The organism is Pseudomonas syringae CC1557 (assembly GCF_000452705.1).
In the GTDB taxonomy this organism is placed as follows: domain Bacteria; phylum Pseudomonadota; class Gammaproteobacteria; order Pseudomonadales; family Pseudomonadaceae; genus Aquipseudomonas; species Aquipseudomonas syringae_F.
Map to the genome: position 1 here is coordinate 3655172 of NZ_CP007014.1, position 115343 is coordinate 3770514.

General features: G+C 58.8%; 104 protein-coding genes and 1 pseudogene (1 of these 105 cut by a window edge). 63 read left to right on the forward strand and 42 right to left on the reverse strand.

What is annotated here, in order from left to right; all coding sequences use genetic code 11:
* Both clsB and N018_RS16075 read right to left on the reverse strand, forming a co-directional pair.
* A protein-coding gene (clsB, locus tag N018_RS16070; protein ID WP_025390200.1) for a cardiolipin synthase ClsB crosses the window boundary here: on the reverse strand, positions 1 to 1041 show its 5' portion. Its footprint begins 207 nt before the window's first position; the window shows 1041 of its 1248 coding nt (coding positions 1-1041); the start codon lies at positions 1039 to 1041; the stop codon falls past the left edge of the window.
* Positions 1038 to 1823 (reverse strand): endonuclease/exonuclease/phosphatase family protein, encoded by a 786-nt coding sequence (locus N018_RS16075; RefSeq protein WP_024644075.1) that lies wholly within the window; start codon positions 1821 to 1823, stop codon positions 1038 to 1040. The genes clsB and N018_RS16075 overlap by 4 nt, the downstream gene beginning before the upstream one ends.
* Positions 1824 to 2027: 204 nt before the next feature.
* On the opposite strand from N018_RS16075, the gene N018_RS16080 reads away from it, so the two are divergent.
* Positions 2028 to 2567: a cytochrome b gene (locus N018_RS16080; protein WP_025390201.1), complete on the forward strand. Its 540-nt coding sequence runs from the start codon at positions 2028 to 2030 to the stop codon at positions 2565 to 2567.
* 1 nt (position 2568) lies between these two features.
* On the opposite strand, the gene N018_RS16085 is transcribed toward N018_RS16080, so the two are convergent.
* The 3 genes from N018_RS16085 to psrA form a co-directional block, all read right to left on the reverse strand.
* Complete coding sequence (locus tag N018_RS16085; RefSeq protein WP_025390202.1) at positions 2569 to 3309, reverse strand: S-methyl-5'-thioinosine phosphorylase; 741 nt, start codon at positions 3307 to 3309, stop codon at positions 2569 to 2571.
* Between the two features lie 9 nt (positions 3310 to 3318).
* Positions 3319 to 4329: a beta-N-acetylhexosaminidase gene (gene nagZ / locus N018_RS16090; protein ID WP_024644072.1), complete on the reverse strand. Its 1011-nt coding sequence runs from the start codon at positions 4327 to 4329 to the stop codon at positions 3319 to 3321.
* A gap of 95 nt (positions 4330 to 4424) precedes the next feature.
* Positions 4425 to 5141: a transcriptional regulator PsrA gene (gene psrA / locus N018_RS16095; protein ID WP_024644071.1), complete on the reverse strand. Its 717-nt coding sequence runs from the start codon at positions 5139 to 5141 to the stop codon at positions 4425 to 4427.
* A gap of 258 nt (positions 5142 to 5399) precedes the next feature.
* On the opposite strand from psrA, the gene lexA reads away from it, so the two are divergent.
* Together lexA and sulA are read left to right on the forward strand one after the other, a co-directional pair.
* Complete coding sequence (gene lexA, locus N018_RS16100; protein WP_024644070.1) at positions 5400 to 6008, forward strand: transcriptional repressor LexA; 609 nt, start codon at positions 5400 to 5402, stop codon at positions 6006 to 6008.
* A 10-nt stretch (positions 6009 to 6018) separates the two neighbouring features.
* A complete protein-coding gene (gene sulA, locus N018_RS16105; RefSeq protein WP_024644069.1) occupies positions 6019 to 6489 on the forward strand; it encodes an SOS-induced cell division inhibitor SulA in 471 nt (156 codons plus the stop codon).
* 22 nt (positions 6490 to 6511) lie between these two features.
* On the opposite strand, the gene N018_RS16110 is transcribed toward sulA, so the two are convergent.
* The 7 genes from N018_RS16110 to N018_RS16145 all read right to left on the reverse strand — a co-directional run bounded on the left by N018_RS16110 (position 6512) and on the right by N018_RS16145 (position 14945).
* On the reverse strand, positions 6512 to 6745 hold the full coding sequence (locus N018_RS16110; RefSeq protein WP_003315798.1) for a hypothetical protein: 234 nt from the start codon (positions 6743 to 6745) through the stop codon (positions 6512 to 6514).
* A gap of 64 nt (positions 6746 to 6809) precedes the next feature.
* Positions 6810 to 7331 (reverse strand): DUF6586 family protein, encoded by a 522-nt coding sequence (locus tag N018_RS16115; RefSeq protein ID WP_024644068.1) that lies wholly within the window; start codon positions 7329 to 7331, stop codon positions 6810 to 6812.
* Positions 7332 to 7452: 121 nt separating this feature from the next.
* Complete coding sequence (gene topA / locus N018_RS16120) at positions 7453 to 10065, reverse strand: type I DNA topoisomerase (protein ID WP_025390203.1); 2613 nt, start codon at positions 10063 to 10065, stop codon at positions 7453 to 7455.
* Positions 10066 to 10178: 113 nt separating this feature from the next.
* On the reverse strand, positions 10179 to 10415 hold the full coding sequence (locus N018_RS16125) for a DUF1653 domain-containing protein (protein ID WP_024644066.1): 237 nt from the start codon (positions 10413 to 10415) through the stop codon (positions 10179 to 10181).
* Between the two features lie 105 nt (positions 10416 to 10520).
* Positions 10521 to 11696 carry an acetyl-CoA C-acyltransferase FadA gene (gene fadA, locus N018_RS16130; RefSeq protein WP_024644065.1) on the reverse strand — a complete coding sequence of 392 codons (1176 nt, stop codon included), beginning with the start codon at positions 11694 to 11696 and terminating at the stop codon, positions 10521 to 10523.
* A gap of 4 nt (positions 11697 to 11700) precedes the next feature.
* Positions 11701 to 13866, reverse strand: coding sequence for a fatty acid oxidation complex subunit alpha FadB (gene fadB, locus N018_RS16135; RefSeq protein WP_025390204.1), 2166 nt, complete (start codon positions 13864 to 13866; stop codon positions 11701 to 11703).
* A gap of 641 nt (positions 13867 to 14507) precedes the next feature.
* On the reverse strand, positions 14508 to 14945 hold the full coding sequence (locus tag N018_RS16145) for a hypothetical protein (RefSeq protein WP_024644062.1): 438 nt from the start codon (positions 14943 to 14945) through the stop codon (positions 14508 to 14510).
* Between the two features lie 143 nt (positions 14946 to 15088).
* On the opposite strand from N018_RS16145, the gene N018_RS16150 reads away from it, so the two are divergent.
* Positions 15089 to 15535 (forward strand): universal stress protein, encoded by a 447-nt coding sequence (locus tag N018_RS16150; protein WP_024644061.1) that lies wholly within the window; start codon positions 15089 to 15091, stop codon positions 15533 to 15535.
* Positions 15536 to 15603: 68 nt separating this feature from the next.
* Here N018_RS16150 and N018_RS16155 read toward each other — a convergent pair whose 3' ends face one another.
* Positions 15604 to 17514: an ATP-binding cassette domain-containing protein gene (locus N018_RS16155; RefSeq protein WP_024644060.1), complete on the reverse strand. Its 1911-nt coding sequence runs from the start codon at positions 17512 to 17514 to the stop codon at positions 15604 to 15606.
* A 204-nt stretch (positions 17515 to 17718) separates the two neighbouring features.
* Between N018_RS16155 and N018_RS16160 the strand changes: the two genes are divergently transcribed.
* Entirely contained in the window at positions 17719 to 19647 is a 1929-nt protein-coding gene (locus N018_RS16160) for a transglycosylase SLT domain-containing protein (RefSeq protein WP_024644059.1), read from the forward strand.
* Positions 19648 to 19707: 60 nt separating this feature from the next.
* Here N018_RS16160 and N018_RS16165 read toward each other — a convergent pair whose 3' ends face one another.
* Positions 19708 to 20517 (reverse strand): MOSC domain-containing protein, encoded by an 810-nt coding sequence (locus N018_RS16165; RefSeq protein WP_025390205.1) that lies wholly within the window; start codon positions 20515 to 20517, stop codon positions 19708 to 19710.
* A gap of 102 nt (positions 20518 to 20619) precedes the next feature.
* Positions 20620 to 21546, reverse strand: coding sequence for a chemotaxis protein CheV (locus N018_RS16170; RefSeq protein WP_024644057.1), 927 nt, complete (start codon positions 21544 to 21546; stop codon positions 20620 to 20622).
* Between the two features lie 569 nt (positions 21547 to 22115).
* Between N018_RS16170 and N018_RS16175 the strand changes: the two genes are divergently transcribed.
* Both N018_RS16175 and N018_RS16180 read left to right on the forward strand, forming a co-directional pair.
* The gene (locus tag N018_RS16175) at positions 22116 to 22547 is read left to right on the forward strand and encodes a hypothetical protein (protein WP_025390206.1); all 432 of its coding nucleotides are present in this window, start codon (positions 22116 to 22118) and stop codon (positions 22545 to 22547) included.
* Positions 22548 to 22747: 200 nt separating this feature from the next.
* On the forward strand, positions 22748 to 23410 hold the full coding sequence (locus N018_RS16180) for a response regulator (protein WP_025390207.1): 663 nt from the start codon (positions 22748 to 22750) through the stop codon (positions 23408 to 23410).
* Here N018_RS16180 and yegS read toward each other — a convergent pair.
* The gene (gene yegS, locus N018_RS16185; RefSeq protein ID WP_024644054.1) at positions 23394 to 24314 is read right to left on the reverse strand and encodes a lipid kinase YegS; all 921 of its coding nucleotides are present in this window, start codon (positions 24312 to 24314) and stop codon (positions 23394 to 23396) included. The two genes, N018_RS16180 and yegS, sit on opposite strands and share 17 nt — an antisense overlap.
* A gap of 524 nt (positions 24315 to 24838) precedes the next feature.
* Here yegS and N018_RS16190 point away from each other — a divergent pair.
* From N018_RS16190 to N018_RS16240, 11 genes are all read left to right on the forward strand, one after another.
* Positions 24839 to 26275, forward strand: coding sequence for an undecaprenyl-phosphate glucose phosphotransferase (locus N018_RS16190; protein ID WP_024644053.1), 1437 nt, complete (start codon positions 24839 to 24841; stop codon positions 26273 to 26275).
* A complete protein-coding gene (locus N018_RS16195; protein WP_024644052.1) occupies positions 26275 to 27732 on the forward strand; it encodes a mannose-1-phosphate guanylyltransferase/mannose-6-phosphate isomerase in 1458 nt (485 codons plus the stop codon). Before N018_RS16190 ends, N018_RS16195 begins: the two co-directional genes overlap by 1 nt.
* A 72-nt stretch (positions 27733 to 27804) precedes the next feature.
* Positions 27805 to 28581: a polysaccharide biosynthesis/export family protein gene (locus N018_RS16200; RefSeq protein ID WP_024644051.1), complete on the forward strand. Its 777-nt coding sequence runs from the start codon at positions 27805 to 27807 to the stop codon at positions 28579 to 28581.
* Positions 28582 to 28598: 17 nt separating this feature from the next.
* Positions 28599 to 30590: a GumC family protein gene (locus N018_RS16205; RefSeq protein WP_024644050.1), complete on the forward strand. Its 1992-nt coding sequence runs from the start codon at positions 28599 to 28601 to the stop codon at positions 30588 to 30590.
* Positions 30590 to 31768: a glycosyltransferase gene (locus tag N018_RS16210; protein ID WP_025390208.1), complete on the forward strand. Its 1179-nt coding sequence runs from the start codon at positions 30590 to 30592 to the stop codon at positions 31766 to 31768. Before N018_RS16205 ends, N018_RS16210 begins: the two co-directional genes overlap by 1 nt.
* Before the next feature lies 1 nt (position 31769).
* Positions 31770 to 33083 carry a cellulase family glycosylhydrolase gene (locus tag N018_RS16215; RefSeq protein ID WP_025390209.1) on the forward strand — a complete coding sequence of 438 codons (1314 nt, stop codon included), beginning with the start codon at positions 31770 to 31772 and terminating at the stop codon, positions 33081 to 33083.
* 3 nt (positions 33084 to 33086) lie between these two features.
* Positions 33087 to 34304, forward strand: coding sequence for a glycosyltransferase family 4 protein (locus N018_RS16220; RefSeq protein WP_025390210.1), 1218 nt, complete (start codon positions 33087 to 33089; stop codon positions 34302 to 34304).
* Positions 34295 to 35395, forward strand: a complete 1101-nt coding sequence (locus N018_RS16225; RefSeq protein ID WP_025390211.1) for a glycosyltransferase family 4 protein — start codon at positions 34295 to 34297, stop codon at positions 35393 to 35395. Before N018_RS16220 ends, N018_RS16225 begins: the two co-directional genes overlap by 10 nt.
* Positions 35395 to 36825: an O-antigen ligase family protein gene (locus N018_RS16230; RefSeq protein WP_025390212.1), complete on the forward strand. Its 1431-nt coding sequence runs from the start codon at positions 35395 to 35397 to the stop codon at positions 36823 to 36825. Before N018_RS16225 ends, N018_RS16230 begins: the two co-directional genes overlap by 1 nt.
* Positions 36822 to 37643, forward strand: a complete 822-nt coding sequence (locus N018_RS16235; RefSeq protein ID WP_025390213.1) for an acyltransferase — start codon at positions 36822 to 36824, stop codon at positions 37641 to 37643. Before N018_RS16230 ends, N018_RS16235 begins: the two co-directional genes overlap by 4 nt.
* Before the next feature lie 15 nt (positions 37644 to 37658).
* Positions 37659 to 39074, forward strand: a complete 1416-nt coding sequence (locus tag N018_RS16240; RefSeq protein WP_025390214.1) for a lipid II flippase MurJ — start codon at positions 37659 to 37661, stop codon at positions 39072 to 39074.
* Here the strand turns inward: N018_RS16240 and N018_RS16245 are convergent.
* The gene (locus tag N018_RS16245; RefSeq protein ID WP_025390215.1) at positions 39008 to 39964 is read right to left on the reverse strand and encodes a LysR family transcriptional regulator; all 957 of its coding nucleotides are present in this window, start codon (positions 39962 to 39964) and stop codon (positions 39008 to 39010) included. The genes N018_RS16240 and N018_RS16245 overlap by 67 nt on opposite strands.
* A 122-nt stretch (positions 39965 to 40086) precedes the next feature.
* Here N018_RS16245 and N018_RS16250 point away from each other — a divergent pair, with 122 nt between their 5' ends.
* The 6 genes from N018_RS16250 to N018_RS16275 all read left to right on the forward strand — a co-directional run bounded on the left by N018_RS16250 (position 40087) and on the right by N018_RS16275 (position 45188).
* Positions 40087 to 41262 carry a TDT family transporter gene (locus tag N018_RS16250; protein ID WP_025390216.1) on the forward strand — a complete coding sequence of 392 codons (1176 nt, stop codon included), beginning with the start codon at positions 40087 to 40089 and terminating at the stop codon, positions 41260 to 41262.
* A 50-nt stretch (positions 41263 to 41312) separates the two neighbouring features.
* The gene (locus N018_RS16255) at positions 41313 to 42230 is read left to right on the forward strand and encodes an EthD domain-containing protein (protein ID WP_025390217.1); all 918 of its coding nucleotides are present in this window, start codon (positions 41313 to 41315) and stop codon (positions 42228 to 42230) included.
* A 92-nt stretch (positions 42231 to 42322) separates the two neighbouring features.
* Entirely contained in the window at positions 42323 to 42652 is a 330-nt protein-coding gene (locus N018_RS16260) for a DUF7693 family protein (RefSeq protein ID WP_025390218.1), read from the forward strand.
* A 212-nt stretch (positions 42653 to 42864) separates the two neighbouring features.
* The gene (locus N018_RS16265; RefSeq protein ID WP_024644038.1) at positions 42865 to 44082 is read left to right on the forward strand and encodes an aldose 1-epimerase family protein; all 1218 of its coding nucleotides are present in this window, start codon (positions 42865 to 42867) and stop codon (positions 44080 to 44082) included.
* Positions 44083 to 44247: 165 nt separating this feature from the next.
* A complete protein-coding gene (locus N018_RS16270) occupies positions 44248 to 44925 on the forward strand; it encodes a type 1 glutamine amidotransferase domain-containing protein (protein WP_024644037.1) in 678 nt (225 codons plus the stop codon).
* 119 nt (positions 44926 to 45044) lie between these two features.
* A complete protein-coding gene (locus tag N018_RS16275; RefSeq protein WP_032632454.1) occupies positions 45045 to 45188 on the forward strand; it encodes a hypothetical protein in 144 nt (47 codons plus the stop codon).
* Positions 45189 to 45266: 78 nt separating this feature from the next.
* Here the strand turns inward: N018_RS16275 and N018_RS16280 are convergent, their stop codons facing one another.
* The 3 genes from N018_RS16280 to N018_RS16290 form a co-directional block, all read right to left on the reverse strand.
* On the reverse strand, positions 45267 to 46202 hold the full coding sequence (locus N018_RS16280; protein ID WP_024644036.1) for a LysR family transcriptional regulator: 936 nt from the start codon (positions 46200 to 46202) through the stop codon (positions 45267 to 45269).
* 68 nt (positions 46203 to 46270) lie between these two features.
* Complete coding sequence (locus N018_RS16285; RefSeq protein WP_025390219.1) at positions 46271 to 47500, reverse strand: cyanate transporter; 1230 nt, start codon at positions 47498 to 47500, stop codon at positions 46271 to 46273.
* A gap of 112 nt (positions 47501 to 47612) precedes the next feature.
* The gene (locus N018_RS16290) at positions 47613 to 48704 is read right to left on the reverse strand and encodes an MBL fold metallo-hydrolase (protein ID WP_024644034.1); all 1092 of its coding nucleotides are present in this window, start codon (positions 48702 to 48704) and stop codon (positions 47613 to 47615) included.
* Positions 48705 to 48899: 195 nt separating this feature from the next.
* Between N018_RS16290 and N018_RS16295 the strand changes: the two genes are divergently transcribed.
* The gene (locus N018_RS16295; protein WP_024644033.1) at positions 48900 to 49514 is read left to right on the forward strand and encodes a TetR/AcrR family transcriptional regulator; all 615 of its coding nucleotides are present in this window, start codon (positions 48900 to 48902) and stop codon (positions 49512 to 49514) included.
* A gap of 18 nt (positions 49515 to 49532) precedes the next feature.
* On the opposite strand, the gene fahA is transcribed toward N018_RS16295, so the two are convergent.
* Together fahA and hmgA are read right to left on the reverse strand one after the other, a co-directional pair.
* Complete coding sequence (gene fahA, locus N018_RS16300; RefSeq protein WP_025390220.1) at positions 49533 to 50828, reverse strand: fumarylacetoacetase; 1296 nt, start codon at positions 50826 to 50828, stop codon at positions 49533 to 49535.
* Complete coding sequence (gene hmgA, locus N018_RS16305) at positions 50828 to 52132, reverse strand: homogentisate 1,2-dioxygenase (protein ID WP_025390221.1); 1305 nt, start codon at positions 52130 to 52132, stop codon at positions 50828 to 50830. The genes fahA and hmgA overlap by 1 nt, the downstream gene beginning before the upstream one ends.
* Positions 52133 to 52270: 138 nt before the next feature.
* Between hmgA and N018_RS16310 the strand changes: the two genes are divergently transcribed.
* The gene (locus N018_RS16310; RefSeq protein ID WP_025390222.1) at positions 52271 to 53062 is read left to right on the forward strand and encodes an IclR family transcriptional regulator; all 792 of its coding nucleotides are present in this window, start codon (positions 52271 to 52273) and stop codon (positions 53060 to 53062) included.
* 106 nt (positions 53063 to 53168) lie between these two features.
* Here the strand turns inward: N018_RS16310 and N018_RS16315 are convergent, their stop codons facing one another.
* Positions 53169 to 54725: a sensor domain-containing diguanylate cyclase gene (locus N018_RS16315; protein WP_025390223.1), complete on the reverse strand. Its 1557-nt coding sequence runs from the start codon at positions 54723 to 54725 to the stop codon at positions 53169 to 53171.
* Positions 54726 to 54758: 33 nt separating this feature from the next.
* Between N018_RS16315 and N018_RS27490 the strand changes: the two genes are divergently transcribed.
* Together N018_RS27490 and N018_RS16320 are read left to right on the forward strand one after the other, a co-directional pair.
* A complete protein-coding gene (locus tag N018_RS27490) occupies positions 54759 to 55052 on the forward strand; it encodes a hypothetical protein (protein ID WP_154219956.1) in 294 nt (97 codons plus the stop codon).
* Positions 55049 to 57247, forward strand: a complete 2199-nt coding sequence (locus N018_RS16320) for a putative bifunctional diguanylate cyclase/phosphodiesterase (protein WP_025390224.1) — start codon at positions 55049 to 55051, stop codon at positions 57245 to 57247. Before N018_RS27490 ends, N018_RS16320 begins: the two co-directional genes overlap by 4 nt.
* Positions 57248 to 57416: 169 nt before the next feature.
* Here the strand turns inward: N018_RS16320 and hppD are convergent, their stop codons facing one another.
* Positions 57417 to 58493, reverse strand: a complete 1077-nt coding sequence (gene hppD / locus N018_RS16325) for a 4-hydroxyphenylpyruvate dioxygenase (protein WP_024644027.1) — start codon at positions 58491 to 58493, stop codon at positions 57417 to 57419.
* 330 nt (positions 58494 to 58823) lie between these two features.
* Between hppD and glcD the strand changes: the two genes are divergently transcribed.
* The 5 genes from glcD to N018_RS16350 all read left to right on the forward strand — a co-directional run bounded on the left by glcD (position 58824) and on the right by N018_RS16350 (position 65347).
* A complete protein-coding gene (gene glcD / locus N018_RS16330; RefSeq protein WP_025390225.1) occupies positions 58824 to 60323 on the forward strand; it encodes a glycolate oxidase subunit GlcD in 1500 nt (499 codons plus the stop codon).
* Entirely contained in the window at positions 60323 to 61393 is a 1071-nt protein-coding gene (glcE, locus tag N018_RS16335; protein ID WP_024644025.1) for a glycolate oxidase subunit GlcE, read from the forward strand. The genes glcD and glcE overlap by 1 nt, the downstream gene beginning before the upstream one ends.
* Positions 61394 to 61396: 3 nt before the next feature.
* Entirely contained in the window at positions 61397 to 62629 is a 1233-nt protein-coding gene (gene glcF, locus N018_RS16340) for a glycolate oxidase subunit GlcF (protein ID WP_025390226.1), read from the forward strand.
* A gap of 35 nt (positions 62630 to 62664) precedes the next feature.
* Positions 62665 to 63072 (forward strand): heme-binding protein, encoded by a 408-nt coding sequence (locus N018_RS16345; protein ID WP_024644023.1) that lies wholly within the window; start codon positions 62665 to 62667, stop codon positions 63070 to 63072.
* Between the two features lie 97 nt (positions 63073 to 63169).
* Positions 63170 to 65347 (forward strand): malate synthase G, encoded by a 2178-nt coding sequence (locus tag N018_RS16350; protein ID WP_025390227.1) that lies wholly within the window; start codon positions 63170 to 63172, stop codon positions 65345 to 65347.
* 113 nt (positions 65348 to 65460) lie between these two features.
* On the opposite strand, the gene N018_RS16355 is transcribed toward N018_RS16350, so the two are convergent.
* Together N018_RS16355 and N018_RS16360 are read right to left on the reverse strand one after the other, a co-directional pair.
* On the reverse strand, positions 65461 to 66432 hold the full coding sequence (locus N018_RS16355) for a YncE family protein (protein ID WP_025390228.1): 972 nt from the start codon (positions 66430 to 66432) through the stop codon (positions 65461 to 65463).
* A gap of 306 nt (positions 66433 to 66738) precedes the next feature.
* Positions 66739 to 67755 (reverse strand): LacI family DNA-binding transcriptional regulator, encoded by a 1017-nt coding sequence (locus N018_RS16360; protein ID WP_025390229.1) that lies wholly within the window; start codon positions 67753 to 67755, stop codon positions 66739 to 66741.
* A gap of 282 nt (positions 67756 to 68037) precedes the next feature.
* On the opposite strand from N018_RS16360, the gene N018_RS16365 reads away from it, so the two are divergent.
* The 3 genes from N018_RS16365 (at position 68038) to csrA (ending at position 70687) form a co-directional block, all read left to right on the forward strand.
* Complete coding sequence (locus N018_RS16365) at positions 68038 to 68526, forward strand: gluconokinase (RefSeq protein ID WP_024644019.1); 489 nt, start codon at positions 68038 to 68040, stop codon at positions 68524 to 68526.
* A gap of 98 nt (positions 68527 to 68624) precedes the next feature.
* Positions 68625 to 69977: a GntP family permease gene (locus N018_RS16370; protein ID WP_024644018.1), complete on the forward strand. Its 1353-nt coding sequence runs from the start codon at positions 68625 to 68627 to the stop codon at positions 69975 to 69977.
* Positions 69978 to 70498: 521 nt separating this feature from the next.
* Complete coding sequence (gene csrA, locus N018_RS16375) at positions 70499 to 70687, forward strand: carbon storage regulator CsrA (protein ID WP_002554157.1); 189 nt, start codon at positions 70499 to 70501, stop codon at positions 70685 to 70687.
* Between the two features lie 678 nt (positions 70688 to 71365).
* Here csrA and N018_RS16380 read toward each other — a convergent pair.
* Together N018_RS16380 and N018_RS16385 are read right to left on the reverse strand one after the other, a co-directional pair.
* Positions 71366 to 71632 carry a DUF1652 domain-containing protein gene (locus N018_RS16380; protein ID WP_025390230.1) on the reverse strand — a complete coding sequence of 89 codons (267 nt, stop codon included), beginning with the start codon at positions 71630 to 71632 and terminating at the stop codon, positions 71366 to 71368.
* Positions 71633 to 72031: 399 nt separating this feature from the next.
* Positions 72032 to 72526 (reverse strand): GNAT family N-acetyltransferase, encoded by a 495-nt coding sequence (locus tag N018_RS16385; RefSeq protein ID WP_024644016.1) that lies wholly within the window; start codon positions 72524 to 72526, stop codon positions 72032 to 72034.
* A gap of 392 nt (positions 72527 to 72918) precedes the next feature.
* On the opposite strand from N018_RS16385, the gene N018_RS16390 reads away from it, so the two are divergent.
* The 3 genes from N018_RS16390 to N018_RS16400 all read left to right on the forward strand — a co-directional run bounded on the left by N018_RS16390 (position 72919) and on the right by N018_RS16400 (position 76594).
* Complete coding sequence (locus N018_RS16390; protein WP_024644015.1) at positions 72919 to 73863, forward strand: alpha/beta hydrolase; 945 nt, start codon at positions 72919 to 72921, stop codon at positions 73861 to 73863.
* 54 nt (positions 73864 to 73917) lie between these two features.
* A complete protein-coding gene (locus tag N018_RS16395) occupies positions 73918 to 74358 on the forward strand; it encodes a GNAT family acetyltransferase (protein WP_025390231.1) in 441 nt (146 codons plus the stop codon).
* Between the two features lie 118 nt (positions 74359 to 74476).
* On the forward strand, positions 74477 to 76594 hold the full coding sequence (locus tag N018_RS16400) for a TonB-dependent siderophore receptor (protein WP_025390232.1): 2118 nt from the start codon (positions 74477 to 74479) through the stop codon (positions 76592 to 76594).
* Between the two features lie 240 nt (positions 76595 to 76834).
* Here the strand turns inward: N018_RS16400 and N018_RS16405 are convergent, their stop codons facing one another.
* Positions 76835 to 77353, reverse strand: coding sequence for a DUF3237 family protein (locus N018_RS16405; RefSeq protein ID WP_024646287.1), 519 nt, complete (start codon positions 77351 to 77353; stop codon positions 76835 to 76837).
* Between the two features lie 211 nt (positions 77354 to 77564).
* Between N018_RS16405 and N018_RS16410 the strand changes: the two genes are divergently transcribed.
* The gene (locus N018_RS16410) at positions 77565 to 78182 is read left to right on the forward strand and encodes a TetR/AcrR family transcriptional regulator (RefSeq protein WP_024646286.1); all 618 of its coding nucleotides are present in this window, start codon (positions 77565 to 77567) and stop codon (positions 78180 to 78182) included.
* A 126-nt stretch (positions 78183 to 78308) separates the two neighbouring features.
* Positions 78309 to 79937 carry a methyl-accepting chemotaxis protein gene (locus tag N018_RS16415; protein ID WP_025390233.1) on the forward strand — a complete coding sequence of 543 codons (1629 nt, stop codon included), beginning with the start codon at positions 78309 to 78311 and terminating at the stop codon, positions 79935 to 79937.
* Between the two features lie 210 nt (positions 79938 to 80147).
* Here the strand turns inward: N018_RS16415 and N018_RS16420 are convergent, their stop codons facing one another.
* From N018_RS16420 to N018_RS16430, 4 genes and pseudogenes are all read right to left on the reverse strand, one after another.
* Positions 80148 to 81002 (reverse strand): CAP domain-containing protein, encoded by an 855-nt coding sequence (locus N018_RS16420; protein WP_024646285.1) that lies wholly within the window; start codon positions 81000 to 81002, stop codon positions 80148 to 80150.
* Between the two features lie 139 nt (positions 81003 to 81141).
* Positions 81142 to 82005, reverse strand: coding sequence for a methyl-accepting chemotaxis protein (locus tag N018_RS28660; RefSeq protein ID WP_418903485.1), 864 nt, complete (start codon positions 82003 to 82005; stop codon positions 81142 to 81144).
* 42 nt (positions 82006 to 82047) lie between these two features.
* Positions 82048 to 82782: pseudogene (locus N018_RS28665) on the reverse strand (MCP four helix bundle domain-containing protein); the annotation flags it as partial.
* 196 nt (positions 82783 to 82978) lie between these two features.
* Positions 82979 to 83689, reverse strand: coding sequence for a GNAT family N-acetyltransferase (locus N018_RS16430; RefSeq protein WP_025390235.1), 711 nt, complete (start codon positions 83687 to 83689; stop codon positions 82979 to 82981).
* A gap of 562 nt (positions 83690 to 84251) precedes the next feature.
* On the opposite strand from N018_RS16430, the gene katB reads away from it, so the two are divergent.
* Both katB and N018_RS16440 read left to right on the forward strand, forming a co-directional pair.
* Positions 84252 to 85757, forward strand: a complete 1506-nt coding sequence (gene katB, locus N018_RS16435) for a catalase KatB (protein ID WP_025390236.1) — start codon at positions 84252 to 84254, stop codon at positions 85755 to 85757.
* A gap of 61 nt (positions 85758 to 85818) precedes the next feature.
* Complete coding sequence (locus N018_RS16440) at positions 85819 to 86373, forward strand: ankyrin repeat domain-containing protein (protein ID WP_025390237.1); 555 nt, start codon at positions 85819 to 85821, stop codon at positions 86371 to 86373.
* 42 nt (positions 86374 to 86415) lie between these two features.
* On the opposite strand, the gene N018_RS16445 is transcribed toward N018_RS16440, so the two are convergent.
* Complete coding sequence (locus N018_RS16445) at positions 86416 to 86640, reverse strand: DUF6434 domain-containing protein (RefSeq protein WP_025390238.1); 225 nt, start codon at positions 86638 to 86640, stop codon at positions 86416 to 86418.
* Positions 86641 to 86722: 82 nt separating this feature from the next.
* Positions 86723 to 87607 (reverse strand): LysR family transcriptional regulator, encoded by an 885-nt coding sequence (locus tag N018_RS16450; RefSeq protein ID WP_025390239.1) that lies wholly within the window; start codon positions 87605 to 87607, stop codon positions 86723 to 86725.
* A 99-nt stretch (positions 87608 to 87706) separates the two neighbouring features.
* Here N018_RS16450 and N018_RS16455 point away from each other — a divergent pair, with 99 nt between their 5' ends.
* Together N018_RS16455 and N018_RS16460 are read left to right on the forward strand one after the other, a co-directional pair.
* Complete coding sequence (locus tag N018_RS16455) at positions 87707 to 88189, forward strand: multidrug/biocide efflux PACE transporter (RefSeq protein WP_038401853.1); 483 nt, start codon at positions 87707 to 87709, stop codon at positions 88187 to 88189.
* A 127-nt stretch (positions 88190 to 88316) separates the two neighbouring features.
* Positions 88317 to 89147 (forward strand): PhzF family phenazine biosynthesis protein, encoded by an 831-nt coding sequence (locus tag N018_RS16460; RefSeq protein ID WP_024646277.1) that lies wholly within the window; start codon positions 88317 to 88319, stop codon positions 89145 to 89147.
* A 6-nt stretch (positions 89148 to 89153) separates the two neighbouring features.
* Here the strand turns inward: N018_RS16460 and N018_RS16465 are convergent, their stop codons facing one another.
* The gene (locus N018_RS16465) at positions 89154 to 90305 is read right to left on the reverse strand and encodes an MFS transporter (RefSeq protein WP_024646276.1); all 1152 of its coding nucleotides are present in this window, start codon (positions 90303 to 90305) and stop codon (positions 89154 to 89156) included.
* Between the two features lie 835 nt (positions 90306 to 91140).
* Between N018_RS16465 and N018_RS16470 the strand changes: the two genes are divergently transcribed.
* From N018_RS16470 to rarD, 13 genes are all read left to right on the forward strand, one after another.
* The gene (locus N018_RS16470; RefSeq protein ID WP_024646275.1) at positions 91141 to 92160 is read left to right on the forward strand and encodes a Gfo/Idh/MocA family protein; all 1020 of its coding nucleotides are present in this window, start codon (positions 91141 to 91143) and stop codon (positions 92158 to 92160) included.
* A 38-nt stretch (positions 92161 to 92198) separates the two neighbouring features.
* Complete coding sequence (locus N018_RS16475; RefSeq protein ID WP_025390241.1) at positions 92199 to 93311, forward strand: DegT/DnrJ/EryC1/StrS family aminotransferase; 1113 nt, start codon at positions 92199 to 92201, stop codon at positions 93309 to 93311.
* On the forward strand, positions 93311 to 93823 hold the full coding sequence (locus tag N018_RS16480) for an NUDIX hydrolase (protein ID WP_024646273.1): 513 nt from the start codon (positions 93311 to 93313) through the stop codon (positions 93821 to 93823). Before N018_RS16475 ends, N018_RS16480 begins: the two co-directional genes overlap by 1 nt.
* Positions 93820 to 94908, forward strand: a complete 1089-nt coding sequence (locus N018_RS16485; protein ID WP_038401370.1) for a DegT/DnrJ/EryC1/StrS family aminotransferase — start codon at positions 93820 to 93822, stop codon at positions 94906 to 94908. Before N018_RS16480 ends, N018_RS16485 begins: the two co-directional genes overlap by 4 nt.
* Positions 94889 to 96259, forward strand: a complete 1371-nt coding sequence (locus N018_RS16490) for an FAD-dependent oxidoreductase (RefSeq protein WP_025390243.1) — start codon at positions 94889 to 94891, stop codon at positions 96257 to 96259. The genes N018_RS16485 and N018_RS16490 overlap by 20 nt, the downstream gene beginning before the upstream one ends.
* Positions 96256 to 96954 carry an HAD family hydrolase gene (locus N018_RS16495; RefSeq protein WP_025390244.1) on the forward strand — a complete coding sequence of 233 codons (699 nt, stop codon included), beginning with the start codon at positions 96256 to 96258 and terminating at the stop codon, positions 96952 to 96954. The genes N018_RS16490 and N018_RS16495 overlap by 4 nt, the downstream gene beginning before the upstream one ends.
* A 2-nt stretch (positions 96955 to 96956) precedes the next feature.
* Positions 96957 to 98069, forward strand: coding sequence for a fatty acid desaturase family protein (locus N018_RS16500; protein WP_024646269.1), 1113 nt, complete (start codon positions 96957 to 96959; stop codon positions 98067 to 98069).
* Complete coding sequence (gene mtnP, locus N018_RS16505; protein WP_025390245.1) at positions 98066 to 98974, forward strand: S-methyl-5'-thioadenosine phosphorylase; 909 nt, start codon at positions 98066 to 98068, stop codon at positions 98972 to 98974. The genes N018_RS16500 and mtnP overlap by 4 nt, the downstream gene beginning before the upstream one ends.
* A complete protein-coding gene (gene nudK / locus N018_RS16510; RefSeq protein ID WP_024646267.1) occupies positions 98971 to 99567 on the forward strand; it encodes a GDP-mannose pyrophosphatase NudK in 597 nt (198 codons plus the stop codon). Before mtnP ends, nudK begins: the two co-directional genes overlap by 4 nt.
* Positions 99568 to 99575: 8 nt before the next feature.
* On the forward strand, positions 99576 to 100490 hold the full coding sequence (locus tag N018_RS16515; RefSeq protein ID WP_025390246.1) for an ABC transporter substrate-binding protein: 915 nt from the start codon (positions 99576 to 99578) through the stop codon (positions 100488 to 100490).
* Positions 100487 to 101716, forward strand: a complete 1230-nt coding sequence (locus tag N018_RS16520) for an MFS transporter (protein ID WP_025390247.1) — start codon at positions 100487 to 100489, stop codon at positions 101714 to 101716. The genes N018_RS16515 and N018_RS16520 overlap by 4 nt, the downstream gene beginning before the upstream one ends.
* 6 nt (positions 101717 to 101722) lie before the next feature.
* On the forward strand, positions 101723 to 102379 hold the full coding sequence (locus tag N018_RS16525; RefSeq protein ID WP_025390248.1) for an HAD family hydrolase: 657 nt from the start codon (positions 101723 to 101725) through the stop codon (positions 102377 to 102379).
* Between the two features lie 135 nt (positions 102380 to 102514).
* Complete coding sequence (gene rarD, locus N018_RS16530) at positions 102515 to 103399, forward strand: EamA family transporter RarD (RefSeq protein WP_025390249.1); 885 nt, start codon at positions 102515 to 102517, stop codon at positions 103397 to 103399.
* 3 nt (positions 103400 to 103402) lie between these two features.
* Here rarD and zapE read toward each other — a convergent pair whose 3' ends face one another.
* Both zapE and N018_RS16540 read right to left on the reverse strand, forming a co-directional pair.
* On the reverse strand, positions 103403 to 104518 hold the full coding sequence (gene zapE / locus N018_RS16535; protein ID WP_024646262.1) for a cell division protein ZapE: 1116 nt from the start codon (positions 104516 to 104518) through the stop codon (positions 103403 to 103405).
* 66 nt (positions 104519 to 104584) lie between these two features.
* Positions 104585 to 106030, reverse strand: coding sequence for a SulP family inorganic anion transporter (locus tag N018_RS16540; RefSeq protein ID WP_024646261.1), 1446 nt, complete (start codon positions 106028 to 106030; stop codon positions 104585 to 104587).
* A 143-nt stretch (positions 106031 to 106173) separates the two neighbouring features.
* On the opposite strand from N018_RS16540, the gene ampC reads away from it, so the two are divergent.
* Positions 106174 to 107331, forward strand: coding sequence for a class C beta-lactamase (gene ampC / locus N018_RS16545; RefSeq protein ID WP_025390250.1), 1158 nt, complete (start codon positions 106174 to 106176; stop codon positions 107329 to 107331).
* Here the strand turns inward: ampC and ada are convergent.
* Complete coding sequence (ada, locus tag N018_RS16550; RefSeq protein WP_024646259.1) at positions 107320 to 108420, reverse strand: bifunctional DNA-binding transcriptional regulator/O6-methylguanine-DNA methyltransferase Ada; 1101 nt, start codon at positions 108418 to 108420, stop codon at positions 107320 to 107322. The genes ampC and ada overlap by 12 nt on opposite strands.
* Before the next feature lie 81 nt (positions 108421 to 108501).
* Positions 108502 to 109188 carry a DNA-3-methyladenine glycosylase family protein gene (locus N018_RS16555; RefSeq protein WP_080274860.1) on the reverse strand — a complete coding sequence of 229 codons (687 nt, stop codon included), beginning with the start codon at positions 109186 to 109188 and terminating at the stop codon, positions 108502 to 108504.
* Positions 109189 to 109461: 273 nt separating this feature from the next.
* Between N018_RS16555 and efeU the strand changes: the two genes are divergently transcribed.
* The 4 genes from efeU to efeO (N018_RS16575) are packed head-to-tail and all read left to right on the forward strand — an operon-like array spanning position 109462 to position 113734.
* Positions 109462 to 110316 carry an iron uptake transporter permease EfeU gene (efeU, locus tag N018_RS16560; protein ID WP_024646258.1) on the forward strand — a complete coding sequence of 285 codons (855 nt, stop codon included), beginning with the start codon at positions 109462 to 109464 and terminating at the stop codon, positions 110314 to 110316.
* An 8-nt stretch (positions 110317 to 110324) separates the two neighbouring features.
* A complete protein-coding gene (gene efeO / locus N018_RS16565) occupies positions 110325 to 111533 on the forward strand; it encodes an iron uptake system protein EfeO (RefSeq protein WP_025390251.1) in 1209 nt (402 codons plus the stop codon).
* Between the two features lie 24 nt (positions 111534 to 111557).
* Positions 111558 to 112880, forward strand: coding sequence for an iron uptake transporter deferrochelatase/peroxidase subunit (gene efeB, locus N018_RS16570; protein WP_024646256.1), 1323 nt, complete (start codon positions 111558 to 111560; stop codon positions 112878 to 112880).
* A gap of 29 nt (positions 112881 to 112909) precedes the next feature.
* The gene (efeO, locus tag N018_RS16575) at positions 112910 to 113734 is read left to right on the forward strand and encodes an iron uptake system protein EfeO (RefSeq protein ID WP_024646255.1); all 825 of its coding nucleotides are present in this window, start codon (positions 112910 to 112912) and stop codon (positions 113732 to 113734) included.
* 141 nt (positions 113735 to 113875) lie between these two features.
* On the opposite strand, the gene N018_RS16580 is transcribed toward efeO (N018_RS16575), so the two are convergent.
* The gene (locus N018_RS16580) at positions 113876 to 114646 is read right to left on the reverse strand and encodes a molybdopterin-dependent oxidoreductase (protein ID WP_024643354.1); all 771 of its coding nucleotides are present in this window, start codon (positions 114644 to 114646) and stop codon (positions 113876 to 113878) included.
* Positions 114643 to 115263 carry a cytochrome b/b6 domain-containing protein gene (locus N018_RS16585; RefSeq protein WP_024643355.1) on the reverse strand — a complete coding sequence of 207 codons (621 nt, stop codon included), beginning with the start codon at positions 115261 to 115263 and terminating at the stop codon, positions 114643 to 114645. Before N018_RS16585 ends, N018_RS16580 begins: the two co-directional genes overlap by 4 nt.
* Between the last annotated feature and the right edge of the window lie 80 nt (positions 115264 to 115343).

The following is a 115343-nucleotide window of genomic DNA, read 5'->3' on the forward strand; positions in this document are numbered from 1 at the left end:
ACTCATCTGGGTGCTGTGCGCAGCCGCAAGCTCCATCAGATGGTCTTGAAGATGCTGATTGAGGTCTGGATCACGGATGAACAGATTGGCTTCCAGGTTCAACGCCAGGCTCAGCGGATCAAGGTTGCTGGAGCCCACCGTGGACCAGTCCCGATCAATCAACGCGACCTTGCCATGCAGCGCGCGCTGTTTGTATTCGTGAATGACCACGCCGTCCCGTAGCAGGTAGGTGTAGGTCAGGCGCGAGCAGACTCGCACGAACGGCATGTCTGGCTGGCCTTGCAGGATCAGCGTGACCTTCACGCCACGGCGCGAGGCATTGCGCAATTCCCGCAGAAAACGGTAGCTGGGGAAGAAGTAGGCATTGGCCAGGGTAATCCGCTCGGTCGCGCCACGAATCGCCTCAAGGTATTGCTCTTCAATGTCATTGGTATGCTCACCATTGTCACGCTCGGCGAGCAGCATGCTGGCGTTTCCGGCACGATCAAGCTTGAGCGGGATCGGCGTCAGCTTCGAGCGGACCGCGTCGCTGAGCATGCCCATCGCACTCTTGTGGATGTCGCCGACAATAGGGCCGCGCACGAGTACCGCGTAATCCTGCTTGGCGGTCAGGCCAGTGTCGGTCATATGATCGACGCTGTAATTGATGCCGCCGATAAAACCCAGCTCGCCATCGATCACCACCACCTTGCGGTGCAGGCGGCGGAACAGGTTAGTGCGCATGCCCATCAGCCGAGGCCGTGGATCGAACAGTTGGATATGCACGCCAGCGTCGATCATGGTTCTGACAAACGTCGAACTCAAGTCAGAAGTACCGTAATCATCCACCGTGATGACGACGTTCGCACCATTATTGGCGGCCTCTATCACCGCCTGTTGCAGGCCTTCGCCGATCCGGTCTTCAAAGATAATGAAGGTCTCGATCAGTACTTCTTTACGCGCGGCGCGTATGCGCTCGAACACGCTAGTGAAGAAGTCTTCGCCATTGATCAGCAGCTCTACCGAGTTGCCATCGCGCCACTGCCCTGTCGTATTGTTCATAAGGTCAACTCCACCGCCAGGGGTGCATGATCGGAAAGGTGAGACCACGGTCGACTCGACAACACTTTCGGTCTGTGGGAAGTCGCGTTACGTACGTAGATCCGGTCCAGCCGAAGCAACGGCCAACGCGCCGGAAAGCTTCTGGCAGGTGCCCCGAAGCGCTCCACAAAAACCTCGCGCAGTCCGGTGCCCTGTAACAAGCCATCGGCGCGCTGACGCCAGTCGTTGAAGTCACCGGCGACGATTACCGGTTCACCCTCGGGAAGCCGTTCCATGAGCTCGCCGAGCAACTTCAATTGCTGACGCCGATGACTCTCAAACAGCCCCAGGTGCACGCACACCGCATGTACCCGGCCAGCGTGCGGTACATCAAGGATGCAGTGCAGCAAGCCGCGCTGCTCGGTGCCATCGATGGAAATGTCGAGGTTCTCGTGCTGGATGATCGGGTATTTGGACAGCAGCGCGTTACCGTGATCGCCCTCCGGATACACCGCATTGCGGCCATAGGCGAAGTCGCTCCACATGGCGTCGGCCAGAAACTCGTACTGCGAAATCGTCGGCCAGCCCTTGACGCTGCGGGCGTGGCTCAGGTGTTCACCGTGCACCTCCTGAAGAAACACGATATCCGCCGATACACTGCGCACGGCTTCCCGCAACTCTGGAAGAATGAAGCGGCGATTGAAAATGCCAAAGCCCATGTGCATATTCATGGTCAGTACATTCAATGAAACGTTGGCAGATACCGGCGTTACCGGGCCGGCAGGCGGGTTGGCACTGGTCAAGACGCGCTCCTGGGTGAATATTCACGTTATATGAAGCCACCCATGCACACAGGTTCCATTCTGTGCCAATCCTGCTGCCAATCAGCCATATTCAGCGCTGGCGGTAGCGACCCTGAAAAAAATTCGGCCTAAATGAAACCCATCCCTGCGGCCGAGGGCCTAAACTGCTAACCGAGCCTGCAAAAAGCCACAAGGAATAAAACCGTGGATACACTGACTTCTCAACGCTACAGTTCCCGCGCCCGCTGGCTGCACTGGATCATGGCGATTCTGATTGTACTGGCGTACACGCTGATTCTGAGCCGCAGCCAATTCAGCAAGGGCTCCGACTACCGCACGCTGGTCGTGCAGAGCCATTTCTGGGTGGGCATTCTGATTCTGGTGATGGCGTTCTTTCGCGTTGCCGAGCGTCGACGTCACTGCCCGCCCGGCATTACCCCGCCGCTGGGAGGTGTGCTGCGCGCAGCAGCCACCCTGTCGCATTACGCCCTGTATGCGTTTCTGTTCGCACAGCCCATACTCGGCCTGCTGACGGTGATGGTGGAAAAAGGCGCGTTGCCGATTCCACTCACCGACCTGCAAATACCCTGGCCGCTCCCTACGTCGGACCATACAGCCGAGTACTTCGAAGACCTGCACAAGTTGCTGGGCAAGATTTTCTACTACGTGATCGGCCTGCATGTGATCGCCGCGCTCTGGCACCATCTCGTGCGCAAGGACAACACCCTCAAACGCATGCTGTAGCTCAGGAAGCGGAGAGAACCCGGGCAAGCGTAGCCTTTACCTTGCCCATACCGTCGCGTAGCGCCTGCTCGATTTCCGCCATGGTAATGACCGCTGTCGACTTGCCCGCCGCAGGATTGACCACCAGTGCCAGACACGCATAGTCCAGCTCCAGCTCGCGAGCCAAAGCCGCCTCGGGCATGCCAGTCATGCCGACGATGTCGCAGCCGTCACGCTCAAGGCGGATGATTTCCGCAACCGTTTCCAGACGTGGCCCCTGAGTGCAGGCATAGACGCCCCGGTCAGAAAATTCGCACCCTCCTGCTGCCAGCGCGGCGATCAATCGCGACCGCAGCGCTTCGCTGTAGGGGTAGCTGAAATCGATGTGCGTGACCTGCTCAAGATCATCGGCGAAGAAGGTGTGCTGACGACCACTGGTGTAATCGACCAGATCATGCGGTACGCAAAAATGCCCAGTGCCCATCGCAGGATGAATCCCGCCCACCGCGTTCACCGCCAGAATGGCTTCGGCACCGGCCTGCTTCAAGGCCCAGATATTGGCCCGGTAGTTGACTTGATGCGGCGGCAAGCGATGCGGATGACCATGACGTGCCAGAAACATCACTTCGCGACCGGCATAGTCGCCGATCTGGATTTCCCCGGAAGGCGTTCCATACGGTGTGTTCATCGGCAGCGACTGCCGAATGTTCAGACCTTCCAGTTGGGTCAGGCCAGTACCGCCAATAATCGCGTAAACAGTCATCGCAAGTCCTTAATCGATCAGTTGGGCGGCGCGCAACGCCTGTAGCGCGGCCAGCCAGCGTGGATGTTGCCGATATTCAGTGCCGAAAGTTGCCTGACCCTGCATGCGGGCGATACGGGGCGAAGGTTTGACCTTCATGCGTTGCGCCGCACTGAGCGCCAGCTCTGCGGCTGCGCGGTCGTTGCACACCAGCCCCATGTCACAGCCAGCAGTCAGCGCAGCTTCGATCCGGCTGGCGGCATCACCCACCACATGGGCACCGGCCATAGAAAGATCATCACTGAAGATAACACCGTCGAATTTCAGTTCATCGCGCAGGATGTCCTGCAGCCAGCGCCTTGAAAAACCCGCAGGCTGTGAATCGACTTTCGGGTAGATGACATGGGCGGGCATCACTGCCGCCAGTTGCTGGCTCAGGCGTGCAAACGGCACCAGGTCATTGGCGCGTAACTGTTCCAGACTGCGCTCATCATTGGGGATGGCCACATGAGAGTCGGCCTCAGCCCAACCATGCCCTGGGAAATGCTTGCCGGTGGCGGCCATGCCCGCCGCGTTCATGCCACGAATAAAGGCACCTGCCAACAAGGCAGCCCGCTCGGGATCACCCTCGAACGAGCGCGTCCCGACGACCGCGCTGCGCTGGTAGTCCAGATCCAGCACCGGAGCAAAACTCAGGTCCAGCCCGACTGCCAGTACTTCAGCTGCCATCACCCAGCCGCACTGTTCGGCCAGCGACTCTGCATCAGGCTTGTCGGCAATTGCGCGCATTGGCGGCAGACGCACGAAACCCTGTCGCAGGCGCTGCACCCGACCGCCCTCCTGGTCCACGGCCAGTAGCAGGTCCGGCCGAATGGCACGAATCGACGCGCTCAGCTCACGCACCTGACGCGGATGCTCGATATTACGGGCGAAGATAATCAAGCCGCCCACTTCGGGCTGGCGCAGAAACTGACGGTCTTCGCTGGTCAACCATGTACCGGCGACGTCGACCATCAGGGAGCCTTGAAGGCCAGAACTCATAGAAAAACCCTTACACACCAGTGCCTATGTCCAATCCGGGCATGGTGCTTGATCCTGAAGCGCGACGCAATGCGAGGGGGTACGCCGCCAGGCCCTCAGGCCTTGGCGACCGCAGGTGTGCCGGAGCTGCTTTTGGTCCGCGGCCTGAGCTGGGCGGCGATCATGCCAGGATCGGTGACGCCGGTGTCGGCACGCATGCCGGCAGCCAGAAACGGGACCATCAGGCGCATAACCTGTTCGATCGAGGTGTTGACGCCAAAGTCGGTCTCGGCAATCGCTCGCAAGGCCTTGATGCCAGACATGCTGAACGCTGCCGCGCCGAGCATGAAATGCACACGCCAGAACAGCTCGATGGGCGGGATACGAGGGGCGGCTTCGTTGACCAGCGTCATGTAGCGACGAAACACCTTGCCGTACATGTCTTCCAGATAGCGACGCAAGTGCCCCTGGCTCTGGCTGAATGCCAGTCCCAGCAAACGCATAAAAATCGACAGATCATTGTTGCTGCGCGGCTGCACAACCAGCGCCTGCTCGACAAGGATTTCCAGCAGCTCTTCGAGACTCGGCTTGTGCTCGGGCCTGGCCTGACGACGCTCCAGCTCGCGGTCGAGGCTGATGCAGAACGGACCGAGAAAGCGTGAGAAAACCGCCTGGATGAGCGCCTTTTTCGAGCCGAAGTGATAATTCACCGCAGCCAGATTGACCGAAGCCTTGCTGGTGATGAGACGCAAGGAAGTTTCAGCGAAACCTTTCTCTGCGAACAGCTGTTCTGCAGCATCAAGAATGCGTTCAACGGTTTCCGACTGGGCCATGGCTCTCTGCCTAACAAACGAACGTTTGAAACATACGTATCAGGCAGCCCGCTTGTCAAGCAGGCCCGTTCATTTTATGGCTGAACAGTCACAAACACAGGTGTTGAATGATGGAATGCAACTGAAAGCAGCTTCCTTATACGCACTTTGGCGCACGCATCTGCAACCACTCGGCGGTGAAACTGAAATGGATGATTGCCAATGGGCTTTCACTGTATATAATCCCAGTCACTGTATAAAAAGCCAGAGCGCCCCCTCATGATCAAACTGACGCCACGCCAGGCTGAAATCCTGGGTTTCATCAAACGCTGCCTCGAAGACAACGGCTTCCCGCCGACACGCGCGGAAATTGCTCAGGAACTGGGGTTCAAATCACCCAACGCAGCGGAAGAACACCTCAAGGCACTGGCTCGCAAGGGCGCCATCGAAATGACCCCAGGGGCCTCACGCGGTATCCGCATCCCTGGCTTCGAAGCCCGTGCCGACGAAAGCAGCCTGCCGGTCATCGGCCGTGTCGCTGCCGGTGCGCCGATTCTGGCTCAGCAGCACATAGAAGAGTCCTGCAACATCAACCCGGCCTTCTTTCACCCAAGCGCCAACTACCTGCTGCGCGTTCACGGCATGAGCATGAAGGACGTCGGTATTCTGGATGGCGACCTGCTGGCCGTGCACACCACCCGTGAGGCACGCAACGGCCAGATTGTAGTGGCCCGCATTGGTGACGAAGTGACCGTCAAGCGCTTCAAACGGGAAGGCAGCAAGGTCTGGCTGCTGGCTGAAAACCCTGATTTCGCACCCATCGAGGTGGATCTCAAGGATCAGGAACTGGTGATCGAAGGTTTGAGCGTCGGCGTCATTCGCCGCTAAAGGAGACGTTATGCAGTTCCATCAAGCACCGCATTCGCAATTGCCATTATTCGAGGCGTTTATGGCTCAGCCCATCGCCCCGATGCTTGCAGACGCAGTCGAAACACCCTGGAGCAACGAGCCAGAAGTTTTCAGTGAGCTGTCTTTGCGCGGTGCAGCCGGGAACTGCCTCAATCTTCTGGCGCCCATCCTCAGAGATTTGAGTGAAGAGACAGACGCTCGCTGGCTGACCCTGATCGCGCCGCCCTCAAGCCTCACACAGACCTGGCTGCGTGATGCAGGGCTGAACCGGGAGCGAATCCTGCTGCTTCAGCCGCGTGGCACACAAAGCGTGCTGGAGCTGACTCGCGAAGCGCTCAGACTTGGCAGGAGTCATACGGTGGTGAGCTGGATCAACCCGCTTGGCACGGCAGCGCGTCAGCAATTGATCAATGCAGCTAAAATCGGGGAAGCTCAAAGCCTGAACATCCGACTGGGCTGAGGGCCCGGTCATCGCAGTGTGTTCAGTGCAAGACGTGTGGAACGTCATCTTTCTCGATTTCACCTTCAGCCAGGCGTCCAGCCATTTGCACGCCCACGCTCAGCATGGCCTTGGCAACTTCAACATGCTGACCTTGCATGAACGCCTTGGCGTCAGCCGAAAAATCCAGCGTGACCAGCGAACCTTCGTCGTCAGCGCGACGCAGTTCGATACGGCCGTCCGGCAATTCGACAATTTCAAGAAAAGAGGTAGGCATTGTTACTGTTACTCCGCAATAGGCGGGCAGTGTAACAGCCTGCCAGCCTGTACTTCATGGGTTTTCAGCACTCGCTCAAGCCTTCGCGAAAGCGAATCGCCAACCCTTTCAACTGTTGGCGCCAACTTTCCAGCTCTTCACGTCCCAGTTCAGACTCCGGCTCGTCGTCCAGGTTCACCGCCAGAATCATTGGCTGGGTAACATCACCTTTTGGCTTTCTGGGTGCTCGCGGCGGCTCGAACAGCGCGTTGTAGGCTGCAATCAATTGCGCCAACCAGGTATGACGATGCTGGGCAAGCTCGACCAGCTCCGCCAGTTCAGGAATCGCCAGGCTGTTCAGCACGTCTTGTGTCAATACGTCTTCAGCGCGACGTGCGTTCGCCTGAGGCAGACGATAGAACCCGGCGATTTCATGGCACAGACCCAGCAACGCACCGTACAGGTGAAACAGCGCCGATTCACGCTCGGCCTGTAGCAGCGCCGGAGAGTTAACCACCTGCCCCTGCTCTGCCCTGCCCAGCGCTTCAAGCGCGAGCCCTGCGAAATAGATCTTCTGGTTGGTACGGGTATAGAGTTCACGAGCCATGGCGATACGCTCCATAACGATGGGATAAGACCAGCATAGCCGGTGCCATCGTGATCCAGGCACGGCACTGACCAGCCGCACTGAAACCGGCTTCCGGCACCGTAGCGCCGGAAACCTGACATCAACGCTTGTCTTCGACCTTCCAGGCGCTGCCGTCGTAGAACGCACGCCAGCCGGTAGGTTTACCTTCCACTTCAGTCTGGACGTATTGCTCTTTGGTCTTGCGACTGTAGCGGATGACGGTCGGGCGACCATCAGGGTCTTTCTTCGGTGCTTCGCAGAGGAAATGATACTTGGGATCGATTTCATCCTTGTGCGGGGCGATCTCCATGACCAGCGGCGCACGGGTTTCGCGGTTTTTCGGGAACTGGCTGGCAGCCAGGAACAGGCCCGAAGCGCCGTCACGCAGGATGTAGGTGTCGTCGACCTTGTCGCATTTGAGCTCTGGCATCTTCACCGGGTCCATCTTCGGTGGTGCCGCATCACCGCTTTTGAGCAGCTTGCGAGTGTTCTTGCACTCCGCGTTGGTGCAGCCGAAGAACTTGCCGAAACGGCCGGTCTTGAGCTGCATCTCGCTGCCGCACTTGTCACACTCAAGGCTCGGGCCTTCATAGCCCTTGATGCGATAAGTCCCTTCTTCGATCTCGTAGCCAGTGCAATCAGGGTTGTTACCGCAGATATGCAGCTTGTGCTTCTCGTCGAGCAGGTAAGCATCCATCGCCGTGCTGCAGATCGGGCAGCGATGCTTGCCGCGCAGTACTCGCGACTCGGATTCACCCTCATCGTCGTCGGCAATCTCGTCGCCAGGCGTCAGGTTAACCGTCGCCTTGCAACGCTCTTTAGGCGGCAGGCTGTAGCCGGAGCAACCGAGGAACACACCTGTCGAGGCGGTACGGATCTGCATCGGACGACCGCACACCTTGCACGGGATGTCGGTCATCACTGGCTGATTGGCACGCATGCCGCTGTCCGGCGCTTCGGCCACTTCCAGCTTCTTGCGGAAATCGCCGTAGAACTCGTCGAGTACGTTTTTCCAGTCGCGCTGACCTTTGGCCACGTCGTCGAGGTTTTCTTCCATTCCGGCGGTAAAGCCGTAGTCCATCAGGTTGGAGAAGCTCTCGGACAGGCGACCGGTAACGATGTCGCCCATCTTCTCCGAGTAGAAGCGGCGGTTATGCAGCGCCACGTAGCCACGGTCCTGAATGGTCGAAATGATCGCTGCATAGGTCGACGGGCGACCGATACCGCGTTTTTCCATTTCCTTGACCAGGCTCGCTTCCGAGTAACGCGCAGGCGGCTTGGTGAAGTGCTGGCTCGGATCGAGCGTATTCAGCTTCAGTACCTCGCCCTGCGCCATGTCCGGCAGCACGTCGTCATCGCCAGGCTTGGCCATCTGCGGCAGCGCACGGGTGTAACCGTCGAACTTCAGGATGCGACCTTTGGCACGCAATTCGAAGTCGCTGGCTGCAACGGTGACGGTGGTCGACAGGTATTGTGCCGGCAGCATCTGACAGGCCACGAACTGACGCCAGATGAGTTCGTAAAGGCGCTCGGCGTCACGCTCCATACCGGTCAGCTTGGACGGGTGAGTGTTGACGTCGGAAGGTCGGATCGCTTCGTGCGCCTCTTGCGCGCCTTCCTTGCTGCTGTAGACGTTCGGCGCTTCCGGCAGGTACTTCTTGCCGAATTCGCTTTCGATGTAGTCGCGCGCCATGCTGACTGCGTCGCTCGACAGATTGGTCGAGTCGGTACGCATGTAGGTGATGTAGCCCGCTTCGTACAAGCGCTGAGCCATCATCATGGTCTTTTTCACGCCGAAGCCAAGGCGGTTGCTGGCAGCCTGCTGCAAGGTCGACGTGATGAACGGAGCCGATGGTTTGCTGCTGGTCGGCTTGTCTTCACGCTTGACGATGCTATAGCTGGAAGTCTTGAGCTTTTCCAGGGCCGCCATGGCCTGGGCTTCGTTCAATGGCTTGAACGCTTCGCCCTTCTCTCTGGCGACTTCGAAGCGCACGTTGGCGCCCTTGGCCGTTCCCAGGTCAGCGTGGATTTCCCAGTACTCTTCGGGGTTGAAGGCGCGAATCTCACGCTCGCGTTCAACCACCAGCTTCACGGCGACCGATTGCACACGTCCGGCGGACAGACCACGGGCAACCTTCTGCCAGAGCAGTGGCGACACCATGTAGCCCACAACGCGGTCGAGGAAGCGACGCGCCTGCTGAGCGTTGACCCTTGCGATGTCCAGCTCGCCCGGTCGGGAAAATGCTTCCTGAATGGCTTTCTTGGTGATTTCGTTGAACACCACGCGCTTGTAGCGGCTGTCATCCCCACCGATGGCTTCGCGCAGGTGCCAGGCAATGGCTTCCCCTTCGCGGTCCAAGTCCGTCGCGAGATAGATGATGTCAGCATCCTTGGCGAGCTTGCGCAGCTCTTCGATGACCTTTTCCTTGCCTGGAAGGATCTCGTATTTGGCTTTCCAGCCGTGTTCCGGATCGACTCCCATACGCGAGACCAACTGGCGCTGAGCCTTTTCTTTCGGCGTCAGTACCGGGCCCTCGCCCGCAGCGGCCTTGCCACGCTTGGCGGCAGGATCTTTGGCAGCACTAGCCGAACCGCTGGTGGGCAGGTCTCGGATATGGCCGATACTCGACTTCACCACGTACTGGTTTCCCAAATACTTGTTGATGGTCTTGGCCTTAGCCGGGGATTCCACGATGACCAGCGATTTGCCCATGGATCAGAAAATTCCTGAATACTAGATGAAAGACAGTGAGGAGCTTGTAAAGGCCACGCTATATATAGTGGCTACAAGGTGAGGTCAAGCACAGCCTGTTGTGCCATTCCGTCTCACGTTCGGGAAAACAGGCTCGGTTCGGCCTCAACCAAAGCAAAGCGCGGGACGTGCTCCCCGTCAACCTCGACCGACTCGAGAAACATGTTCAAGGGGCGCACCCACATGCCGAAATCACCGTACAAAGCCTGATAGAACACAACTTCTTCTCCGGTCTCGGAATGCCTGGCAACACTGAAAACCCGATACTGCGGGCCTTTATAGTGGCGATAAAGCCCTGGTTGCAATCGCATGCTGCCGTCCTCTTGTAACACGTTCAAAACATTTGGTTAAAAAACTGTTTTTTCCAAAAAACAAAAGCCGGGGCACAAAGCCCCGGCTTGCATCACGCTCGGGAATCAGACGCGTTCGAAAACGGTCGCGATGCCCTGACCCAGACCAATACACATGGTGGACACGCCGAAGGTGCCGCCATTCTGCTTCATGACATTGAGCAAGGTGCCGGAGATGCGCGCACCGGAACATCCAAATGGATGGCCCAGAGCGATGGCGCCGCCGTGCAGGTTAACCTTCTCATTCATCTTGTCGAGTACTTTCAGATCTTTAAGCACCGGCAAGGCCTGTGCAGCGAAAGCCTCGTTGAGCTCGAAGAAGTCGATGTCGGCGATGCTCAGACCAGCACGCTTGAGTGCCTTCTGCGTTGCCGGAACCGGGCCATAGCCCATGATCGCGGGGTCGACGCCCGCCACTGCCATCGAACGAATCACCGCCATCGGCTGGATACCGAGGTCTTGGGCACGCTGCGCAGACATGACAATCATGCACGATGCGCCGTCGGTAATCTGCGAGGAAGTACCCGCCGTCACGGTCCCGCCTTTTGGGTTGAACGCCGGCTTAAGCGCCGCAAGACTTTCAAGCGTGGTATCCGGACGGATGGTTTCGTCGTAGTCGAAGACCTTGAGGAAGCCATTTTCGTCGTAACCCTGCATCGGGATGATCTCGTCCTTGAACTTGCCTTCGAGCGTCGCCTTGTGGGCAAGCTGGTGGGACCGCAGACCGAAGGCATCCTGCTGCTCGCGGGTGATGCCGTGCATCTTGCCCAGCATTTCGGCAGTCAGGCCCATCATCCCGGAAGCCTTGGCGGCGTACAGGGACATGTGTGGGTTCGGATCTACGCCATGCATCATGCTGACGTGGCCCATATGCTCCACGCCGCCAATCACGAACACATCGCCGTTATTGGTCATGATGGCCTGCGCCGCCGTGTGCAGCGCGCTCATCGACGAACCACACAGGCGACTGACCGTCTGGGCAGCCGAGGTGTGCGGGATCTGGGTCAGCAGCGACGCCATGCGCGCGATGTTCCAGCCCTGCTCCAGGGTCTGGTTGACGCAGCCCCAGATCACGTCTTCGACTTCCGCCGGGTCGACCTTGTCATTGCGCTCGAGCAACTTGCTGATCAGGTGCGCGGACATGTCTTCGGCGCGGGTGTTACGGTGCATGCCGCCCTTGGAGCGGCCCATCGGGGTGCGACCGAAGTCGACAATCACGACGTCTCTTGGATTAAGGCTCATACGTTCATACCTCGGAAGACGCTTGACCGAAGAAGCTCTGGCCGTTGGCGGCCATTTCGCGCAGCTTCGCGGTCGGTTGATACAGGGCACCCAGCTCGGCGTACCGGTCAGCCAGGGCAACAAATTCGGCCACACCGATGGAATCGATATAGCGCAGCGCACCGCCACGGAAAGGAGGGAAACCGATGCCGTAGATCAGACCCATGTCGGCTTCGGCAGCCGTCTCGACGATGCCGTCTTCCAGGCAGCGAACCGTTTCCAGGCAGAGCGGAATCATCATCCAGTTAACGATGTCTTCGTCAGTCACTTCGCGCTGTTCGTAGACAATCGGCTTGAGTATCTCCAGCACAGCCGGGTCGTTGACCTTTTTCGGCTTGCCCTTCTTGTCCGTCTCGTAGGCGTAGAAACCCTTGCCGTTCTTCTGACCCAGTCGCTTGGCTTCGTACAAGACGTCGATGGCCGAGCGGCGGTCGTCTTTCATGCGGTCCGGGAAACCTTCAGCCATCACGTCACGACCATGGTGGCCGGTGTCGATACCGACGACGTCCATCAGGTAGGCAGGCCCCATCGGCCAGCCGAACTTTTCCATGACCTTGTCGATGCGCACGAAGTCAACGCCTGCGCTGACCAGACGGGCGAAACCGCCGAAGTACGGGAACAGCACGCGATTGACCAGGAAGCCTGGGCAGTCGTTGACCACGATCGGGTTCTTGCCCATTTTTTTGGCGTAGGCAACGGTGGTTGCCACTGCTTCTTCGCTGGACTTCTCGCCGCGGATGACTTCAACCAGCGGCATCATGTGTACCGGATTGAAGAAGTGCATGCCGACGAAGTTTTCCGGACGCTTGAGGGCCTTTGCCAACAGGCTGATCGAGATAGTAGAGGTGTTGGAAGCCAGGATGGTGTTTTCACCTACATTGGCTTCGACCTCGGCCAGCACGGCCTGCTTGACCTTCGGATTTTCTACAACCGCTTCGACTACCAGATCGACAGTGCCGAAATCGCCGTAGGACAGCGTAGGACGAATCGCGTTTAGCGCTTCGGCCATCTTCGCAGCGGTCAGACGGCCTTTTTCCAGACGGCCGCCCAGTAACTTGGAGGCTTCGTTCAGCCCCAGCTGGATGGCTTCTTCGCGGATGTCCTTCATCAGGATCGGCGTGCCTTTGACCGCCGACTGATAGGCAATGCCGCCGCCCATAATGCCGGCGCCCAGAACGGCAGCCTGTTTCACGTCGCGAGCGACTTCATCGTAGGCCTTGGCTTTCTTTTTCAGCTCCTGATCGTTCAGGAACAGGCCGATCAGGCTCTGTGCAGCGGAGGTCTTGGCCATTTTCACGAAACCGGCGGCTTCGATTTCCAGCGCCTTGTCACGACCGAAGTTGGCGGCTTTCTGGATGGTCTTGATGGCTTCGACGGGGGCCGGATAATTGGGCCCGGCCTGACCTGCGACAAAACCCTTGGCGGTTTCGAATGCCATCATCTGCTCGATGGCATTCAGCTTGAGCTTGTCCAGTTTTGGCTGGCGTTTGGCTTTGTAATCGAACTCACCGGAAATGGCGCGCTGGATCAGATCAAGTGCCGCCGCCTGGAGTTTTTCAGGCGCAACCACCGCATCGACAGCACCGACTTTCAAAGCGTCTTCTGCTGCGTTTTCCTTGCCAGATGCGATCCATTCAATAGCGTTGTCAGCGCCGATGATGCGTGGCAGACGCACGGTGCCGCCGAAGCCCGGGTACAGGCCCAGCTTGACTTCAGGCAGGCCGATGCGCGCGCTGCTGGACATGACGCGGTAGTCAGCGGCCAGGCACATTTCCAGCCCGCCACCCAGCGCGATGCCGTTGATGGCTACGACGGTAGGTACACCAAGGTCTTCGAAGTCGCTGAAAATTCTGTTGGCTTCAAGATTGCCTGCCACCAGTTCGGCTTCCGGCAACTTGAAGTTGTCGACGAACTCGGTGATGTCGGCACCGACAATGAATGAATCCTTGCCACTGCTGACAATCACGCCCTTGACGGACGTGTCTGCCTTGATGGCATCCACCGCCTGGCGCAGTTCATTGAGGGTGAGACGGTTGAACTTGTTGACGGACTCACCCTTGAGGTCGAAATTCAATTCGACGATGCCACTTTCAAGAGCCTTAACCGTGATGGCTTTACCTTCGTAAATCATCAACTGATCTCCACGATATGGAAGCTGAACAATACTCGCCGAACGTTAACGTTCGACGAGGCTACGACGTCGCCGTCGATGAACACGCCAAATCACACGTATACCCGTTGCGACGTGGTAGCCAGGATTCTGTAAGAGCCGTCTGGCGACCAAACGCTCATTTCATACGCCCGTTTGATTTGGGTACGCACACCATCGGGCAAAACCGGACGATTGTCAATTCGACAGAACACTCAGAAAATTACGTGTCTGACGCAAGGTGTGGGCGCTTCGTAATGATGCTCCCGACTGACTCCGATTCGCTATCATTCGCCGGAGTGATAGTGAATTCTCTGGCACAGTGCGCAGCGTTATGCGCCAGCGCTGATGAGCACGGCATGAATCAGCAAATGAAACTGAAAACGCACCACAAAGAAGCACCGGCAAAAAATATTTGCAGGAACCGCGACAAAAAGAAGCAAAGGGTCTAGAGTCACAAGACTGCGCCACAAGAGGCTCGCAATGCAGCTGATTTGCGGGTGCGCAACAGCGATGGCCGACATGGCAGCAATTAGCCTGTCGGCACGCGACGAATTATCGGCCTGCCTGGCCAACCCCGGCCCGATGTTGTTATCGGGCTTTTTATTGCCTGCGATTCAGGCTCAGGCCAGCGCCTTGAGCACGGCATCGATGCACTGCAGGACTTCAGGCTCCCCCCTCTCCGCCCAGTACACCGCGATCATCTGCGGGTCGGCTTCGACCTTGAAGACATCAGCCGGTAGTGTGCGGAAATGGCTCAGCAGCTTCTCGTCTTCGCAGACTTCGCGCCAGCGATTGAGCCAAACGCCTGGCTCGATCTGCCAATACGCCCAGGCATCGGCATGCGACCCCAGACGCGGGCGATGGTACTGCGCGCAAGGGCTGGGCGGCTCCTTGGCGAGCCAGTGCGGCCACTCCTGCGGCGTCAATTGCATGCCCATGCCCATGCGCCGCGCTTCCATGCGCAGCGCCATCCTGCCGTTCTGATGACGCGAAGGACGCAACCAGACCAGTGGACTCAACATGACACAAATGATTGACAGGATTATCCAGACCGTCATATTTCTTGCCCCCGGTCTCTCGTCAGACCTTTCATAACATTTTTGAAAACAGTGACTTGCACAAGAAGCCGCTCTGGGGTCTGCCCAGATGCGCACGAAAGCGCCATACTCCCAGCATCGCAATTCTCCCGGAGGACACCTTCATGCCGTATAAACACGTTCTGGTTGCCATTGACCTCACCGATGAGTGTGACCCGGTCATCCGCCGCGCCAGCATGCTGGCAAAAACCAGCGGCGCGAAGTTGTCGATCGTGCACATCGTCGAGCCCATGGCCATGGCCTTCGGTGGCGACGTACCGATGGACCTTTCGCAACTGCAACAGCAGCAGTTCGATCAGGCCAAGGAAAAACTCAAGCAAGTGCAGGCCAAATACAAGGACCTGGAAGTTGACGAAGGCGAAAGCCATCTGGTCTACGGTCAGCCACGTCAGGAAATCCATCAACTGGCCAAGAACCAGGGCTGCGACGTAATCGTGGTCGGCAGCCATGGTCGTCACGGCCTGGCATTGCTGCTTGGCTCCACTGCCAACGATGTCGTGCATGGTGCGCCGTGCGATGTGCTGGCGGTACGCCTCAAGAAGCCTGAATGACCTGATGCGGCAATAGCAAAAAGCCCGGTCACCCGGGCTTTTTTGCATCTCGTCGACGCCGTGAACGATTACTCGTCCAGCTCGGCCCAACGTTCCAGCAGCGTATCCAGTTCAGCCTGGAGGTTTTCCAGCTGCGCCAGTACCGCTGCCGTCTGCTCGGCCGAACGCTGGTAGAAATCCGGCTCGGCCATTTCCGCATTCAGGGCAGCCATCTTCCCTTCCACTTCATCGATCTGTGCCGGCAGGGCTTCCAGCTCGCGCTGATGCTTGTAGCTGAGTTTCTTTTTTGCCACCGGCATGTCCTGCGCAGCTACCGGAGCCGCCTGGACCACTGCGCTGGCCAACTCGGCCTTGCCTGACTTGGTGTCGGCAACGCCCAGCAGACGCGGCGAACCGCCCTGACGCAGCCAGTCCTGATAACCGCCCACATACTCGCGAACCTTGCCTTCACCTTCGAACACCAGGGTACTGGTCACGACGTTGTCGAGGAATGCCCGGTCGTGACTGACCATCAACACAGTGCCCTTGAAGGTCAGCAGCACTTCCTCGAGCAGCTCCAGCGTTTCCACATCGAGGTCGTTGGTCGGTTCGTCGAGCACCAGCAGGTTGGCCGGTTTGCTGAACAGTTTTGCCAGCAACAGACGGGCACGCTCGCCACCGGACAGCGCCTTGACCGGCGTGCGGGCACGCTGCGGGCTGAACAGGAAGTCACCGAGGTAGCTCAGCACATGACGGCTCTGGCCATCGATATCGATGAAATCGCGACCTTCGGCAACGTTGTCGATCACTGTTTTTTCCAGGTCGAGCTGGTGACGCAATTGGTCGAAGTAAGCGACGTCAAGGCGCGTACCGACCTCAACCTTGCCGGCAGTCGGCTGCAGATTGTCGAGCATCAGCTTGAGCAACGTGGTCTTGCCGGTACCGTTGGCACCGAGCAGACCGATACGGTCTTCACGCTGCAGGACCATGGAGAAATCCTTGATCAGGGTCGGCCCGCCCGGATGAGCGAAGCTGACGTTCTCAAGGATCATGACCTGCTTGCCGGATTTCTCGGCAGTGTCCAGCTGAATGTTGGCCTTGCCGGTGCGTTCACGGCGCTCGCTGCGCTCTACCCGCAGCTCTTTCAGCGCGCGCACACGACCTTCGTTACGGGTACGGCGGGCCTTGATGCCCTGACGAATCCACACCTCTTCCTGCGCCAGACGCTTGTCGAAGAGCGCGTTGGCAGTCTCTTCGGCGGCCAGTGCGGCTTCCTTGTGAACCAGGAAGCTGGCGTAATCGCCGTTCCAGTCGATCAAACCACCACGGTCCAGCTCCAGGATGCGGGTGGCGAGGTTTTGCAGGAATGCCCGGTCGTGCGTGATGAACAGCACGGCACCCTGGAAATCCTTGAGGGCTTCTTCAAGCCAGGCGATAGCACCGATGTCCAGGTGGTTGGTCGGTTCGTCGAGCAGCAGCAGATCCGGTTCGGAAACCAGCGCCTGGGCCAGCAGAACGCGACGCCGCCAGCCGCCGGACAATTCGGCGAGAGTCTTGTCGGCAGGCAACTGCAAGCGGCTCAGGGTGCTGTCAACCAGTTGCTGCAGGCGCCAGCCGTCGCGGGCTTCAAGGTCCTGCTGAACATGCATAAGCTTGTTCAGGTCTTCCTCGGTCACGCAGTTCTGTGCCAGATGATGATATTCAGCGAGCAAGGCACCGACGCCGTCCAGCCCCTCGGCTACCACGTCGAACACCGTCCGTTCGTCGGCCACCGGCAATTCCTGGGGCAATTCGCCGATCTTGAGGCCTGGCGCGCGCCAGACAGCGCCTTCGTCGGGCTTCTGAACGCCTTTTACCAGCTTCAACATGCTGGATTTGCCTGTGCCGTTACGGCCGATGATGCACACCCGCTCGCCACGGGCGATCTGCCAGGACACCTTGTCCAATAACGGCATGGCGCCGAAAGCAAGGGACACATCGCTGAATTTGAGCAGGGTCATGAGCTTCTCCAAAAACCGGGCGCGTATTCTACCTGAGATAGCATGCGGATGTCGGGTTTCGTGGCGCCTGTATTGACATCAAGACACCTTTATAACCGCCAATTATTTCTACATGAGTCAAGCTTGTAGGCAATGCTTTCACCAAGAGCTGGCAAAAGGCTAAGCTAGCTGTACTTTTCACCGACTCATCTGCTCGGAAGTCTCATGCGCAGTCGTTTTTTCAGCTTTTTATCGTGCCTGCTCCTCTCCGCCACCGCCGTCCAGACTGCTCATGCGGCAGACCTCAACCAACAACGCAAATATTACGACGAAGCAAAGCGCGCGCTGGCCAAGGGTGATTCAGGCCCTTATCAGATGTACAGCACTGTGCTGGCCGACTATCCTTTGGAGCCGTATCTCGAATACGACGAGCTGACCGCGCGCCTGAAAACAGCGAGCAATGCCGAAATCGAGAGGTTTCTGGCAGAACATGGCGACCTGCCGCAGGCCAACTGGATGAAGCTGCGCTGGTTGCGCTGGCTGGCAGAGCGTGGTGACTGGCAACCCTTCGTCAAGTATTACGACCCGAAGATGAAGTTCGTCGAACTGGACTGCCTGTACGGACAGTACCAGTTGAATAACAACAAGCGCGCCGAAGGCTATGCCAGTGCTGAAAAGCTCTGGATGACCGGCAAGACATTGCCAGCCGCCTGTGACGGGTTCTTCGCCCAGTGGGCGGCAGCTGGCCAATTAACTGAACAGAAACGCTGGCAGCGCGCCAAGCTGGCGGCCCAGGCGAGCAACTACAGCCTGGCCAACACGCTGGTCAACAGCCTCAACTCGCTGGCTCCGCAGGGACGCTTGCTACTGGCTGTCGCGCAAAAGCCGGAACTGGTCAACAACCCTTCGCAGTTCGCCCCGGTAGATGAAGCCATGTCCGACGTGGTCGGTCTCGGCCTGCGCCGTCTGGCCAAACAGGACCCGCAGAAAGCCCTGTCGATGCTGGATGGCTATGCCGCAACCATGCATTTCTCTCGCGAAGAGCAGGTCGAGATTGCCAAGGAAATCGGCCTGACCCTGGCCCGTCGCTACGACGACCGTGCACTTGAAGTCATGACCAAATACGATCCAGAGCTGCGCGACGACACGGTCACCGAGTGGCGTATGCGCCTGCTGCTGCGCCTGGGTCGCTGGGAGGACGCCTACGAGCTGGCGCGCCGACTGCCCAAGGATCTGGCAGCGACCAATCGCTGGCGCTATTGGGAAGCCCGCTCGCTGGAGCTGGCGCAACCGAACAGCCCGCTGATTGCCGCGCTGTACAAGGATGTCGCCAAGGAACGTGACTTCTACGGTTTCCTGGCCGCTGACCGCACCCAGAGCCCATACCAGCTCAATAACAAGCCACTGGTGCTCAGCCAGGCACTGATCAACAAAGTGCGCAACACGCCAGGCGTGCGTCGCGCGCTGGAGTTTCATGATCGCGGCGAAATCGTCAACGGCCGACGCGAGTGGTATCACGTCAGCCGCCTGTTCAATCGTGACGAAATGGTCGCCCAGGCCAAACTGGCCTATGACATGCAGTGGTACTTCCCGGCGATCCGCACCATAAGCCAGGCGCAATACTGGGACGATCTGGATATCCGCTTCCCGATGGCGCATCGCGACACACTGGTACGCGAAGCCAGGGTGCGGGGCCTGCATTCAAGCTGGGTGTTTGCAATTACCCGACAGGAAAGCGCGTTCATGGACGATGCCCGCTCGGGTGTCGGCGCTGCTGGCCTGATGCAATTGATGCCGGCCACCGCCAAGGAAACAGCGCGCAAATACAGCATCCCGCTCGCCTCGCCTCAGCAGATACTGGACCCGGACACCAATATCCAGCTGGGCGCTGCCTACCTGAGCTCGGTACACGCGCAGTTCAACGGCAACCGCGTGCTCGCCTCGGCTGCGTACAACGCAGGCCCCGGCCGTGTGCGGCAGTGGCTGAAGGGCGCCAACCACCTGGCCTTCGATGTCTGGGTAGAAAGCATCCCATTCGACGAAACCCGGCAGTACGTGCAGAACGTGTTGTCTTACTCGGTGATCTACGGCCAGAAGCTCAACTCACCCCAGCCCCTGGTGGACTGGCACGAACGCTTCTTCGACGACCTCTGATCGCTGGTGATACCTGTGAGAGAAAGCATCCAGCCGGGTGCTTTCCCGCAATGAACGGTGCTATTCCAGCACTTCGACCGGCATCCCCACTTCAATCTCTCCTGGCCCGTCATTGACCATGTTCTGGCCGAACATGACGTTGCCCTCTACTTCCCGGTACGTCTTGAGCGTGGCGAAAGGCTCGCGATCCGCACTGCGCTCGCCGGTAGCCGGATCGATAGTGGTCAGAATGCAGCGTGCGCACGCCTTGAGCAGATGGAACTCGATGTCGCCGATACGAATGCGCTTCCAGCCGTCTTCAGCGAAGGCTTCGGCCCCTTCGATCACCAGATTGGGCCTGAAACGCAGCATCTCCATCGGCCTGCCCATGCGCGCGGACAAGTCATCGAGCGAGCCCTGACCAATCAGCAACAGCGGAAAACCATCGGCGAAATTCACCCGCCCCTCATCGTGACCATGGCCGCCAGGCATCCAGCGCGCGCGTTCGACAGGCATGTACACCATGCGCGTGGGCTTGCCGATGAACCGACTGACCCACTCGGCAGCCACCTCACCCGCATCCGGCACTTGCAGGGAATCACGCCAGACCGTCACACCACGCAGACTCGCATCGACATCCAGCGGAACCGCCACATCCAGCGATTCGAAGCCGGGCGCAGAAAGGGTCACGCCGCCACTGGCATTCCACAGCACGGACAACTGCGACATATGTGCAATCGCGCGCTGCGTGAAGAACCGGCCATTACTTGCGTCGACCAGCATCCAGCGTCGATCACCGGCAAGCCCCATAGAGTCAAACGATGCACGTTGCAACGTCTCGGCCTTGCAGGACTTGAGCGGGAAGCGATAGAGCGAGCTGAGACGTAACATGAGGGCCGGTTCCTTGAATGGCGCTATAAGCTTTGATGCAGGCATCAAAGCTTATACGAAGCGGTTCCGGCAGGCATCCTGGATGAGTGGGTCGGGAAGCCTTCAGATGACCATCAGAAGACGTTCGCGCACTACCTCGACCAGCTTGTCGGGCTGGAATTTGGAAAGGAAATTGTCGCAGCCCACTTTCTTGACCATCGATTCGTTAAAACTGCCGGACAACGAGGTGTGCAGCACGATATACAGCGCACGCAGGCGCGGATCGCTACGAATCTCGGTCGTCAAACGATAGCCATCCATTTCCGGCATTTCCGCATCGGTGAAGACCATCAGCAGTTTTTCCTGCACGTTTTCGCCAGCGTCCGCCCAGGCCTTGAGCATGTTCAATGCCTTGAGGCCATCGCTGGCCACATGCAGTTTCAAGCCCAGTTGAGAAAGGGTGTCGCGCAACTGAGCCAGCGCCACCTTGGAGTCGTCAACCAGCAGCACTTCGCGGCCGCGGGCATTTTCCAGCACCGGGTCTTCGAGCTTTTCGCGGGAGACCTTGGCGTTGTAAGGCACGATTTCGGCGAGGACTTTTTCAACGTCGATAATCTCGACCAGTTGATCGTCGACCTTACTGATCGCGGTCAGATAATGCTGGCGACCGGCGCTGGCCGGTGGCGGCATGATCGCGTCCCAGTTCATGTTGACGATGCGATCCACGCCGCCGACCAGGAATGCCTGCACCGAGCGATTGTATTCGGTGACGATGATGGTGCTGCCGGGGCCCGGCACCAGCGGACGCATACCGATGGCCTGCGACAGATCAATCACCGGGAGGGTCTGGCCGCGCAGGTTGACCACGCCGCACACGAACGAGTGACGTTGCGGCATGAGGGTCAGCTTGGGTAGCTGAAGTACTTCCTGGACCTTGAACACGTTGATCGCGAACAATTGCCGACCGGCAAGGCGAAACATGAGAATTTCCAGGCGATTCTCGCCCACCAGCTGTGTGCGTTGATCTACTGTGTCGAGAATGCCTGCCATTTTAGCTCCAGAAGCAATGGTCATGATGAGTCTGTAGAACCTGTATCGGCTGAAAGGGCCGGACCTTAATAGCGATAAAGGCCATGCTCAGGCATTGATATCACTTTAACATCATGCTTTACTTGTGTCGCACTGCCAGCGCACTGCCACGTCTGAAAAATCCTGCACTTCTGACGGAAAAATCCAGCCCGAAGCTGTCCGGATATCAACGAGCCCTAAAAAGTCAATCAGGGATCACCTGATATGATCGACATATGATTGCCACTATCGTGGCTGTATTGCTATTGCCTGAATGGAATTAGCTCCGTGGCATCTTTCCAGTCCGCGCAATAGAACGGCCTCGTAGCACGGCGCCCAGGACCTGCTGAGTCTCAAGCAGACCCTTGAGTGCCTGATGCCGACAACGGTGAAGCAATCGAGTTACTCAGGGCTGCCCGTATGAAACACCCATATTCCCGTTATCTGCAACATTCGGAAATGCCCTACAGACTTTCGTTTGGAATCGACATTAACTGTCTGCCATCCGCCTTGGGCGGAAGTTTGCTATCCATGATCTGTGGAGACAAAGGATGTTGAGCAGCAACGATTGGCAGCACAAACACGACCAGTTCCTGAGTACATCTCAGGCGCTTCTGTACAAGTCCGAAGAATGCCTGGCGCATCTGGAGCTAATCTCCAACGATGAGGATGCCATTGGCTGCCTCGTGACCAGCCTGCGCAAGCTTGCCCAAGAGGCCCAGGCCGCTTCGGTGCCTTGCATTGCCGATTTCTCCAGACAACTGTGCCAGCGCCTGGAGACGGGCAGCCAGCCCCACAAACTCTCTCGGGAAGCATTGTTGACGGTTAAAAACTGCCTGACACTTATTTCATGGCAGGTCGAGTTGCTCGACCCGAACACGGGGGAGTTGAAAATGGACAACGAAGAACAGCACGAACTGCTGGAAAAACTTGCCAGCGTGTCCAGATCGCCTGCCTCTCCTGCAGATGCTACCCGCCAGTAAGCAAGCGCAGCCGCCCTCCCCCTATCGATCATCACGACTGCGTGTCGCTCGGCAAGCTGTCGCAGGGGCGTCATTCGGTGTCCGACAGTTGAACATCGACTAGCGGTATCACTGAGGTAGTATTGCTCCGTACGCTGCCGCCAGTATTGGCGGGAGGCCTCTCGCCAGCATGAGCTGGTCCATTTACACGAAGAGCCTCAATGACCTGCAATCTGTTACTGGTCGATGACCAGGTCCTGATCAGAGCCGGTGTGCGAGCGCTGGTGTCGAACATTCCGGGCTACGCCATCATTGGCGAAACTACCGACTGCGCTCAGTTGACGAGTCTTGCGCAGAGACTCCAGCCTGACATCATCCTGCTCGACATCTGCATGAAAAACGTTGACGGCCTCTGCGTACTGGGGGGACTGCAACAGGCGCATCCACACTGCAAGGTTCTGATTCTTTCGATGTGCAGCGAGCCGGCCATGATCCAGCGTGCGCTGGAAGCAGGTGCTCATGGCTACCTGCTCAAGGACGCCACGGCCGCCGACCTGGAACAGGCTCTGGACGCAGTGCGCAACAACGAACGCTATCTGAGCCCGGCAATTGCTCACATCATGATCGAGCGCACCCACGGTGCCACACAACACGAAAAGCGCCTGGCGTCGAAACAGCGGTACAACCTCACGGCCCGCCAGCTTGAAATCCTGCGCCTGATCGTGCGCGGCAAATCCACCCGGGAGATAGCCAGCGGCCTGGGGCTCAGCATCAAGACTGTCGAAACCCATCGCTCGCAGATCATGAAGCGCTTGCAGATCTACGATGTCGCCGGCCTGGTGCTGTTTTGCGTCCGCGAACGGATCATCAGTCTGGATGATTGAGCAGCGGGGTGCGGCTCAATAACGGTGAATCCAAAGGCAAATGGATGCGTAGCGCGCCCGGACGGGCAACAAAACGCAGGTCTTCACCGGACAACGGCTCGCCGTCGAGATTAATGTCCAGCCCCTGAGCCGACTTGAGTTCTACCCAGGGCAAGCGCGCCCGGATAAACATGTTGTCGATGCCCAGACCACCTTCCAGCAGCCGCCTGAACGTACCGACGACCTCTTGAGGCGCCGGCAGGATGCTGATGTCGAGCAGACCATCATCGGCCAGGGCATTCGGGCAAAGTTCATGGCCGCCACCCGCTTGCCGACCGTTGCCTATACCCAACGCCAGCAGGTCGCCGCGCCAGTGAAAATCAGGACCGGTAAGTTCGCCATGCGCGGCATGCAGCTCACTGAAACGCGTCAGGCCGGTAAACAGATAAGCCGCGCCGCCCAGTACTTTCTTCAGGTCTTCCGAGGTATTGGCGGTGACCTGACTGCCGAAGCCGCCAGTCGCCATGTTCAGGAACAGCTTGCCGCCCACCTCCCCCAGATCAACGGCACTTGGCTCCACATCCATGAGCCGCAGCGCTTGCGATACCTCAAGCGACACACCGGCAGCACGGGCAAAATCGTTGGCGGTGCCTAGCGGCAGAATGGTCAGGCTGGCCTCAGGCTCATTGGCTAGCGCCAGTGCCTCGGCGATGTCACGCAAGGTGCCGTCGCCGCCACCCGCCACGATATGGCGATGCCCGGCGGCCAGCGCTTCGTTGACCAGACGCGCTGCATCACCGCCCTCCCAGGTGACCCTGACGTCCAGCTCCCAGCCTTGTTGGCGCTTGTCGGCGACGGCATCACGCACGTCTTCGTTGACTGACTGCTTGCCGTGAAGAATGAGCATTGCCCTGCGTTGTGTCATGACACCTCCTGATGAACCGTGCAGCTGAAATCCGGTGAGCAATGCTCTTTTCATTGTCTGTCAGCGCCCGACCGCTTTTGCGCGGCGCATGAGTGTGACCCCATCCAGCTGAAAAAAGCCCATCGCCCGAGGAAAATTTTTTCAACCAGCCAAACGGGCTTGAAGCCCCGCTATTGCGATGCCTGACAACGGAGAAATGGGCTAAACGAGGACGTGTGTCAGGAATGAAACACGTTTCGCCGAACATTTTTCGTTGCATGAGCTTTACTGACAACGAAATCACTCGTTTGAGGGCTTTTTTATCCACAAACGATTGAAAAGTCTTAAATAAAATCAGGAAACGGACGACATATACAAAGTGTTATTCACAAAAGACAGTCCCAATTAGCCATCACGTCGACACACCAATGACTACGCTTCAACGAAATCAGCACCACGATTCTTTTCCGACGTTGCGTGCAGACGATCAGAAAGCCTCGGAAGGCAGCTGAAACCGGACGTTTTACAGGGAGTGAAGAAGTTTTATGAGGTTACAGCCGGTTGACAGTCTTTCGCTCACTCGCACCAGCCTGGTCGAGTACTTTCTCTTCGGTATTCGCCTGACCCACGGCATCGCCTGCATGCTCCCTGGGTTGCTGATCATGCTGCTGACCAAGGACAGCAGACCGGAAGCGCCCGAGAGCTACCTGGCGATCATGTTGTTCTTCGGTTTTGTCGGCGTACTGATGTTCCAGGCCATGGGGGTTTATTCCGAAGCCCTGTTCAGCAACGACTTGCGCATGGGAACGATGGCCCTGGCCTGGTCTGCTGCATTCGGCCTGCTGCTGTTCATGCAACAGGCGCTGGGCATGTTCGGCTACCTTTCCAATGAAGAATTGATTATCTGGTACCTGACCAGCCTCGCGTTGTTCGGTGTGACTCGTTTATTGCTGCTGATGCTGTTCAAGCACCAGATGCGCAAGGGCGTGTTCCTGCAACACGCGGTGATTCTGGGCGCAACGGAAAACGGCCAGCGTCTGGCCGAGTACCTGCTTGAGCACCAGGACATTCGCTCGGGCGTGACCGGTTTCATCGATGACCGCATCGGGCGCCTGCCCAAGACCGTCGCCAATCTGCCCATGCTGGGCAACACCAGCGATCTGGAGCGGCTGATTCGCGAAGAGAAAGTCACCCAGGTACTGGTCGCCCTGCCCTGGACGGCGGAAAACCGCATGGACTACATCATTCGCGAGTTGCGCAGGCTGCCGGTGAACGTGCTGCTGGTGCCCGACATGATTGCCTTTCGGCATACCCACAACCGCATCACCGAAGTCGCCAGGCTGCCGATGTTCAATGCCTCGGACGTGCCGCTCAATGGCTGGTCGCCGTTCATCAAGCGGGCCGAGGACATCGTCCTGTCTTCGCTGGCATTGCTGGCGTTATCGCCGGTCATGCTGCTGGTGGCGCTGGCAATCAAACTCGACTCGCAGGGCCCGGTGCTGTTTCGCCAGAAACGCTATGGCTACAACAATCGGCTGATCGAAGTGTTCAAGTTCCGCTCCATGCATCAACACCAGGCCGATGCGACCGCCGAACAACAGACCACACGCGGCGACGCCAGAATCACCCGGGTTGGCCGCTTTATTCGCAAGACCAGCCTGGATGAATTGCCCCAGTTGTTCAACGTGGTCGCCGGCAGCATGTCGATGGTCGGGCCGCGTCCGCATGCGACCGCGACCAAGGCGGCAGGCATTCTGTTCGAACAGGCGGTGAAGGAGTACACGTCGCGCCATCGCGTCAAACCCGGTATCACCGGGCTGGCGCAGATCAATGGCTACCGGGGTGAAACAGACACCGTGGAAAAAATCGAAAAACGCGTCGAGTTCGATCTCGAGTACATCGAAAACTGGTCCGTCTGGTTCGACCTGTACATCCTTATGCGCACTGTTCCGGCAGTGATCTTCACCCGCGAGGCTTACTGATGAGCACCCTCATTCCCTGCATCATCGCCGGTGGCTCCGGCACCCGTCTTTGGCCAGTCTCGCGCGAAGCCATGCCGAAGCCGTTCATGCGTCTTCCGGACGGTGAAAGCCTGTTACAGAAAACCTTCCGGCGCGCAGTCGGCCTGCCTGGCGTCGATCGCCTGCTGACCGTCACCAACCGGGAAGTATATTTCCGCACCGTGGATGACTATCGCCAGCTCAACAAAGGCAAAGCACGTCTGGATTTCATCCTCGAACCCTTCGGGCGCAATACTGCCGCCGCTGTGGCCGCCGCGGCCCTGCACGTCAGCCAGCAATATGGCGAGGATGCGCAATTGCTGGTGTTGCCTGCCGATCATCTGATTACCCACCTCGATGCATTTTCCAGCGCAGTGGCCGCCGCGCAGCAACTGGCCGCCGACGGTTGGCTGGTCACCTTTGGCATCGTGCCAAGCTCGCCGGAAACCGGCTTCGGTTATATAGAGAAAGGTCAGGCGCTCAACGCAGATGGCTGTCAGGTTGCCCGTTTTGTGGAGAAACCTGACGCAGCCACCGCTCAGGCCTGGCTGGATGGCGGACAGCACCTTTGGAATGCCGGGATGTTCTGCATGCGCGCCGACGCCGTGTTGCGCGAATTTAAAACCCATGCCCCTGACGTGTTGAGCGCAGTGCTGGCCTGTCTGGAATCAAGCCAGCGCAAGGAAGGTAATCGCGAACTGCAAATCGAGCTGGACAGCGACGCGTTTGGCCTCGTACCGGACATTTCCATCGATTACGCGCTGATGGAGCGTTCCGGGAAAGTCGCCGTCGTGCCGTGCGACCTCGGCTGGAGCGACATCGGTTCCTGGAAAGCGGTACGTGAACTGACCGCCGCCGATGCGCACGGCAACCAGTGCAATGGCGAAACAGTGCTGCACGATGTCACTAATTGCTACATCGACTCGCCGAAGCGGCTGGTGGGCGCCATAGGTCTCGATAACCTGATCATCATCGACACCCCGGACGCCTTGTTGATCGCGGACGGCGGACGCAGTCAGGACGTAAAAATCATTGCTCAGGAACTCAAGCGTCAAGGGCACGATGCCTATCGTCTGCACCGCACCGTCACTCGGCCCTGGGGCACCTACACCGTGCTCGAAGAAGGCAAGCGGTTCAAGATCAAGAGGATTGTGGTTCGCCCGCAGGCGTCCCTGTCACTGCAGATGCACCATCACCGCAGCGAACACTGGATCGTTGTCAGTGGCATGGCCACGGTGACCAATGGCGAGCGCGAATTCATGCTCGACACCAACGAATCGACGTTCATCAAACCGGGTTTTACCCATCGGCTGGTCAACCCGGGCGTGATCGACCTGGTCATGATCGAAGTCCAGAGCGGCGAGTATCTGGGCGAGGATGACATCGTGCGCTTCACCGACATTTACGGACGTGTACCCGAGCAGGCTGCAAAGCGCTGAGCAGCACCCCGCCACCATGAATTTATTACCCGCAAGGGAGCCGTATTTGTGCATGACAGGAGTTCAGGAACAATGAAGAGCATGATGCTGATCGCCAGCTTATTGCTGTTAAGTGCGTGCAACACCCCTTCGAGAATCGGCCTGCCCGATGATCGTGCGCAGATCGAGGCCAGTCAGGCGGCGGGCCGGGCGCTGGCCGGCAAGCCTTTGCCACCGGAGCGGATTCGTGCCGGCGACACGCTAAGGATCGTGCGCAACAGTGGCGAGGCGCCTTCTATTTCAGCGTTCACGGCCAACTCCATCTATGAGCTGACGCTGTTTCAGGTCCTCAACGACGGCACGTTCTCCTACCCGTACATCGGCACTGTCAAGGCTGCGGGCCTTACGCTGCCACAGCTCAACAGCCTGCTGGAAAGCAAACTGCAGAATGTCTACCGCGAGACGGCATTGACCATCAATATTTCCCAATCTCCGGGAAATACCGTGTTTGTGGGCGGTGCCGTGGTCAACTCGGTCACCCTGTCCACCAGCATCGCCACTAACCTGGAGCAGGCCATCGTCGGGGCCGGAGGCGTAGCGCTGGATGCGGATGCCGGTCAGGTCGCGTTACTGCGTCAGGAGGAAAACGGGCTCTACAAAACCTACCTCTTCGACTACAGCAAGCTCCTCTGGGCAGGCGCAGGAGGCCCCACGGCACCGGTGCTGTTGAAGCGTGGCGACATCGTGTTCGTTCCCAAATCATCGGTCGGCAACAAGGTTGACGGTGTTTCCCTGTATTTCAACCAGCTGATTCCCTTTGCGAAGTCGATCGGCCTTGGCTTGAACTACGAGCTGCGCAACAACAATTAATTGTCAGGGAAACAGACATGATCAACATCCGTTCATTCCGCGACTTGCTGCGCCTGTTCTTCATCTTCAAGCGCGAAGTCAAGATCACTGTGCTGGCGACCTTCGTCATCATTCTGCTGGGCGCGTTTCTGCTCCCGAACCGCTATGAGTCGACCGCGCTGTTGTTGGTCAAGCCCGGCCGTGACAGCAGCACCGTACCGATCGAGCTGTCCGACCGCCAGGCCATCGTGCTGCCCAGTAGCCTGCGCGATCCATTGCTGGATGAGGAGCGCATGCTGACCGGGCGACCGATCATGCGTGCCGTGTCCGAAAAATACCTGGCCGAACTGTCCATGGCCCAACCCGAAACCGGTGTGCTGGCATCGGTGAAGAATGGCCTCAAAACGGTCGTTGGCGGAATCGTCGAAGGCGTGCGCAGCGTTCTGCACTTCATCGGCCTGGTAGAAAAACGCTCGCAATCCGAGCGGCTGGCTGAAGACCTGGGGAAAAACTTCAAGGTGAGCCATGAGCCGGGTTCGTCGGTGATGGAACTGACTTTCACCTGGAACGACCCGAGTACCGCACAGACCGTGCTCAGGACATGGGTCGAGGAGTATCAGTTACAGCGCACCAAAACCCTGGGCCGGGTCAGCCTGTATGCGTTCTACGAGTCGGAAGTGAAAACCACCGCCGAGAACATCATCGAGTACAAGAAGCAGATTCAGAACTACCTTAACCAACTGAGCGCTGTCAGCATTTCCCAGCGCCTGGCAGACATATCGCAGGGGCTCAACGACCTGCGCACCGAGCGTAATAATACCGTTCGCTCGATCGCCTCGACCAAGGCAGGCCTGGACCTGCTTAAAAAACAACTGGCCGAGCAGCCCAAGACGGTTTCGGCCGGACGCGAGCTTGCGCTCAATCCCAATCGCCAGGACTTGCAGAACCGCATCAACGGCAAGGAAGTGGAACGCCAGGAAATGTTGCGCTCGTTCAAGGAACAGGCGCCGCCGATCCGTGCGGTCAATGAAGAAATCGTCAACCTGAAGAAACTGCTCAACGAACAGGATGCGACCGTCCAGCGCTCGGAAAGCATCACGCCCAATCCGATCTACAACCGCATGCAGAACGTGTATGCCGACCAGCAGACCAGTTACGCCCGCCTGCAGACCCAGTTTGCCCAGCAGAACGCACAGATTGCGCAACTGGAAAGTGACCGTCAGCAAGCATTGAACCTGGAGCCGGAGCTCTCTCGTCTGCAGAACGAACTGGATGCGTCAGAGAAAAGCTACGCGCTGTACAAGGACAGCCTGGAAAAGTCGCGTATCGACCGCGAACTGGACAACAGCCAAATCAGCAACATCGCGACCATCGAAGAGGCGACCTTCAATCCAAGCCGGGTGTTTCCGAAAAGCCTGCTGATGCTACTGTTGGCCATTCCCCTGAGCATGGTGGTGGGCGCTCTGGCGCTGTACTTCTTCTACCTGCTCGACCAGCGCATTCATGACGGCGACAAGATCGAAAGCAGCTTCGGCGTGCCTGTCTGGACCAGCCTGCCGGACTTGGAGCGGGCGCAGGAACGCAGTGCCGCCTTCACCTCCAACCTGCACCGGGTGTACGGCATTCTGCCGCTGGATCAGGTCGATGAGCGCGGGCTTACCATCGGTTTCACCTCGGTCAAATCCGGCGCGGGCGTGTCATTCGTGATCGAACGGCTGAGCACCCTGTTGACCGAACAGGGCCATCGGGTGCGCACCGAAGGTCGCGGTCCGGCCAGCCCGGGCGAAATCTTACTGATCAATGCCTCGGCACTGGCCGCCAATCAGGACGCCTTCGTGCTGCTGCGCAAAGCTGACCTGATCGTGCTGGTGGTGCGTGCTCAGGAAACCACCGTACCGATGCTCGAAGATACGTTGAACAACCTTAATACTGCTTTCAAGAAAGTCGACGGCATCATTGTCAATCGCCGCCGCTTCGAAGTGCCGGAGCGGGTCCTGAAGTTCCTGAAACGTATCGGGAGCCGAGTCTGATGCACATTGCCCTGCTGGCCCCGCTGCCACCTGAACAGAACGGTATCGCCGACTATGCCGGGCACCTTCGTCAGGCATTGGAAGGCCTCGGTGTGCAGATCAGCACGCCGCTGCAAGGGATCGGCAACGACCCTGGGGCGGCCGAACAGCGAGTGAGCGAAACCGACTGGAGCGGCATTGATCTGGTGCATGCCGAGCTGGGTGGCGGGCGGCTCGCAGAGTTTCAGGCGCTGCGCGCGTTGCGTCGGCGCTTTTCAAAGCTGCCATTGACCGCCACCATTCATGACCCCGAGCGGTTGGTCTGGCGCCGGGAAAAGCTGCCCTGGCCGCTGTCCATCGCCAGTGGCATGCGTTCGCCGCTGCCGGAAATCGCCACGGTGCTCGCCGATCCATTATGCCTGCACGAGGAACGGCAACTGGCCCGGCACATGACTCGCCTGATCACCCTGACCCAGGCCGGCAGTCGCAGCCTCAGGCAGCGCATGGGTCTCAAGCCAGAGCAAATGGTGGTGATCAACCACGGCAACGTCGCTATTGAACCCATGCCCCTGCCGCAGTTGAAACCGCTGCGTCTGCTGTACTTTGGCTTTATCTATCGCGGCAAGGGCATCGAAGACCTGCTCGATGCGCTGGCCAGCGTATTCACCGCTCAGCCAGCGCTGCGCTCGACCGTGCGCCTTACGCTCGCAGGCGGCAGCGAACCGGAAATGGCCTTCGGCCCGTCTGGCAGCTATCTGGAACAGTTGCGGTTGCACATTCGTCGGCTGGGCCTGACTGACCTCGTGGACTGGCAACTGGACTTGCCGGCCGAACAGATCCCGCAGGTGATTCAGGCACATCATGTGATGGTTTTGCCCTATCGTGAATCAAGCAAACTGAAGATTCTCGGCCAGTTGCGCGGCACCAGCGGCGCCCTGTCCTGGGCGGTTGCCTGTGGACGCGGCGTGATTACCTCGGACGCCCGGTCGTTTGCCGAAGAGGTCTCACACGGCAACGGCATGATCTACCCACAAGGCGACGTCGAGGGCCTGGCGAACGCACTGACGCACGTCTGCGCGACGCCGGATCTGGTGGTGCAATGGGCGGAAAAGGCGCTGGACATGGGTAAGTCCCGGGTCTGGAGCCACACCGCTGAACGTTTTCGGGATGTGTTCCTACAGGCCTGCGAGGTGAAATGACATGCAACGTTCGTCCAGATTCCGACAGACCCTCACCGCAACGCTGATGACCGCGATGCTGAGCTGCGCGGTTCAGGCAGCGACCGTCCTGAAAGCGCCTCGCGAGGTGGTCTGGAAGGATTTTCTGGGCGTTAACGTACAGTTCCAGTACTTTGCTCCGGACATCTATCAGCAGCAGATGAACCGTCTCGACGAATTGGGCCTGAACTGGGTGCGGCTGACCATCCACTGGCCGATCATCGAGCCCAGGAAGGATCAATACGCGCTGAAAGAGCTGGATGCTGCGATGGCGGCCATCAAGACCCGCCAGTACAACACGCTGGCGTATCTGGTCGGCTCGGCGCCCTTCGCCAGCAGCGCACCGGCCGACGCGGCGAGCCGCGATCAGTACCCGCCCAAGGACTTCAACGTCTTCGCCGCACGCATGACCGCCCTCGCCCAGCGCTATGCGCAGGTCGGCAACTGGCAGGTGTGGAACGAACCGAACATCATCTGGCTGCCCAAGGAAGATCCGGCAGGCTACGGTCGATTGCTGACCACTACCGCCGACGCGATTCGCGCTGTGCTGCCAGACAAGACCATCGTCACCGCTGGCATGGCCTATTACAGCCAGATGCACAGCACCTCGGGCTACATGTTGCAGACCCTGATCGACAACGGTCTTGGCAAACAGAATATCGTCGCCGCCTACCACCCGTACTCCGAGTACCCCGAAGGCGACTCGGTGCCCGACCGGGATTTTCTGGTGCGCACCAACGCCATGAACAACCTGCTGCACGGCAACGGCGTCACTCAGGTGTGGGCCACCGAATGGGGCTGGTCAAGCTACGCCGGGCCGGTGGAAATGCAGCACCTGATCGGCACCGACGGTCAAGCCGACTTCACGCTGCGACGCTTGGCACTGATGAGCGCGATGGACTTTCAGCGGATCTTTATTTTCAACCTCAGCGACCTCGATGAACGCGCCTCGGCCCGCGACCAGGGCTACGGCTTGCTTGATCTGCAAGCCAACCCGAAGCCGGTCTACACCGCATTACAAAACTTTTTGACCATCACTGGCCCACGTTTGCTGCCTGCCGATGCGCCTGCCGTGAACCGTGTGCCGGACGATCTGTATGCCGTGCCATGGAGCCGCGCCGACGGCACGCGCCTGCTGATGTTCTGGAGCGCCGCCGGCACCTCGCTGACCTTTCCGGACATCAAGGCCGCCGTATTGCATAACCCACTCACTGGCGGAAGTATCCCGCTGTCCGGCAGCGAGGGCATTACGTTGCTGCTCAAGCCGACGTTACAGATTCTGGAATGGAAACCCTGATTCATGCGAATTCTATGGACAATCCCCTACCTGCCCTGGCCAACCACCAGTGGCGGCAAGACCCGGGAATACCATTTGCTGCGCAACCTTGCAGCGCGCGGTCATCGCATCACCTTGCTGGTGCAGTCCAAAACGCCACTCGATGACAGTTGCCGCGCCGCGCTGGAGCCTTGGCTGGAACGCCTGATAGTGATCGACCGACGTCCGTTGCGCAGCCTGCGCACCCTGCTGGCCGTAGCCTTTGCACCGCCCCCCATGCTGGCCAGCGTCAATGGTTATGCGCCGCAACTGGAGCAGGTTTTCGAAGAGTTGCTTAAAGAAGACTGGGACATCATCCAGTTGCAGCACACCTATTTCTTCCAGCCTTTCGAGCGCGCCCTCAAGCGCTCGGGCACGCCGTTCGTGCTCACCGAGCACAACGTTGAATCAGACCTGGGTGCGGCCAGTTACGACCGCCTGCCAGGCTGGGCCGGTCTGTTCGCCGTATATGACCGCTGGCGTTACCGGCGCTGGGAAAAGCGCGTATTCAAACAGACCGGCGAGCTGATTGCAGTCACCGAAGACGACGCCAAGGCGCTCTCACGCCTGAGTGGCAGGGCGACGTCTTACGTGGTCAACAGTGTCGATTGCGGCCACTACGCCAGCGTTCATGCTGACCGCTGCAGCCAGCGTCTGCTGTTTATCGGCAACTACGAATACGGCCCCAATATCGATGCCATCGAGTGGGCGCTGGACGACATCATGCCCAAGGTCTGGGCGCAGGCGCCGGACGTGCGCTTTGCCATCGGCGGTTTCGGCATGCCCGAAACCTGGCGCGAGCGCTGGCCAGATCCGCGTATCGAATGGCTCGGCTTTGTTCCGGACCTGCGTGCCTTGCAGGCCACCGCCGCGATGTTTTTCGCGCCCTTGCGCCAAGGCGGAGGTTCCAAGCTCAAGACCCTGGAAGCCATGGCTGCCGGGCTGCCGGTGGTGACCACCGCGCAGGGTGTTTCCGGGCTCTTCGTTACCAACGGCGAGCATTATCTGGGCAGCGAAGAAGCCTCCGGGCTGGCTACGCTGATCGTCGAATACATCGATAAACCTGCCCGTCTCGATCAGATCGGTGAGGCGGGCCGCGTGTATGTGCGTGCCCGTCATGACTGGTCTGTTTCCGCCGCTCAACTGGAACTGATCTACACCCGTTTTTCGCTTCCCAAGCAAGGATCGCGCTCATGCGTATAGGACTTGATTACCGCGCTGCTGCCGGTTATCCCATCAGCGGCATCGGTCGCCAGAATTTCGCCCTTGAACGGGCTTTTCGCGCGCAGCCAGACGTCCAGTTGCAACTGTTTGGCGTGGCGCCTTATGACCATCCGGTGCGTCGCCTGATGCATGCGCCGCGCTGGGCAGCACCGCTGAACTCGGTGCATCGCCTGCCTGACCGGCTGCGCTTCGAGGGTGCTTACCTGCCGGAGGCGCTGCGCGATGCCGGGATCGAGCTTTACGTCGCCAACATCAATATGGGCCTGCCGCTGGGCCGCAAACCGGCCGGAATGCGCTACGTATTGCAATTGCATGATCTGTTTCAGCTCACCCAACAGAACAATCATGGGTCACGCCTGAAAGCCCGGGTCTACCGGTTGACCGATTACCTGTCGATTGCCTGGTCGTTGAAAGTGGCCGACCAGATCTGGACGCCGTCGCAATTCACCGCAGATGAAGCCGCACGCCTGTTCCCGCAGATCAAGCACAAGCTGCGCGTCATACCGTTGCTGGTGGAGAACTTCACAGGTGAACCGGCCGATATCAGCCAGTTGCGCCTGCCCCAGCGCTATTGGCTATGCGTGGGTACACGCGAGCCGCGCAAGAACATCAAATGGTTCGTCGATGCCTGGCAGACCGCGCGCATGCAGTTTGTCGACACACCAGAGCTGGTGCTGGTGGGCGGCGATGAACCGCTGACCGAAGCCCAACGGCAGTTGCCGGGCCTGCACGTGCTGACCGGCCTGAGCGACGCTGAGCTGCACGCGGTCTACCGCAATGCCGAGCGGCTTTGGCAGCCATCATGGTGCGAAGGCTTCGGTTTGCCGGTGATCGAGGCGCTCAATGCAGGGACACCGGTCGCCGTCGCAACGGGCTCGTCGCTGGATGAGGTCGCCCCTCCCGACAGTCCGCGTTTTTCGCCCACCGACAGCGGCAACCTGATTCGCCTCATGGGCACGTTGTCCCACGCACCTGAAGAAGATCCTGCCATCGCCCGCGACTGGACCGAGCGCTATCACCTGGATGCTTTTTGCAAACGCGTGCACGACGCGCTGGAGGAGTTGCGCTGATGCCGTTGGCCATGCCATTGGGGTTACTGTTCAGCCTGATGTTCGGCGTGATGATCTGGCTGTTGCCGGCACCGTTCGTGCTGATGGCCGCGGTCGGCCTCGCGGCGGCGGCCACGGTGATTCGTCGTCCGCTCTGGGGCCTGTTGCTGTTCTGCATGATCGGTACGTTTCTGCCCTACTCGACCGTGCAGATCGGCGTTCGCACCACGGTGTCCGAAGCGCTGATCATGCTGACGTGGGGCAGTTACCTGTTGCAGGCGATGTTTCAGGAGCAGGCCCGCGTGCCACAAATGCTGCGCACCGAGAAACTGCTGGTGGCGCTGATGCTGTTCAGTGCCTTCCCGTTTCTGGTCGGGCAACTGACTGTGGTCGCCGAAGGCAACGGACCGATCAACTGGGTTCGCTGGCTGTTCAACCTGTCGATCCTGTTTCTGGTCCCGAGGCTGCTGACCGACAGCAAAACCCTTGAAAACGTTATCCTGGCGATGCTCGGCGGGACCCTGCTGATGCTCCTGCTGTCGATTTCCATCTACGTCAGCAAAGGCTCGGCGACCGCCATCATCCCGATCCTTGGCAGCCTCGGGTACAGCGGCGCGGATACCCTCAGCGAAAGTCTGCGCTCGTTTTCCACCCGGATGGGCTCGCCGTGGATGCACCCCAACGTGGCAGGCGGCGCGCTGGCGATGCTGATACCACTGGCGTTCTGCTTCGGCATGACCCGTAGTGGCTCGGCGCGCAAACTGGGCCTGGTGGTAGCCGCGCTGGGGACCATCGGTCTATTGCTGACCGGCTCACGCGGTGCACTGGTGAGCCTGGTGGCGGTGATGCTGTGGATGGCCCGCCGACGTGTTCCACACTTCGGACGCTTGCTGATGGGCGGCATTGTGGCCGGTGTCTTGCTGTTGATGCTCTACCCGCCGCTGCAAGAGCGGCTGATGGGGCTGTTCGCCGATGACGACGTCAGCACTGCGATCCGCTTCCTGGAGTACAGCCACTTCCCGGACGCCATGGCCACGTTCCCGTTCGGCATCGGCTTCAAGACCGACCCGCCGGTAGCGGGCTATACGCAATTCGGTATCTCCAACCTATGGCTGAACTTCATCTACAAGATTGGCCTGCCCGGCATGTTGTTGTTCATCGCCGTGACGATCAGTTGGTGGAAGGAAGTACGCCCGGCACGCGGGCGAATCGTCCTGACCCGGGACAACGCCATTGCTCTGGGTTGCATGACAGGCGTGCTGGCTGCGCTGGTCAGCGGTCTGTTCGACCACTATTTCAGCTTTACCAGCGTGCTGGCCGCACTGTTCTGGCTGTTCATCGGCATCAGCCTGCACGAGACCAGACGCCTGCGCGCCATGGCCGCAAAAACCGATGCTGCAAAAACCAATAGACACTCCGTTGCACCACCCGAGCCGGAAGCCTCCGTATGAAACACCGCATGATGCACTCACACAACCTCAGAGAGGCACTGCCTGACTACGCACGCAAGATGGCCGTGCCGCTCGAAGAGCTGGAAGCAGCCTACCAGTGGATGCTGGACAACGAAGTGTGTTTCGAGACACGCATCAAGGAGCGCACGCTGTCGTTCATCTGCTACCTGAATATCGAGCCGCGGATCGAACACCCGCTGGCGCGGCGCTTCTACAAGCTGTTGGCCAGTGAAACCCTTGGCCAACTGATTCCCTTGTACGGGATCAACTGGCCGACCCTGCGCGACCGCATGCTGCGCGTCTGGGAGCAGGCCTATAACATCCTGATCTGCAAGATTCCGAGCCATACCCTGCGCCTGCTGTGGCTGCGCATGGGCGGAGCGAAGATCGGCAAGGGCTCGACGGTCTGGCGCAACACTGAAGTGCTGGGCGTCGACAGCCTGCGTATCGGCAATGACACCACCGTGGGCTGGCACTGTCAGCTGGATGCCCGGGGCGGGCTGGTGATCGGCGATCACGTCACTATTGCCTCGCACGTGCTCATTATCGCGGGTGGACACGACCTCAACGAGCCTGAATTCTGGGCCGTGGGCGGGCCGGTGTTCATTGGCGACTACGCCTGGATCTGCAGCCGTGCCCTACTCTCGTTTGGCGCCGACATCGGTGAAGGCGCGGTGGTCGGTGGCAACAGCGTGGTGTCCAAACGCGTCGCGCCCTACGCCATCGTCAGCGGCCCGAATGCCGAGGTCAAAGGCGAACGAGCCCGTAATCTCAACTACAAGGTGGGCGGCAAAGGCCTGTTCACCTTGTTCCACTGATCAGCGGCGCGCGCGATGCTGGGTTCGACACTTTGGCTGACACTGGCCACCCTCACCGGCCTGGCAGCCGGCTTTGCCCGTGAATGGCTGCTGGTCGCGGCCTGGGGGGCAGGCAGCCAGAGCGATGCGTTTCTGGTCTCTATGTTTTTGCCTGAGGCATTGCGCATGTCGCTGGCGGCGGGTTTGCTCAGTGCTGCCGCCTTGCCGTTGTATCAGCAGCGCTCTGCCGATCGGCAACAACGCTGGCTGGGCGGCATGGCTCCGCGCCTCCTTCTGACCGGCGTGGCCTTTAGTCTGTTGCTGGCAATGGGCGCTGACGGGCTGGTACGTCTGATCGGGCCAGGGCTTGACGCCGATGGCTATGCGCAGTCTGCCAGTGGTCTGCGCTGGCTGGCATGGAGCGCGCCGGGCTTCCTGCTGCATGCACTGTTCTGCGTGCCGTTGCAGGCCCGCTCGCGGTTTGTGCTGGCCGGCCTGGGTTCGCTGTTGTTCAACCTGCCGCCGGTGATCTACCTCGCCGTATTCGGCCACACCTCTACGTCGACTGGCCTGGCCAGCGCCTGCGTGCTGGGCAGCATATTGATGCCGGGCGTGTTGTTGCCAGCCATGTATCGCTCGGGCTGGCGACCCTGGCAATGGCAATCGGAGGCCGGTGCGGTGCGCGAGCTGTTGCAGCGTATCGGACCGTTGTTGAGCAGTAATCTGGCCAGTCAGGGCCTGGCGTTGCTTGAGCGAATGGTCGCTTCGTTGCTCGGTGAAGGCGCAGTGACCTGGGTCAACCTGGCGCGCAAGCTGATCAATCTGCCACTGATCGCTTTGATGAGCCTTAACCAGGTGTTGCTCGGGCTGATGAGCGGCAGCGCAGGCGATCAGCGCCTGTCGTTACTGAGGCGCGGGCTGGGCAGTGCCACCTTGCTGACCTTGCCAGCCGTCGCGGGTCTGATCGGTGCGGCGGGCGCGCTGGTCACCCTGCTGCTGCCCAACCAGAGCCACGATGGTCCGCTGCCGGGGCTGCTGGCCTGGTTTGCCGTACCGCTGATGTTCGGCGCATGGAATGCGTTGCTGGCGCGCTATGCCTACGCCGCCGGTGACACGCGTCTGCCGCTCAATTGTGAGCTGATCGGCAGTCTGTGCAATGCATTGCTGCTCGGGACATTGCCATGGGTGTTCGGCCTGACCGGCATCGCCATTGCAGCACTCGGCGGTGCACTGGTCACCGGCCTGCTGCTGATGCGCCGTCAGGCGCTGACGAGCGTGCTGCCGTGGCGCAGTCATTGGCTACTGGCCAGCCTGTTGATGATGATCGCCGCCCTGCTGCTGCATCCACTGCAAAACACCTGGCTGCAACTGGGGCTGAGTTGCGCTTACGGTGCGGCACTGCTGGTCGGGCTGGCGCTGTGGCTCAAGCCCTGGCGGAGCGTGTCCGTCTGATCGACGGCCTGGTGGCGACAGGTCTCCCGGAAACGCTCCAGACTCGGCGAGATGAACTTGTCGCGATGCCGAATCATGAAGAAGCGCCGATTCAGCGGCGGCAGCGGGCTGGCAAGCGTCTGCAGTTGCCCGCTTGCCAGCAGGTCAGCCACCACCCGGCGGGACAGGCAACTGATGCCGATGCCCTGCGCCAGGGTGCGCTTTATCGATTCGGAGCTGCCTATCTGGCGCATGTCTTTCAGGTCATGCAGATGCCTGAGCAGCAGGTGCTCGACTTCTTCACGGGTGCCTGAACCTGGCTCGCGCAACAGCCATTCCGCGTTCTGCAAATCACTCAGCGATACCTCCTTCTGGCGGGCCAGCGGATGAGTGCTGCCAGCAACAATGACCATCTCATCGACCCTCCACGGCTCGGCAATCAGTTCAGGCAGATGACAGGGCGCCTCGATCAGCCCCATGTCGATCTCGAACTGTGCAACCTTGCGAGCGATCAGCGCGCTGTTGCCGATGTCTATATCCACCCGCAGCAAGGGTGCCGAAGCGCGCAGGGCACCGACAATCGACGGCAACTCGTAATTGCCGATGGTGCTGCTACTGCCGATGCGCAAACGGGCATTCAACGCAGCGTCAGCCAATAGAAAGCTGTCTTCGATCTGCTGCGCGTTTTCCAACATTTGCATGGCGCGTGGCAATAAGGTCTGGCCGCTGTCATTGAGTACCAGGCGTTTGCCCACCCGATCGAACAGGCGAGTGCCCAGCGCGCTTTCAAGCTCGTTAAGCGCTGCACTGGTCGCCGACTGGGACAGCGCCAGCGCGTTGCCTGCACTGGTGGTACTGCCAAAGCGGGTGATCGAACAGAAAATTTGTAGCTGACGCAGATTGAGCCTCAAGGGTGAGCTCCATGGTATCTACCTGAAAATCAGGTAACAAAGAACGAGATTACCCGTTTAGAGAATTCATTGTCGATCCTTACACTGCTGACAGCTTCCACCGCCGCCAGCAGGAGAACTTCATGAGTAGCTTCGCCACCGTAATGACACGCAATGCGCCCTTCGCCGCCCTGGCAAGCCCGCGCGAAGCCATTCGTCAATTCACGCCCAACTGGTTCGCGGTCACCATGGGCACCGGCATATTGTCGCTGGCACTCGTACAACTGCCAGGGAATCTGGCCTTTTTGCGCGACGCAGGTGAGGCGCTGTGGTTTCTGAATATCGCGCTGTTCATTCTGTTCAGCGTGATGTACGCGAGCCGCTGGATATTGTTCTTCGACGAAGCCCGGCAGATATTTGGTCATTCAACGGTTTCGATGTTCTTCGGCACCATCCCGATGGGGCTGGCTACCCTCATCAACGGCCTGCTGGTATTCGGGTCGGCGCGCTGGGGCGATGCCGTGGTGCCGGTTGCCGAAGCCTTGTGGTGGCTGGATGTGGCGATGGCCATGGCGTGCGGTGTGCTGATCCCGTTCATGATGTTCACCCGTCAGGAACACAGCATCGAAAAGATGACCGCTGTCTGGCTGCTGCCCGTGGTCGCAGCGGAAGTCGCCGCTGCTTGTGGAGGATCGCTGACAACGCACCTTGCCGCTGCCGACTCGCAGTTCACCGTGCTGATCACCAGTTATGTGCTGTGGGCCTATTCGGTGCCGGTGGCGCTGAGCATTCTGGTGATCCTGCTGTTGCGCCTGGCCTTGCACAAACTGCCGCACGAAAGCATGGCGGCGTCTAGCTGGCTGGCCCTTGGGCCGATTGGTACGGGCGCATTGGGCATGCTGGTGATGGGCAGCGACGCCCCGGCGATCTTTGCCGCGCATGGGCTGGCGTCAGTCGGCAGCGTGGCGGCAGGCATCGGCGTGGTGGTCGGTCTACTTTTCTGGGGGCTGGGCCTGTGGTGGATGGCGCTGGCCGTGCTGATCACTGCGCGTTATTTCAGACAGGGCCTGACATTCAATCTGGGCTGGTGGGCGTTTACCTTTCCGCTCGGTGTGTACGCGCTGGCAACCCTCAAGCTCGGCGCTACCTTGCAACTGGGTTTCTTCGATATCTTCGGCATGGGGCTGGTCGTGCTGCTGGCGGTGATGTGGTCGATCGTGGCGGTGCATACCGTTGCGGGTGCGTGGCGGGGTCATTTGTTCGTCTCGCCCTGTATCGCTGCGCGAGTGTCCGCCGGTCGGTCAATCGCCTTGAACTAAGTTAAAGGGCGAGGCGCCTGAGATAGACACCTTCCGGACAGAGAGTATTCATGCATACCTCAGCACTTCCCGACAATTACGGCGCCCGTGACCAGAACATCGTCATCAATTCCTACACCACCGTGCTGCGCAGGAATGGCGTCCCGCACGAGCTGTTCGCCACTTACTGGCGCGACGTTCACGGCCCGCTTTGCGCAAGGCTTCCCGGCCTGGGCTGGTATGTACAGCATCACCTGACCCGGGAAAAGGATGCTCATCAGTGGCCGATCATCGAAGGTGTCAAACCTTTGCCGGGTTACGTGCTGGATGGCGGCGTGGAAATCGGTTTTCTGTCGGCCGAAGATCAGAAGCAGTTCAAGGATGCCAGCTCACTGCTGTTTTCTGACGAGCAGAACATGTTCGAGGAAACCATTGCCTACGACGTGCTGGATGGCTCAAGCACGCTGGTGGATCGCCTGCCTGACCCGATCCCCAATGAATCGGCCACGCAGGACAAGATGCACCTGCACGTGCACCTCGCCAGCGATAACCTGCCTGCCGCCCGCGAAGCGGTTGCAAAACTCGCTCGCGACATAGCCGCTTCCGATGCCGTGCTCAAGCTGCGCCTGCACCTCGCGGAGCCTTACGACAATGCCCAGCCAGCCCCCCCTGCGCCAGACGTTAATCATGAAATCGAAGCATCCCGTCTGCATGTGGTCATGATGGAGCTGGTCTTCGAATCGGCCTGGACGCGCAGAACCTGGTATGCAAGCGAACAGTTCAAGATGATCACCAAAGGCATCAGCGAGCATGTACGCTACATAACGCCGTTTGGTGTCAGCGGTGTCTACACCTATGTGCGGGATGCGATCATGACCACCGCAGGGATACGCGGTAGCCGCCAGGCCGAGTTGATCCATCAAATAGGCGCAATCAACCAGACCCGCCCCGAGATCGAAAGCCTGTTTGGGGCGCAATCCCGGGGCTGACACGCGCTTGCCAGCCTGACGTGCGCATTCATTGACGCCGCGCAGGACCCGGGGCGTTTCCTGATCAAAGAACAGAAAGCAGGGTGAAGTCCATGAAAACGCTGACAACTCGTGAGGTGTACCAGCAACTGCGAGATGCAGCGATGGGCACACGGCCGTTACGGCGTGTCGGCCAGACTTCGCAAAACGGACTGCAAAATGTCGACATCGACGGCTGGCTGTTGACGCTCGAAGTCATCGAGAACAGCCCGAACCGCTGCCTGCACTGTCTCTGCCCGGATGGTCGGGAAGGCTCGTTCGAAAGCTGGTTGCGCACCGACCCGGTCAGCTTGCTGAGTGGCTGGGAAGATGCGCAGATCGAGCGCTTGCTGGGTGAGGCTGCTGAATCAGACACTGAGCTACAGGGAGCCGGGCGTCTGTAGGTGCGATCGGGGCGGCGATCAGCATTGTTCGCGAAGTCGTCGTCTCGGGCAGTTTATTCGAGCTATGGAGCAACGTCACCACGCCCCTGAAATTCCGCTCCACAGCCGCCCTCATTTTGGCTAGACTCAATCGATTGCTGAATCGTTTAACTTTACGTTTGAACGAACTCTGCAAAAACCATAATTCCAATAATTTCTGAAGGACCTCCGCCATGAAATCCCTTCCCCTGCTCGTAGGCCTCGGCGCATTGACTGCCGCTTCCAGTGTTTTCGCCTGGGATTACGTGCTGCTCGACACCGACAAGGCTGCGCAGAATCAGCAGATCACCAGCCAGCAATTGGGCGTCAAGACAGATAAGCCGTTCACCGTCACCTTGCGCACGTTGCACGGTGGTCGGCAGGAAGGCGTGAGCATTATCGACATCGATAATGGCACGATGAAGCTGTCGGTGGTGCCGACCCGCGGCATGAACGTATTGCAGGCGTCGGTTGGCGATGTGCGCATGGGCTGGGATTCGCCAGTCAAGGACGTGGTCAACCCGGCGTTCATCGAACTCAACGGGCGCGGCGGGCTGGGCTGGCTGGAGGGTTTCAATGAGCTGGTTGCCCGCTGTGGCTACGAATGGGTCGGCCATCCGGGCATGGACAACGGTGAGTTGCTGACGCTGCACGGTCGCGCCGCCAACATTCCGGCCAGCAAGGTGACGCTGCAGATCGACGAAAAACCGCCTTATGCGATTCGCCTCAAGGGTGAACTGAAAGAGCAGGCGTTCAAGAAAGTCGACTTCTCGGTGCAGACCGAACTGGTCACCGAGCCTGGCAGCACGAGTTTCTCGCTCAACGATACGCTGACCAACAATGGCGACTATCCGAAGGAATACCAGGCGCTCTACCACAGCAATTTCAGCACACCGTTCCTGGAGCAAGGTGCGCGCTTCGAGGCACCGGTCAAGCAGGTGTCGCCGTTCAACGAGAACGCCAAGGCTGATCTGGGCGACTGGCAGACCTACCGCGCACCGACCCCGGATTATGACGAGACGGTCTACAACATCGTGCCGTATGGCGATGCCAAAGGTGAGACGCTGACTGTGTTGCACAATAAGGCTGGCAGTCTGGGTGTGTCCGTCGGTTTCAATACGAAACAATTGCCGGTGTTCTCGCTGTGGAAAAACACTGACACCAAAGGCCAGGGTTACGTGACCGGGCTGGAGCCAGGCACCAGCTTCTCCTATAACCGCCGCTTCCAGCGCCCGCTGAATCTGGTGCCGACCATTGCGCCGAAAGAGCAACGTCAGTTCCAGATCAGCTACAGCCTGCTGGCTGACAAAGGTGCGGTCGACAAGGCTCTTGGGCAGATCAAGACCATTCAGGACGGGCGCGAGACCGAAGTCCGCAAAGAACCGCTGGTCGACCTGACCAAAGAGCAATAAGGGTTATCTGAGGTTTTTCAGCAACGTTTCCAACGCAAGGCCGGGGTTTGACGTAAGCGATTACGTCGAAATCCGGCCTTGATTCGTTCAGGCTGAAAAATTTACCCAACACTTGCGACTCTCGCCTGTCTACACCCTCTCAACCCTTCAAAGACGAGCATGAATATGAAAATCCTGATGGTTTTGACTTCCCATGACCAACTGGGCGACACCGGCAAGAAAACCGGTTTCTGGCTCGAAGAGTTTGCAGCACCGTACTACGTGTTCAAGGATGCCGGTGCTGAGGTCACGCTGGTTTCGCCTGCTGGCGGTCAACCGCCGCTTGACCCGAAAAGTGATGAACCTGACGCACAGACGCCTGAAACCGAGCGTTTCGCCAAAGATACCGATGCCCAGAAAGTGCTGGCCACTACTGGTCGCCTGGCTGACGTCAACGCTGCCGATTTCGATGCTGTGTTCTATCCGGGCGGTCACGGCCCGCTGTGGGACTTGGCCGAAGACAAGCACTCGATTGCCCTGATCGAAGCCTTCGCGGCGGCAGACAAGCCACACGGTCTGGTGTGCCATGCACCCGGCGTGCTGCGTAAAGTCAAAGCGCAGAATGGCGAGCCACTGGTCAAAGGCCGACGCGTCACTGGCTTTACCAACAGCGAAGAAGAAGCCGTCGGCCTGACCGATGTCGTGCCTTTTCTCGTCGAAGACGCTCTGAAAGACCTGGGCGGCGATTACTCCAAGGGCGATGACTGGAGCGTTCACGTATTGACCGACGGCAAGCTGGTCACCGGGCAGAATCCGGCCAGCTCTGCGCAGGCGGCCAAGGACGTGCTGACCTTGCTCGGCTGATGCGGTTTGCGCGGCTCGGTGCCTGGAAATACTGCACCGGACCGCGCGTCATATAAATCGAATCTTGCTGATCCACTACAGCCCAATATCCAGATAGCCCATCACTCTGGAGAACAGTCATGAAAGATGAATCCCAACGCGAAGACCTCGATCACAAGCCGGAAAACGCTGGCAAAGTAGGAGAGAAGAACAAAGCGCTCAATCAGCAGGGCGAACAGACGCGGCCTGCTACCTCCCCCGACCCGCAGAAAGACAAGTCCTGACAGGCTCGAAAAACGGCGTTCAGCGCATTGGCACGAGAGTCAGTCAGAATGTGTACAGCGGCGAGCGCCTGGCACGACTCAGAGCAGACCGCGCTCTGCACACACCTTGACGATCTGCTCACGCAGCCAGGCGCTGGCCTCCTCCTGGTCAGCCTGCCCGCTCCAGACCATGTCCAGACTGAAACCCGGCAAGTCCGGCGGCAGTTCGAAAACCGAAATCCAAGGCTCATTGCCCAGCAGCGTCTGGATACGTCGTGGCAACACAAGCATGAAATCAGTGCCTTCCAGCAACTGCAACGCCGAGCGGTAACTGTTGGCGCGCGCGACGATTTCGCGCTCCAGCCCTTGGCGCTGCAACCAGCCGTCGACCATGTTGCTGTCGGAGGTCCATGGCGTAGGGTACACATGACGTCGCCCGACGAAGGTCGCCGTATCAATCAGCGAATGCTGTGGTGCGGATCGCGTGTCCATGACACAGACCAGGTCATCTTCCAGCAGTACCTGAGACAACAGGCTGTCAGGTATACGATGAAAACCCGGACCAAAACACAAGGCGAGATCGACGCGACCATCGTTCAATTGTTCGACTGGCAATTGCCTGTCCAGCTTCTGCACATTGACCGTGACCGAGAAGCCCGCCGCCACAAAATCGCGCATCAGGTGCGGCAACACCAACAGCTCGAAGTACTCTGGCGCACAGACGTTGAAGGTGGTTTGCTTGCGGGTGGGATCGAATAGCTTCAGGCCTTCATGGCACAGATTGACGGTCCGCAGGATCTGCTGCACATGATCGTGCATGGCCAGCGCCTTGCGGGTCGGGCGCATGCCGTTGCGGGTGCTGATGAACAGGTCATCTTCGAAATTGGCGCGCAGCTTTTTCAGGCAGTAACTGACCGTCGACTGGCTAACGTGCAGCGCATCCGCGACCAGGGTCAGGTTGCGTTGCTCATACACCGAGACAAAGACCATCAGGTCTTGCATGTCGAGCTTTCTCAGGGCATTACTGTTGAGCATCGAGGCATCTCGCTAGCGCTGCGATCGGACGATCAGGTCTGCGCGTGCAAGATAGCATCAAAATACAATCATGCAGCCCCATCGCCAACGATTTCCAGCCTGCTACGGGTGCCACGCAGATGGCGATCATAATGCCGTGGGTCCAGTCGAACTACCATCAGCAGCATGATTGCGACCAGCGCCATGAGCGAACACCACGCTCCAGCGAAGCTGCCAGTAAGATCCCGGATCACCCCGGCAAGCAACGGCGACAGGCTGGCGATCAGGTAACCGACCCCTTGTACAAACGCAGTCAGGCTGCCTGCCTGCTGTGGATCGTCGATATGATCCATAGACACGATGAGGCTCATCGGGAACAGACCGCCTATACCTAATCCCAGCAGACTGGCCCATAGCAGGCTCAATTGTTGCGGCATCAGAATCAACCCGGCGAAACCGATCATCATCAGAACCAGCAGTACGCCCAGCGCAATACGCTTGTCGCGGCTGCGGTTCGCCAGCGCTGGCACCAGCAGGCCCGAGATGACTTCCATCAGCGTCAGAAAACCCAGCAACAGTCCGGCCCCCTGCTCACTCCAGCCATGTTCCAGATAATAGGGCGCCAGCCAGGCCAGCACGCAGGTATAGGAAGCGGTGCCAAGCCCGAAGAAAACACCCAGCGTCCAGGCCCGAGGCATGTGCGAAAATGCTTGCCGCTGTGGCACTTCGCTCGACTTTTCAGTCTGGGACAAAAGCTGCTGCTGGCCCCACCAGAAGCACAGCGCCAATAGCGCCAACACGGACCACACGGCCAGCGCGAAATGCCAACTGCCACTGCGCGACAGAATCAGCGGGCTGAAGGACGCAGCGATGGCTGCACCCCCCATGATTGCGGTCACGTAAAGTCCCATGCACAGCGAGACATTGGCCTTGAAGCGCGACTTGATCAGAGCGGGCATCAAGGCTTGGATCATGGCAATGCCCAGACCTGCCAGCACAGCGCTGATGATCAGCTGTGCGACGGACTCGACAAAAAGGCGCGCCAGAGTGGCAAGGCCGATCAGTCCCAACGAAAGTATTATGCTGCGATGCGAGCCCAAACGGCGGGCAACGCTCATGCCGAAAAACATCGCCAGCCCCATGGCCATGACCGGCAGCATGGTCAGCAGCGAAGCCGTCCCGAAGCCCAATGGCAAATCCTCGCGAATCGCCGACAGTAATGGACCGATTGCAGCCATCGATGGGCGCAGGTTCAACGCCAGCAATACCACACTGACCATCAACCCTATGTTTTGCATTGTCAAACCACGCACTTGCATGCCGTTACCTTCGCTGTAAAGGTCACGATTAGGCAGGATGTGCTGGTTGGCGACAAATCAAAATATGAGCCGGGCTATCAAGAAATCAGTCCAGTTCCGTTAACAGCAGCTTTCAGGCGTTCTGGCGATTGCAACTGCAAGACGTAGCCTTGTCGTCGCGCTGTGCATCGGGCTCAATGGCCTCATCGACACCCAGCCACCAGGTCATGCCGCGACACGGGAATTGCACATAGAACGGCTGCCCCATCATCGGCGTGGTGATCGATACATTCTGTTCCCAGGCCAGTGCCAGAATCCGGTCGAACGGCTCGTGCCAGGCATGCATCGCGAGGTCGAATGTACCGTTGTGGATCGGCAGCAACCAGCGGCCGCGCAGGTCCAGGTGCGCCTGCAAGGTCTCCTCAGGCTGCATGTGTACCTGCGGCCATTCGACGTTGTAGGCGCCGGTTTCCATCAGGGTCAGATCGAACGGCCCGTACTGCTCGCCAATGGTCTTGAAACCGTCGAAGTAACCGGTGTCACCACTGAAAAAGATGCGCTGATCAGCGTCGATCATCACCCAGGACGCCCACAAGGTGCGGTTGCTGTCGAGCAACGTGCGACCGGAGAAATGCTGGGATGGCGTGGCGATAAACTCGATGCCTTCAACCTCGGTAGACTGCCACCAGTCGAGTTGTCGGACCTTGTGCGCAGGCACGCCCCACTCGATCAGCGTGTCGCCCACGCCCAGCGGCGCCAGGAAGTGCTCGGTCTTGTCGGTCAGGGCCTTGATCGCCATGCGGTCCAGGTGATCGTAATGGTTGTGCGAAAGAATCACCCCGGTAATCGGCGGCAGGTCTTCCAGGCTGATCGGCGGCTGGTGAAAGCGCTGCGGCCCCGCCCACTGCACGGGCGAGGCACGCTCGGCAAATACCGGGTCGGTGATCCAGAAGCGGTTGCGCAGCTTGAGCAGCACCGTCGAGTGCCCAAGGCGATATACCGTGTTATTCGGTGCCGCGAGCAATTGCTGGCGCGACAGCGGCTGTACCGGAATCTCGCCTGCCGGGCGCGTGTCCTTGGGTTTGTTGAATGTCTGATCCCAGAAAATACCGAGCGTGCGGAAAAAGCCCAGCGGTTTCACGGGCGCATGATTGCGGTAGCGCCCCTCGTGCCGAGACAGGACAGGCAGTGCAGAGACATCCTTTTTCTGGTGGGTCGAGGCCATGATTTGCTGACTCCTGAGGACAGGTTAAGGCTCCAGCTGTGCATACTTTGTACGTGAATCCCGTTGCAGGACGTCCGATGGAAAATATGTAACAGTGTTTTACACTACACGGTGTAGTTTTAAGCTTGCATGATCCTTGGCGACAAGTAAACTGCCGAGTGTAACTTTCTCTAAACGCACGTTTGAAGCGAACCTATGACCGCACCGATGCGCCTTACCGATCAGAAACGCGAAGCCATTGTTCTGGCAGCCATTGCCGAGTTCGGTGATCGTGGCTTCGAGATCACCAGTATGGACCGCATTGCGGCGCGAGCCGAGGTTTCGAAGCGGACGGTCTATAACCATTTCCCGAGCAAGGAAGAGCTGTTCGCGGAAATGCTCCAGCGCCTGTGGAGCTGCGCCCCGCCACAATCGGAAGTGAGTTATCACACTGAAACCGGGCTGCGCGAGCAATTGCGCGACTTGCTGTGGGGCAAGATGCGTAACCTCACCAACAGCAGCTTCGTTGATCTGGCCCGGGTCGTGGTCGGTGCCACCATCCACTCGCCCGAGCGCGCGCAGGTGTGGATGGCGCGCATCAACGAACGCGAAGAAACGTTCAGCGCCTGGATTCGCGCCGCGCAGAAAGATGGTCGTCTGAAGCCTGTCGATCCGGGCTTTGCCGCGACGCAAATGCACGCGCTGCTCAAGTCATTTGCATTCTGGCCGCAGGTGACCTTCAACGCACCATTGCTCACCCCCGAAGAGCAGAGCAACGTGGTGGAGTCGACCCTGAACATGTTCCTCGGCTGGTATGAAGTCACCCGCTGACACTGTGGGATCGTTCGCTTAGCCCTGCACTGTGCCTCGGCACTCGCCAAAACCTATCGACACCTGCCCGTCTCGATGACAGCGAGCACGCAGGATCACTTCATCGCCACTTTGCAAAAACGTTCGCTGCTCACCGCCTGGCAACGTAAGCACCTGTTTGCCACCTTCAGTCATCTCCAGCAGGCTGCCGTACTGCCCCGGCTGCGGGCCAGATAGGGTGCCGGTGCCAAGCAGGTCACCTGGTTGCAGCTTGCAGCCGTTGACGGCGTGATGCGCAACCATCTGCGCAACGGTCCAGTACATGCTCAGCGAATTGCTCAGACCCAATCGATACGGCACCTGCCCCTGAGCCCTCATCTGTTCAGTAAGCAGCAAGACCTCCAGCTCGATATCCAGCGCGCCATTCTGCTGATCCTTCTGATCAAGCAGATATGCCAGCGGCTGCGGGTCGCCTTCGGGTCGTGGCGGCTGGGGGCTGCGAAACGGTTCGAGGGCTTCGGCAGTCACTACCCAAGGCGAGATAGTGGTCGCAAAGCTCTTCGACAGAAACGGCCCCAATGGTTGGTATTCCCAGGCTTGTATGTCGCGCGCCGACCAGTCGTTGAGCAGGCAGAACCCGGCGATATGCTCGGCGGCGCGATCAATCCCGATCGCATCGCCCTGCGCATTGCCAGGGCCGATCCAGACGCCCAGTTCCAGTTCGTAATCCAGCCGTTTGCAAGGGCCGAATTCAGGAACGTGCTGACCTGGCGCCAGGGTCTGCCCATTGGGCCGTTTGATCAATGTGCCGGAAGTACACAGGGTAGATGCCCGGCCGTGATAGCCGATGGGCACATATTTGTAGTTGGGCAGCAGCGGGCTATCCGGACGGAACAGTTTGCCGACGTTTAGCGCATGGTGAATGCCGACATAAAAATCAGTGTAATCGCCGACCCGCGCAGGCATGTGCAACGTGCACTCGTTCATCGGCAGCAGCACGTCCGATGCAGCCTGCAAGGCTGCGCGTTGCGAGCTTTCTTCATCCAGCAATTGCAGCAGCGCGGAGCGCAGAGTTCGACGCGCAGCAGCGCCGAGTGCGAAAAAGTCATTGAGTTGGTCGCGGCTGGCGGCCTCGGCAGCTTCCGCGGCGGAGCCCTGAAAAAAGCCACCTCTCAAAGCCGCGCGCAGATCAAGAATCAAATCACCAATCGCCACACCTCCATGCGGCTCAGAGCCGTTGTGGCTGAATACGCCCAACGGCAAATTTTGTAGCGGAAAGTCGCCATGACCGTTGGCTGACGCGACCCAACTACGGCGATTCGAAGCGCTGTTCATCAAAACGACTCCTGGTTGAACGTTCTGGCCATGCCATTCCAGCAGGCATCGTAATCGGCTTGCAGTTGCGGGCAGCCCAGCGCATGGCGACTGGGGCGTAATACTTTGCCGGTTTCGAACATGAAGGCCATGGTGTTTTCGATTTTGTGCGGTTTGAGGTCCGCAGCGATGGCTTTTTCCGCGGTGACGTTATCCGGGCCATGGGCGCTCATGCAGTTGTGCAGCGACGCCCCGCCGGGCATGAAGCCTTCGGCCTTGGCATCGTAGGCGCCATCGATCAGGCCCATGAACTCGTTCATCAGGTTGCGATGAAACCACGGTGGCCGGAAAGTGTTCTCTGCCACCATCCAGCGCGGCGGGAAGATCACAAAATCGATGTTCGCCTGCCCGTGGATGACACCTGGCGAAGTCAGCACGGTGAAGATCGACGGGTCCGGGTGATCGTAGCTGACCGTGCCGAGGGTATTGAAGCGCCGCAGGTCGTACTTGTACGGCACGTTGTTGCCATGCCATCCCACCACGTCGAACGGCGAATGTTCCAGCTGCGTCGCCCACAATTCGCCAAGGAATTTCTGCACCAGTTGCAACGGCTTATCGCGTTCTTCAAACCAGGCTACCGGGGTCAGGAAATCACGCGGGTTGGCCAGCCCGTTGCTGCCGATAGGCCCGAGCTCCGGCAGGCGCAAGGCACAACCGTGGTTCTCGCAGATATAACCGCGTGCGTTACCATCGAGCAGTTGCACACTGAATTTCAGACCACGCGGCAGCACAGCTATTTCCAGCGGTTCGATGTCCAGCAGGCCCAGCTCAGTGACGATTCTCAGCCGCCCTTGTTGCGGCACGATCAGCCACTCGCCATCGGCATTGAAAAATGCGCGCTGCATTGAGGTGTTGGCTGCATACACATACACGCTGACACCGTCGGCCTGATCCGCCGTCGAGGTGCTGGCCAGGGAAATCAGGCCATCAATGAAGTCAGTGGCTTCGGCCGGCACATCGAAAGCATTCCAGCGTAAGCGATTGGGGTTGATCGGGCCTTGTTCACGGCCGACGATCTGCCGGTCCATACGTTGATAGCGCGGATGCGCCGCCGAGGGTTTAATCCGGTACAGCCAGCTGCGTCGGGCTTCGCTGCGTGCGACGGTAAAGGCAGTTCCCGAGAATTGCTCGGCGTACAGGCCCAGCGAATGCCTCTGCGGCGAGTTCTGACCCACCGGCAATGCGCCTGGCAAGGCTTCGCTGCTGAACTGGTTGCCGAAGCCCGACTGGTAAACCAGTACGTCGGTGCTGGAATGAATAGCCATCTGGACCTCTTGTTGTTATTCGGTCACACAGTGATTAACGGAATATCACTTTACGTAAATTAATTACGCTTAACGTAATTTGAGTTTGAAAGCCGGTCAAGCTATAAAGCTGCCTTCCCAGACCGGCGCAGTGTTCCCATGACCCAAGAAACTGAAAGCCCTGCGGGTGGACGTCAGCAGAAGGTTCAGGCAGCCGAAGTCGGCCTGGGCGTACTCAAGGCGCTGGCTGAATTGTCGCCGTCCACCTCGCTGTCAAAACTGGCCGAGCATCTGGGCATGCCGCCCAGCAAGGTCCACCGTTACCTGCAGGCGCTGATCGCCAGCGGCTTTGCCGAACAGGATGCCGTCAACAACCATTACGGGCTGGGGCGAGAAGCATTGCAGGTCGGGCTGGCATCGCTGGGCAAGCTGGACGTGCTGAAGGTGTCGGCGCCATGGCTGGCCAACCTGCGCGACGAACTGAACCAGACCTGCTTCCTGGCCGTATGGGGTAACAAAGGCCCGACGGTGGTGTACGTCGAGCCGTCGATGGGCGCGGTGACGCTGGTCACGCAGATCGGTTCGGTGCTGCCGCTGCTCAGTTCGTCTACCGGACTGGTGTTCGACAGCTTTCTGGCCAAGGGAGAAACCGCGCTGCTGCGTGAACAGGAAACGCCTCATCTGGATGCGGGTCAACTGCGCGAGATCGAGCGCCACATCGAGCAGATCCGCAGCACTGGCGTTCACCAGATTCAGGGCATGCTGATGCCGGGCATCAACGCAGCCTCCTCGCCCCTGTTCGCCATGGGCGACAAGCTGGTGGGGGTGATCACGGTGGTTGGGCCGGGATCAGTGTTGAATGACGCGGCGCAGAGCGAGGCGGCCAGACGTCTGCTTGAAACGGCGACGGTGATCAGTGCGCGTATGGGCGGTAGCCGTTCGCCCGTTTGATGCCCACCATCATCGGACTCTGGATGGGTATGTCCTCTCGACACTCTCAGCGCGTTACATTCCTGGGTGCAGAAATCCATCACGCTCAAACATCAGGGGTAACGGGCTATGCGTTGGCAAGACGACCCGCTCCATGCAAACCATGAATCAACCGACCCTCGACACGGTTGCGACCTTTGGTTTTAGCGAAGTAAAGGAGTCGATCTGCCTCCTCCAGAGCGGTGGTATACCCCTCCTTCGCTGGTGCATTGATCGCCACTACGCCCGAGCTGATCGTCAGTTTGCCCAGCGGGCTGGCGGAGTGTTCTATAAAAGTATTCACGATGGATGATTTGACTTTTTCAGCGACGCTCAGCGCACTCGCCAAATCCGTTTCGGGCAGCAGAATGACAAATTCCTCACCGCCGTAACGTGCTGCAATATCCCCAGCCCGGGTGATACTGCTGCCGATGAGCCCTGCTACCTGCCTCAGGCAGTCGTCACCCCGCAGATGGCCATAGATGTCGTTGTATTGCTTGAACCAGTCAATATCCAACAAAATGATTGCGATAGTTGAGTCATCGCGGCTTGCTCGTTCCCACTCCTGTTGCAAGGCAGCATCGAAGCAGCGTCGATTGGCCAAATGCGTCAGGCTGTCAGTGTGAGCGATGATCTCCAGCTCGTTTCTGGCGATGTTCAGTTCGCCTTCCGCAGTGATCAACTGTCGGATTTGCCGATACAACAAAACGCCCAACAACGCCAACGCCAGAATAATGATGCCGGTCATGACCATGGACCGCAGCGCATAGGCCCACCAGGGCGCAAACACATGCTGCAAGGAAACGCCGGCAGCGGCGACGATGGGTAATCCGGACACCCGCCGATAGGCATATATCCTTTCTACGCCATCAACCACAGATTTGATCGAGGCGGTACCGCTGTCGCTATAAGGCAGATAGCGCGTGAAGATATCGCCCTTGGCCACATTGGTCGTCATGAGTGCGGTTAATGTAGGTCGCCGGGCCAGCAGGTCGCCATTGTTCAGCGCGAGGAAGATGACGCCCTTGTCGTCTACATCCATGCGCTCGAAAAACGTTTGAAAATACGCCACGGGCACCGTAGCCAAGGCAACGCCTGCAAAACTGCCGTCGGCAGCATTGATACGCCGACTGATCGGGATGACCATGTCTCCCGTATTGCGGCTTTGCACGATGGAACCTAAGTGGATGGACTCATCAGTGTTATCGCGGTGATAGATGAAGTACCCGCGATCGTCATTGTTTTTCGTCTGTATGCCCTTGGCAAAGGAGTTGGCGACCCAGTTGCCCTGCGCATCGTAGATGAAGAGCCCTTGAAGCGCTTTCACGTTCACCAGGTCTTGAGCCATCAGCTTTGTCAAACGGGCTTGCTGCTCGTCTGCGACCCCGTCATGTTCAACACGCTCGACAAGATCGCGCAGCGTGTTATCAGCCTGCTTTATCGTGTCCTGGGCTTGCTGCTCCGCGGCAAGAACGATGTTGGATACCGCAATTCTGGCGGCGGCGATGCGCTCACGCTTGGACTGGTTCATCTGCCAGGCCGTAGCCAGAACCAACGATAGACAAACCAGAACAATGAAGCCGATCAACGCTTTGGTGAGCGCCGAGGCCGTGAGCCTCGTCGACATAAAGGAGAGATGGGTCATAGGGCTGTCATCAAATTGGCGGTAAGACGGCCTATGCAGTTTCCGTACCCTCCAGATACCAAGACCGGACGCGGGCTTGACGCATACGTTTCTCGGCTGAAAGAGATTTTTACAGGTATCCGCTTTCCTGACGATACAGTTTCTAAGCTGCCTGAAATAGCTGCCGATACGCTACCAAGAGGTGTTGCAATGTATCGAAACTTCCTTTTTTGGCGTGATAAAAGCGCAGGTTGGCAGTTTATTTTCATCGATGCTGAAGCAGTGACAATCCCGATCAATCGCTTCGCATTTCATGTGCGGTCAGCTTTTAGCGATAACCTTGAATGAGCACTTACCCAGTAAGCGATAACGACGAAGAGCGCATTCAGACGTTGAATGCTTTCGGGTTGATGGATACGCCACCTGAGCACCAATACGATCAGATCGTGCAAATGGCATCGCGAATTTTTGATGCCCCCATTGTTCTGATTTCTTTGGTCCATCGCGACCGACAATTCTTCAAGGCACGTGTCGGCCTCGATGTATGCGAAACGGGTCGTGACGTCTCGTTTTGTAATTTTGCGCTCATGGGCCGTACTGTTTTCTGGGTGCCTGATGCATCGCAGGATGCGAGATTCAGCGCAAACGCCCTGGTTCTCGGAGCGCCCCATATTCGCTTTTACGCGGGGGCGCCACTCATAACCGCCAACGGTCATGTCTTGGGCAGTTTATGTCTGATCGACAATCAGCCCCGAGCGTTATTCTCGGACCGTGACCAGCGTGTCCTTCAGGACCTGGCCATCATGGTTATTGAAAAAATGGAGTTGCGCCGGCTCGAACTCGAGACCAGGGACAGTCATACCCGATTCATGAACATCACGTCGACTTCACCCGATGCCATTATTTGCTCAAACAGCAAAAATCAAATCACCTCATGGAATAACTCAGCCGAGCTTATTTTCGGGCATACCTCCGAAGACGCAGTGGGAAAGCCGCTCGACATCATTATTCCGCAAGAGATGCGCTCCCGACACAATGCAGGTTTCTCGAGGGTGGTCTCCGGCGGCCCGGCCAGCATCATTGGAAAATCCGTCAACCTGACGGCCATACATCGCGACGGCCATAAAATACCCATCGAACTTTCGCTTTCGCAATGGAGCGCTGCTGGCGAGCCACAATTTGGGGCGATCATTCGTGACGTCACCCAGCGTGTCGCTGCGGACAAACTACTGAAGCACGCGGCTGAATACGATCATCTGACAGGCCTCGCCAATCGCTCAACACTCAAAAGGCGGATCAAAGAGGCGTGTGACGCACAGATATCAGCGGCAATTCTTCTGATAGACCTGGATGGTTTCAAGGATGTTAACGATACGTTAGGCCACGCCGCAGGTGATTTTGTCCTCAAAGTGACGTCCAGTCGCCTTCGCGAACACGTGCCGACGTTTCATATGGTTGCCCGTCTGGGTGGCGACGAATTCGTAGTTTTCATGGCAGACACCGCAGATCAGTCCAAAGCGATCACGCTGGGTTTGGCGCTCATTGCAGTCATCGAGGAACCCATAGAGTTTGAAGACAACTCCATTTATATCGGAGCCAGTGTCGGCGTGTCCGTAAGGTCAGGTTCCGATTACGATGGGGAGCAAATGCTGGGCAACGCGGACTTGGCGCTCTATCAAGCCAAGTCTGACGGACGATCCCTTGTTCGTGTGTTCACCGCCGAGCATCGACAGACCGCTTCAAAAAGAGGAGCGCTCAGCTCATCAATGCGTCAGGCATGGGCGAACAAAGAGTTTGAGCTGTACTACCAGCCCCAGATACGACTTGCCGATGGCGCAATTACCGGGGCCGAGGCCCTAATACGATGGAACCATCCGACCCTCGGTGTCGTGTCCCCGGCGTTTTTTTTACATGCTCTGGAAGCAGGCCTGCTAGCGATACCGGTAGGCGAATGGATATTGCGTTCAGCCTGTGAGCAGGCCGCTCAATGGCGCAACAGCGGCTGTGACGGGTTCAGGATCGGCGTCAATTTGTTCGCCGCTCAATTTCGCATGCGCGACTTTTCTGAAATGGTTGAAAGTGCACTTAACGACTTTTCCTTGCCCGCGCACTCACTTGAACTGGAAATTACAGAAAACATCATTTTGCGAAACGAGCAGCGAATCATGGAACCCCTTCGCCACCTTCGATCATTGGGGGTAGGCATTGCGTTCGATGATTTCGGTACAGGCTATGCGTCCTTGAGCCTTCTGAAAGACTATCCGGTCACCCGCCTGAAGATTGATCGCTCGTTTGTCAGTGGCGTCGAACGCAGCAAAAAAGACGAAGTCATCATCGAGGCTGTTATCAGGCTGGCGGCCGGTTTTAACCTTCAAGTCACTGCAGAAGGCATCGAAACCGGCGAACAGGAAAGTTTGATGCGGCATTATTTGTGCGATGAAGGCCAAGGCTATCTGTATGGTCGCCCTATGACGGCTCATGAATTCACTGCGCGTTATATCTCGACTCATGAACGAGCATCGGCTGTGCGGGATCATAAATAATGCAGAGCCCGCTTGAGCAGGCGCTTTTAAAACCTGTAGTGCGCTACTGACCCTGCACACGACGTCAAGGTTTTCACGGAAAGAGCGGGCACCCGCCCATCCTTGAACGGGTGCAGCCGATTCCGGGTGTAGCGATGTATCAGAGCATTGGCACGAGAGTCTAAGCCGCTCAATCCGGCGTCAGTACACCGCGCTGGATCTGATCGCGTTCGATAGATTCGAACAGTGCCTTGAAGTTGCCTTCGCCGAACCCGTCGTCGCCCTTGCGCTGGATGAATTCGAAGAACACCGGCCCCATCAGGGTGGCGGAGAATATCTGCAACAGCAGTCGACGTTCGCCACCCTCCGAGGAGCCGTCCAGCAGGATACCGCGTGACTTGAGTTCGGCTTCAGGCTCGCCGTGATCCGGCAGGCGCCCTTGCAGCATTTCATAGTAAGTGTCCGGCGGTGCCGTCATGAAGCGCATGCCGGTGGCTTTCAGTGCGTCCCAGGTCTGAATCAGGTCATCGGTGAAGAAGGCTACGTGCTGAATGCCTTCGCCATTGAACTGCATCAGGAACTCTTCGATCTGCCCGGCGCCTTTCGATGATTCTTCGTTCAACGGGATGCGGATCATGCCATCCGGCGCGCTCATGGCCTTGGAGGTCAGGCCGGTGTATTCGCCCTTGATATCGAAGTAACGCAGTTCACGAAAGTTGAACAGTTTTTCGTAAAAGTTCGCCCAGTAAGCCATACGACCGCGATACACGTTGTGGGTCAGGTGATCGATGAATTTCAGGCCCGCACCGACCGGATGACGGTCCACGCCATCGATGAAGTTGAAGTCGATGTCATAGATCGACGTCCCTTCGCCAAACCGGTCGATCAGGTACAACGGCGCGCCACCAATGCCCTTGATCGCTGGCAGGCGCAACTCCATAGGCCCGGTGGCGATTTCCAGCGGTTGCGCGCCCAGTTCCAGCGCCCGGTTGTAGGCCTGCTGGGCGTCCTTGACGCGGAATGCCATGCCGCACACTGATGGGCCATGCTCAGCCGCAAAGTAGGACGCCAGGCTGTGCGGTTCATTATTGAGGATCAGGTTGATCGCGCCCTGGCGGTACAGCGTCACATCCTTGGAACGGTGAGTCGCAACCCTGGTGAAGCCCATCATCTCGAACACAGGCTCAAGAGAGTTGGGGGTCGGTGAAGCGAATTCGATGAATTCAAAGCCCATCAGGCCCATCGGATTTTCGTAGAGATCAGCCATGACTGGCTCCTTGCAGGAAAGTGAGGGTGAACAAACAACGCAATCACTGTCCTGCGGGCGGCGCACACGGAATACCGCGCACGCTGCGCGCGAGAAAATCACCGAAAATCAGTTGCAGACCAAGAATCTTCATGAGGGCAGCCTACTCCGGCTTGTCCGATTGTGCATCACGATGTGCCTGTTGAAAGGCCGGGTGCTACCCGCTGTTATTGTCGTAACCATATTACGCAATGCGTAAGCTGCGTGATCCATACAGCGCTGTCAACTCAAGCTGTGCGCTGAATGAGCTAGGATGCATGGACCCGATAAAAACAATGCTGGGGTGGCTTGATGAATATTCAGTACGACGAACGCATCGATGGCGCACTGCCGGCTGTCGACAAGCAGCACCTGTTGCGGGACCTGCAACGCCTGTTGCCCGATCTGGATATCCTGCATCGCGCCGAAGAGCTGCGGCCTTACGAGTGCGACGGCTTGTCGGCCTATCGCACGACGCCCATGCTCGTGGTCCTGCCCCGCCACCTTGAAGAAGTACAGACACTGCTCAAACTGTGCCACGCGCGCGGCGTGCCGGTGGTTGCACGTGGCGCAGGCACAGGGTTATCAGGGGGCGCGCTGCCGTTGGAAAAAGGCGTGCTGCTGGTGATGGCGCGCTTCAATCAAATCCTCGACATCAACCCTGCCGCCCGCCTGGCGCGCGTACAACCGGGTGTGCGCAACCTTGCGATCTCCCAGGCAGCATCGCGATACGGCCTGTATTACGCGCCGGACCCATCGTCGCAAATAGCCTGTTCCATCGGCGGCAACGTGGCGGAAAACGCAGGCGGCGTGCACTGCCTGAAATACGGGCTGACCGTGCATAACCTGCTCAAGGTCGACATCCTGACAATTGAGGGAGAACCCATGAGCCTGGGCGGCGACACGCTGGATTCGCCGGGCTTCGACTTGCTGGCGCTGTTCACCGGTTCCGAAGGCATGCTTGGCATCATCACTGAGGTCACCGTCAAACTGCTGCCGCGCCCGCAAGTGGCCAAGGTGCTGCTCGCCGCCTTCGACTCGGTAGAGAAAGCCGGTCGTGCGGTGGCCGATATCATCGCAGCGGGTATTATTCCCGGCGGCCTGGAGATGATGGATAACCTGGCGATCCGCGCCGCCGAGGACTTTATTCACGCGGGCTATCCGGTCGACGCCGAAGCCATTCTGCTGTGCGAACTGGATGGCGTCGAAGCCGACGTGCATGCCGATTGCGAACGCGTCCGCGCGGTGCTGGAGCGCGCTGGCGCCACCGAGGTGCGCCAGGCAAAGGACGAAGCCGAACGTGTTCGTTTCTGGGCCGGACGCAAGAACGCCTTCCCGGCCGTCGGCCGCCTGTCGCCCGACTATTACTGTATGGACGGGACCATCCCGAGGCGCGAACTGCCGGGTGTACTGCGCGGCATCAGCGAACTTTCCGAGCAATACGGCCTGCGCGTCGCCAATGTGTTTCATGCGGGTGACGGCAACATGCACCCGCTGATCCTGTTCGACGCCAATCAACCCGGCGAACTGGAGCGCGCCGAGGCACTCGGCGGCAGCATTCTGGAGCTGTGCGTCAAGGTCGGCGGCAGCATCACCGGGGAACACGGGGTCGGGCGCGAAAAGATCAATCAGATGTGCGCGCAGTTCAACAGCGACGAATTGACCTTTTTCCATGCGATCAAGGCCGCGTTCGACGCCAGCGGCCTGCTCAATCCCGGGAAGAACATTCCGACCCTGCAGCGCTGTGCTGAATTCGGCGCCATGCATATTCACGCCGGGCAATTGCCCTTCCCTGAACTGGAGCGTTTCTGATGAGCGCGACGGGCTATTCAGTGGATAAAGATGCCAACCAGACGCTGCTCGAACAGGTCAGCCAGGCGTTGCACGACGGCACGGCGCTGCGTATTCACGGCGGCAACAGCAAGGCGTTTCTCGGCCGCCCGGTGAGCGGCGAACCGCTCGATACTCGCGAACATCGAGGCATCGTCAGCTATGACCCCACCGAACTGGTGATCACTGCCCGCGCCGGTACGCCGCTGAGTGAGCTGATGCAGGCGCTGGATGCGGCCGGCCAGACGTTACCGTGCGAACCGCCTGATTTCGGCATGGCAACACTGGGCGGTATGGTCGCTGCCGGGCTGTCAGGGCCGCGCCGCCCGTGGAGCGGATCTGTACGTGACTTCGTACTGGGCACGCGGGTAATCACCGGCCAGGGCAAGCACCTGCGCTTCGGCGGCGAAGTCATGAAAAACGTCGCTGGCTATGACGTATCGCGCCTGATGGCTGGCAGTTTCGGCTGCCTCGGGCTATTAACCGAAGTGTCGCTCAAGGTGCTGCCCAAACCACGCCTGTGCAGCAGCATCGCGCTGGAGATGGACAGCGCCCGCGCCCTGACCTGCCTGACGGAATGGGGCCAGCAACCCATGCCGATCAGCGCCGCCAGCCACGACGGTCGGTTGTTGCGGTTGCGTCTTGAGGGCGGCGAGGGCTCGGTGGCGGCAGCGCATCAGCGACTCGGCGGCGAGCTGATCGACGCTGCTTACTGGCAGCAATTGAATGAGCAGCGCCTGACGTTTTTCCATGACACTCGCCCCGTGTGGCGCATTTGCGTGCCTGCCGACACCGGGGTTTTGAGCCTGCCGGGCGAGCAATTGATCGATTGGGGCGGCGCGCAACGCTGGCTGAAATCAGACGCTGACAGCGAGGTCATTCGAACCATGGCGACCACTGTCGGCGGGCACGCGACCTGTTACCGCCAGAACCACGTCGACAGCCCTTTTCAGCCCTTGAGCCTGCCACTTTTGCGCTATCACCAGGCACTCAAGACCCGGCTCGACCCACAGGGCATTTTCAACCCCGGCCGACTGTACGCGGAGCTTTGAAGCATGCAGACCACCTTGAGCGAACACGCCAGAACCCTGCCGCGCGCCGAAGAAGCCGAGCGCATCCTGCGCAGTTGCGTGCATTGCGGTTTCTGCAATGCCACCTGCCCCACCTATCAATTGCTGGGCGACGAACTGGACGGCCCGCGCGGGCGGATCTATCTGATCAAGCAGGTGCTGGAAGGCCACGAGGTCACCGCGAAAACCCAACTGCACCTGGACCGCTGCCTGAGCTGTCGCAACTGCGAAACCACCTGCCCGTCTGGCGTCGAGTACCACAAGCTGCTGGATATCGGACGCGCTGCGGTGGACGCCGTTGTGCCGCGTTCACCAGGCCAACGATTGCTGCGCGAAGGCTTGCGCCGGATCGTGCCCAACGCCGGGCTGTTCAAGGCGCTGATCGGGCTGGGCAATACCTTTCGTCCCCTGCTGCCGGACAACCTGAAAGACAAGCTGCCTGCCACGACGCAGGCCGTCGGTCTGCGTCCGGTGCCCCGCCACGTTCGGCGGGTGCTCATGCTTGAAGGCTGCGTGCAGCCTGGCCTGTCACCGAATACCAACGCGGCAACGGCGCGAGTGCTGGACCGTCTGGGGATCAGTGTCAGCCCGGTCAATGAGGCAGGCTGTTGCGGCGCGGTGGATTATCATTTGAATGCACAGGACCCGGGCCTTGATCGCGCACGGCGCAATATCGACGCCTGGTGGCCAGCCATCGAAGACGGTGCCGAAAGTATCGTCCAGACGGCCAGCGGTTGCGGGGCGTTTATCAAGGATTACGGCCATCTGCTGCGCAACGACCCGCGCTATGCGAACAAAGCCGCCGTTATCAGCGCCCGGACAAAGGATCTGGTCGAAGTGCTGCGCGACGAGCCGCTGGAAACCCTTGGCCTGAAAGCGGACACGCGGCTGGCCTTTCACTGCCCGTGTACCTTGCAGCATGCCCAAAAGCTCGGCGGCGAGGTCGAACGTGTTCTGGCAAGACTGGGTTTCAATCTGACCAGCGTGCCGGACAGTCATCTATGCTGCGGATCGGCGGGCACCTACTCCATTACCCAACCGCAACTGGCCCGCCAGTTACGCGACAACCGCATGCACGCGCTGGAAAGCGGCAAGCCACAGGTCATCGCCACGGCCAACATCGGCTGCCAGACTCACTTGGCAAGCGCCAACCGAACGCCCGTGCGGCACTGGATCGAACTGATTGATGAGGCCATTGGCACTCCTGAATCGCGCTGAACTCCTATTGAATAACCCTGCTACGGAGAACTCTCATGAAAATCAAAGCCGTCCTCACCCAGACCGAAGTCAGCCTGATGCTTGGTGCTGCGCGTGACGAAGCCCAGGCCAATGGCTGGGCGGTGGCCATCGCGATTGTCGACGACGGAGGCCACCTGCTGGCGTTCGAACGGCTGGACGATGCTGCGCCGATCAGCAGCTACATCTCGATTGAAAAGGCCCGCACCTCGGCATTGGGAAAACGCGAATCCAAGGGCTACGAAGACATGGTCAACGGCGGCCGCAGCGCGTTCCTCAGTGCTCCGCTGCTGACCTCGCTGGAAGGCGGCGTGCCGGTCATCGTCGACGGTCAGGTGATCGGCGCATTGGGTGTTTCCGGTGTGAAAGCCGAGCAGGATGCCCAGGTGGCCAAAGCCGGCATCGCCGCGCTGAATGCCGACTGATTGTTCACACCGCGCCGCCCCGTCCGGGCGGCAGCGTGTTCACGAAGACTGCCCGTCAGACAACACACTAGCTCGACCTCTACACGGAGCCCACTGAATGACCGATTTCGTCACATGCCACCGCCTCAAGGTAGCCGTCAATCTGCAGCGATTCATCGAAGCGGAAGTCTTGCCAGGCACCGGCCTGAACCCGGACGCATTCTGGGAAGATTTCGATGCGCTGGTTCACGACCTCGCCCCGCGCAATCGCGAACTGCTCGCTGAACGCAAGCGCTTGCAGGCCGAACTGGACAAGTGGCACAAGGCGCATCCCGGCCCCATCAGTGATATGCCCGCGTACCGCGACTTTTTGAGTTCGATCGGCTATCTGCAGCCGGTGCCACAACAGGTCAGTGCGACCACCGCCAATGTCGACCTGGAAATCAGCGAACAGGCCGGCCCGCAACTGGTCGTGCCTGCCAGCAATGCCCGTTATGCGCTCAACGCGGCGAACGCACGCTGGGGCTCACTGTACGATGCCCTGTATGGCAGCGATGTGATTTCCACCGCCAACGGCGCTGAAATCCGTGCCGGTTACAATCCGTTGCGCGGTGCCAAGGTAATTGCCTTTGCCCGCAACCTGCTCGACGCCAGTGCGCCCCTTGCCCATGGCAGCCACAGCCATGCCAGCAGGTATCACATCGAAGACAACGAACTGCGCATCACCCTGGCCGACGGCTCGGCTACGGTTCTGCAACAGCCGGAAAAGTATCTCGGTTTCAAGGGCGAACCGGGCCAGCCAGAAGCAATTCTTCTCAAGCACCACGGTTTGCATATCGAGATCCAGTTCGATCCACAGCACCCGGTCGGCAGCACTGATGCTGCCGGAATCAAGGACCTGCTGCTGGAGTCGGCACTCTCGACCATCATCGATTGCGAAGACTCGGTCGCTGCCGTGGACGCTGACGACAAGGTGCTGGTGTACCGCAACTGGCTGGGTCTGATGAAAGGCGACCTGACCGAAATACTCGACAAGGGCGGCAAGCCGGTCACCCGCTGCCTCAACCCTGACCGTACTTATCACGCAGCCACCGGTGGCGAACTCACGTTGCGCGGGCGTGCGCTGCTGTTCATTCGCAACGTCGGCCACTTGATGACCCATCCGGCGATTGTCGATCAGGACGATCAGCAGATTCCCGAAGGCATCCTCGACGGTGTGGTCACCAGCCTGATCGGCCTGCATGACCTGAACCGTCGCGGCAATTCGCGGGCGGGCAGCATTTACATCGTCAAACCGAAAATGCACGGGCCGGCCGAAGTGGCGTTTGCCGATCAGTTGTTCAGCCGCATTGAGGACCTGCTCAAGCTACCGCGCAACACACTGAAAATGGGCATCATGGACGAAGAGCGACGCACCAGCATCAATCTCAAGGCCTGCATCGAAGCTGCGTCGGCACGGGTGGCGTTCATCAATACCGGTTTCCTGGACCGGACCGGCGATGAAATCCACAGTGCCATGCAGGCCGGTCCTGTGTTGCGCAAGGGCGAGATGAAAAATGCTCCGTGGATCAAGGCGTACGAGCGCAACAACGTGCGGGTCGGCCTGGCGTGCAGCCTGCGTGGTCGTGCGCAGATCGGCAAAGGCATGTGGGCGATGCCTGATCGCATGGCGGACATGCTGGAGCAGAAAATTGCTCACCCCACATCCGGCGCGACGACCGCCTGGGTGCCCTCGCCGACCGCCGCCACGCTGCACGCGCTGCATTATCACCAGGTCGATGTCGCCCGGATCCAGCAGCAGCTTGAGCAACAGGCGCTGGCCGACCACAGTGATCCGTTTCTCGACGACTTGCTGACCATTCCGGTGGTTGCCAAACCCGAATGGACCCACGAGCAGATTCTCGAAGAGCTGGAAAACAACGCTCAGGGCCTGCTTGGCTATGTGGTGCGCTGGATCGAACAGGGTATCGGCTGCTCCAAGGTGCCGGACATCCATAACGTCGGCCTGATGGAAGACCGGGCGACGCTGCGCATTTCAAGTCAGCACATGGCCAACTGGCTGCTGCACGATATCGTCGACAAGGAAGACGTGCAGAACGTGCTGGAGCGCATGGCCAAGGTGGTGGACAAACAGAACGCCGGGGATTCGCATTACCGTCCCATGGCCAGAGACTTCAAGAACTCCAGCGCATTCAAGGCCGCCTGCGCACTGGTGTTCAAAGGTGTCGAACAGCCATCCGGTTATACCGAGCTGCTGCTGCATGAGTTCCGACTTGCATTCAAACACCCGGACTGATCACACAGAGAGATCCCAAAGCCGACTACATGCACGTGCTCCACTATCGGGCACGCGCACGTAGTTGGCGTGAAGATCAACGCAATGCAAATCGCACGGTGTGCAGCGGCAGGCTACAGCCTGTAAATGGAAATCCAGTTCATGTCGGCATGGGTCGTATAGATGTAGCTGCCCGACGTGTTCAGCGCCGAGCTACCCACTGAAGGGAAGCAAGCGATACAGGTTGTGATCCCGTTCACCGTATCGATTCTGTATACGTCGTACTCGTGGGTATAGACGGCATAGACGTAGCGATTATCCGGGGAAATACCGATAACCTTGACCGGATAACCCTCCTCACCAAGCGCTTCCCGATAGATCATCCTGTTGGTCGCGGCGTCCACAACATAGACCTCATCGATACCGCCGACGTACAACAGGTCACCCCCAGAACTGATGACCATCGAACGAGGGTCGGCAAAGCCGGGGATATCATCCTGCATGTAATCGAGCGTACCGATGGCCGAAATATCGGTGGGTGCCTGTCGATCCAGCACGGTCGTGGCGTAGATCCGATTGCTTTCGGGACTGACCGCCAGAGCCAGCGAGGCCATGGACAGAGAGCCCATATCGAAATCGTTTTCGACCGTGTAGTTTTCAGTTTCAATAATCCTGATCAGCCCTCCTGCCGCGTTTTGGAAAGACAGGCAGATGAATCGGCCGTCCGGGCTGCACAGGATCCTGTTCACGCTGACCGCCGGGATGATGCGGATCACTTCGCGCAGGGCGGTATCGACCACGTAACACTTCTTCCGACCGATGCTGTAAAGCCGCTTGCCATCAGGACTGAGTGTGATGGCGCCCGCCCCTGCCCGCTTTACGGTACCCACTACACTGGATGAGTCGATATCGACCACGCTGATTTCGTTACCGCTTTCGTGGGCGACATACAGGGTTGCTTCATCCGGGCTGATGACGATCTCTCCGGGCATGAAGTCCAGCGGAATGATGCCGGTCAACCACGCAATATCAAGGGCTATGCCTGCACTGACCGGGTTGGCGATATGAACCAAAGCCCTAACGTCCTGAGATGCTCGTTTGTGCATTTTTCCCACCAGTCAATAGGTCTTGCAAGACGGTCAGAATGAGGACTGGATACCCGGCGAGGTCCCCATCATTCAATGATGCGGCCAAGACTTGTATGCCGATCGGATCCAAAAACACACCATCATTGAATACTCAACAGGAGGGGTTGGGTACTGTCATAAATCACAGTCGATGCCCCAGCAACGCGTTTGAGCGGTAAGTGCAAAATGCAAAGGAGGCCGTAGTACCGGGGCTTTCAGCCACGGTACCTGGCGCAGGAAGCGTGGTAACCATTGGTCAGGCGTTTGGCGGATGAGTTGCGCCGCTCAGGAGCTTTGCCGTATCACCAGTTCGAACCCGAGATCCACCTGCGAATCCTGAGCAATTCCATCAAGCAGCCCCAGTAATAGCTGCGCTGCGCGCTGCCCGACTTCCTGTCTGGGTGTGCGGATAGACGTCAGGCGTGGAACCATGTGCGCAGAACCGGGCAGGTCATTGAAACCCACCAGCGATACCCGCTCGGGAATCGCGATGCCCAGTCGCAGGGCCTCCAACGCCGCGCCCTGTGCCAGGTCATCGTTACAGAAGAACACGCCGTCGACATCCGGATGCTCGTCGAGCAAACGCGCGAACAGCTCCCCGCCCAATCCGATCGAGGAAGACTCGCGCGTCATGATCTGCAATCGGGGATCAAACACCCCCGCCTCTTCCAGCACCTGACGAAAACCATCGCCACGTTGCAGCACACGCGGGTCGAGTTGCGCAGCCATGTAGGCGAGCCGACAGCGCCCGCGCCCCAACAGGTGACGCGCGGCCTCGGCCCCCGCCTGCTGCTGGGAAAAGCCGACGCAATAAGCACCCAGGCGGGTGTCCAGCTCCATCATGTGGACGCAGGGCACGCCGCTGGTTTCCAGCATCTGCCGCGAAGCAGGCGTGTGGTCGAAGCCGGTCAGCAAAATGCCACGCGGCCGATTGACCAGATGGCTGCGCAGCAGCGTCTCTTCTTCTTCGGGCGAGTAATGGTAGTTGCCGATCACCACATCCAGACCGCGCACGCGCAGCACGTCCTGAATGGCTTCCAGCGTTTCGATGAACAATTGGTTGGAAAGCGACGGCACCAGCACCACGACCGTCTGGCTGCAGGATGATGCCAACGCTCTGGCCGCAGGGTTGGCCACGTAACCCAGGCTCTGCGCCGCGGCGCGGACCTTTTCGGCCAGCTCCGGCGCCACGGTGGCAATACCCCGCAAGGCGCGGGAGGCCGTAATCGGGGAGACAGCTGCCAGCCGTGCAACCTCGTTGAGGGTCGGCCGACCTGTAGAGCGGGAACCAATGCGTGTCATGCGTTGCCAACTAACATAGGGGTTGCCAAATGTGTCGAATGCCCCATAAGGTAGCGCTGTCTCATGGAACGTGACAATGCTTTATCGCTGGTTTCACATTCAGGCGCCCTGCCAGGTTGCCCCGGAGAACAGCCTCCGATGATTAATGATGAACCCAAAACAACGACAAGAACTGGAACAGCCCAGGCCGAGCCTGATGTCCACCGGACAAAGACAGCGCTGTCTCCAGACGAGGTGCCTACTGTGACAACTGCGAATACTGCTATTTCCGCCCTCGTGGTGATGGGTGTATCGGGCTGCGGCAAAAGTGCCGTCGGTGCCGAAATTGCCCTCAACAGCGGCGGTCGCCTGATCGAAGGCGATGCGTTCCACCCTCAGGCCAACATCGACAAGATGAGCGCCGGCACCCCCCTCAACGACGAAGACCGCGCTGGCTGGCTGACCCGCCTCGGTGAAGAGATGGCTGCGGCCCTCGCCAATGGCGAACACCCGGTCCTCACCTGCTCTGCCCTCAAGCTCGTCTATCGCCAGCGCCTGCGCGATGCCGTACCGGGCCTGGGATTCGTCTTTCTGGAACTGACCAAAGAACTCGCGGCTGAACGCTGCTCGCACCGGCCAGGACATTTCATGCCCGCCAGCCTGGTCGACAGTCAGTTCGCAACACTTGAATCCCCAGCCGGCGAGCCGCTGACGCTGGTGGTCGATGCAACCCAGCCGATCGATGTGATTGGCAAACAAGCCGCAGCATGGTGGAAAGACTCTCACGCCTGATAAAGGCGTGAACGCGAAAGACAGCGCTGTCTTTGGCACACACGACAAAACGACGGCGCTGTTTGCAGCGACCTAAAATAATAACCGGAGAGACACCCATGTTCGGTATGACCCATGAGACGTTTTTACTCGTCGATGCACTGGTGACCATCGTCGGCCTTGTGCTGTTGATCACCACGTTCAAGGTTCACCCCTTTGTAGCACTGACGCTGGCGGCAGGCTTTCTTGGCCTGACCTCCGGGATGCCGGTGGAAAAAGTCATGAAGTCGTTTCAGGACGGCTTCGGCGGCGTGCTGGGCTTTGTCGGCATCATCCTTGGGCTGGGCACCATGCTCGGCAAGCTGATGGCCGATTCGGGCGGTGCCGACCAGATCGCGCAGACCCTCATCCGCCTCTTCGGCAAGCAGAAAGTACACTGGGCAATGATGTTCTCGGCGTTTCTGGTAGGCATTCCGCTGTTCTTCGAGATCGGCTTTGTGCTGCTGATTCCACTGGTGTTCATCGTCGCGCGCCGCACCGGCGTATCCATCGTCAAGATCGGTATACCGCTGCTGGCAGGCCTTTCGGCCGTACACGGTCTCGTTCCGCCGCACCCGGGTCCGTTGCTGGCCATCGGTATCTTCGGTGCCGACATCGGCAAAACGATTTTCTACGGACTGATCGTTGCATTGCCGACCGCAATCATCGCTGGCCCGATTTTCGGCAGCTGGATTTCCAAGCGCATTCCGGGCACCCCTTCCCAGGAACTGATGGATCAGATCGCCAAGGAATCGAGCACCGAGAATCTCCCGGGCTTCGGCATTACGCTGATCACCATCCTGCTGCCTGTGTTCCTGATGCTGCTCAAAACCTTTGCTGACGTGGTGTTGCCCGAAAACAACATGTTCCGCATCTGGATGGACCTGATCGGCCATCCGATCACCGCCCTGCTGGCAGCCCTGTTGCTGGCGTTCTACACCTTCGGCGCGGCACGCGGCTTTGACCGTTCGAAAATCATGAAGCTGCTCGACCAGAGCCTGGCACCGGTAGCGGCCATCGTGCTGATCGTCGGCGCGGGCGGTGGTTTCAAGCAGATGCTGGTAGCGAGCGGCGTGGGCGATATCATCGGTCACATGGCGGTGCAGGCGCAGATCAACCCGATCATGCTGGCCTGGCTGGTGGCAGCGGTGATTCGCGTGGCAACCGGTTCGGCGACTGTTGCAACCATCACCGGCGCAGGGATCGTCGCCCCGGTAGTCGGCCTGATTCCTGGCGTCAATCGTGAGCTGCTGGTGCTGGCGACCGGCGCAGGCTCGTTGATCCTGTCGCACGTCAACGATGCCGGCTTCTGGCTGGTAAAGCAGTACTTCAACATGACCGTTGCCGAAACATTCAAGACCTGGACAGTGATGGAAACCCTGCTCTCGGTGGTCGGCCTGATCTTCATCATGCTGCTGTCGACGCTGGTATAACCCGAAACACAACGCCTTCGCGGGCCACAACCCGCGAAGGCACAGGTTTGAACTGCAGCTTGCAGGCTGCGACAAAGCCTGTAGAGCGCAACCTGCGTTCATATTTGCTGCGTGAAAACACCCCCCTTCCTACGCTTCCCCGCACCGCATTCCATTTGATTTTTCAGAAAGCTCGGGCAAGGTTCTCAAGTCGAGCCTACGCTTACACTCATCTGGAATTTGAGCCACCCAGTCTCGTCCGGCAAGGCAATAGCCGCCTGAAAGTGCGCCCCTGTTCACGTTACTTTTTATGTAGCGCCAGTAAACACGGGCATTTTCACGTCAAAACGGGCAGAATTGGCGCACTCGTCGTATCGGGCACGCAAATCTCGATGACAGGAAAATGAACCGAGGGAATTAAATTCACCTGTGCAACGTCATATGACGGATGCATCTGGATGCACTCGGCAACAATCACCACGCAAAGGCAAACGCCAGCCTCTTGATAGAGGCGTTTTCAAGAGGCCATCAAGGAAAAGATTATGTTGATACTCACTCGCAAAGTAGGCGAAAGCATAAACATTGGTGACGAAATCACCGTCACGATTCTTGGCGTTCAAGGGCTGCAGGTCCGCCTGGGCATCAACGCGCCAAAAAATGTGTCTGTGCACCGCGAAGAAATCTACAAACGTATTCAGGCAGAACTGGCTCCAAACCAGGACCCACAATAAATCCTGCCAACGCCTTATTCAATGCAGACCTGCCAGTTTTTGGCGGTTCTGTCGTACGGCGCCCCTGGGGCGCCGTTTTTTATGTATGGCGTAAAGCACGATCCGGTTTCCTTGAATGACCGTCAGGCCTGTAGCAGATAACAGAGCGCAGTGATCACGATGAAAGGCTGTTACACCCCTGAACTTTAAGACACATACTGTTACAGCCATACAGCCAACGCGGAACCAACTTGCAACTTCAACACAACGAATGCTCAGATTACCGTCAGTCTTTTCAATCACTCTTTTTTGAAACTTCTGGCCGCATGAAGGGTATGAACAGTCCGCCTTGCAGTGTGAAGTGTCAAACTAGCCATATTGAGAAGACTGCCTTGTGCATCGACTTGCAAGTTCATGATTTGAAGGGTGTTGTTATTTTCACACCCCATTCTGTTATGTCACGGGTGACAGGCCGAAAGCGAAAGTCTTTTCTGGTCGTTACCGTTAAAAACCCCTCCCGGTATCGACAGCTTAAAAGGAATAACAGGGTTCGACATGCGCATCCCTTTGCGGGAAGAAATCGTCAACCGGCCGGAAAGACAGCGCACACAGGGCAGACATGAAAAGGCCCCTGTCAGTGAAGACAAGGGCCTTGAGCTACCTGCACGCATTACCACTGCCAGCGGCGCTGGCGCGGGCTCAGGCGGTGCGGTAATTGACCTGAACCATTCCGTCATGAGCAAGCCCGCTACGGAGCTTGGCCACCAGATCGGAGATGTCACGACTGTTCTTCAGGTGGTTCAGCGAAATACCTGTTTCCAGCAATTCCACTCGTCCGGATGACGGGTCCTTGACCTGCACCGTCATCGACTGATCGTGTGCAATAGTGCAAGTACACTGCAAAGGCAGGAAAGCGCCTTCGACAATGCTGCGGAGTTCCAACGTAGACAATCCACTGGCAATCATTTCTATCTCCTTATGTGTAACACTCAATCGAACAGTGGTCGCTTGCGTTTTTTTGTTATTAATTGACGCTTTAACGCAGCCAGCAAAGGCTTGCCAATTATCCGTCGCCACTTGCCTGATTCTTACAACCGTTATACGCCTAAAGCAGACAGCCAGGCAACTTGTACGCGTAAATATAAACAGCGCACTTATAAACAATCATTGACAGCGTTAATAGAAAAAACGATTCACCTTACTGTTATTCAGTGCTCAGTCACATGACAGGGATCAATCCACATAAAAGTGCCTTCGCTTTTTAAAAAAAGCGCGACGAACGGTCGGTGGTTTCATGCGCGAAACGTCAGGAGGGATTGCATAGCGACAGCCAGGTTCTCACCTGGCTGCGATCAGAGCAATGGCTCAGCTCACTGGTCCCTGCTCAGACCCGGAAAGACGCAAATGGATCAATGCCACGCGGGCGCCTTGCTTGTCACGCCGCTCTTCGATGGCGTAAGGGCGAAAACCCATTCGCGGGTAGAACAAAAGCCCAGGCACATTATGGTTGTAGCAGGAAGCAATGAGCTCGGTGGCTTCATGCTTGTCGAACGCGATGCCCATCATGGTGGTGATCATGTAGCGCCCTACCCCTTTGGACCGGGCTTTTGGCGCAATGATCACGTTGCCCAGTGTGCAACGCCCGCGGAAATGGCATTGCGCAAAATTGGCAAACCCTACGACTTCGCCATCCATCTCGATGACGGTCGAATCGTGACGGGTCTCCAGTGCATCGCGCAACTGCGAGGCGTCCAGCGGATAGGTCGCTCTGGGGAACATATAGAACAGTTCGTCGGCGTTCTGGGGCAACTCGCAGACCGCGGGAATGTCTTTTTCTTCCAGGGGGCGGTGATTGAACATAAGGCGGTAACCTCTTGAAGAAACTGAAAAAACCGTAAGTGGCAGCGTAGGTAAGCCAGCGAATCGAGCGTCGGCAATGACAAAATCAAAGCGCTCGTGCTGCCACAGCATAATCCCCGGCTATCTAAAAGGGCTACCTCCATAACAAATTGTGCTAATGAGTGGCTTTGTTGACACTGCTGTTCCGCCAGCGCTGCAAGGTATTGACGTGTCGGGAATAATCGTCGCAGTGCGCAGTGAGTAAGTCAGGCACACCTCCCGGCGAGCTTGAGGAACAAGGCAACGCTTTACCGAACAGCGCAATATCCTGTAACCGATGTTTCACGGCTCGTCTTGCAACCCGAACGCATAACCGGCATTTATTTCACTTTACTGATGGGAACACTCATTTTATGCCGATCTCACCCATGGCTCGCTTCAGGGCCCGTCCGCTTCGATGGATCTGCGTTGCGGCGATGCTTCTCGGGCTGCCGGTCGGCTGCTCGGTACTTGAACATAAAGAGCGGGAACTGGTGTTCAGGATCGAGCCCGGCACGGCCAGCTGGTACAGCGGGCTGCCTGCCGATGTGCAGGAGATTGAACTCAGTACCCCGGCATTCGGCACAGCGCAGAACATTCATGCATGGTGGTGGCCGGCAGCGGACAAAAACGCCCCTGCGGTGCTGTACCTGCACGGCTCACGCTGGAACCTGACCGGTCAGCTGTTTCGTATCCAGCAGCTCAAGGCACAGGGCTTTTCGATACTGGCGATCGATTACCGGGGCTTCGGTCAAAGCATGGGCCAGTTGCCGTCCGAAAAATCCGTGTATGAAGACGCACGCATTGCCTGGGCACGCCTGAAGCAATTGCAGCCTGACCCGCAGCGCAGGCTGATCTACGGCCATTCTCTGGGCGGGGCGGTAGCGGTGGATCTGGCTGCCGAACTGGGCCAGGACGCAGAGAAAGACCACACGCCCATTCAGGCTCGCGGACTGATCATAGAGTCGACCTTCACCAACCTGGCCGATGTCGCCACTGCACTTGCCAATACGTCGTTGCCAGTACGCTGGTTACTGTCACAGAAGTTCGACTCGCTGGACAAGATCGCCGACATTCACATGCCGGTACTGATCGTCCACGGCACTGACGATCGCTACGTGCCCTCACGCTTCAGCGAGCAGTTGTTCGAAGCGGCCAGAGAGCCGAAAAAACTCTTGCTGGTCCCCGGTGGCACGCACAACAACAGCATGCAACTTGGACAGCCGGCCTACGGCCAGGCCATTCAGACACTGCTCAAGAGTCCTGCATCGCTGCCGCAAGTCAGCGGGCAGGATCAGGTCCCGCAGAACGCCGGTTAGACAGCTCAACGCATGGAACAGTAATCTGGCAGGCCATCACTCAAGGACTGTGCAATGAGCGCCATTGTCGAGTATTCAGACCTGCATCACCGCCTCCCCGTTATCCAGCTCTGGAAAACAGTCTTCAACGACACCCAGCCACATAACCGCCCAGGCCTGTCTATCGACAAGAAACTGGCTGTCGCGGATCAACTGTTTTTCGTGGCGCTGGTGAACAGTGCTGTAGCCGGGACCATTCTTGCCGGCTATGACGGCCATCGTGGTTGGCTGTATTCGGTTGCCGTAGATCCGCAACAGCGTGGCAAGGGTCTGGGGTCAGCACTGGTAAAACACGCCGAACAGGCTTTGATCGAACGTGGCTGCGTGAAGATCAACCTGCAGATCCACACGTTCAATGAAGCGGTGCAGGCTTTTTACAAGACGCTGGGATACACCCAGGAGGCGATCATCAGCATGGGCAAGCGGATTGACGGCAACGTCGCCGTGCCATCCTGAGCCATCGGCGTCCCGCTCGGCGATCAATGAAACCGGACACAGAGTGATTCATTTATTTACATGAGAATTAATATCAAATTACAATTATTGCTATTAACGTCCTGACAGAGCATCTCCCTTGAGCACCTCCTCCCAACGCACTCGCCGTAACGGCCCTTTTCTGCTGTCTGCACTGTCGCTGGCGATGCTGTCCAGCGGCACCTTGAGCGCCGCAGAAACCGCCGTGCTGCCCGCCACGCAGGTTTCTGCCGTCGCCACCGAAGGCCAGGAAGGCTATAGCGCAAAGAGCACCAGCACCGCGAGCAAGAGTGATGTTCCTGTCAAGGAGGAAGCTCAGTCGGTCAACGTCGTAACGCCACAGACCATCGCCGATTACAACGTGCGCTCGCTGGACGATGCCATGAAGTTCGTCAGCGGCGTCAGTCAGGGCAACACGCTGGGCAACACCAAGGACTCCTTGATGAAGCGCGGTTTCGGCAACAACGACGATGGCTCGATCCTGCGCGACGGCGTGCGCTCGGTGGTGTCGAAGAACTTCGGCGCGACCACCGAGCGCGTCGAAGTGCTCAAGGGCCCGGCCTCGTTGCTCTACGGCGCGATGGACCCTGGCGGCGTGATCAACGTGATCAGCAAGCAGCCGCAATATGTTCAGAGCACGACCCTGAGTGGTTCTTCCTACAGCGAAGGCGGCGGCAGCCTTGGCATCGACACCACCGGCCCGCTGGGCGACTCGGGGCTGGCCTACCGACTGGTGGCCGAACGTCAGAGTGAAGACTACTGGCGCAACTATGGCGTTGATCAACACACCCTGATCGCGCCCTCCCTGTCATGGACCGGCGAGCGCGCAAGCCTGACGCTGGCCTATGAATACAACGATTACGTCAGCCCGTTCGACCGTGGCACTGTCTTCACTAACGGCCATCCGGCCGATATCAGCTACAACAAGCGTCTGGACGAAAAGTGGGCAAACACGGTCGGCATCAGCGAAACGGCGACCGCGCGGTTCGAGTACCAGCTCAGCGATGACTGGAAAACCCGTCTGACCTACGGCTGGAACAACGACCGCTATAGCCTTTCGATTGCTCAACCCAGCACCCTGTCGAGCAGTGGCGTGCTGCGTCGTCAGGCCAATGGCGGTCATTACGATTACGAAACGCGTTATGCCAGCTGGGACTTCATCGGCAAGCAGGACATTCTTGGTCAGCAACATGATCTGCTGATCGGTGCCGAGCAGGAAGACTCCGATAAATATCGCGGCAAGACCTATCGCAACACAGCCCAGAATGGCTTCAATATCTTTTCGCCCAGCTATGGCAGCCTGGCCGAGCCCAGTGTTGTCAGCGCGGCCAACAGCAACCTGAGCAATCAGTTGACGTCTTCTTCGGTCTACCTTAAAGACAACTGGCACCTGAATGACCGCTGGATTCTGGTTCTCGGCGGCCGCTATCAGCATTATGACCAGTACATCGCCCAAGGCACCGGCGCCAGCCGCAACACTAATCTGGACAAAAATGACGATATATTCCTGCCGATGGCGGGTCTGGTGTTCAAGGTCAATGAAGACCTCTCGTTGTACGGCAATTACAGCCGCTCCTTCGTGCCTAACCAGGATGTGAACGACGATGGCACCACCTTCGACCCGGAAGAAGGCCGCAGTTACGAGGTCGGTGCAAAATACACGCTGGCACCGGAGCTCAACGTCAACCTAGCCGTGTTCGACATCGAGAAGAAAAACGTCGTGACCACCGTCGCTACCGGCGTCAGCGAGGCGGCTGGAAAGGTGGGTTCGCAGGGCGTGGAACTGGACGTGACCGGCCGCATCGCCGAACGCTGGGACATGATCGGTACCTACGCCTACACCCATACCGAAGTGCTCGACGATCCGAAAAACGAGGGCAACCGCCTGAGTCAGGCGCCGAAACATACCGCCAGCCTGTACCTCACCCATCACCTGCAAATCCCGTCCGGGCTGGGCGAGTGGCATGCCGGTGGTGGCGCGCGCTATGTCGGCGAACGGGCTGGTGACAACGCCAACACGTTCTACATGAGCAGCTACACCGTGGCCGATGCCTTCCTGCGCTGGGATGTGCCGATGGCAGGTTATAAAACCCGTCTGCAATTGAACGTGGATAACCTATTCGACAAGCAGTACTACCCGTCCAGCACCGACAGCCCGTTGCAGGTCAACGTGGGCGAACCCCGCACCGCACGCCTCAGCGCCAGCGTCACGTTCTAGGCTCTGTACGTAAAGTGGCTGCGCTCGGTGATGCTGCGTTAAAAACAGGCTCGTGCGCGAGTCCGATCGGAATGCTCATTTACAACACGTAGAGTCGGGGTCCTCGCCTGTTTTTGCCTTGCCTGACCTTCGCTCGCCGACTTTTCGTACAGAACCTAGGTTGGCCCGGGAGAGCAGGCCAACGGCTTGCTCTGTTTAACGCCTGGCCGTTCAGGCGTTGATTGCCTGCCATGCCCGCAATCAGAACTTCATTCTATAAAAGCTGATTAGCGTTTCACTGGCATGGATGTATTCGATCCTGCCGATGAAGGCGCTTTTCTCCAGCCATTCATTAGCGCCCAGGGAGACCTGAAAGCGCGGCGTACAGGTGCATTGGTAATGGCCTTCGCTGATCGGCCAGATGCCGTTTTGCAGTTCCTGCTGCCCCGCTTCATCCATCAGCAGCACGCCCCTGCTTTCAACATTGATCAACTCGCCCAGTTGCGTGATCAGTGTGAAACGAGTGTCCAGAAAAATCAGTTCGGCCGACAGCTCGACAAGCGAACTGCTGCCGCTGGAGAGTACCGACCCGCTGATGAACTCACCGCGAAATTCGCCACCAAGGATCATGCTGTTGCTGCGCAGGCCATCGCTGCATATGCCCATGAGCACAGGAACATCTGTTTTCAGAACGACGGTCAGTACTTTTTCGAGCACGGGCGCTAACGCATGTCCACGAAGAGCGCCTTTCACGGGTTTCTTGAAATCGATGATATTCATGGACCTGTTAACTCCATCGTTGAGTACATTCTGACAATGCAGGGTCAATTGGCAGAATAAAGAGGGCGTCCATCTATCAGCGTTTATCTGGGCCTCCTTTTCCAGTAAGCTCCACGGAGTCGACGGAAATCGTACCGAACGGTTCAGTTCCAGTCTAGAGAATTTTTGTGCTTACTGTACCGAACGGTTCACCAAGGGATTAAGGATATACATGAAGGTGCGTACTGAAGCTCGCCGCGAAGCCATTATCGATGCGGCTGCAAGCGTCTTTCTCGAAATGGGCTACGAGCGCGCTTCGATGAACGAAGTCACCAAGCGAATGGGCGGTTCCAAAGCAACAATCTACAGTTACTTCCCTTCCAAGGAGGTGCTGTTCATCGCGGTGGTCAACAGGCTTGCAACAGCCCATCTGGCGGAGGCTGTTTCCGAGCTCGCGGTCCGCGACGATGCAGAGATTGAATTGAGGACGCTGTTCACCCGTTTTGGAGAACGTATGTTGATGGTGCTTATCAATGACGATAAAGCACTCGCCGTTTATCGGATGGTGGTCGCTGAATCAGGGCATTCGGATATCGGCATGATGTTCTATGAGTCTGGCCCCAGCGAGTGCCTGCAGACCGTTGCCTCGCTGATGACCCTGGCCATGCAGCGAGGACAGCTTCGCGCCACCGATCCGCACATCGCGGCGTTGCAGCTTACCTCGCTGTTGACGGCGGAAACCGACATTCGCCTTTACCAACAGGCACCCATGCCGCTAAGCATCGAAGAGATCCACGCCATGGTCGAGCGCGCAGTGGACACATTCATGTTGGGCATGGAGAAACGCTGATAGCGAGCTGGAGGCATTCCACTTGTTGACCATGGCTGCAACATCTTGAAACATTTAGTCACTCTTCTGCAGACAAGTTAATTCATTTGGGGGCGATAGCCTTTTGCCCCCAATGGAGTAACACCAATGATCCTGCGAAAACTCAACCTTGCCCCACGCTCGGCACTTTGTTTCGGCGTTTTCTGCCTGATGATCATTGCCTTGGGTTTACTTGCCTTGCGCCAGGCGGCGGAACTCAACGCCGCCGAAAAATTTATCGAGACCAACGTGCTGCCGAGCATGAAACTGCTCGCTTCAATCGATCGAGAGTTTGTCAGTATCCGAGGCAACAACGCCCGCGTACGAAACCCGATCGAGCCGCAGGATCGAAAGACCAAGGCGCTCGGCGACATCAAACAGTCACGCTCGCTGACCGCCGGTTATTCTGATGCACTAGGCAAATTGATCGTCACCCCGCAAGGGCGTCAGGCATTCGATGAACTCACTAAAGCCAGTTCCAACTATCAGACCGCACAGGATCGCTACCTCGCGTCGGTTGCCGCTGGTGACCTGGAAACGGCAGTGGCGATATCCAACGGCGAGATGAAAAGCGCAGCCGATCAGGTTGAAATCACACTTAAGAAGCTCATCTCGGTCAACGACTCCAAAGCGGAAAAAGCAGGCATTACCGCAGACACTGCCTATCAGCAAACCCTATGGCTGGTGGGTATCTTCATCGCAGTGGGCGTGCTCACCACCCTGCTCCTCGCCTGGATGTACACCCGCAGCCTGACCGGGCCGATTGGCGAATCGCTGATCATCGCGCAACGTATTGCTACCAATGATCTGAGCAAGGACATTGCACAGGATGGCACCGATGAGGCGGCGAAACTGATCTCTGCACTGGCTTCCATGCAAACCAACCTGCGCAGTGCCCTGACGTTGATTGGCGACTCTTCCACACAGCTGGCCGCCACGTCCGAAGAAATGCATGCAGTCACCGAAGATGCCTCACGTACCATTCAGCGTCAGACCAACGAAATTGAAATGGCCGCTACCGCCGTCAATCAGATGAGCGCGGCGGTCGAAGAGGTGGCCAGTAACGCAGCATCGGCATCGGAAGTGACTTCGCAATCCAGTACCGCGGCCATGGCCGGGCGTGCGCAGGTCGATGAAACCGTCACCGCGATCAACCTGATGGTCTCCAAGGTGCAGATCACGTCGACAGAAGTGCAAGGCCTGGCGGTCATGGCCACCGACATCAGCAAGGTCCTGGATGTGATCCGCGCCATCGCCGAACAGACCAACCTGTTGGCGCTGAACGCGGCAATCGAAGCCGCTCGTGCTGGAGAAGCCGGACGAGGTTTCGCGGTAGTTGCAGATGAGGTCCGGGCACTGGCGCACCGCACTCAACAATCGACCCGGGAAATCGAACAGATGGTCGGCTCGATTCAGACCGGCACCGGCAATGCCGTGACAGCCATGGAGCAGACCAGCGTGCAGGCCCAGAAGACGCTGGAAATGGCCAACGGTGCTGGCAAGGCGCTGCTTGAAATCACTAACTCCATCAGCCAGATCAACGAACGCAACCTGATGATCGCAACCGCCGCCGAAGAGCAGGCCCAGGTTGCACGTGAAGTCGACCGAAGCCTGGTCAGCATTCGTGACCTGTCCAGTCAGACGTCCGAAGGTTCGAATCAGACGGCTATCGCCACCGCCGAATTGTCGACACTGGCATCCGGCCTGAATCGCCTGACCAAACAGTTCCGCGTGTAACCATTGTGTGCCGGAAAGCCCGCTTTCCGGCACTTACTCTCCAGGACCTGCAATCACTTCCCGGCGCAGGCGGTCAACATCGGTAAGGTCATGCCGACCGAGATCGAAACGTCCATAGATGGCAGAAGCAGAAAGACCAGTGGCAGCTGATCGACCGGCAGGCATTCAGCTTCCAGCTCTCAACCTGTTGGCCGGAGCAAACGAGACCCCTCACTGCTGCGTGCCAAACATCGCTGTCCAGTAAATGCCTGCATCGCTTTTAGGGTCCATTGCATAGGCCGCACCCAGTTCGCGAAAACCGGGGTTCATGAGATTGGCACAATGACCTGGGCTGACCAGCCAGCCGTCAACCACCTTGCGTGCGGTGTCCTGACCAGCTGCAATATTCTCTCCGACCTGCTGACCGACATACCCGGCCAGCTCGGCGCGGTCGCCCGGCGTGCGGCCTTCCCGATCCTTGTGGTCGAAGAAGTTATTGTTGGCCATGGCCTGTGAATGGCTCTGCGCAGCGGTGCCCAGGGTCAGGTTCCAGGCCAGTGGCGTGGTGGCTGCATAGGATTGCGCGCCGCATTGACGCGCCTGGGTGCGCGCCGTGTTGATCATCTCCAGAACCTTCTGCCCCTCGGCCTGCCAGTCGCCAAGACGCGAGGCCACCAAAGAACGCGCCAGCACGATGCGCCAGTCCCGCCCTTCCCGGCTCACACCGATATCGACGAATTGCGGGTCCAGCACTACCTGGCAGAAGCTTTCCTGAACCGCCTTCATGGCGGCCGCAGCATCGCGCGGACCGGACAGGCTGATCGCCTGCACGGTGACCATCGGGTAGGCCGCCCGGGCCAGTGACTGCTGCAGATCGAGGTTGCCGTTGGCCGGCAGGACCAGTCGCGTATCCGTCACCAATGGCGGCAATTCCATGGACACCTGCTCGCCACAGCGTTGCGCCTGACCCCGATAGGCGTTGAGGGTGTCGACCAGTTGCGTCTCTTCACTGGCCAACACAGCGTTGGCACACATCATTCCAAATGACAGCAATGACAGGCGCAGAACGAAGGTAATGACAGGCATGAAAAGTCTCTCTCGGGCTGATTACGCCTATGATGCGCGAAATCACCCGGTCAAGCGCAACGCCTTTTTCGTTCTGCCGCGAATTCCGTCGCCTGTTCAAACCCGCAAATGCGCCAGACCAGAGTCCGGCGGCCACGACTCAAAGCTTGAAGTTGGCAACCAGCGTATTGAAGGATGTTGCCAGACGCGACAGTTCCTGGCTGGAAGCGCTGGTCTGATTAGCCCCCGCCGCGCTCTGCGTCGAGAGGTCCTGAATGTTCAACAGATTGCGGTCTACTTCCCGAGCCACTTGGGCCTGCTCTTCGGAGGCCGAAGCGATGACCAGATTGCGTTCGTTGATGGTCGCCACGCCTTGGGTGATCTTTTCCAGCGCCGCACCGGCACGTAGCGCCAGATCCTGAGTATTGGTGGCCAGCGACAGACTTTTGCCCATCGCCGCCACAGCACCGTCGGCGCCGGATTGCACGGTGCTGATCATGCCTTCGATCTCGACGGTCGAAGCCTGGGTACGGTGGGCCAGTGCCCGGACCTCGTCAGCCACCACCGCAAAACCGCGCCCCTGTTCGCCGGCACGCGCGGCCTCGATAGCGGCGTTGAGCGCCAGCAGGTTGGTCTGCTCGGCAATGCTGCGAATAACGTCCAGTACCTTGCTGATTTCGCGCACATGCCCGGCCAGTTCGGAAACGGCACCGGTAGACTGAGTGATCTCGTGCACCATGGTAGTGATGCCTTTGACCGTGTGATCAACCTGACCACGACCATCAACTGCATCCTCGGTAGCGGTCTTCGAGGCTTCGGAGGTCGACACCGCATTACGCGCCACTTCCTCGACAGCGGCAGTCATCTGGTTCACCGCCGTAGCCGCCTGCTGGATTTCGTCGTTCTGGCGAGTCAGCCCGCGCGTGCTCTCATCGGTCACTGCGCTCAGTTCCTCGGCTGCGGAGGCGAGCTGGTCGGCGGCACTGGCAATCTGCAGAATGGTACTTTTCAGACCGGTCTGCATGCCGGACAACGCGTCAAGCAACTGCCCGGCCTCATCACCACTGGTAGAAACGATCGGCTGAGTCAGGTCACCACCGGCAATGCGCCGGGCACTTGCAACGGCCACCGCCAATGGACGGGTGATCATGCGGGTGATAAAAACGCCCAGCATGATCGCCACCAGAAAGGCAATCACCACACCTGCCTCCAGCATCAGCACAGAATTGGCCTTGAGTTCGGCAGCCGCCGCCGCGCCTTCCTTGATCTGGCGTTTGTTGGAATCGATCATGATCCGCAGGTAACCGCGGGCCTTGGCGAAGCCATCCGCGGAAAGCGTGTTAAGGCGGGTACGGGCGTTATCCAGATCGCCAGCGCTCATTAATTCGACCACCTGCTGAGTGCCCGCTATATAAGCAGGCAGTATCTGCTCAAGCTGATCACCGGCGGCGCGCTCGTCATCTTCCAGGGGTGTGGCGCGGTAGGTTGCGAAGACTTTCTGCGCACGTGCAAGGTCGTCGCCCAGCGCCTGACGAACACGTTCCTTGTCTGCCTCGGGTACGCCCCCCTGCTGCGCATCCAGCAAGCGGTAAAGGCCACGGTTGTGCGCCGTGAGACTGGAGAGCGTCTCATTGGTATTACCTACCGATACCAGATTATTGGAAAAAGTAAGCTCAAGTGCATTGGCCAAGCGTGTAACACCCGTCATACCCAGGCCGCCCACAGCCAGCGTGATCAGTGCACACGCGATGAACGCAGAAAGAAGCTTGGTCGAAAACGTTAACTGACGCAGGAAATTCATGAGGCTTACCCGAGGATGATGAGGGCTGACATTGGTGCTGAACTGACGTGTCAAACAGCGATGATGTCATAATGACTTCACCTCAAATGGATCGTTCAGCCGTCCCCGGGTTTATTTAAAAAAAATTTGACAACCGCAAAAATCGCTAAAGTCGAATGAGAACAAAGTGCACATTGCTCTGATAATCATCCAGCTGTCAGTGCAACCGGAACGCCTTCGTGGTCGTACCAGCGAGACGCTGACCGGCAAACGCCTTGGCCTGGCGGGTCAGTTCATCGAGATGGCGATCACGCTGTTCCTCCGCGTCGAGCATCGCCTGCTCGCCATGCTGTTTGAGCAAATAGGCATGAATCTGTCGCACCTCCACCGAGCTGTAGATAGGTGCGATATCCATCACCGCCAGCAAGCCGTCAGTGCCATGGTCCCGGGTATTCATGATCACCTGCGGCCCACGTGCGCCCAGCACCTGATAACCCTGTGATTCGAAATACGGCACCTTGTCGACTGCGCAATACAGCTCGGCATGCGGATAACGAGCGACCATTTTTTCCAGCATCGAGCTTGCAATGCCTTGACGACGGTGGCTTTCGCGTACTGCCATATAGGCCACGGCACACGCCTGTGGATCGTTCTGTACCGGCAGGTAAAGTAGAAAACCCAACACGATCTCCGGATCGTCATCATCCAGCGCAACGATCAGCTCGACGGTCAGACTCTGTGACCCGTCCATGGCGTTCAGGTAAAGATGCACCTCATAGCCCACGCCATACTGATAAAGGTTGTACAGCGGGTTGCTCGGCACAATGGCGACCAGGCTGATGTCGGTCACATAATCGACAACCATTTGCTGAATCTGGCTGCGGATAAACTCCGGTGGCGGGGTTTGGAGCAGCATGACGGTGGACATAGGACGGCGGACTCCAGAATATGAGGATTGCCTGCTCAGGCTAGCGGGACATGATAACGCTTCCGGGTGCGCAAGGCCGAGTCGGTATGCTCTGGATTAATCAGTGCTATAAACAGACGATTTCATCCCGCAAATAAAACATCAAATAGCCACTACTCAATAGCTTTCTTAAGCGATATCCGGTACGCTCGTTCCATATCAAAACACAGACTTGCCGAATGGCCACGTGACAAGGAAGTTGGTAATCTTTTTTATGTAACGGTCATGTGCTGAAGAAATAACGCTTCTAATTAACATCGACATTCAATAAAAATCACTTTACTTTCATACAGATAGAAGACTAGCAAACTACCGACTGCGGCTTTATGCCATGATTCTGACTGATCGCTATTTCAACTATTCTCAAAAAGAGAAGCGGTTCTGCGCACTTTCGCTCGCATTTATTTCAATCAACCCGATGCATTTTTATAATCACAGTTTTGCCCTCGCCCGCTTAAAATTATTTCGCCTACTAAAAAAATATGAGGGATTCAAAATGCCGTTATTAAACTGGTCCAGACACATGGTTCGTTTAACTGCAGTCGGACTTATCAGTATGCCGGCCGCCTACGCAGCCGACACCCTGACTCGCGACAATGGCGCCGACGTCGGCGATAACCAGAATTCCCAGACAGCAGGCGCCCAAGGGCCGGTCCTGCTGCAAGACGTGCAGTTGCTGCAAAAACTGCAACGCTTTGATCGCGAACGCATCCCGGAACGCGTTGTTCACGCCCGCGGCACTGGCGTCAAAGGCGAGTTTACTGCATCGGCCGACATCAGCGACCTGAGCAAGGCAACGGTCTTCAAATCGGGCGAGAAAACCCCGGTATTCGTGCGTTTCTCTTCTGTGGTCCACGGCAACCATTCGCCTGAAACCCTGCGCGACCCCCACGGTTTCGCTACCAAGTTCTACACGGCCGATGGCAACTGGGACCTGGTGGGCAACAACTTCCCTACTTTCTTCATTCGCGATGCCATCAAGTTCCCGGACATGGTGCACGCCTTCAAGCCTGACCCACGCACCAACCTCGACAACGATTCACGTCGCTTCGACTTCTTCTCCCACGTACCGGAAGCCACCCGTACGCTGACCCTGCTGTATTCCAACGAAGGTACGCCAGCAGGCTATCGCTTCATGGATGGTAACGGCGTGCATGCCTACAAACTGGTCAACGCCAAAGGCGAAGTGCATTACGTCAAGTTCCACTGGAAGACGCTGCAAGGCATCAAGAACCTTGATCCAAAAGAAGTCGCTCAGGTTCAGTCCAAGGACTACAGCCACCTGACCAATGACCTGGTCGGCGCGATCAAGAAAGGCGACTTCCCGAAATGGGATCTGTACATCCAGGTGCTGAAGCCTGAAGACCTTGCCAAGTTCGAATTCGATCCTCTGGATGCCACCAAGATCTGGCCTGACGTGCCGGAGAAAAAAATCGGCCAGATGGTACTGAACAAGAACGTCGACAATTTCTTCCAGGAAACCGAACAGGTCGCCATGGCTCCGGCCAATCTGGTGCCAGGCATCGAGCCTTCCGAAGACCGTCTGCTGCAAGGTCGTGTGTTCTCCTACGCCGACACCCAGATGTACCGCCTTGGCGCCAACGGTCTGAGCCTGCCGGTCAACCAGCCTAAAGTTGCGGTGAATAACGGCAACCAGGATGGCGCGATGAACAGCGGCCACACCACCAGCGGCGTGAATTACGAGCCAAGCCGTCTGGAACCACGCCCATCCGATGACAAGGCGCGCTACAGCGAACTGCCGCTCAGTGGCACCACCCAGCAGGCGAAGATCACGCGCGAGCAGAACTTCAAGCAAGCTGGCGACGTGTATCGCGCCTACACCCCGAAAGAGCAGACCGACCTGGTGCAGAGCTTCGGCGAGTCGTTGGCTGACACCGATACCGAAAGCAAAAACATCATGCTGTCGTACCTGTACAAGGCAGACCCTACCTACGGCACTCGGGTAACCGAAGTGGCAAAAGGCGACCTGGCCAAGGTCAAGTCGCTGGCTGCCAGCCTGAAGGACTGATGAGCTGAAGTCCCGTCTCGGTGCCTTGTGCACCGGGGCGGTTCCAGCCAGGAGAACGCCAGTGAAAAACCTCATCTACGGCTTGCTGCTGTTTGCCGCAACCGCCAGCGCAACGCAACCTGCTCCGCCTCCAGAACTCAATGCCGAACAGACCGCCAGCCAGCTTCGCACTCTGTTCTTCGATGCCTCCCGTGAAGGCAACAATCCGATGCTGGACACCTTCATCGAAGCTCATTACGACCTCAACGTGCGTGACCCGCAAGGCTACACCGGCCTTATTCTGGCCGCCTATCACGGCCATGAAGACGCAGTGGTTCGGCTTATCGACGCCGGTGCGGATCCCTGCGCCAAGGACAACCGCGGCAATACCGCGCTGATGGGCGCCATTTTCAAGGGTGAACTGAGTATCGCCAAGCGTCTGGTGCAGGCTGACTGCGGCGCTAACCTGACCAACAATGCCGGGCAGACGGCAGCCATGTACGCGGCCCTTTTCAAACGCACCGAAGTGCTCAAGGAATTGACCGACAAGGGCGCGGACCTGAGCCTCCGTGACAGCATGGGCAACGACGTGCAGGGTTTGTCCAAAGGCGAATTTCAGGCACCACCCACACGCTGACATCGGTCGGCTGGTACTTTTCAACGGCGCGCAGGTCCGGTGTTAGCCTGCTTCTGAGGCCTGCGCACGCATCTGCAACCAGTGATCCGCGACCTGCCCCATGTCTTTGGGTTCGCCATTCTTTATCCACGCCATGAATGTTCGATCAAACCTGAACAGCGGGCCGCACTGTTCGACCATGAAACGGCGCACGTTCTGCGTGTTTCGATAGTGCACGTCCACCGGAGTGTCACGCGTGATCAGGTCAGAGTGCCAATCGAATGCCATACATAGCTCCTGTGCGGTCGGTTTGAGAGGACTCGTTTATATATAACGGAATGTCGAAACAGTCACGATGCCGGAGTGTGCCTCACTCCCCCGCAAACGGCACCAGCGCATCCAGCAACCATGCCCCCGCAGGCCCCAGGCTGCAGTGGAACGACCAAATGACATCGACCGCCGAGCGACGTGGCCAGCCGGAGACTTTCAGCTCCTTCAACAGTCCGCCCGAGTAGCGCGATACCAGCCAGCGCGGCAGTGCCGACCAGCCGAAGCCGAACGCAGCCATGTCCATCAGCAACAGATAATTCGGCGCTGACCAGTGCCGGTGACCGCTGGTCGGCAGGTCGTCGGTCGGGATGCTGTGCTCGACCAGCGTGTTAAGGCGCAATGCGCGATAGCGAGCCAGTTGCTGGTAATCGACTCGTTCCAGCGCGGCGAGTGGATGCTTGTGCGAAACGAACAGACCGAAATCGGCACTTTCACTGATGGTCGCGTGGCCAATCTCCGGCGGGTAGCTGGCCTGTGCCGACAACAGCCCCAGCGATGCTCTACCCGATTGCACCAGGCTGATCGCATCACCGTGCTCGGCAAACACACACTCCATTTCCAGCTCCGGAAAACGTTGGTCCAGTTCGGTCATCAGCCGCTCGAAATCCGCGAACTGATTGGCATCGGACAACACCAGCGTCAGCCGAGGCTCGACACCCGCTGACAGACGCGCCGCAGCACGGCGCAGGCGATCGGAGGCGCACAGCAAATCATCGACGCGACCGAGCATGACCCTCCCCGCCTCGGTCAAGACCGGTTGCCGCGACGAACGATCAAACAACTCCAGCCCCAGATCGATCTCCAGCCGGGCGATGGCTTCGCTGATGGTCGACTGGCTCTTGCCCAGGCGGCGCGCAGCAGCGCTGAACGAACCCAGTGCGGCAATCTGGACAAACGCTTCCAACGCTTCGGGGGAATAACTCATGACAGTCTCTTATCGGTTTTACCGATGGGAATGATTTTCAGGTTAACGCAAACACCGATGACAATGCTGCTACGAATGGATATCAAGGACTGCCCGATCATGAATCACAGCAAACAGCCCGGCGAACAATCACTCGCAGTACCGCACAAGTCCATCCGCGAACGTGCGCTGCATGCCACCCTGTTCGAAATCGGCGGCGTGATTATGGTCGCGCCGCTGCTCGCCTGGCTGATGGACCATTCGCTGACAATGATGGGCCTCATGACCGTGATGATTTCCACCATCGCCATGCTCTGGAACATGCTCTACAACGCCCTGTTCGACCGCTTCCGGAAACGCTGCGGCGTCGCCATGAACCTGATGACCCGCGTCCTGCACGCCATGGGGTTCGAAGCCGGACTGATCCTCGCCGTGGTGCCACTGGCTGCATGGTGGCTGTCGATCAGCCTGCTGCAAGCCTTCCTGCTGGACATCGGCCTGCTGCTGATGTTTCTGCCGTACACCCTGCTGTTCAACTGGGGCTACGACACGTTGCGCGAAAGGCTGGTCGAGCGGCGTACGGCCAGATGTGAAGTGCTTTGAAACCGATCGTGAGCGCTTCCAAGCATCAACGTTATAGATTAACTGCATAAGCCTTTCTCACTGGATTATCCCTCCGCCCCCAGAGCACACTGTGCGCCTCTGACCAACACGGCAAGGACTCCGCCCCATGACTGAAATAATAAAACTGGCCGCGTTCAGCGATGGAGACCGGGGCGGCAACCCGGCAGGCGTGTGGATTGGCGATTCGCTGCCCGATGAGGTAGTCATGCAGCAGATCGCCGCCGATGTCGGTTTTTCCGAAACTGCTTTTGCCGCCCCTGTCGAGAACGGCTGGCGGGTGCGTTACTTTTCGCCGCTGGCCGAAGTGCCGTTCTGCGGGCACGCGACCATCGCGCTGGGCGCGGCGCTGGCGATGCAGCAAGGCAACGGCGTGTTCAACCTGACACTCAATCTGGCGCAGATCACGGTCGAAGGGCATGCTCAGGGTTCGCTGACGTCGGCAGCATTACAGTCACCGCCCACTTTCAGCAAAGCGGTCAGTGCACCGTTGCTGGAAGAAGCCCTGGCTCTGTTCGGCTATACACATCACGACCTGGATCAGCGCATCGCGCCAGCGCACATCAACGGCGGTGCCGGGCATCTGATTCTGGCGCTGAACAGTCGTGCTGCGCTCAAAGCCATGCATTACGACCAGCAGGCCGGACACGAAGTGATGGTACGTGAGGGCTGGGCGACCATTTTGCTGGCCTGGGCAGAGACCGATCAACTGTTTCATACCCGCAACCCTTTTGCGTTCGGCGGGGTTTACGAGGATCCGGCTACGGGTGCCGCCACGGCAGCACTGGGCGGCTATCTGCGCGATATCGGCTGGCCGCACGGCGGGCTCATCGACATCCTGCAAGGCGAAGACATGGGCAGCCCTTCTCGCCTGCGCGCTGAAATCCCGGAGCAACCGGGCAGTTCGATTCGGGTCTCCGGGATGGCGCGCAGGTTATAACCGCGATCAGGTCCTGAGCTTGCTGCCGCCAATTGCCACGCCCAACAGCATCACGGCGACGATCATGAACGCCAGCTCAAGGCTGCTGATGTGGGCAATAAAGCCGATTGCCGCAGGACCGATCAGAATCCCGGCGTAGCCCACGGTGGTAATCGCCGGGATTGCCACACTTTCCGGCATGGTTTTCTGCCTGCCGGCTGCGCTATAGCACACCGGCACGATGTTCGAACAGCCAGCCCCCACCAGCGCGTAACCCAGCAGCGCGGCCTGCCAGACCGGGATCAGCGTGGCGACGGCCAGACCGGCCGCAGCACACAGGCCGCCCAGAATGATGACCCGGTTGGAGCCGACCCGCCTCACGATCGCATCGCCAAACAGCCGCCCGAGGGTCATGGTCGCGGCGAACACGGCGTAGCCCAGCCCGGCATAGGACGCTTCGACGCCACGCAAAGAGGTCAGGAACACCGCGCTCCAGTCGAGCATCGCACCTTCGGCCAAAAATACCGTGAAACACAGCAGGCCGATAAACAGCACCACGCCACGCGGAATCGCAAAGGCGGGGCCATCGGACGAACTGCCGTAAGGCAATAGATTCGGCGTCGCTTTCGCCAGTGCGGCCAGCGTCAGCAACACCACAATCAACATCGCAGCAAATGGCGAGATGCCCAGGCTGAGCAGGCCAGCAACACCGGCAGCGCCGACGATACCGCCAAGGCTGAACAAGCCATGAAAGCCCGACATCATGGTCTTGCCACTGGCACGCTCGACAATCACCGCCTGCACGTTGGCAGTGCAATCCACCCCGCCCATACTCGCGCCGAACAGAAACAGAATGGCGATCAACAGCGGCAGACTGGATATCGTCGCCAGCAACGGCAGGCACAGACAGATCAACAGCGTTGAACAGACCAGCAACCGCCGACAGCCGAAGCGCGCTGCCAGCGCGCCCGCCAGCGGCATCGAAATGATCGAACCCACGCCGAGGCACAGCAACAGCAGGCCGAGCGTACCCTCATCAAGCCCCATCCGCTGTTTGACGTAAGGCACCAGCGGCGCCCATGACGCCACACTGAAACCGGCAATGAAAAACGCAATACGCGTCGAAGACTGTTCCGCCCGAGCCTTGGCATCCTGGGCTGCGGTGCTGAAAGAGGTCATGCATGCTCCTTTTAGTAGGGTCGTATTGTTCCGAGTCGAAAACCTGGTATTCCAGAAACAAACAAGGTTAATATAATTATGATACACAATCGACTCAAGTTCACTTTAAAGCTCGTTCAACATGAATAATCCTTTAATTCAAAATTGGCAAAAAGCCAGCAAAAACAACGGACATCCGAAAAAGCCGTTAAAAATCAAAAGCATTCTACAGTCTCTTAATAAACCTAATACGAAAGCATAATTTTTATAACCTTCTTTTATATCTTTTCGATCTACACCCGTTTATTGCCATGCGTAAAGCGCTGGGTTAGATTCACTCCAGCACTCAGTTAGTGCAATTAGCCGACGAGATTTTACTTTGTGATTCCTCAACGAATCACTGAATAGTCGGATATCCAGGAGGATCAATGTATGAATACTTGCTCGACCGAAACATACCACCCTCTGCTTAACGCAACGCATGAGTATTTCGCAGGCGCACTGACCCTCCCCATAATCAGTCAGAATGCTAAAGGCCTCCAGCCTCCACGTTTTTCGCCCCCCCTTGATCACCACTCCTCTGTCCTTACGTGCCATGCACGTGATCCCCTGTCCCGGACAAAGAATGGCGCCGACCTGACAACGCTCGTCACACGTTGTTCTGCAACACCGCGTGGCAGCCCTCGCTTGCAGAGTGATGCAACACCCTAGGGCATTGCTGCACAGCCCTACCCGCTCAAAACGAACGCTGAACTCACTCGGTTTGCCCACCCGGCAGCCCGTTACGGAATTCGTGTACGCGCTCGTTCTTATTTTCCGATGAAGAAACATCTAACTTTTCAAGACGGAGATGATTATGACTGGACTCAAAGTTGGTATCGTTGGTCTCGGCGCACAGATGCAGGAAAATCTACTGCCCACGCTACTGCAAATGCCGGATATCCGCATCGTCGCGGTCTGCGATAGCGATCGTGGCAGGGCCGAACAAATCAATCGTTTCGTATCCAATGTAATGATTACGGACAATTTCGACGAGATGCTTGCATCTGCAGAGCTCGATGCCGTCGTCATGGCCTGTCCGCCCCAGGCCCACCGCGATCTTTCGTTCAAAGCGATGGCCAAAGGCGTGCATGTTTTCGTTGAGAAGCCACCGTGCTTCACCCTCGCCGAACTGGAAGATCTGATCGCTGCCAGTCGCCGGTCAAACGTGATTACTGGCGTTGGCATGAACTTCAAGTTTGCCAAACCCATGCGTCAGTTGCGCCAGATGACCAGTACCGAACAATTCGGCAAGATCGTGCACATTCAGCTCAATCACTATGCTAGCAAGCCCACCTCCCCACTCTGGGGCCTCGACTCGACGTTACGGTCATTTTTACTCGCGCAAGCCATTCACACGATTGATCTGGGCGTCACCTTCGGCGGCGGCGAGCTGCGCGATATCGAGTCCCGAGTGCAACGCCACGGCGACTCGCTGCTGGTGAGTCTGGAGTTACAGTTCACGACGGGCGCCAGCGTCAGCCTGCTTAGCGGCACCATGTTCCCCTACTTCGAATTCGACATGAAGATCGTCAGTTCCAACTCGATGATGGTCGAGCTCAACAACCTGTGGAACATCACCATGCACGAGCCGGAACACGGCACCAGCGCTACCGGCCCGGCCAAACGCTGGAGAGGTGCGTGGCAGCCGGGGCCGCTTGATTCCGGGTATGAACGCAGCGGCTACTTTGGCGAACTGGAGCAGTTTTTCCATGCCGTGCGCACCGGCACCTCTTATGAGGCCAGCTTCGAAAGCCTGCGGCCCACCTACGAAGTCATCGAAAGCATCTGCAATGCAGACGCCGTCGCCCGACCAGACCTTGCGCTTAGCGCCTGACCGTACGCCAATCCAAGCCCTGTTTGCGGAGCCTCAACATGACCAGTCTTTCCAGTGCTGTAACTGCTCGACCACCTGTGTCTGATAAATATCGTCCGTCGTATGCCGACGACCTGCTGACTATGCAACTGACGCTTGAACGCCCGCTGTCGGGCACCAGCGATGTAGTCGGTGAATACGAAGAAAAACTCGCCGCCTGGTTCGAGGCGCAGCATGCAATTGCCGTATCTTCCGGTGGCGCAGCGCTCAGCGTGGCCATCTACGCATCGGGCGTGGGGCCTGGCGACGATGTTCTGCTGACGCCCAGCTGCCCGCTGTGCACGATCTACCCGATCATCGCTGCCGGGGCCAATCCGATATTTGTCGACACCCGCAAGCACGGTTTTGGCGCTGACCCCATATCGATAAAGGCCCGGATAACACCACGCACCAAGGCAATCATCGATATCCCGATGTGGGGCTATCCGACGGAAGTCGACGAGTTGCGCACGCTGACCCATGAGCTGGGCATCAAGCTCATTCTGGACCTGGCGCACTCCCACGGCACAACCCTCAAAGGCCGTCCGCTGTCGCAGTTCAGCGACCTGTCCTGTTTCAGCACCCATGAGCGCAAGCCACTGGCGACCGGAGAAGGCGGTTTTATCCTCACCGATGATGATGCGCTGGCACAACGCTGCCGCGATTACAGCCGCTTCGGCAACCTCAATGGCAAAGACTTCGGCCTCAACTACAAGCTCGCCGCGTTACCTGCGGCCCTGGGTGGCAGCCGCCTGGCGTCACTGACTGAGCAGATCAATAAACGCAGAGAGAACGCCGCCTATTTTCTTGGCCAGCTCGACCACAGCAAGGTTCGGGAGAAGAAAATCATCGAGGGTGGCCAGCCGAACTATTACTTCCTCAACCTGGAACTGCATTTTGCCGACAACCGTGCGTTCATCGATTACCTGGATGACGCCGGCATCCCGTCCGATATCAAGCGCTACGGCTGCAAGGCGCTCTATGAGTTTCCGGTCCTTGCGCACTACCGCAACGAATGCCCGAACGCCGAGGCATTGCTGGCAGGCATGACGACGATTCCGGTGCATCCGGACATTACCCTCGCGGAGCTGGACTATATGGCTGATCGTATCAACCAGTACGGTGCCGCGTAATGACTGAACCACTCGATCGCTCACAATTGGATCGGCATTTCACCGCGTCCGGATTCGTCTTGAATCCGGACCGGAAGATGCTGTTGTTGCATCACCGCAAGCTGGGCGTCTGGCTTTATCCGGGCGGCCACATCGAACAGGGAGAAACCCCGGACGTCGCAGTGCTCAGGGAGATTTTCGAGGAAACCGGCATACATGCCGAACTGCTCGGCGAACGCGATGAAGAGCTGGCCGATGTCGAAACCGACGTCACCGTGCTGCATCAGCCGTATCGAGTGCTATGCGAATACATCAACGACAAGCGCGGCCCGCACTACCACCTGGACCTGATTTATGTCACGGCAACCAGCCTGCGCGCCTGCCCGGACGATAGAGAGGTAGAACATGCGAGGTTCTTCAGCCTTCAGGAAACCGCAGACCTGAAGATGTTTCCCAACTTCCGGCGCATGGTAGACCGGGTCTTTGCAGACGATGCGCTGTGGGATCTGGTGGGGATGAAGGTGTCACCATGAACCTTCGGACCGTAACCCAGAAGGGGCCGATGAATTCGATCGATGACCTGCGCGAGCTGGAGCGGGCATTGGCGTCGGGGCTGACAGGCACCTCACCGATTGTCGAAGAGTACGAAGCAGCGCTGGGTGCGCTGTACGGCATCAGGCATGTGATTGCCGTTTCTTCGGGCGCGGCATCGGTCACCGCGGCACTGGCCGGTGTCGACTTTCAGCCGGGCGACGAAGTCATCGTTGCTCCGACCGGCCCGATCTGCACGGTCTTGCCGATTCTTTCGCTGGGGTTGGTGCCGGTGTTCTGCGATGTTGCGCCGGACAGTTTCGGCCTTGATCCGCACGACCTGCAACGCTGTATCAGCACGCGCACCTGTGCGGTCATCGAAGTACCCATGTGGGGCTATCCGATTCGCTCGGATGACACCTGGAAGCTTCTGCAGCAAACCGGCATTACCCTGATTCAGGATCTGGCCCACGCCCACATGACCCGGTTGAATGGCACCTGGCTCGCGCGGCATGGCGATATCAGCTGTTTCAGTACTCATGATTGCAAGTTCATGTCGACCGGAGAAGGCGGCTTCGTAATGACCGATGACGATGTCCGGGCCAGACGTATCCACGCCTACACCCGGTTCGGCAATCTGGCGGGCGAATCGCTGGGCATCAACCTGAAACTGGGCGGCCTGCAGGCAGCCCTGGGTCTGGCACGCTCACGGCAGCTTTACGCGCACCTTGAACGGCGTCTGAGAAACCGCGAGCGGCTTCTGTCGCTGCTCGACAATCCGGCTTTTCGCGAGCTGCCGGTGATCACTGGCGGAGCGGTCAATGCCTATTCACTGCTCTTGCAATCGGTGGAGCATGACGGCCGCCAACTGGTGCACTACCAGCAACGACATGGCATCGAATCGGACATCGGCAAGTATGACAACCAGCCGCTTTATCAGCTGCCGCTGCTGACCCGGTATCACCGCGACTGCCCCAACGCTGCCAGATTGTTGCGTTCGCTGACGACGGTGCCACTGCACCCGAATCTGCCGGACGACGATCTGCACTACATCGCCGAGGTGCTCAATGGCTACTCTCCAGGCTGAAACGGCCCGCCGCACGGACCATGCGGTGGTAATCGGCGGCAGCGTCACCGGCTGCCTGACCGCCGCCGTGCTGGCGCGCCGTTTCAAACGCGTCACCGTGGTCGAGAAAGGTGACTTTTACGATGAGACAGGACCGCGCCAGAGCATCCCGCAGGAGCATCACGTGCATCTGCTGCTGTTGCGCGGCAAGCAGATCATGGAGCGGATATTTCCGGGACTGCTAAGTGCGCTGGAACAGCACGGCGCTCAGGTAGCGGACCTGGGGCACGACGTGAAGTGGTATCAGCGCGGTCGCTGGAAAAACCGCTATCGCAGCGGCATTGAGGCTCACTATTGCAGCCGCAGACTTATCGACAATCAGTTGCGTCGCTGCCTGACGACAATACCGCAGGTCACCGTTCTGTCCGGCACGCGAGTGATGCGCATGGCGTTTGCCGATGCCACAGATTCACGGCAGGTGAGCGGCGTGGTCATCGATGACGGCTCGGGCGAGCGCAGTCTGCCTTGTGACTTGCTGATAGACGCCAGCGGCCGGGGCACGCACATGCCCGCCTGGTTGAAGGACGCAGGCTTCGGTGTCGTGCAGAACAGCGTGGTCAAGACCGAACTGGGTTACGCATCGCGCATCTACAAACGGCTCCCCGCCTACGCTGCACAATGGCAAGTGCTGCTGGTGCTGCCCACGGCCCCGACCCAGCGTTCGATGGGGGTCATCAGCCCCATCGAGGGCGATCGCTGGATGGTGACCACCGGCGGCTGGTTCGGCAATTTTCCCGGCAAGGACCCGGACGAGTTCCTGCACGCACTGGCCCGTCTGCCGGTGCCAGACATCCATGACGTCATTCGCGAGGCCGAGCCTTTGTCAGAGGTCTTCACATTCAAGATGCCTGGCAGTCGCCGCACTCATTACGACCTGCTCGCACGCTGGCCAGAGGGCTTGCTGGTAGTGGGCGACGCCTTGAGCAGCATGAACCCGCTTTACAGCCAAGGCATGACCATCAGCGCGCTCGAAGCAGATTGCATCGACAATCACCTTGACGCCTTGCTCGACGGATCGCTCGCTTGCCACACGCTGCAAGGCTCGCTGTGTGCAGTGGTGGACGGTGCCTGGAACATGGCCACGACCGAAGACTTTCGCTTTCCGGAAACCTCGGGGGAGCGCACCTGGCGTACACGTTTCGACCATTGGTACGGCGCCGCGCTGGGTGAGCTCTCGGCGAACAATCGTCGCGCACTGGAAACGCAGATCGGTGTGACTAATCTGGTGGTAGAGCCAAGCAGGGTCTATGCACCAGCCATTGTGTCGCGTATCGCACTCAACGCCCTACTTCCTCGGACTACTCGACAATGATCGACGATCCTCTACATTTCTCCGGCATCGAACACGTGGTATTCGACTGGAACGGTACTTTGATCGACGACATCGATCTTGCTGTTTTCGCCGTGAACCGCTGTGGCGAGCACTTTGGTGTCGCGCCCATTACCGCTGAACAATACCGAGCCAGGTTCGATTTCCCGATTGCCGGTTTCTATGCGGCGCTTGGCTTCGATCTGGAGCGCGTGCCGTTCTCCAGCATTGTTCAACACTACCTTGAGCACTTTGACGCAAACGTCGCCCACTGCCCGCTGCAACCGGGCGTGATCGAGCTTCTCGATGCGGCGCGACGGGCGGGTATCGGCGTCTCGATCCTGTCGGCGTCGCACTGTGACGTTCTGGTCCAGACCCTTCATGCAAAAGGTCTGCATGACTGTTTTGAACACGTCGTGGGGCTGAGCCATAACCAGGCCACCAGCAAGACGGCCGAGGCTGTCTTGCTGCAAAAAACCTTGGGCACACCCGCCTCACGCACCCTGTTCGTCGGCGACACACTGCATGATTTCGATGTGGCCGGCGCAGTGGGCTGGTCGCCGGTACTGGTCTCTACAGGCCACCAGGACAGTGAGCGTTTACGCCTCAGCGGCGCGCCGCTGTTCAGCAGCCTGGGCGACCTGCTGCAACGTTTTGCACCCACGCACGAACGGTGCGCCAAAACCGGGAGTGCCTGAACATGACGACCTCGCACTTCGTTCTGATCGGTCTGATCACCACTGCGTTGACCTTGCGTGCGATGGTGGCTTTTTATTACCGCGACAAGCAGCGCATATTGCGACTGCTAAGGCTGGAGCCAAGGCTTGCAGACCGAAAGGAGCATTATTACCGACCGCTCGACGGAGTCCTGGCGCCACTGCCATTCATCTGGACCTGGCTGGATATCGTCGCCGCCGTGCTGCTGGCGACGCTTTATTCGACGCCTCTGGCATGGCTGATGGTAGTGCTCTGGAGCGGTGGACGGCTGCGCGCGCTTCAGGAGTTCGGCCACAACGCCGTGCATTTTGCGTTATGCCCCAACCATGAATGGCAATGGTGGCTGAGCAACGTCTTCTATCAGTTCCCGGCGTTCAAACGCGACATGCGCAGCCGGCATAAGACCCACACGCTGGAACACCATCGCAACCCCAACCACCCGAGCCTGGACCCGAACCGTGCGCGGGTACATGCCGGTGGCTATCTGGCCGGGATATCTCACGGCAGATTCTACGGGTTATTGCTTTACCCGCTGACACCTCGCGGTGCCTGGGTCAACCTGACCACCATGGCGCGCAGCAGCCTGCTGAATCACTCGCACCTAACCACCGCAGTCCGGGTCGTGTGCCTGGTTGCAGTCGCTGCGCTGCTCTACTGGGCGGGCGGCTGGAAAGGTGTGCTGTTTGGCTGGCTGGTTCCACTGCTGACCTCATACCCGGTATTTGCCTGGGTATCCTTGCTCACCGAGCACCGCTGGTTTGTCGAGGGAACGTCGAAAGACCGGCGTGATCTCGAATACCTCGCCGGGCGTCCTACCGACTACTTCGGCCTGACGGGCTGGCTGATCCGCGTGTTCATCGCGCCGACCTCTGATGCCTACCACCTGGCGCACTCTCTATACCCCGGCGTTCGCTGGAACTACCTGCCAGCGATAGACCGACACCTGAAAATTCATGAGCCCCGCTACAGCAGCAATGCCAGTGAAGGCCTGTTGCTGCGTCGCGGCAGCGCACCGACAGCGCTTTCCGAACTGTATGAACGTCTGGTCAGCACCGGCCACCCCGAAACCACCTTGAAGACGAGAGGCAGCGTATGAGCAATTCATCGGCACACCAGCAGGTTCAACGTATCGGCATCATCGGCGGCAGTGGCCTGCAGCAGTTGCCGGGCCTGAAAGATGTACAGCTCGTCGAGTGCGAGACGGCATTCGGCAAACCTTCATCTGCCGTCACGCTGGGTACTCTCAATGACGTGCCGGTGGCCTTCGTCCAGCGCCACGGAGCAGGACACACCATTCCTCCTTCGTTCATCAATGTACGGGCCAATATTGCCGCGCTGCGCAGTGTCGGCTGCACTCAGCTGTTGTCGGTAAGTGCGGTGGGCAGCCTGACCCACGACGCGCCGCCGGGCAGCTTCGTGCTGATCGACCAATTCATCGACCGCACGATCAAGCGTGACAAGACATTCTTCGGACCCGGACTGGTTGGCCACGTGCCGTTTGGCGACCCCGTATGCGGGCGCATGCGCTCGGTATTGGCAACCGCAGCGGAAACCGCCGATGTGCAGGCCCGAAATGGCGGCACCTACGTGGTCATGGAAGGACCGCAGTTTTCGACTCGCGCCGAATCCAGCCTTTACCGTCAATGGGGCGGTACTGTGATCGGCATGACCGCGATGCCGGAAGCCAAGCTGGCACGCGAAGCGGAGCTTTGCTACGCGATGATTGCCATCCCGACGGATTTCGATTGCTGGCACGAGTCCCATGAACAGGTCAACGCGACGTTGGTGGCGCAGCGCATGGCCGATACCTTCACGCTGACCCGCCGCCTGGTCACCGAGGCTGTCACCCGACTGGGCGAGCACAAGGGTGCCTGCTCATCGGGTTGCGACCATGCGCTGGACACCGCAGTGATGACCGCCCCGGAGCATCGCGATCCGGAAATGATCGCGCGCCTGCTGACGGTAGCCCCCAACGCGACTCATCTGGGAGCAAAAGCATGAGCACGGCAATCACCACTCAGGACCGGGTCCGGATCAAACAGGTCGACGTGCTCTCGGACAACTGGTACGTACTGCGCAAGACCACTTACGACTTTCAGGGACGCAACGGCACCTGGCGCACCCTGACCCGGGAAACCTACGACCGGGGCAACGGTGCGACCATCCTGCTCTACAGCAAGCTGAAACAGACAGTCGTCCTGACCCGGCAGTTCCGGTTTCCGGCCTTCGTCAACGAGCACGATGGCATGCTGGTCGAAACCTGCGCCGGGCTGCTGGATCGCGACGATCCACAGACCTGTATTCGCAAGGAAACCGAGGAAGAAACCGGTTATCGCATTCAGGAAGTACGCAAGGTGTTCGAAGCGTTCATGAGCCCGGGATCGGTGACCGAGCGCCTGTACTTTTTTGTCGGGGAATACTTCGACGAGGACAAGCACAGCGCCGGGGGCGGCCTTGAAGCTGAAGGCGAAGAAATCGAAGTCCTCGAACTGCCTCTGGACGAAGCGCTGGCGATGATCGAAACCGGCGCGATCTGTGATGGCAAAACCATTATGCTTCTGCAATATGCCAAACTGCATCGACTACTGGATTGAAGCCGGTCATGGACGAACTTATCGCTATCAGCTCGATGGAACACGCCGAACTCGCCGAGTTCGTGGCTGGCATCAGAGCGCACACCGGGGTACCCGTGCGCCTCTCGCGCTGGTCCACTTCGGAATTGATCGAACGCGTTCTCCAAGGCACGGCGGGAGAATGGGATCTGCTGCTGGGTACCGCCGCCACGGCCCTTCTCGACCCGGCACTGGCCTCACACCTGCGGGTTCTCGACGCACTTGATTGCTCGGTACTGCCTTCGCAGGCGGTCGCGACGGATCGTCGCTGGTTCAGCCCGTCAGGCTTTGTGCCTGCATTTTGCTACGACCCGACGGTGCTCGCAGCACAGGGCCTGGCGTCGCCGCTTTCCTGGGAAGCGCTCTGCACACCCGCCTGGTCGCAACGTATTGCCCTGCCGGATCCGGGCCGGTCGGGCGCTGGCTATCTACACCTGAGCGCACTGCTGGAACAGTATGGCGACGGGGCCTGGGAGTTGCTGGCTCACGTCGCACAACTGCGCCCTTCGATCAGCGGCTCGTCGACGGCGCCGATAGACGCCGTGCTCGAAGGCCGTGCATGGGTCGGCGTTAGCGTCTCGACTGCCGCCACCCGGGCTGCGGCGCAACATCCTTCCCTGCACTGGTGCGTACCCGCAGACGCACGTCGTTACGAGTTCGAAGTCTTTGGTTGCAGTGCCGCTTCGCTGAAAACAGTCGAGGCCATACAGGCGCTTGGCTGGATGCTGTCACCGGACGCCGCTGCCATCAGCCGACGCTATGGCAAGGTTGTGGTGGGCGGCGTATCGAGCGATACGCTGGCGACGGCAGATCTGACAGCGCTGCACGCACTCGACGCCGGCAACGCCAAGGCCGCTCGCTGCGCACGATGGCACACGATGTTCGACACAAGGCCCGGACCATGACCGACATGTCTCACACCCCATCAACCCACTCTGCCCCTTCATCGGGCAGCACGGGAACCGAGCGGCGCCCCTGGTCTGTCTACCTGATGTTCGGACTGTTCGGCGCCCAACAGGGCATGCTCGGACCGTTGATGCCGTTTCTGCGCGCAGAATTCGACCTGAACCTGCGCTGGACCGGCCTGCATTTTGCCGCCTATGCGCTGGGGCTGGTGCTGATCGGCATTCCCTATCGCTGGCTGGAGCGGCGGACATTGCCGATCGGCACAGGACGTATAGCTGTGGGTTCGATTGTCCTCGCCAGCGGACTGTTTGCCATCGCTGGCGGCCTGCCGATGACCCTGCCTGGCAGCGTACTCATGGGCCTGTCCGGTGGGCTGGTCATGGCCGTCGGACAAACCATGCTCGGCAAGCGCTATCGTCAACAGGCTGCGGCAAAACTGGTGGAAGCACACATTGTCGCCGGGCTTTGCGTGCTGGGTGGCGCACTGCTGGTCGGCGCAGCGACGGCTATCGGGCTTCCGTGGCGCATGGCTCCGCTGATTGTCAGCGCATGGGCGCTGGTAATGTTCTGCGCACCGCTGACCATCCATCGGCCAGAATCCGCTGGAAATGTCTCATCGGAAACGGCCCCCGACACCCTGTATCCGCAGCGTCTGACCCGGCTCAGCCTCTGGGCGTTGGTGATATTGGGCATCTCGGCAGAATGGGGCGTGGGCTTCTGGGGTGCGGAGTACATCAAGACGCATGTACAGACCACCGCGTCGGTGGCGGCGACGCTGATGAGCCTGTATTTCGCCGGCACGGTCTGCGGACGTCTGGCCAGCAGCTATGCGCTGCGCCGGGTATCACCGCTGACATTGCTGACCAGCGTGATACTGAGCGCCATGGCGACGCTGCTGGTGCTGTCGTCTATCGAGGGGCTTGTCGGCACAGCAATTTTCACGTTTGTACTGGGCGCCTGCCTCGGAAACTTCTTTCCACTGATCCTCGGCGCGGCCATGCGTGTCGCACCCGATGCGAGTTCGGCGCTCAGTGCCCAGGCATCACAGGCGGTCGGTGTGGCGCTGCTGCTGGCACCGTTTCTACTCGGGCTGCTGTCCGAACGAATCGGGGTCGAAGCCGCTTTCAGCCTGCTGATCGTCTATCCGCTTTTAATGTTACCGCTGGTGCCTGCCCTGCGTGGCCGGTGGTCTGTCGGCAACACCGCTCAACACCCAATGGAGTAAACATCAATGGCCCTGACTGCGCTGTTGTTTGACCTGGACGGAACCCTCATCGACACCGATGAACTGCATTTGAACGCCTACAACCAGTTGCTGGCAAGCTGGGACCGGTCGATGAACATCGAGTACTACAAGGCTCATGTGATGGGCTTTCCGGACGACATGATTTTTGGCGGTCTGTTTCCTGATATTCCTGCTTCGCAATACGCCAGCCTGGCTGCGGAGAAAGAGGCCATGTTTCGCGCCCAACTGGGAGAAACAATCCCCGTTGCAGGTGTGCTGCGTATCCTTGATTACGCAGAGAAAACCGGTCTGCGTACTGCCGTGGTCACCAACGCGCCGCGTGAAAACGCCATGGCAATGCTCACAGGGCTGGGCATCCTGGAGCGTTTCGAAACGGTTGTGATCGGCGGAGAACTCGAGCGCGGCAAGCCGCATCCCATGCCCTACCTCACTGCCTTGGAGTTGTTGGGTGTGACTGCCGATCAGGCCATTGCCTTCGAAGACTCGCTGGCCGGGGTTCAGTCAGCCCATGCTGCGGGGATCCATACGTTTGGCGTGCTGTCGGGTCTCCAGGAACATCAACTTCGACAGGCGGGTGCGCGCGACGTGATCCGTGATTTCAACGCCGACACCCTGTGGCAGTTTCTGCAAGCGGCTGACTGAGCAGTAACTGCTCGGCCGAAGCACGCTGAAGAACACGCGTCTATAGATGCTGGAGTTGCAGCTTTTTATACACCAGCGCACTAAAATGGCGACCGCATGCTCCACTCCGGGGCAGACCCGATTCAAGAGGCGGTTGTGTACAAAGGTGTCGTGCTGTCGGTCCTGGCTTCCGTGCTGTTCGGGGTCATGTATTTCTATACCTCGCTGATGAGCCCGCTGGATGGCGAGGAGATCTTCGGCTGGCGCATGCTGCTGACCGTTCCGTGCGCGACGCTGTTCATGCTGGTCAGCGGCGACTGGCGGCGAGTCCGCGATCTGGCGGCCCGGCTCAGGCAGCAACCGCTGCTGATCTTCGGGCTGCTGCTGTCTTCATTGTTGCTCGGCGCGCAGTTGCTGATCTTCATGTGGGCGCCCTTGCACGGGCGCAGCCTGGAGGTGTCGCTGGGTTATTTTCTATTGCCGTTGAGCATGATCTTTACCGGCCGCCTGGTGTACGGCGAACACCTCTCGTACCTGCAAAAAATCGCCGCCGGGTTTGCCATGATCGGTGTCGGCCATGAAATATGGCGGCTGGGCAGCTTTTCCTGGGAAACCCTGCTGGTCGCAGTCGGCTATCCGCTGTATTTCGTGTTGCGCCGCAAGCTCAAGACCGACCACTTGGGCGGGCTGTGGTTTGACATGCTGCTCATGCTGCCGATCGGCCTGTGGTTCATCAGTAACGGTCATCCGCAAGCCATCCAGCAGGTACCGTTGCTGTACCTGCTGATTCCATTGCTGGGAGTCATCAGCGCCTCGGCGCTGGTCAGCTACATCATCGCCAGCCGCTTGCTGCCGTTCAGCCTGTTCGGGCTGCTCAGTTATGTCGAACCGATCCTGCTGGTGGGCGTCGCCCTGCTGCTGGGTGAAAGCATCAGCCGCGATGAATGGCTGACTTACCTGCCGATCTGGCTGGCGGTCGTGGTGCTGATGATCGAAGGCGCCAAACACATGCTGGCTCAGCGCCGCCGGGATGCGACCTGAGCATCACGACTCGGTGAAACGCTCCAGCTGCATTTCCTGAAGTCGGCTCAGGGTTCGGCGGAAGGCGAACGATAGATAACCCTGTGTGTAGAGCTCATCCATGGGCACCGGCGCCTCGACGTACAGCGGAATACGTCGGTCGTAGCACTCGTCCACCAGTGCAATGAAACGCCGCACGCCATCATCGTTGGGCGACAACTGCGGCAGTTCGCGATCCCCCGCGGTCACCTGCTCCACGCCATCCTCGGTGCCACGGGCAATCTTCGCTTCGCGCTGTGCAGCGCCGAGGACCGGCACCTCGCTGAGCAGAATCACTGAAAAGCGATCACACAGGGCAATGAAGTCCATGGCCGCCAGCGGTTGCTCGCACAGGTCGCGATAGCGGCACCACACTGCCGTGTCGGAATGCTGAAGCACATTGATGCTGCGATAACCCAGCATGACCTGCGAGTCGTGAACGGGCTGGCCCGCGCTCAACGCCTCGAATATGCCTTGCAAGGCACTCGGCCGACCGGCTTCGGCAACCCAGTAGCGCTGGTGCAACTGGCCGGGATGCAGACGATGATCCTCGCCTCCGTCCACCGCGACGACATCCATGTATTTCTGGATGGCGGCAACGGCAGGCAGAAAGCGCTCGCGGTTGTGCCCATGGCTGTACAACTGATCCGGCGGCTGGTTGGAGGTGCAGACCAGCACCACGCCCTGCTCGAACATCACTTGCAGCAGCCCGCCGAGGATCACCGCATCGCCGATGTCGGTCACAAACAGTTCGTCGAAGCACATCACCCGCACATCACGCGCCAGCTCTTTGGCGACGACGGTCAGCGGCTGCGGCGTGCCCATCAGTTCGAACATGCGCTTGTGAACCCAGCGCATGAAGTGATGAAAATGCTGACGCCGGGCAGGCACCGTCAGGCTTTCGAAAAAGCGGTCCATCAGCCAGGTCTTGCCACGCCCGACCGGCCCCCATAGATAGACGCCCCGCGCCTGACCGCGAGACGCGGCCAGCGCCAGATAACATGCCTGCAACTGCTGCACAGCCTGCAACTGCGCCTGATCGGGCTGAAAACCACGCTGCACTGCACGTTCGTAAGCATCCAGCGGAGAGACAGCATCCATCAGGCATACACCTTGGTGTCAGGGATCGATATTCAGCCTATATGAGACAAGGCCTGGCGACGTCAATCAAGCGTGCTGCACACCGGCACGCTTGAGCAGTCGCTTGCAGCGCTCGGACAGGTGTACCACACGCAAATGCTTGCCCGCCTTGGCGTAGCGCTCGCGCAGGGTTTTCAACGCCGCAATGGCCGAGTAGTCGACAAATCGCAGATGACGGCAGTCCAGTGTTACTTGTGCCGGGTCTTCGGCAGGGTCGAACTGGGCCAGAAATGGCGTGGTCGAGGCAAAGAACAGCGTGCCGTGCAGGTGATAGACCTTGCTGCCATCGGCTTCAACATGGCTGTCGGCATACAGCTCGCGGGCCTGCTGCCAGGCAAAGTTGATCGCGGCGATGATGATGCCAAACACCACGGCAGTGGCCAGATCGGTCAGCACCGTGACCACGGTCACGGCAATGATCGCCAGCACGTCATTGACCGGCACCTTGCGCAGCACGCGCAGGGATGCCCAGGCAAACGTCTGCTGGGCGACCACGAACATCACGCCGACCAGCGCCGCCAGAGGGATACGCTCTATCAGCGGTGACAGGAACAGCACGAACATCAGGATCATCAAGCCCGCAACAATGCCGGACACCCGACCGCGGCCGCCGGAGCTGAGGTTGATGACGGTCTGGCCGATCATCGCGCAACCGCCCATGCCACCAAACGCACCTGACACCATATTGGCCGCGCCCAGCGCCACGCACTCGCGATCAGGGTAGCCACGGGTTTCGGTGATCTCGTCAGTGAGGTTCAGGGTCAGCAGGGTTTCCAGCAGTCCCACCAGTGCCATCAGAATGGCGTAAGGCGCAATAATGCGCAGGGTCTCCAGGTTCCACGGAATGTCCGGCAAGGCGAATACCGGCAGACCACCGGCAATGTGCGCCATGTCGCCCAGCGTGCGGGTCGGCAGACCAAGCAGGTACACCGCCAATCCGACACTGAGAATCGCCACCAGCGCAGGCGGTGCAACGCGGGTGACGCGCGGCAGCAGGTAAACAATCGCCATGGTCAGCGCCACCAGGCCGAGCATCACGTACAGCGGCGTGCCGCTGAGCCATGACTCGCCGACCTTGAAGTGTTCCAGTTGCGCCATCGCGATCACAATCGCCAGCCCGTTGACGAAGCCCAGCATCACCGAATACGGCACCAGTCGCACCAGCTTGCCCAGCCGCAACAGCCCGAACAGGATCATGATCAAGCCGCCGAGCAGCACAGTTGCCAGCAGATACTGCACACCCTGCTGCACTACCAGCGCGACGATGACCACGGCCATCGAACCGGCCGCACCCGAGACCATGCCCGGACGCCCGCCGAACAACGCCGTCAGCGTGCAGATGATGAACGCACCGTAGAGCCCCATCAGCGGATTGAGATGAGCAACCAGCGCGAAGGCAATGCACTCGGGCACCAAAGCAAAGGATGTGGTCAGCCCGGCCAGCACTTCGGCACGCATACGGATAGTTTTCATGGTTTACCTGAGCCGCGTTCCGTGGAGGAAGCGCAAAAAAGGGGGCATATTACGCAAACCTTTGACGACCGACCACCACGGCAGGGCTGCGATACACACCTCCTGATGATCGGCATACACCTAAAACAACAAGGAATTATCGAATGTCGCGCAATGGAACGCTGCTCTGTACGGGGCTTGTGCTGGTCAGTTCAATTGCTTTTGCCGAGGACAAGCCTGCCACCTTTGACGCTTTTGTGCAGGCAGAAGCCAGCAAGGTGATGCAGGAAAATCACATCGCTGGCCTGTCCATCGCCATCACTCGCAATGGCAAACAGCAGTTCTACAACTACGGCGTTGCCTCAAAGACCACTGGCCAGCCGGTGACCAGCGATACGCTGTTCGAACTCGGCTCGATCAGCAAGACCTTCACCGCCACACTCGCCACCTGGGCACAGGCCAATGGTCAGTTGTCTCTGACGCAGAGCATCGACACTTACCTGCCGCACTTGCAGGCAACGCGCCTGGGCAAAGTGCCGGTTTTCCATTTGGGCACCCACACTGCAGGCGGCTTCCCGCTTCAAGTGCCCGACCAGGTGCAGAACACTCGCCAGTTAATGGCTTATTTCAAGGCCTGGCAGCCCGAGTATCTGCCCGGCACCCACCGCACGTATGCCAACCCCAGCGTCGGTCTGCTCGGCATGGTCGCGGCACGCAGCATGAGGCAGCCCTATGAAGACGCGCTGCAACAGCGGCTGTTTCCGGCGCTGGGTCTGAACAATACTTACGTCAGGGTGCCCGACGAGAAGCAGGCGTTTTACGCGCAGGGCTATAACAAGCTCGACGAACCGATCAGGGTCAGCCCGGGTCCGCTGGCAGCTGAAGCCTACGGCGTGAAGTCGAGCAGTCGGGACCTGATCCGTTTTATCGAGGCGAACATGGGGCTCGGTCAATATGACGCGCCACTGCGCCGCGCCCTCAGCGACACACGCACCGGCTATTTCAAAATCGGCGACATGACTCAGGACCTGATTTGGGAACAGTACTCGATGCCGGTTCGCCTGCCCCAGCTGTTCGATGGCAACGCCAGCGCAATGCTGCAAACCTTGAAGGCTGAAGCTATCGAACCGCCGCTGGCACCGCAGCCTGCCGCCTGGGTGAACAAGACCGGCTCAACCAATGGTTTCGGCGGCTACGTTGCGTTCATTCCGGAAAAGCAACTGGGCATCACGATTCTTGCCAACCGGAACTATCCGAACGAACAACGGGTGGCGCTGGCTTACCGGATTCTCGAGCAGTCGGGCTGCTGTTCAACGCCCTGAGAAGAACCCTGCCGCGCCGTCAGATTCGATTTCCAGCAGCTTGCGCTTGCGCTCGACACCCCAGCGATAGCCGGACAGCGAGCCATCGCTGCGCACCACGCGATGGCAGGGAATGGCCACCGCGAGCGTGTTGGCGCCGCAGGCATTGGCTACCGCTCGTACCGCACTCGGCATACCTAATTGGGTCGCGATTTCGGTGTAGGTGGCGGTCGTTCCAGCCGGGATATTCCTGAGCGCCTGCCATACCCGCTCCTGGAAAACCGTGCCGCGAATATCCAGCGGCAGCGCAAGGCCGGTCGCAGGCGACTCCACAAAGCCCACGACCACAGCGATCAGCGCTTCAAACTCGGCGTCTGCACCGATCAGATTGGCATTGGGGAACTGATCCTGAAAACCTTCAATCAGCGTGTTGGGGTCATCGCCGAGGGAAATGGCGCAGATGCCCTTGCTGCTGGTGGCCACCAGAATTGACCCCAGCGAACTTTCCCCCAAGGCGAATCTGATCTCGACATTGGCGCCGCCCGCGCGGTATTCGGAAGGTTTCATGCCAAGCATTTGCTGCGAAGCCTCATAGAATCGACTGTTGGAGTTGTAGCCCGCCTGGTACAGCGCGCTGGTGATGGTCACATCGTGAGCAAGCTCGACCTTCACACGCGAACGCATCGACGCGACGCTATAGGCCTTGGGTGTCAAGCCGGTCAGTTTCTTGAACGTGCGATGGAAATAAAAACTGCTCATGCCGACCTGCTCCGCAAGCTCTGCAAGATTAGGCATTGAGTCGGACGTATCGATCAATCTGCACGCTTCGGAAACCGCGGCAGCATGTTTCAGCTCTAGCGCGTGCTTATCGCTGCTGGTGCGTCTGGACGGACGAAAACCAGCGGCTTCGGCTTCGCTTGCCGTATCAAAGAAAACGACGTTCTCCGGACGCGGAAGTCGGGTTGGGCTGCAGGGCTCGCAATAGATGCCGGTGGTGAGCACGCCGTAGACAAAATCAGCCCCCGCGCGACGGTTGATCAGGGCCTCCCAGCGCGGGTCGTCTTCGGTTCGCGGTGCAGGTGCTTTTTTCGTGACGTCTATGCTGTCCATGTTGCGCCCTGCCTTGAGTTTCAATCATCCTATCTGTGTCAGAACCGGTAAACACTCCGAGTCTTGCTTTCAAATTCGAGATCAGTCGATCTCGCTGAAGTCGGTCGGCACACGCCACAGATACCAGGCAGCAAGCGTTCGGTAAGGTGCCAACCGCTCTGCAAGCCGGGCCATTTCCCGGTGGCTCGGTTTGCGCTCGAGAGCATACAGTCGCCTATAGCCTTCGCACACGCCGAAGTCGCTGGCGGGCATGACATCCAGTTGACCAAGCCCGTAAATGAGCATCATCTCAACAGTCCAGCGGCCTACCCCCGGTAACTGGATGAGACGCTCGACGAGCTCGTCATTACTCATCGCCAGTGCATCACTGACATCAGGGACGATACCCTCCACCCGTGCAGCAGCAATCGCCTTGATTGCCCGGCACTTTGATGCCGAGAATCCACAGGAACGCAGTGCCTGATCATCCAGATCGATCAACGCTTGAGCGCCTGGAAAGCCGACGTCCGGGAACAGGGCGCGCAGCCGCATGACCATCGCGTCACCCGCTTTAGCGTGCAATTGCTGATAGGCAACGGCCTTGACCAGCGCCTGAAACGGATCCTGCGCCGCCGTTACCGGGTGCAGACAGGGGCCGACGTGCTCGATAAGCAACGCCCATTGCCTGTCGACAGACTTGAGCGATTCCACCGCCTTGGCATGCGCGTCCTCTGCCGGGTAATCCGTAGGCATGGGCTCGCGGCCGGGGGTGTCTGATTCTGATGACATTGTGTTTCCCAGGTTGAGTGTCCGGGCAGCTATTCATTTGCCATCCCCGGTTTCGCATGATGTCCAAAATGATCGTTAGGCTTTCAGAGGGCCAGAAAAAGTTCAAAAACCAGAAAATGGATAGCTGAACCTGACCTGAACAGCCGGTCAAAAATGAGAAGCAGACAAAAAACAACTATCCGCATTCAAGAATGAGTATCATTATGTTACGCAGTGTTTCTGGCTGATGGCTCGCCGATCCACGTTCACTCTACAGTCTCGACCCGGTGGAATATGCTCGTTCCGTTTTTGATCATGCTGCGCGAAGGCATCGAAGCCGCGCTTATTGTTGGCATCATCGCCAGTTATCTGAAACAGACCGGTCGCGGCGAGTGGATGCCTGCGGTGTGGATTGGCGTATTTCTCGCCGCTGCCCTCTCGCTGTTAGTCGGTGGCGGGCTGGAACTGATGAGCGCCGAGTTTCCGCAGAAACAGCAGGAATTGTTCGAAGGCATTGTCGGCCTGATCGCCGTAGGCATTCTCAGTTCGATGGTGTTCTGGATGCGCAAAGTGGCGCGTTCGATCAAGCATGCGCTGCACGAATCGCTGGACGCCGCCCTCGCCGGTTCGAAAAACCAGACGTATGCGCTGATCGCCATGGTGTTTTTTGCCGTGGCCCGCGAAGGGCTGGAAACCGTATTTTTTCTGCTCGCTGTATTTCAACAGAGCGAAGGCTCTGGCGCGCCGCTGGGTGCCCTGCTCGGTCTGTTGCTGGCGGTCGGCTTTGGCGTGGCGATCTACAGCGGCAGCATGCGTCTGAACCTGGGTCTGTTTTTCCGCTGGACCGGGCTGTTCATTCTGATCGTTGCCGCAGGCATCCTCGCCAACTCGGTGCAGGCGCTGCATGAAGCGGGCGTCTGGAATCATTTGCAAGGCGTGGTTTTTGACATCAGCGCGCTGCTGCCGATGGATGGGCCGGCAGGCTCGGTGCTCGCCGGTATGTTCGGTTATCAGGACGCGCCGACGGTCAGCACACTGAGCGTCTATCTGATTTACCTGATCGGGGCGCTGGTGCTGTTTTTCATGCCGCACACCCCGAAGGCCGGCAAACCGGTACAGCCACACCCATCTTCCGTGACAAACGAATAAGGGCACTCATGTCTAACCGTCCCTCAGGGCTTTCCGAGAAAGCCCGGCCGCCCCGTGTTTTGCGATTGGCAGTCGCAGGCTCCGTGATCCTGATGATTGCCGCAGGCGGGCTGTTCTATTACGCCTCTCAGGTGGCCGCCAAAAAGCGCGCCGCCAATGCCGGTACTGAAACCGTGGTGAATATTCACGCAAGCAATTGCGAGCCGAACGCACTGACCGTGGCAGCAGGCAAAAACGCTTTTCGCATCGTCAACCGCTCCGAGCGGGCCGTTGAATGGGAAATTCTCGACGGTGTACTGGTGATCGAAGAGCGGGAAAATATTGCGCCGGGCCTTAGCCAGGTGATCAACGCCAATCTGGCACCCGGCGATTACGCGATCACCTGCGGCCTGCTCAGTAACCCGCGTGGCACGCTGCACGTCACGCCGACCGCCGAGTCTGACGCCAAGGCCAAGGCACGCCCGTCGATGACCGCGTTCATCGGCCCGCTTTCCGAATACCGGGTGTACCTGAGCCTGCAAAGTTCGGCGCTGATCAAAGCCGTCACCGTATTGCAGCAGGCCATCGATGCTGGTGACCTGAGCGCTGCGCAAGCGGCCTACCTGCCAGCACGCGCCATCTATCAGCGCATTGCACCTGCCGCTCAACGCCTGTCTGAACTGGACAATGCCATCAACGCGCGCGCCGATTATTACGAGAAGCGTGAGCGGGATCCGGGCTTTACCGGCTTCCACCGCATCGAATACGCACTGTTCGAGCAACACAGCGTGGAGGGCCTGTCGTCGATCGCACAGCGTTTGCAGACCGATGTCACCCAACTCAAACAGCAATTGCTGGCGCAATCCCTGAAGCCGGAACAGCTGCCCGCCATTGCAACCCGTACGCTGCGCAGTCTGGCCGATGTGCGCAGCAACGGCGAGGAAGAACGCTACAGCCACAGCGACCTCTACGGTTTTGCCGCCAACCTGGACGGCACCCGCAAGATCGTCGATCTGCTGCGTCCGCTACTGACCCGCAGTGCAGGCGATCTGTTGCAGAAGATCGATGCCGCGATGGCTGACCTGGACACCACACTTGATGCGTTGAGCACCGCTGACGGGTATCGCCCTTACGACCAGGTGGACGCGGCGCAACGTCAGCAGATCGCAAAAAAGGCTGGCGTACTGGCTGAAGCACTCAATGGTATCGACTCGGCACTCGGCCTTTCTGACCTCTGATCCACTGGAGCACAGCACATCACCATGAAAAACCCGGACAGCAATCCAGACGCCAATAACGCCCCTGATTCACTTCAGCGACGCCGTGTCCTGATGGGCCTCGGCGCTGCCGGTGCCGCGCTGGCTGGCAGCAGCCTGAGTGGCAACGTGCTTGCCGCGGCACCAGCGCAGGTCACCGAAGCGCCGAACAGCGAAAAGACCGAGGACCACAACACCTATTACGGCGTGCATCAGACCGGCATCGTCAACCCGCGCCCGGCAGCCGGCATGCTGGTGGCATTCGATGTGCTGGCTGCCGACCGCGATGACCTTGAACGTCTGTTTCGCACGTTGAACGAGCGCATCGCATTCCTGATGACCGGCGGACCTGTACCGGAAGTCGACCCGAAACTGCCACCACTGGACTCGGGCATCCTTGGTCCGGTGGTCACCCCGGATAACCTGACCATCACGGTCTCGGTGGGCGAATCGCTGTTCGATGAGCGCTTCGGTCTGGATTCGGTGAAGCCAAAACGCCTGAGCCGCATGACCGGTTTCCCCAATGACGCTCTGGACCCGGCCAGTTGCCACGGCGACCTGAGCATTCAGTTCTGCGCCAATACTGCTGACAGCAACATTCACGCCCTGCGCGACATCGTCAAGAACCTGCCCGACCTGTTGCTGGTGCGCTGGAAACAGGAAGGCACCGTGCCGCCTCAGGCACCGAAAAAACCTGGCCAGCCGCCTGAAAGCGCGCGCAACTTCCTGGGTTTTCGTGATGGCTCGGCCAACCCGGATTCCAACAACCAGAAGACCATGAACGAACTGGTCTGGGTGCAGCCGGGCAGCGACGAACCGGCCTGGGCCGCCAATGGCAGCTATCAGGCGGTACGCATCATCCGTAACTTCGTCGAACGCTGGGATCGCACGCCGCTGCAGGAACAGGAATCGATTTTCGGCCGCAGCAAAACCACTGGCGCGCCCATGGACGGCAAGGTCGAAACGGACGTGCCTAACTACGCGGCCGACCCGGAAGGCAAGAAAACCCGACTTGACTCACACATCCGCCTGGCCAACCCGCGCACCGCCGAAACTCAGCGCAACCTCATCCTGCGCCGCCCGTTCAATTACTCCAACGGCGTGAACAAGAACGGCCAGCTGGACATGGGCCTGCTGTTCATCTGCTATCAGGCCGATCTGGAAAAAGGCTTTATCACAGTGCAGAGCCGCCTCAATGGCGAGCCGCTTGAGGAATACCTCAAGCCGGTCGGCGGCGGCTATTTCTTCACCCTGCCGGGGGTAACCGGCGACCAGGATTTCATCGGCCGCACGCTGCTGGCGGCCGTACCGACCAAGCAAACCGCATGACCTACCCACTCCTGACCCGGAAGACACTCATGAAAAAGACGCCTCTGGCTTTGCTCCTGACGCTTGGCCTGCTTCAGACCCCACTGGCTGCCTTCGCTGCCACCGCGCCACTGGACCTGGTAGGCCCGGTGTCGGACTACAAGATTTACGTGACCGAAAACATTGAAGAGCTGGTCAGCCACACTCAGCAATTCACCGATGCCGTGAAGAAGGGCGACATCGCGACGGCCAAGAAGCTGTACGCACCAACGCGCGTCTACTACGAGTCGGTCGAGCCGATTGCCGAACTGTTCAGTGATCTGGATGCCTCCATCGACTCACGCGTCGATGACCACGAAAAAGGCGTGACGGCAGAAGACTTCACCGGCTTCCATCGCCTGGAATATGCGCTGTTTTCGCAAAACAGCACCAAAGACCAGGGCCCTATCGCCGACAAGCTGATGAGCGACGTCAAGGACCTGGAAAAGCGCGTGGCCGAGCTGACCTTCCCGCCTGAAAAAGTCGTCGGTGGTGCCGCCGCGCTGCTGGAAGAAGTGGCCGCAACCAAGATCTCTGGTGAGGAAGACCGTTACAGCCACACCGACCTGTACGACTTCCAGGGCAACATCGACGGCGCGAAGAAAATCGTCGACCTGTTCCGTCCGCAGATCGAACAGCAGGACAAGGCCTTCTCGGCCAAAGTCGACAAGAACTTCGCGACCGTGGAAAAGATCCTGGCCAAGTACAAAACCAAGGACGGCGGCTTTGAAACTTACGACAAAGTGAAAGAGAACGACCGCAAAGCGCTGGTCGGTCCGGTCAACACCCTGGCCGAAGACCTCTCGACCCTGCGCGGCAAGCTGGGCTTGAACTGATCTGAAGCTCAAGGCGCGACGCAGACGAGTGACGCAGAGCGTCACGACAGGCATTCCCACGCTGGCGTGCGGAACGATAACCTCGACTATCGTGCGACGCTCCGCGTCGCCATGCCGTTCTGGACGCTCTGCATCCTGCGCCTAGATCCCGCTGAACCAGTTGTACCCTTGATCCTCCCAGTACCCGCCGGGGTTTTCGTTGCTGACGAAAATTTCGACGATGTGCTTGGGGTTCTTGAAGCCCAGTTTGGTAGGCACCCGCACGCGTAGCGGGTAGCCGTAGTCCGGTGGCAGGGCGACTTCACCAAAGTCCAGCGCCAGCAGGGTCTGCGGGTGCAATGCGGTGGGCATGTCCAGGCTTGAGTAATAGCGGTCGGCGCACTTGAAGCCGACGAACCGCGCCGTGGTATCCGCGCCGATGTACTCCAGAAATGTCTTCAGCGGCACACCGCCCCACTGTCCTACTGCGCTCCAGCCTTCAATACAGATCAGTCGAGTGATGTCGGTACGTTGCGGCAACTTGCGCAACGCTTCCAGCGTCCACGGCTGCTTGTCACGTACCAGCCCTGAAACCGCCAGCCGGTAGTCGGCAATTTCAAGCTCGGGCACGTTGTACTCGGGGTAGAACGCATTGAACGGAAACGGATTGGTCAGCTGCGCCTTGCTGTAGGTCGGCGCCAGTTTCTGGCCATTGAACAGCCAGGCCTGAACCCTGTCGTTCCAGCGCGACATGGCCCACAACACCTTGTCGACCTGATCGCCGTCCTGCAGGTTACAACCGGTGAGCATCGACATCGCCCCCACGGTCAGCCCGGCGCGCAGAAACGAACGCCGCTGAATATCGATCAGTTGGGTTTGCTGTGCAGGCTCCAGGCGGATGCGCTGAGTCAAGCGTTTACGAGGTTCGTTCATGGCTTGGCAGCCCCCTCTTCGTTCGGCTGACGGCCGCCGGTAATCATCGGTAACAAGGTGCTCGGCACCAGCACAACCAGCAGCAGATGCACGACCACAAACGCGCCAATGGCTGTCATGGCGCCAAAATGCACCCAGCGGGCGAAATCGAAACCGCCCAACAAGGCAACCAGTTCCTGAAACTGCACCGGTTTCCAGATGGCGAGACCCGACACCACCACCAGCACACCCATGAGCAGCACCAGCCAGTACATCAAGCGTTGCACGGCGTTGTACTGACCCTTGACGTGCACCAGTCGAAAACGCATCGCATCAACAGCATCGCGCTTGACCTCGGAAGGCCGGACCGGCAGTAGATCGCGCTTGAAATGGCGACTGAGCACGCCATACAACACATACACCAGGCCGTTGATGACCAACAGCCACATCACCGCGAAGTGCCAGGCAATGGAACCGCCCAGCCAGCCGCCGAGTGTCAGGAATTTGGGAAAGGTGAACGGCATCAGCGGCGATGCGTTGTAAATGGCCCAACCGCTCATGAACATGCAGACCATGCCCACCGCATTGACCCAATGAGTCAAACGCACCGGCCACGGATGAATGGGACGGGTTTTCATGTCGAGATCCCTCTGAATCAGGCATAGCCGGAATGTAGCAAGGGCAGGCGACCGGAGCCGCCTGCCCTCGCGCCGTCGGC

Bases quoted from the DNA above. Each gene is read 5' to 3' on its own strand.
- N018_RS16085 (WP_025390202.1), bottom strand. From the start codon at position 3,309: ATGACTGTTTACGCGATTATTGGCGGTACTGGCCTGACCCAACTGGAA.
- nagZ (WP_024644072.1), bottom strand. From the start codon at position 4,329: ATGAGTTCTGGCCTTCAAGGCTCCCTGATGGTCGACGTCGCCGGTACA.
- psrA (WP_024644071.1), bottom strand. From the start codon at position 5,141: ATGGCCCAGTCGGAAACCGTTGAACGCATTCTTGATGCTGCAGAACAG.
- lexA (WP_024644070.1), top strand. From the start codon at position 5,400: ATGATCAAACTGACGCCACGCCAGGCTGAAATCCTGGGTTTCATCAAA.
- sulA (WP_024644069.1), top strand. From the start codon at position 6,019: ATGCAGTTCCATCAAGCACCGCATTCGCAATTGCCATTATTCGAGGCG.
- N018_RS16110 (WP_003315798.1), bottom strand. From the start codon at position 6,745: ATGCCTACCTCTTTTCTTGAAATTGTCGAATTGCCGGACGGCCGTATC.
- N018_RS16115 (WP_024644068.1), bottom strand. From the start codon at position 7,331: ATGGCTCGTGAACTCTATACCCGTACCAACCAGAAGATCTATTTCGCA.
- topA (WP_025390203.1), bottom strand. From the start codon at position 10,065: ATGGGCAAATCGCTGGTCATCGTGGAATCCCCGGCTAAGGCCAAGACC.
- N018_RS16125 (WP_024644066.1), bottom strand. From the start codon at position 10,415: ATGCGATTGCAACCAGGGCTTTATCGCCACTATAAAGGCCCGCAGTAT.
- fadA (WP_024644065.1), bottom strand. From the start codon at position 11,696: ATGAGCCTTAATCCAAGAGACGTCGTGATTGTCGACTTCGGTCGCACC.
- fadB (WP_025390204.1), bottom strand. From the start codon at position 13,866: ATGATTTACGAAGGTAAAGCCATCACGGTTAAGGCTCTTGAAAGTGGC.
- N018_RS16145 (WP_024644062.1), bottom strand. From the start codon at position 14,945: ATGACGGTCTGGATAATCCTGTCAATCATTTGTGTCATGTTGAGTCCA.
- N018_RS16150 (WP_024644061.1), top strand. From the start codon at position 15,089: ATGCCGTATAAACACGTTCTGGTTGCCATTGACCTCACCGATGAGTGT.
- N018_RS16155 (WP_024644060.1), bottom strand. From the start codon at position 17,514: ATGACCCTGCTCAAATTCAGCGATGTGTCCCTTGCTTTCGGCGCCATG.
- N018_RS16160 (WP_024644059.1), top strand. From the start codon at position 17,719: ATGCGCAGTCGTTTTTTCAGCTTTTTATCGTGCCTGCTCCTCTCCGCC.
- N018_RS16165 (WP_025390205.1), bottom strand. From the start codon at position 20,517: ATGTTACGTCTCAGCTCGCTCTATCGCTTCCCGCTCAAGTCCTGCAAG.
- N018_RS16170 (WP_024644057.1), bottom strand. From the start codon at position 21,546: ATGGCAGGCATTCTCGACACAGTAGATCAACGCACACAGCTGGTGGGC.
- N018_RS16175 (WP_025390206.1), top strand. From the start codon at position 22,116: ATGTTGAGCAGCAACGATTGGCAGCACAAACACGACCAGTTCCTGAGT.
- N018_RS16180 (WP_025390207.1), top strand. From the start codon at position 22,748: ATGACCTGCAATCTGTTACTGGTCGATGACCAGGTCCTGATCAGAGCC.
- yegS (WP_024644054.1), bottom strand. From the start codon at position 24,314: ATGACACAACGCAGGGCAATGCTCATTCTTCACGGCAAGCAGTCAGTC.
- N018_RS16190 (WP_024644053.1), top strand. From the start codon at position 24,839: ATGAGGTTACAGCCGGTTGACAGTCTTTCGCTCACTCGCACCAGCCTG.
- N018_RS16195 (WP_024644052.1), top strand. From the start codon at position 26,275: ATGAGCACCCTCATTCCCTGCATCATCGCCGGTGGCTCCGGCACCCGT.
- N018_RS16200 (WP_024644051.1), top strand. From the start codon at position 27,805: ATGAAGAGCATGATGCTGATCGCCAGCTTATTGCTGTTAAGTGCGTGC.
- N018_RS16205 (WP_024644050.1), top strand. From the start codon at position 28,599: ATGATCAACATCCGTTCATTCCGCGACTTGCTGCGCCTGTTCTTCATC.
- N018_RS16210 (WP_025390208.1), top strand. From the start codon at position 30,590: ATGCACATTGCCCTGCTGGCCCCGCTGCCACCTGAACAGAACGGTATC.
- N018_RS16215 (WP_025390209.1), top strand. From the start codon at position 31,770: ATGCAACGTTCGTCCAGATTCCGACAGACCCTCACCGCAACGCTGATG.
- N018_RS16220 (WP_025390210.1), top strand. From the start codon at position 33,087: ATGCGAATTCTATGGACAATCCCCTACCTGCCCTGGCCAACCACCAGT.
- N018_RS16225 (WP_025390211.1), top strand. From the start codon at position 34,295: ATGCGTATAGGACTTGATTACCGCGCTGCTGCCGGTTATCCCATCAGC.
- N018_RS16230 (WP_025390212.1), top strand. From the start codon at position 35,395: ATGCCGTTGGCCATGCCATTGGGGTTACTGTTCAGCCTGATGTTCGGC.
- N018_RS16235 (WP_025390213.1), top strand. From the start codon at position 36,822: ATGAAACACCGCATGATGCACTCACACAACCTCAGAGAGGCACTGCCT.
- N018_RS16240 (WP_025390214.1), top strand. From the start codon at position 37,659: ATGCTGGGTTCGACACTTTGGCTGACACTGGCCACCCTCACCGGCCTG.
- N018_RS16250 (WP_025390216.1), top strand. From the start codon at position 40,087: ATGAGTAGCTTCGCCACCGTAATGACACGCAATGCGCCCTTCGCCGCC.
- N018_RS16255 (WP_025390217.1), top strand. From the start codon at position 41,313: ATGCATACCTCAGCACTTCCCGACAATTACGGCGCCCGTGACCAGAAC.
- N018_RS16260 (WP_025390218.1), top strand. From the start codon at position 42,323: ATGAAAACGCTGACAACTCGTGAGGTGTACCAGCAACTGCGAGATGCA.
- N018_RS16265 (WP_024644038.1), top strand. From the start codon at position 42,865: ATGAAATCCCTTCCCCTGCTCGTAGGCCTCGGCGCATTGACTGCCGCT.
- N018_RS16270 (WP_024644037.1), top strand. From the start codon at position 44,248: ATGAAAATCCTGATGGTTTTGACTTCCCATGACCAACTGGGCGACACC.
- N018_RS16275 (WP_032632454.1), top strand. From the start codon at position 45,045: ATGAAAGATGAATCCCAACGCGAAGACCTCGATCACAAGCCGGAAAAC.
- N018_RS16280 (WP_024644036.1), bottom strand. From the start codon at position 46,202: ATGCTCAACAGTAATGCCCTGAGAAAGCTCGACATGCAAGACCTGATG.
- N018_RS16285 (WP_025390219.1), bottom strand. From the start codon at position 47,500: ATGCAAGTGCGTGGTTTGACAATGCAAAACATAGGGTTGATGGTCAGT.
- N018_RS16290 (WP_024644034.1), bottom strand. From the start codon at position 48,704: ATGGCCTCGACCCACCAGAAAAAGGATGTCTCTGCACTGCCTGTCCTG.
- N018_RS16295 (WP_024644033.1), top strand. From the start codon at position 48,900: ATGACCGCACCGATGCGCCTTACCGATCAGAAACGCGAAGCCATTGTT.
- fahA (WP_025390220.1), bottom strand. From the start codon at position 50,828: ATGAACAGCGCTTCGAATCGCCGTAGTTGGGTCGCGTCAGCCAACGGT.
- hmgA (WP_025390221.1), bottom strand. From the start codon at position 52,132: ATGGCTATTCATTCCAGCACCGACGTACTGGTTTACCAGTCGGGCTTC.
- N018_RS16310 (WP_025390222.1), top strand. From the start codon at position 52,271: ATGACCCAAGAAACTGAAAGCCCTGCGGGTGGACGTCAGCAGAAGGTT.
- N018_RS16315 (WP_025390223.1), bottom strand. From the start codon at position 54,725: ATGACCCATCTCTCCTTTATGTCGACGAGGCTCACGGCCTCGGCGCTC.
- N018_RS27490 (WP_154219956.1), top strand. From the start codon at position 54,759: ATGCAGTTTCCGTACCCTCCAGATACCAAGACCGGACGCGGGCTTGAC.
- N018_RS16320 (WP_025390224.1), top strand. From the start codon at position 55,049: ATGAGCACTTACCCAGTAAGCGATAACGACGAAGAGCGCATTCAGACG.
- hppD (WP_024644027.1), bottom strand. From the start codon at position 58,493: ATGGCTGATCTCTACGAAAATCCGATGGGCCTGATGGGCTTTGAATTC.
- glcD (WP_025390225.1), top strand. From the start codon at position 58,824: ATGAATATTCAGTACGACGAACGCATCGATGGCGCACTGCCGGCTGTC.
- glcE (WP_024644025.1), top strand. From the start codon at position 60,323: ATGAGCGCGACGGGCTATTCAGTGGATAAAGATGCCAACCAGACGCTG.
- glcF (WP_025390226.1), top strand. From the start codon at position 61,397: ATGCAGACCACCTTGAGCGAACACGCCAGAACCCTGCCGCGCGCCGAA.
- N018_RS16345 (WP_024644023.1), top strand. From the start codon at position 62,665: ATGAAAATCAAAGCCGTCCTCACCCAGACCGAAGTCAGCCTGATGCTT.
- N018_RS16350 (WP_025390227.1), top strand. From the start codon at position 63,170: ATGACCGATTTCGTCACATGCCACCGCCTCAAGGTAGCCGTCAATCTG.
- N018_RS16355 (WP_025390228.1), bottom strand. From the start codon at position 66,432: ATGCACAAACGAGCATCTCAGGACGTTAGGGCTTTGGTTCATATCGCC.
- N018_RS16360 (WP_025390229.1), bottom strand. From the start codon at position 67,755: ATGACACGCATTGGTTCCCGCTCTACAGGTCGGCCGACCCTCAACGAG.
- N018_RS16365 (WP_024644019.1), top strand. From the start codon at position 68,038: ATGGGTGTATCGGGCTGCGGCAAAAGTGCCGTCGGTGCCGAAATTGCC.
- N018_RS16370 (WP_024644018.1), top strand. From the start codon at position 68,625: ATGTTCGGTATGACCCATGAGACGTTTTTACTCGTCGATGCACTGGTG.
- csrA (WP_002554157.1), top strand. From the start codon at position 70,499: ATGTTGATACTCACTCGCAAAGTAGGCGAAAGCATAAACATTGGTGAC.
- N018_RS16380 (WP_025390230.1), bottom strand. From the start codon at position 71,632: ATGATTGCCAGTGGATTGTCTACGTTGGAACTCCGCAGCATTGTCGAA.
- N018_RS16385 (WP_024644016.1), bottom strand. From the start codon at position 72,526: ATGTTCAATCACCGCCCCCTGGAAGAAAAAGACATTCCCGCGGTCTGC.
- N018_RS16390 (WP_024644015.1), top strand. From the start codon at position 72,919: ATGCCGATCTCACCCATGGCTCGCTTCAGGGCCCGTCCGCTTCGATGG.
- N018_RS16395 (WP_025390231.1), top strand. From the start codon at position 73,918: ATGAGCGCCATTGTCGAGTATTCAGACCTGCATCACCGCCTCCCCGTT.
- N018_RS16405 (WP_024646287.1), bottom strand. From the start codon at position 77,353: ATGAATATCATCGATTTCAAGAAACCCGTGAAAGGCGCTCTTCGTGGA.
- N018_RS16410 (WP_024646286.1), top strand. From the start codon at position 77,565: ATGAAGGTGCGTACTGAAGCTCGCCGCGAAGCCATTATCGATGCGGCT.
- N018_RS16415 (WP_025390233.1), top strand. From the start codon at position 78,309: ATGATCCTGCGAAAACTCAACCTTGCCCCACGCTCGGCACTTTGTTTC.
- N018_RS16420 (WP_024646285.1), bottom strand. From the start codon at position 81,002: ATGCCTGTCATTACCTTCGTTCTGCGCCTGTCATTGCTGTCATTTGGA.
- N018_RS28660 (WP_418903485.1), bottom strand. From the start codon at position 82,005: ATGCAGACCGGTCTGAAAAGTACCATTCTGCAGATTGCCAGTGCCGCC.
- N018_RS16430 (WP_025390235.1), bottom strand. From the start codon at position 83,689: ATGTCCACCGTCATGCTGCTCCAAACCCCGCCACCGGAGTTTATCCGC.
- katB (WP_025390236.1), top strand. From the start codon at position 84,252: ATGGTTCGTTTAACTGCAGTCGGACTTATCAGTATGCCGGCCGCCTAC.
- N018_RS16445 (WP_025390238.1), bottom strand. From the start codon at position 86,640: ATGGCATTCGATTGGCACTCTGACCTGATCACGCGTGACACTCCGGTG.
- N018_RS16450 (WP_025390239.1), bottom strand. From the start codon at position 87,607: ATGAGTTATTCCCCCGAAGCGTTGGAAGCGTTTGTCCAGATTGCCGCA.
- N018_RS16455 (WP_038401853.1), top strand. From the start codon at position 87,707: ATGAATCACAGCAAACAGCCCGGCGAACAATCACTCGCAGTACCGCAC.
- N018_RS16460 (WP_024646277.1), top strand. From the start codon at position 88,317: ATGACTGAAATAATAAAACTGGCCGCGTTCAGCGATGGAGACCGGGGC.
- N018_RS16465 (WP_024646276.1), bottom strand. From the start codon at position 90,305: ATGACCTCTTTCAGCACCGCAGCCCAGGATGCCAAGGCTCGGGCGGAA.
- N018_RS16470 (WP_024646275.1), top strand. From the start codon at position 91,141: ATGACTGGACTCAAAGTTGGTATCGTTGGTCTCGGCGCACAGATGCAG.
- N018_RS16475 (WP_025390241.1), top strand. From the start codon at position 92,199: ATGACCAGTCTTTCCAGTGCTGTAACTGCTCGACCACCTGTGTCTGAT.
- N018_RS16480 (WP_024646273.1), top strand. From the start codon at position 93,311: ATGACTGAACCACTCGATCGCTCACAATTGGATCGGCATTTCACCGCG.
- N018_RS16485 (WP_038401370.1), top strand. From the start codon at position 93,820: ATGAACCTTCGGACCGTAACCCAGAAGGGGCCGATGAATTCGATCGAT.
- N018_RS16490 (WP_025390243.1), top strand. From the start codon at position 94,889: ATGGCTACTCTCCAGGCTGAAACGGCCCGCCGCACGGACCATGCGGTG.
- N018_RS16495 (WP_025390244.1), top strand. From the start codon at position 96,256: ATGATCGACGATCCTCTACATTTCTCCGGCATCGAACACGTGGTATTC.
- N018_RS16500 (WP_024646269.1), top strand. From the start codon at position 96,957: ATGACGACCTCGCACTTCGTTCTGATCGGTCTGATCACCACTGCGTTG.
- mtnP (WP_025390245.1), top strand. From the start codon at position 98,066: ATGAGCAATTCATCGGCACACCAGCAGGTTCAACGTATCGGCATCATC.
- nudK (WP_024646267.1), top strand. From the start codon at position 98,971: ATGAGCACGGCAATCACCACTCAGGACCGGGTCCGGATCAAACAGGTC.
- N018_RS16515 (WP_025390246.1), top strand. From the start codon at position 99,576: ATGGACGAACTTATCGCTATCAGCTCGATGGAACACGCCGAACTCGCC.
- N018_RS16520 (WP_025390247.1), top strand. From the start codon at position 100,487: ATGACCGACATGTCTCACACCCCATCAACCCACTCTGCCCCTTCATCG.
- N018_RS16525 (WP_025390248.1), top strand. From the start codon at position 101,723: ATGGCCCTGACTGCGCTGTTGTTTGACCTGGACGGAACCCTCATCGAC.
- zapE (WP_024646262.1), bottom strand. From the start codon at position 104,518: ATGGATGCTGTCTCTCCGCTGGATGCTTACGAACGTGCAGTGCAGCGT.
- N018_RS16540 (WP_024646261.1), bottom strand. From the start codon at position 106,030: ATGAAAACTATCCGTATGCGTGCCGAAGTGCTGGCCGGGCTGACCACA.
- ampC (WP_025390250.1), top strand. From the start codon at position 106,174: ATGTCGCGCAATGGAACGCTGCTCTGTACGGGGCTTGTGCTGGTCAGT.
- ada (WP_024646259.1), bottom strand. From the start codon at position 108,420: ATGGACAGCATAGACGTCACGAAAAAAGCACCTGCACCGCGAACCGAA.
- N018_RS16555 (WP_080274860.1), bottom strand. From the start codon at position 109,188: ATGTCATCAGAATCAGACACCCCCGGCCGCGAGCCCATGCCTACGGAT.
- efeU (WP_024646258.1), top strand. From the start codon at position 109,462: ATGCTCGTTCCGTTTTTGATCATGCTGCGCGAAGGCATCGAAGCCGCG.
- efeO (WP_025390251.1), top strand. From the start codon at position 110,325: ATGTCTAACCGTCCCTCAGGGCTTTCCGAGAAAGCCCGGCCGCCCCGT.
- efeB (WP_024646256.1), top strand. From the start codon at position 111,558: ATGAAAAACCCGGACAGCAATCCAGACGCCAATAACGCCCCTGATTCA.
- efeO (WP_024646255.1), top strand. From the start codon at position 112,910: ATGAAAAAGACGCCTCTGGCTTTGCTCCTGACGCTTGGCCTGCTTCAG.
- N018_RS16580 (WP_024643354.1), bottom strand. From the start codon at position 114,646: ATGAACGAACCTCGTAAACGCTTGACTCAGCGCATCCGCCTGGAGCCT.
- N018_RS16585 (WP_024643355.1), bottom strand. From the start codon at position 115,263: ATGAAAACCCGTCCCATTCATCCGTGGCCGGTGCGTTTGACTCATTGG.